The following is a 113,391-nucleotide window of genomic DNA, read 5'->3' on the forward strand; positions in this document are numbered from 1 at the left end:
CGGGCAGGGCCGCGCAGTTGAGCGCGACGAAGGGGGCGTCGCGGCGCGGCGAATCACGATGCAGCGCCCGCGCGAGCCATTCCTTGCCCGTGCCGGTGCGGCCGAGCACGAGCACGGGGATATCGCGGCCGCGCACGCGCGCTACGCGCTGCAGGACGGCGTGCATGCGCGCGTCGCCCGTGTCGAGGTCGGCGAGCGTGGGTTGCGGCGGTCCATTCGGCGCCGCTTTCGCCGCGGCTTTTTCCACGGTTTCGGGATGCTGCGGTGCGATCTCGGCGCGCGGCGCCCATGTTCCGAAGGCCGCGCCGGGCACGCCGCGCGCGAGTACGCGCACCCCGCCCGGCAGCGTGAGCGTGACGAGATCGCCATTGGCGCGCATCAACTGCTGCATGAAAGCCGGGAAGGCAATGCCGAACAGCGCCGCGAAGTCGCGCCGCTGCAGATCGGCAAGCGGTGCGCCGAACTGGAACAGTGCGCTGCGGTTCGCACAGAGGAGCGTCCCGGCGGGAGAGAAGGCCGCCAATCCTTCGTAGAGCGTACCAATGAACTCGGCCCGGGCGTGGAACTGCAGCTTCACGGCATCGGCGAAATCCGTGTTGAAAAGCTGGTTCTCGATCATCTGCGCCGACATGCGCACGAGCGCCAGCGTGTGCTTGTTGAAGCCGCGCGGATCGCCGCTCACGTCGAGGGCGCCGATCGTGCGTCCGTAGGGATCGGCGATGGGTGCGCAAGAGCAGGTGAGGATGTGGTTCGCGTGCAGGAAATGCTCGTCGGCGTGGATGGTGGTCGGCTGGCCGTCGACGAGCGCCGTGCCGATCGCGTTCGTGCCGCGATCCTGCTCCGACCACGATACGCCCGGCCGCAACGCCACGCGCCGCGCCTTCGCGACGAAGTCGATATCGCCGAGACTGTGCAGGATCACGCCGTTGCGGTTGGTCAGCAGCACCATGCTCTGCGTATCGACGATCTGCGCGTGCAGCGCATCCATGACGGGGCGCGCGTGATGATAGAGCGTGTGGTTGGCCTCGACGAGATCGCGCAGCGCCGCCGCGCGCAGCGGCTCGAAATCGGGCGCTTCGGCGGCGCGCAGCCCGAGGGCGCGCGAGCGCGCATGAGCTTGCGCGATGGCGTCCGTGCGGGCCGCATCGTGCGGCGTGACGGGGCGTCGGGTCACTCGTGTCTCCGGTTGTTCTGGGCGGTGCGCGAAGCGCGCCGCTGCGTTGCAGCACGGCGCGCTTCGCCAGACTCGCGTCGCTCCATGGTACAGGATTGTCGTGACGGTGTTGGCGCGCGCATTTTCGTCTTGCCTTTGCCGAAGCGGGTGCCAGGATGAAAGCGTGGGGGCAGTGCATCGGTTGGTTCTGCGCCTGCGGGCGGCGGCCGCCAGGCCGCCGCCGGCTCCGTCTTGCGGAGTGCATCATGGTGCAAAGCGAATTCAGGATCCTCGTGGCAACGCTCGCCACTTTCGTCTCGCTCTTCGGCGTGGCGCTCACGATTCACGGACTCTTTTTCGACCGGAACGACCTCGTGCTGTACGGCGCGGCGACGATTGGAGCCGGCGTCTTCGCGTTCGTGATGATGTTGACGCTGCATCCGAAGGATATCGAAGCAGGGCGGCACCGCGAAACGTGAGGGCGGCGCGCCAGGGCAGGAAGCCGCCGCACCGGCGGGCAGGCATTTGCGCGCTTGAAGCTGACCCGATGCTGACCCGAAGCCGACCTGAGGGCAGCCTGGCGCGTATTTTCCCCGATGCGACAACGCCGGCCTTGCGGCTTGCCGGAAGTCGTCTAAAGTGAATCCCATCAACCGTCGCAAACGAATCAGGCCGGGCAGTGCACGCGGCGGTTGACGCGTTGTTCCGCGCGCGCGCCAGGGAGGGGCACAGGCAGCGCGGCCCGTTCACCCTCAACCCCGAAGGCCAGACCATGCAGATCCTGTTTCCAGATGAAGTCCCCGAGTATTCGGGGCCCGAATTGACCCTGGCGTTTCCGGCGATGATCGATGGAGAGAGGGTGGAGTGCACCATCACGGCCGCGGCGCTGGAGGATCACTTTGGCGCGGCTTCGACGCGTGCCGAAGACATGCTCGACGCATTCGACCATCATCGCGACCGGATCGAAGCAGTCGCGCGCCGGCTGCTTTCCGAGACGCGGGCGCAATGCCTCGTGTTGCGCAGCGGTTATGTCCGCTTCGTGCAGGCGCACGCCGTGGTGTCCTGAGTCAGACCATACGCCGCAGCGTGTTGTCGCGCAGCACGACATGGTGGCCGATGGCCGCGAGCGCGTGCACGCCGATCACCCAATAGAACGCATTGCCGATCAATACGTGCGCGCCATGGATAAACTTGCGCGCGACCGGATCGGCGCCCACCAGCGTGATGTCCAGATCGAGGCCCGCGAGCGTGACCGGATGTCCGCCCGTGTTGATCATCAGGATGCCGAGCAGCGGCTGCACGAAGATGAACAGATAGAGTGCGAGGTGCACGAGCCGCGAGAGGAACGCGAGCAGGCGATTCGCGTCGATGTCGGCGGGGGCGCCGTGCCACAGGCGCCACAGCAGCCGCAGGATCGCGAGCGAAAGCACGAGCGTTCCGGCCCAGAAATGCACGTTGCTCCAGAACACGCGGCTGTCCGTCCCCTTGGGACCGCGCACTTCGATCGCGAGATAGGCGAGCGCGACGAGCAGGAAGATGGCCCAGTGGAAGAAGATGGCGGGCTTCGAGTAGCGGTCGGCGGCGGGGTAGGTGGCCAAAGGGGGCTCCAGTAAGCGGGGAACGTCGGATATGGCTGCCTATGATAAGGAGGTCGCGGCTGGCACGGCAGTTTGACGGCCGGACAGCTTGACGTGGCGCCGTATCTTCGGAGAAGCCCGCCCTTGGGCGCTTATTCGCTGCCGAGATAGAAGAAGCGGAACAGGAACACGGCCGCGATGATCCACACGATCGCCTTGACCTGGCGCGCGCGTCCCGTCAGCAGCTTCAGGCCCGCGTACGAGATGAAGCCGAACGCCACGCCGTTGGCGATCGAGTACGTGAACGGCATGGTCAGCGCGGTGAGCGCGGCCGGCACGGCTTCGGTGGCGTCGTCCCAGTCGAGCCCGGCGATCTCGCGCATCATCAGGCACGAGACGTAGAGCAGCGCGGGCGCGGTCGCGTAGCCGGGCACCACGCCCGCGAGCGGCGCGACGAACAGGCATGCGAGGAACAGAACGGCCACGGTCAGCGCGGTGAAGCCGGTGCGCCCGCCCGCCTGCACGCCCGAGGCGCTTTCGATGTAGGCCGTCGTCGACGAGGTGCCGAGGATCGAGCCCGCGAGAATCGCGGTGCTGTCCGCGAGCAGCGCGCGGTTCAGGCGGTGCATCTTGCCGTGCACGAGGAGGCCGGCGCGGTTGGCCACGCCCATCAGCGTGCCGGTGGCGTCGAACAGTTCGACGAGGAAGAACACGAGGACCACGTTCAGCACGCCGGTCGAGAGCGCGGCTTTGATGTCGAGGTGCGCGAAGGTCGGCGCGATCGACGGCGGCGCCGAGAAGATGCCGTGGAACTGGTTGCCGCCGAAGAAGAACGAGAGGACGGTGACGCCCACGATGCCGATCAGGATGGCGCCGCGCACCTTCAGCACGTCGAGCGTGACGATCGCGAAGAAGCCGATGATCGCGAGGATCGTGTGCGGGTCGCCCAGGTTGCCGAGCGTGACGAGCGTGGCCGGGTTGCCGACGATCACGCCTGCCGTCTTGAGCGAAATGATCGCGAGAAAGAGCCCGATGCCGGCCGTGATCGCCACGCGGATCGAATGCGGGATGCCGTTGATGATCGCCTCGCGCACGCGCAGCAGCGTGACGATGAAGAACAGGCACCCGGAGATGAACACGGCGCCCAGCGCCGCTTCCCACGTGAAGCCCATGCCCTTGACCACCGCGTAGGCGAAGTAGGCGTTCAGGCCCATGCCGGGCGCGAGCGCGATCGGGTAGTTCGCGTAGAGGCCCATGATGATCGAGGCGAGCGCCGAAACGAGGCAGGTCGCGACGAACACCGCATCCTTCGGCATGCCGGCGTCGCCGAGGATGGCCGGGTTCACGAAGATGATGTAGGCCATCGTGAGGAAGGTGGTGAAGCCGGCGAGCAGTTCGGTGCGCAGGTCGGTGCCTGCTTCTTCGAAACCGAAATAGCGTTTGATGGCGTCCATGAGGATCGGGCCTTTGAGTTGTCGAGCGGATTGCGTTGTTGTGGAGAGCGGCGCCGGCCGGGGTATCGCGACTGCCGGAAGCACGCGGCTACGGGCGGGATTGTAATCAAGCTTCCCGGCAAAGTGCCGAAATGCCGCAGCCGGCGTGGAGTGGGTGCAACAGGGGGGCGGTGGGATCGGGCGGCGGACCGCACCGTTTGTGCGGATGCACAAGAAGGGGACGCCGGCCCGGAAGGCAGACCGGTGCATCCGTAAGGATTCATGCTTTCGGGCGCGCCGGCGCGGGCCGCAGGCTCACGCCGGCGAGAAGGGGGCGGACCTGAGCGGCCCGCGCGTCATTTGGGTTGTCCCATGGCGCCCGCGCGCTCGGCGCGGCGCTCTGCCACGATGGCGCCCGCACGCTGGGCGTTCTCGGGGTAGTCGATCCAGTCGAGCGGATCGTAGCCCGCGGCGCGCCATTCGGCCAGGTCGGCGCGGACCTGGGCGCGGGTCATCGGAGCGGAGGGATTGTAGGGCTGGGCGAGGGCCGAGGCCGACGCCAGCGAACAGCCGGCCACGAGCAGGCCGAGCGTGATGCGCGGGAGGGAAATCATGGCGATGCCTTTCGTACCAGGAATTACCCTAATAAGTATAGGTCGTATCTCAATAAACGAAAGGTAAAGGGGCACGTGTTGGCGCGTGGCGCACTCAGTTGCGCTGGCCTGTTTCGCGCCGTCTTGCCAGCCGGTAATCGGCCGGCCGCATGCCGGTCCACTTGCGGAACGCGCGGTGGAAGGCGCTCGGCTCGGCGAATCCCACGGCCGCCGCGACGTCGGCCACCGACCGCGCCGGATCTTCGAGCGCTGCGATCGCCAGTTCGCAGCGCAAGGCGTCCTTGATCGACTGGCAACTGTGGCCCTCCTGCCTGAGGCGGCGCCGCAAGGTGGCCGGCGCCACGTTGAGCCGGTGTGCGATGACGTCGGCATCGGGCCAGGCGGTGGCGGGCAGCGCGCGCAGCGTCCGGCGCACGCGCGCCGCGAACGAGCCGGGATTGCGATACTTCACAACGAAGTTGCCGGGCGCATTGCGCAGGAAGGTGCGCACCGACGCGCTCGTCTGGATCACCGGCAACTCGAGGAAGCCCGGCGCGAGATCGACGTAGGACGCATCCTGACCGAAGGTCATGTCGTCGCAGAACATCAGGCGGTACTCGTCGACGGCGGCCGGCGCTGTACAGCGAAAGCGCGCCGCGAGAAGCGGGATGCGCTGCCCCACGAGCCAGCACACGAGCCCGTACACGAGGATGAACCAGGTTGCGTAGGCGAACAGCGTTGGCGTGGGTGTGCCTTCGCGGTGAGCGAAAACGATCCGCACGCGCGTGGCGTCGATCTCCAGGTGGCCGGCCAGGTCGTCGAGCACGAGCCGCATGAAGCCCGCCGCGCGCTGCAGCGCGTGCCGTCCCGTACGGGCGGTGAGCGCCGTGCGCGTCATGGCGGCGAAGCTGCCGCTCTTCATGGCGTGGGAGTCCTGGCCGAAGAATTCGTCGTCGAGCGCACGGGCGATGCCGGACCACAGCGCGCCGTACTGCGCCGCGCTCACGCGGGTGCGCGGCGACGTTAGCGCGGCTCGCGCGATGCCCGCGGCCTCGATTACCGGGCCGACATCGAGCCCGCGCGAACGCGCGAGCGCAAGCGTCTCGTTCACGAGGCTCATCGCGATGGTGCCTTTTTCGCTCAGGCGGGTCGATTTATCGTGCTGCAAAAAATGCGCTCCGGGAAGCGTTGCCGAGCCTGATATGGTAAATCCGATCAGTGAGTTTGAGCGCGGCGGACATGGAAGGCTGGGGCCGGGATGCCTACACTTTTCGCAAGTCTTGCGGCAAAGGCCGCAGGGCGCGACAGTGGATGACAGGACGTGCGGCGCGCAGCATGCGGCGTTGCAGCACGCCGGCCGCAGGGAAGAGACCGCAACGAGTTGCAGGGTCGACAGAAGGGGACACAGATGGACGATTTCTACACCGAGGATCAGCGCATGATCCGCGATGCCGCGCGCGACTTCGCGACCGAGCGCCTCGCGCCCAATGCGGCGCAATGGGACCGCGACGGCAAGCTGCCCGACGAGGTGGTGAAGCAGATGGGCGAGCTGGGCTTCCTCGGCATGATCGTGCCGCAGGAGCTGGGCGGCGCCTACACCGACTACGTGGCCTACGCGCTCGCGATGGAGGAGATCGCGGCGGGCTGCGCTTCGTGTGCGACGCTCGTGAGCGTGCACAACTCGGTGGGGTGCGGGCCGATCCTGCAGTACGGCAGCGACGCGCAGAAAGATCGCTATCTGCGCAAGCTGGCGGCCGGAGAACTGATCGGCGCGTTCTGCCTGACCGAGCCGCAGGCGGGCTCCGAGGCGAACAACCTGCGCACGCGCGCGGAACTGCGCGACGGCCAGTGGGTGCTCAACGGCAACAAGCAGTTCGTGACCAACGGCGCGCGCGCCGACGTGGCGATCGTGTTCGCCGTCACCGATCCGGACGCGGGCAAGCACGGCCTTTCCGCCTTTATCGTGCCGACCGATACGCCGGGCTTCAACGTCGGGCCGCCCGAGAAGAAGATGGGGATTCGCGCCTCGGACACCTGCCCGATCGCGCTCGTCGATTGCGCGATTCCGGAGGCGAACCTGCTGGGCCAGCGCGGCGAGGGACTGCGGATCGCGCTGTCGAATCTGGAGGGCGGGCGCATCGGCATTGCGGCGCAGGCGCTGGGCATCGCGCGCGCGGCCTTCGATGCGGCGCGCGCCTACGCGCACGAACGCGTACAGTTCGGCGAGCCGCTCATCCGGCACCAGAGCGTGGCGAACATGCTGGCGGACATGCATACGCGCATCAACGCCGCGCGCCATCTCGTACATCATGCGGCGCGGCTGCGTACGCTTGGCAAGCCGTGTCTTTCCGAGGCTTCGCAGGCGAAGCTCTATGCCTCCGAGATGGCCGAGGAAGTGTGCTCGCATGCCATCCAGATTCATGGCGGGTATGGCTTTCTCAACGATTACCCCGTGGAGCGCCACTACCGCGACGCACGCATTACGCAGATCTATGAAGGCACGAGCGAAGTGCAGCGCATGGTGATTGCGCGGCAGCTTTGAATGAAAAGGATAGCGAAGTAAAAGAAAGACGCAGACAGAGCGCGCACGAGCGCCGACCGCCATACAGGAGACGACGATGACCGGGTATTCCCCTTCCGCGCGGGCCTTCCTCGACGCCCGCGACCTGCTGTTGCGCCATCGCACCGACTACGCGCGAGCGTATGAGGCATTCGCGTGGCCGAAGCTCGACACCTTCAACTGGGCCCTCGACTACTTCGACGTGATGGCGCACGGCAACGACAACCCGGCGCTCTGGATCGTGGACGATCCGGCGGGCGGTGGCCTGCGCCTCTCGTTCGCCCAGATGTCCGGGCGTTCGTCGCGCATGGCGAACTTCCTGCGCGAGCAGGGCGTGAAGCGTGGCGACCGTCTGCTCCTGATGCTGCCCAATCGCGTCGAACTGTGGGACGTGATGCTGGCGGCGATGAAGCTGGGTGCCGTGGTGCTGCCCGCCACGACGCAGCTCTCGCCCGACGACGTGCGCGAGCGCGTGGAGACGGGCGGGGCGCGCTACGTCGTCGTCGACGCAGCCGAACTCGCCAAGTTCGATACCCTCGACGCCGGCGTGAAGCGCATCGCGGTAGGGGAAGCGCGCGAAGGCTGGATCGATCTCGCGCGCGCCTATGACGCGAGCGCCGACTTCGTGCCCGATGGGCCCACGCGCGCGAGCGATACGCTGCTGCTCTACTTCACTTCGGGCACGACCTCGAAGCCCAAGCTCGTCGAGCACACGCACGAGAGCTACCCGGTCGGCCATCTTTCGACGATGTACTGGATCGGCCTGATGCCCGGCGACGTGCACTGGAACATCAGCTCGCCGGGCTGGGCCAAGCACGCGTGGAGCTGCTTCTTCGCGCCGTGGAACGCGCAGGCCTGCGTGTTCGTCTACAACTACGCGCGCTTCGTGCCGAAGGACACGCTGAACGCTATCGTGCAGTTCGGCGTGACCACGCTGTGCGCGCCGCCCACGGTGTGGCGCATGCTCGTGCAGGAGCCGCTTGCCGCGTATCCGGTGAAGCTGCGCGAGATTGTCGGCGCGGGCGAACCGCTCAATCCGGAGGTCATCGAGCGCGTGCGCCATGCGTGGAATATCACGATCCGCGACGGCTACGGCCAGACCGAAACTACCTGCCAGATGGGCAATTCGCCGGGCCAGCCCGTGGTGCCGGGGTCGATGGGCCGACCGCTGCCGGGCTACCGCGTCGAACTCGTCGATACCGACGACCAGCCTGCGAGCGAAGGCGAAATCGCTTTGTCTCTGGCGCAGCGGCCGCTCGGCCTGATGAAAGGCTACGCGAACAATCCGAAAGCGACCGAGTATGCGATGCGCAACGGCTACTACCACACGTCCGACGTCGCGATGCTGCGCGACGACGGCTATTACGTCTACGTAGGTCGGGCGGACGACGTGTTCAAATCGTCCGATTATCGGCTGAGCCCCTTCGAGCTGGAGAGCGTGCTGATCGAGCACGAGGCGATTGCCGAGGCCGCCGTGGTGCCGAGCCCGGACGAGCTGCGGCTTTCGGTGCCGAAGGCCTATGTGATCGTGCGTCAGGGCTACGAGGCCGGTCCCGAATTGGCGCGCGAGGTGTTTCGCTACTCGCGCGAAACGCTCGCGCCGTACAAGCGCATTCGCCGTCTTCAGTTTAGCGAACTGCCGAAGACCATCTCCGGCAAGATTCGCCGCGTCGAACTGCGCCGGCGCGAGATGGAACGCCCGGCCGACATGGCGCGCTTGCCCGACGAATATTGGGAAGAGGATTTCCCCGAGCTGCGTTAATCCGCGCCCGTCAATTGAAATGGAGAACCAGGTAATGAATGCAACACCCGCTTCTGCACGGGCACCCCAGGCATCCGGGGAAGCCGGGACCGAAGTGCTGTTTCGCGTCGTCAACCGCGTCGCGATCGTCACGCTGAACCGTCCCGCCGCGCTCAATGCGCTCTCGCACGGCATGGTGCGCACCCTGGCCGCGCTGCTCGAACGCGTGCGTGCCGACGACGGCATCGTCGCCCTGGTGCTCAACGGGGCGGGGCCGAAAGGCTTCTGCGCAGGCGGCGACGTGCGCGCCATCTACCAGCAGGCCCGGCGCGAGGAGCGGCTTGGCGACGACGGCTGGCAGCAGTTCTTCATCGACGAATACCGGCTCGACCATGCGCTGCATACGTTCCCGAAGCCGGTCGTCGCGTTGCTCGACGGCGTGACGATGGGCGGCGGCATGGGTCTCGGCCAGGGGGCCGCGCTGCGGGTTGCGACCTCGCGCACGAAGATCGCGATGCCGGAGACGCGCATCGGCCTCTTGCCCGATGTGGGCGCGACGCATTTTCTTTCGGTAATGCCGGTGGAAACGGAGCTCTACGTAGGGCTGACCGGTATCGCGCTTTCCGGTGCGGATGCGGTCCATTGCGGACTCGCGGATATCTGCGTGCCCGGCGAATGGCTCGACGGCTTCGAAACGCGGCTCGCGCAGGCGCTGTTGGAAGGCGATGTGGAGGCCGCGCTGCGGCGCGTGTTCGACGCGCCCTGTCACGATGCGCAGGCGGGCGCGCTGGAGCCGAACGCGCCATGGATCGCGCAGTACTTCGAGCGGAGCAGGACGGCGGAGCAGATCGTAGAAGCCTTGCGAGCCGACCTCGCCAACGAGACCGGGGCGCCGGAGCCGCAACAGGCATGGCGCCGCGCAACGCTCGACGCGCTCACGCACTATTCGCCGACCATGCTCGAAGTGACGCGCGAGGCGTTGCTGCGCGGCCGGCAGATGACGCTGGCCGAAAGCTTCCGCATGGAGCTCGGCATCGTGGCGCGGGCAATCGAGGAGGGGGACTTCTGCGAGGGCGTGCGCGCGCATCTCGTCGACAAGGATCGCACGCCGCGCTGGGCGCCCGCCACGCTGGCCGAACTGCGGCCCGAACGCGTGCGGCACTTCCTCACGTCGCCGTGGCGCAGCGACGAGCATCCACTGGCGGGGCTCGGCGCCTGACCCGATGCTTCCCTGGCGGTGCGGTGTTCAGGGCTGCGACGTGCTGCTCTCGGTCACGGCCGAGGGCGTAGCATGCACCTCGAACGGCTCTCCCGTCGCGAAGAACGTGCCGCCCGCCACGTAATGGCAGGTGCGCAGGTCGGGCGCGGCGTCGAAGTGCCAGCGGTTGTTCGAGTACACCCGGCGGTCCGCATACGCGGCCACGACTTCGGCCAGGATGAGGTCGTGGCGCCGGCTCTCGTCGGGAATCACCTTGCACTCCATCCAGGCCGTGCACGCGGCCAGCATCGGCACGTCGATCTTCTGGCCGCGGAACGTTTCCAGCTTGAACGCCGCGAACTTGTCGAGCTCGACGCCGTTGCTCGTGCCCACCGCGAGCGTCTGCTGCGCGAATGCCACGCCAGGCAACTGCAGGCCGAACACCCCGCTTTCTTCGACCAGCTTGCGCGTGAGCGTGCGGCTGTCGATCACGACCACGACCTTCGGCGGATCGAAGTCGAGCGGCATGGCCCACGAGGCGGCCATCACGTTCGAGCGTCCGCCGTGCTGGCTCGTGATGATCGTGACGGGGCCGTGGTTGAGCAGGCGCGTGCAGCGGGCGAGATCGACGTTCTCGCGGAAAGAGTTGGTGGTCATGGAGCAGTCCTCGTGTTCGGTGGTTGCGCGCAGGGCGCGCGGCGTGCTGGCGTCATGATACGAGGCAGGGAGCGGCAGCGCCCGGGGCGGCCCGTAGTCGGGCCCTCGACCGGACCTCGGCGGTCCTCAATCCGACGCTTCACGCGCCTCCGGTTCCCCGGGCGCTTCGAGACGCCGTGCGCGTTGTGCCTCGCCCATTTGCTTCGCAGGCCTATGCGACGTTGCCATGAGCCGCAGCGTGGCCACCGACCCGGCGACGGCGAGCAGCATGGGAATGGCCAGGTCGTGGTTGACGTGCGTGAATTCGAGGATCAGCACGGTGGCCGTGACCGGCATCTGCATCGACGCCGCGAGAAAGGCCGCCGCGCCGACGATCGCGAACGCGCCCGCTGCGAGGCCGGGCCACACGTGATTCGTCAGGCCGGCGATCGCGATGGCGAGCAGCGCGCCGATCGCCAGTCCCGGCGTCAGCAGCCCGCCCTTCGCACCCGCGCGCAGGCTCGTGGTCGTGATAATCAGTTTCAGCGCGAGCAGTGTGGCGGCGAGGCCGATGCCGAGATCGTCGTTGAAGCTGAGGCCCGCCGGGCCCTTGCCGTTGCCGAGCAATTGCGGAAACCGGATCGCGAGCAGTCCGATCGCCACGAAGTTCGCGAGCGAGTAGAGCGGCAGGCGCCAGTCTTTCGGGGAAGCGTCGCGCGCGCGGCCCGTCATGCGCGTGAAGCCGTGAGCGGCCGCGCCGAAGAGCGGCCCGCACAGCGCGGAAAATACGAGGAGCTGCGCGTTGATCGTATAGAAGGGCACGTGATACTGCTGTGCGTCGCCCAGCCCGATCCAGGCGACGACGGCCGCGATGGCCGAGGTCGTGAGCGCCGGTATCGCCACCGACCAGCCGAAGGTGCCAAGCAGCACTTCGAGCACGAACATGGCCCCGCCTAACGGCACGTTATAGACCGCTGCGAGGCCCGCGCCCGCACCGCACGCGATCATCACACGGCGTTCGGCGCCGGTGAGCCCGGTGCGCTTCGAAAGCCAGGTCGCCCATGCCGCGCCGATCTCGCGCGGCGCCACCTCGCGCCCGAGCGGGGAACCGAGCGCGACGGTGACGATCTGCAACACCGCGTGCACGGTCGTGGCCGCGAGCGGCATGCGCGCGCCGCCTGGCTTGATGGCGGCGCTGATGCTCACGAGCGGCCGCCCGTAGCGATAGAGTGCCCACCAGCCGAAGCCGCCGATCAGCCCGCAGACCGTGAGCACCGCCACGCGCCGCGCGGGCGTGGTGCCGGTTACGCCCTGCAGGAAGCTCTCGCTGCTGATGACGTGCGCCTGGCTGTAGCCGTAGGCGACGTGCTGGATTGCGTGCAGCAGCATCGCGAGCAGCATGCCGCCGATGCCCGCGCCGATGCCGGTCAGCACGGTCACCACCGCGAGCGTGAGAAGCGGGCTGCGCGCGGGTGGACGGTCGGCTTCGGGGCGGGTCTTCGGCATGGCGGCGAATCCGGCGATGGAGAAGCCAGGGCGTGGCGTGTTACAGGTAGCTGCAAACGTAGTCGAGTGTCTCGATCACGTCGATGTCGAAGCGGCTTTTGCCTGGCACGGAGAACGACTCGCCCGCGCCGTAAGTCTGCCACTCGCTGCTGCCTTCGAGGCGGATGCGGCACTTGCCGGCCTGCACTTCCATCAGCTCGGGCGCGTCCGTGCCGAAGTTGAGCGGGCCGGGCAGGATCACGCCGAGCGTCTTGCGGCTGCCGTCGGCGAAGAGGACGGTGTGCGAGACGCACTTGCCGTCGAAGTAGACGTTGGCGCGTTTGATAACGGAAACCTGGTCGAATTGCGTTGCGGCCGTCATGGCGGTCTTCCTCTGGGTCGTCGTGAATGAAATCCTGGGCGCCGGGCCTCCCTCCGGGTGTTCGCGCGGCGCGAGCCCGACATCATACCGGCAGCGCGGCACGCCGGGAATGAACAAGGGGCGCCCGCGGCGCCCCTGGTCTCATGCATTCCCGACACGTCCGGCCGGAGGCTTATTCCGGCTTGACCGTCACCGAGGCTTCGGTGGTCAGCAGCATGAACGTGAAGCTTTCCTGCAGATAGAGCCGCACGCTCTTGTCGTCGTGGCTCAGATAGCCGATCGAAAGGTCCTGCCCCAGGTGGAGCGCGAAGTCGCCGCCGCGCGTGCTGAGAATGCTGCCGCCTTCGATCGCCGGCGCCCAGATGATCTCGCCGTTCACGAGCCGGCGGATGTGTTCCAGGATGGGGTAGCCCTGGTCGCTGGCCTCGCTCACGGCCGTGTAGGCGTCCGAGCCGAGCAGCACCGCGTACGGGCCGTCCACGCCCTGCAGGCGCAGTTCCGCGAGCGCCTTCGCGATCACGGCGGGGTAATCGGCGATGTCGGCAGGCAGCGTCAGCACGGGGTTCGACGAGCCCTCGCGGATGCCGGCGATCTGTGCGGCCGTGTAGCCGTCGAAAATCGCGCGGTCTTCCGCGAAGGCGAGGCGCGTGGCCGCATCCTTGGCCGGTTGCCAGTCGGAGTCTTCCGCGCCGCGCTCGACGTCGTCGATGGCGTCGCGCGAGAGTTCGAACGGCACGCGCAGTTCGACCAGCGCCTTCACTTCGCGCTGGCGGGCGCGTATGCCCTCCAGCGGCGCTTCAATGCCGTTCTGGTGGCCGGTGCCGACGCCTGCGAGATCGGCGCCGCCGGGGCCGTCCACGTCCACGACGCGGCGGCCCGCGAGCGAACGCTTGAAGGTGCGCGCGACTTCTTCTTCGATTTGCGACCAGGCCGCCGAGGAGATGGGCGCCAGATCGCGATGGAGATTATTCATGACGAGGGGTTCCTTTGAGGGATCCGATGGCGAGCGAACCGTCGCCGGACGGTGCTGCGGCGGCGGATTCGGGGTTGATTTCGTCAGGCGCATTTGGCGCGCCCGGTGTGACGCCCGGCGCGGCGCCGGGTTCGCGTTCGGCCAGCGCTTCCAGCAGCGGTTCGGACGGCACGAAGAAGAGCGAGCCCGTCACGGCGTGGCTGAAGTCCAGCAGGCGGTCGTAGTTGCCGGGCGGGTTGCCGACGAACATGTTCTCCAGCATCTGCTCGATGGGCTGCGGCGAGCGCGCGTAGCCGATGAAGAACGTGCCGAATTCGCCCTGGCCCGGCCGCCCGAACGGCATGTTGTCGCGCAGGATCTTGATTTCGTTGCCCTGCGCGTCTTCGAGCGTCGTGAGCGAGCTGTGCGACCAGCTCGGCTTCACGCCCGGTTCGAGCTCGATGTCCTGCAGCTTCGTGCGCCCGATGATGTGCTCCTGCGCCTCCACCGGCAGCGCGTTCCAGCCTTTCATGTCGTGCAGGTACTTTTGCACCAGCACGTAGCTGCCGCCCGCGAAGTCGGGGTCGGCCCCGCCGATCACCGTGAAGTGCGTGGCTTCGTCGCCCTCCGGGTTCTCGGTGCCGTCCACGAAGCCGATCATCGCGCGCATGTCGAAGTTGCGAAAGCCGTGCACTTCGTCCACCGTCGTCGCGGCGCCTTCGAGGCGGGTCATCAACTGCGTGGCCAGTTCGAAGCAGAGATCGGTCTGGTCGGCGCGGATATGGATCAGGATGTCGCCGGGCGTGGCTACCGCGAGGCGTTCGCCGCTGCCGAACTCGCGGAACGGATGCAGCTCGGCCGGGCGCGGCTCGCCGAAGAGCTTGTCCCAGGCGGCGGAGCCGAAACCCACCACGCAACTGAGATTACCCTTCGGCACGCGCTTGCCGACGGCGCGCGCGAGGTTTGCGACGTCGGCGCACCAGGCGCGCACCTGGGCGCGGCTCGCGGCGTCGTCGTTCACCGTCGCGACGATGAAGAACGCGCTCTTCGTGACGGAGGTGGAGACGGCCTGGGGATCGGGCGGGGCGGAAGACGGCGTCATGGTCTGAGGTATCGTCTGGCGGGGAGTGGTAAAAGGGTGAAACATGATGAGCGCATAGTTTAGCCAACTGGCGCAATCCGCGTTTGCAGGTCGAGCGGGGTGCGTGCGAGCATGACCGGGAGCTTCTTCGAGGAGACGCATGATGTGGGACCACACCGAGCATGAAGGCTTCGAGATCTGGGTGCTGCCGATTCCCGCGTTCGGGCCGCGCTCGCCGGAACCGCTGTTCCATTACAGCGGCTATATCTGCCGGCATGGTGCGGATGCGCATCTGGACGGGCAGAGCATCCGCTTTCACGACATGATGCGCAATTACACCGGCGCGGACGCGGCGCTCGACGCGGCCTACGCCGACGCCCGTCGGCGCATCGACCGCTTTCATGCCAAGGGGAACTGGGCGTAGGCCGCACGCCGGTTCGCGCGCGATGCTGCACTGCGGCAGGCGCGCCTGGCGGGTATGGCGCGGTCGCTAGCGGTTGCCGGACACGACCAGCATCACCGGCCGCCCCTCGCAACCCACTGCGCCCGGCACGTGCAGTACGCGCCATGGCGCGCTCTTGCCGGGCGTCGCGAGCGGGGGCGCGATGCTGCCCTCCCCGGGAGCGGCCGTGAGGATGTTGAACGGCCAGGAAGCGCGCCGCAGTTGCTCGTGGATCAGCGAGCCCGTCCAGATCGGCACCGTGCTGTCGCTGCTGTTGCCACTGCCTCCATTGCCTCCGCTCCCGGCTTTCAGCGCATAACCGGTCGGCCAGAAACGCAGCACGTCACGCCGCCCGTCCGCCTGCCCAGGACCGCCCGACACCGGTTCGCGCGCGAACACGAGCGGCGAAGGCACGCCGTTGTTCAGCCTCGGCAGCAGCGGCAGCGTCATCACGTCCACGTGCGGCGCCACGAGCGCGAGCACGTTGCGCATGGAGAACTGCGCGCCCTCGCTCCAGCCCGCGTCGCGCAGCGCGGCGCGCAGATCGTCCGCGCTCGCGGCCCACTGCAGCGTCGTGGGCTCGCGGCGCTCGCCTTTCATGTCGAAGCGGTAGCACGCGAAGTTTCGCCACAGCCTGTCGCTCCAGTCCATCTGCGAGATGACGATGGGCGGCGCGGTCCCGACGGGGGCGGCGCTGCGCGGCGGCTCGCCCTTTTGCAGCACGAACGCCGTGGCGAGCACGGCCAGCACGATCGGCGGCACGAAATTGCGCTGCGGCGGCCGCTCCGGATAGCGCCAGAGCGACATCAGCACGACGACCGCGACCCAGATCGAGGCGAGCGCGGCGCCGCCGATCGCGTCGGAGAACAGGAAGCGGTCGAAATAGAGCCCGGCGAAAGTCACGGCGACGATGATGCCGTTGCCGAGCGCCGCGACGAGCGCCGCTTCCGCCATGCTCGCGCGGCGCACGAGCAGGAACATGAGGAAGCCATAGACGATCACCATCGACGCCACGCGGTCGCTCGGGAACACATAGGTCTCGACGTTCCTGACGGCGAGCGGCGCGTGATGCACGCCAAGCCGGATGGCGAGGATCACCAGTTGCGAAAACGTCGCCGCGATCATCCAGTACGCGATGGTGCGCCAGCGCCGTTCGAGCGTCATCCAGATCGTCACGGTCACGACCAGCGCGGTGAGCGTCAGGCCGCTGCCGAGCGTTTCCACGCGCGCGAGCGCGGCGTCGGCCCAGATGGTGTGGATCGAACGCATGAAGAGGCGCACGGACTGATCCACCTGGACGAGCGGATCGCCGTGCAGCACGTTGTCGAGCACGTACGAGAAGACGGCCGCGCCGAGCGGCACGAGCCCCGTGACCACGACGAGGGCGCCTAGCGCCGGCTGCTCGGGGTCGAGCAGGCGCGCGAGCCGCCGCGCCGCCGCACCCTCGTGGCCCTGGGCCCAGTGCGCGACGCTGCGGCGCGAGGCGCTGGCCCACGCGTCGAAATGCAGCAGCAGAATCCGCACGAACCGCCAGATGAGCCAGAGCGCGCAAGCGAGGATCAGTGCGATCACAACGAGGCGGAACGACACGGCACCGGCGATCTGCAGCGACGCGCCGAACACCACGCCCGGCAGGATGTGCGCCGGGGCCCAGATGAGCGCCGAGACGATGTTCATCACGAGGAAGCGCATGGGCGCCATGCCCGCCATGCCGGCGACGATGGGCACGACGGCGCGCAGCGGCGCGATGAAGCGCGCGAGGATCACGCTGCGCGCGCCGTGCTGCGAGAAGTACGCCTTCGCCTTGGCGAAGATGGCCGGATAGTGCGAGAACGGCCACATCTGGGCGAGCGACTCGCGGTAGCGGTGGCCGATCCAGAAGCTCAGGGCGTCGCCGGCCACGGCGCCCGCAATGGCCGCGACGAAGAGCCAGCCGAGGTTCAGCGTGCCGGTGCCCGCGAACGCACCCGCAATGAACATGGCCGTGCTGCCCGGAATGAACGTGCCGATGAGCGCGAGCGATTCCAGGAAGGCGGCCACGAAGACGAACGCGAGCGTCCACCCCGCATGCGCGGCGAGGAGGTGCAGCAGGTGAGCGTAGGCGTGCTCCATCGACGGGGCGGACTGGGTGGCGGGGAGTGGCGCGAGCCGATTGTCGGCATCGCGCATCATGGGCAATATACCCGGCCGCCGCTCCGAGCGTGCGATTGGGTGACGGATCGCACGGTCCTGGCGGAGCGCTGTTATGGCAAGGAAACGCGGCGCATGCGGAGGACATGCGCCGCGGAGCGTTCAGGCGACGCCGAGGCGCCGCGAAATCAGATGACGCCTTTGTCTTTCAGGCCGGCAAGCGCTTCGCCGGAAAGCCCCAGGACCGACTGCAATACCTCGCGCGTGCCTTCGCCGAGCTGCGGCGGCGCGCGCCGCACGGGCATGCGCTCGCCGTCGAAGCGCCACGGCGGCGAGAGTACCGGCGTCGTGCCGCTGGCCGTATGCGGATGCGGCTGCTCGGTCACGAGGCCCGCGTCGGTCGCGCGTTTCGACAGCAGCGCCTCGCGCAGTCCGGCCACTTCGCCGCACGGAATGCCGGCGCGCGCGAGCCGTTCGAGCAGCAGCGCGCGCGGGCGACTGCGGAGTTCGCGCGTGAGCTCGGGCACCAGCACCTCGCGATGCTGGGCGCGCAGGAGGTTGGTCTTGAAACGTTCGTCGTCGGCCAGATCGAGGCGCTCGATGACTTCGCGGCAGAATCGCTCGAACTGCTTGTTGTTGCCCACCGTGATCACGATCGGGCCGTCCGCTGCATCGAAGACGCCATACGGCATGATCGACGGATGCGCGTTGCCGTAGCGCGGCGGGTCCTCGCCCATCACGAGCGCTTCGAGGCCGTAGTAGGCCGTGATCATGAGGCCGCAGTCGAACAGCGCCATCTCGATGTGGCGCCCGCGGCCGGTGCGTTCGCGCTCGAAGAGCGCCGCGAGCAGCGCCTGCGCCGAATACATGCCCGTGAACAGATCGACCACCGCGACGCCGAACTTCAGCGGCGGCTGGTCTGCCTCCCCGTTCAGCGCCATCAGGCCCGCTTCGCCCTGCACGACGAGGTCGTAGCCGGGCCGCGCGGCTTCGGGGCCGGTGCGGTCGTAGCCGGCGATCGAGCAATAGATGAGGCGCGGATTCTCCGCGCTCAACTGCTCGTAGCCGAGGTTGAGCTTTTCCGCGCCGCCGAACTTGAAGTTCTGGACCACGATGTCGCAGGTCTTCGCGAGGTCCTGCGCAATGCGCTGGCCTTCGGGCGTCTGCAGGTCGAGCGTGACCGAACGCTTGTTGCGGTTCACGCTGTTGAAGTACGCCGTCTCGGTCTTGCCGATGCGCAACCCCCAGTCGCGCGTGTCGTCGCCGCGGCCGGGGTGTTCGACCTTGATGACTTCGGCGCCGAGGTCGCCGAGCGTCATCGCGCACCATGGGCCCGCGAGGACACGCGAAAGATCGAGTACGCGCACGCCCGCGAGCGGCAAGGTCCTGTTTTCGGTCTGCATGGGCAAGTGTTCCTGGTTCGTTGGCGGGCGTGCGGTTTGCCGGATTTTGCGTCGGCGCGTCGCGTTACGTTTCGCTTGCGCCACCGTCCGATGCCAGCGCGATATAGCGTGCGAGGTGATGATCTTCGTCGCCCAGTTGATGATCGATCATCACGAGACGTTTCGCGTAGTGCGAAAGCGGCAGCTCCCACGTCATGCCGATACCGCCGTGTAGCTGGATCGATTCCTCGGCCACGCGCGCGCCCGTGCGTCCGATCGTGTACTTCGCGGCCGAGAGCGCGCGCTCGCGTTCGCTGCGCGGCGCATCGACGGCCGCCGCCGCATTGATGACCGCGGAGCGCGCCTGCTCGATTTCGAGCAGCACGTCGGCCATGCGATGCTGCAGCGCCTGGAAGCTGCCGATGGGCACGCCGAACTGCTTGCGCGTGCGCAGATATTCGAGCGTGTAGTCGCGCGCCACATCCATCGCGCCCAGGCTTTCCGCCGCGAGCGCGAGAAGGCCAAAACCTGTTGCATGCTCCAGCGTTGCGAAGCCGCTGCCCTCGGCGCCCACGATCGCTTCGGCATCCACCTGCACATCATTCAGCGAGACTTCGGCCGCGCGGCCGCCGTCGATCTTCCCGTAGCCGCGCACGCTTACGCCGGGCGCATTGCGCGGCACGAGGAAGAGCGAGATGCCCGCTTCGTCGAATCCACCACCGGGTTGACCCACTGCGGTGCGCGCGGAAACGAGCAGCAGATCGGCGTGTTCCGCATGCTGCACGACGCCCTTCGCGCCGTTCAGCACCCAGCCGCTGCCGCGCTTTTCGGCATGCGTGGTCACGCGCGCCGCTTCGTAATGCGAACCCGGTTCGTCGTGCGCGAAGGCGGCGAGCCGCGAGCCGTCGATGAACGCGGCGATGTGTGCCTGCTGCGCTTCGCTGCCCGCGTGCGCGAGCGCGCGGCCGACGATCAGCGTGTCGAGGAACGGTTCGACCACGAGCCCCCGGCCAAGCGATTCGAATACGACCGCGATGTCGAAGCCCGCGCCGCCGAAGCCGCCCTGCGCCTCGGGAAAGAGCGCGCCGATCACGCCGAGTTCGGCGAAGCGGCGCCACATGTCGATGCTGAAGCCCTCCGCGGAGCGCGCGATTTTATCGCGCGCGTCGAAACCGTACTGCTCGGCGATGAAACGGTTGAGCGTGTCCGTGAGCATCCGGCGGTCTTCGGTGTGCTGGAAGTTCATGGCCGGACCTCTTAAAGACCGAGAATCATCTTCGAGATGATGTTCTTCTGGATTTCGTTGGAGCCGCCGAAGATCGACAGCTTGCGGTTGTTGAAATACTGCGCCGCGGCGCTCGCAGCCTCGTCGGGACCGATGGCCTCGCCGTCGAAGCCTTCTTCCAGCGCTTCCTCGACGAACGGCGCCGCGTACGGCCCCATCGCGCGGCGCAGCAGCGACGAGATTTCCTGGCGGATCTCCGTGCCGCGAATCTTCAGCATCGAGCTTTCCGCGCCCGGCACGCCGCCGCCTGCCACGGCGGCGATCACGCGCAGGTTCGTCGTCTTCATGTTCTCCAGATCGATCTCGACTCTGGCCATGCGCGCCGCGAACTGCGGATCGTCGGCGAGCGGCTTGCCGTTGCGCGTGACCTTCCGTGCCGCGCGCTTCAGGCGCGCGAGCGCCGCCACCGAAAAGCCCACGCCCGCGATGTTCGTGCGCTCGTAGGTGAGCAGATACTTGGCATAGGTCCAGCCCTTGTTCTCCTCGCCCACCAGGTTCGCCGCCGGCACGCGCACGTCGGTGAAGAACACTTCGTTTACCTCATGTTCGCCGTCGAGCGTGACGATGGGGCGTACCTCGATGCCCGGCGTGTTCATGTCGATCAGCAGGAAGCTGATGCCTTCCTGCTTGCGCACGTCGGTGGCCGTGCGCACGAGGCAGAAGATCATGTTCGCGTAGTGGCCGAGCGTGGTCCACGTCTTCTGGCCGTTCACGATGTAGTGGTCGCCCTGGCGCTGGGCTGTGGTGCGCACCGAGGCCAGGTCGGAGCCCGCGCCCGGTTCCGAATAGCCCTGGCACCACCAGTCGGCGCCGTTCAGGATGCGCGGCAGCCAGTAGCGCTTCTGTTCCTCGCTGCCGTACTTGATGAGCACGGGCCCGAGCATGTTCACGCCGAACGGCACGATGCGCGGCGCGCCCGCAATCGCGCATTCGTTCTCGAAGATGAACTTCTGCACCGCGGTCCAGCCGGGGCCGCCATACTCCTTCGGCCAGTGGTTCGCGAGCCAGCCCTTTTCGTTGAGCGTTGCGTGCCAGGTGGCCATGTCGTCGCGCGTGAGGTGGCGGCCGTTGCGCACCTTGTCGGCAATGCGCTGCGGCAGGCGCTCGCGCAGGAAGTCCAGCACCTCGGTGCGGAAGGCTTCTTCTTCCGCCGTGAATTTCAGGTCCATGCTTGCTTCACTCCATCAAGAGCGCGTGTGAGTGTTGGCTCACGCCGACTCGTTCAGGCTCGCGAAATTCGCGCCGCGTTCCACCAGCTCGACGAGGAGCGGCGAGGGGCGCCAGAACAGCGGGTCTTCCTTCGCGAACTCGCGGATGTCGGCGAGCACGTTCGCGAGGCCCACCATGTCGGCGTACTTCATGGGGCCGCCGCGGTAGCGCGGGAAGCCATAGCCGTAGAGGAAGGTCACGTCCACGTCGAGCGGGCGCAGCGCGATCTTCTCGTGCACAACGTTCGCCCCTTCGTTGATCATCGCGGCCATGTAGCGGCGCATGATTTCCTCGTCGGTGAAGCTGCGCGGCTGGATGCCCGCGCGCTCGCGCTCGGCGGCGATGATCGCTTCGACTTCCGGGTCGGGTGTACCGGTGCGCGCACCGTCGGGGTAGAGATAGTAGCCGCGGCCCGTCTTCTGTCCGAACCAGCCGCGCTCGCAGATGCGGTCGGCGATCTGCACGTAGCGCGCCTTCGGATCGCGCGTGGCGGCGCGGCGCTTGCGCGTGGCCCAGCCGATGTCGCCGCCCGCGAGATCGCTGACCTGGTACGGGCCCATCGGATAGCCGAAATTGCGCACGGCCTTGTCGATCTGATACGGCGAGGCGCCATCCTCCATCATGTGGTCGGCGGCGGCGCGGTACACGGCGAGCACGCGGTTGCCGATGAAGCCGTCGCACACGCCCGCGCGCACGGGCACCTTGCGCAGCTTCTTCGCGAGCTCGAAGGCCGTGGCCACGACGTCCGCCGATACCTGCTTCGGCACCACCACTTCCAGCAGCTTCATGATGTTCGCGGGCGAGAAGAAGTGCAGGCCCACGACGTCCTGCGGACGCGAGATGCTGGCTGCGATGGCGTCGATGTCGAGATACGAGGTGTTCGTGGCGATCACGGCGCCCGGTTTGCAGACGCGGTCGAGTTCGGCAAACACGGCCTTCTTCACGTCCATGTCTTCGAACACGGCCTCGATCACGAGATCGGCCTTGGCGAGCGCATCGTAAGAGGTGCTGCCCGAGAAGCGCGCGAGAATCTGCGCCTTCGCTTCGGGCGTCATGCGGCCCTTGGCGATGAGACCGTCGTAGACCTTTTCGACGTGGGCGCGGCCGCGCGCGAGCGAGGCGTCGTCGCGCTCGATCATCGTCACGGGCAGACCCGCGTCGAGCACCGCCACCGCGATGCCGGCGCCCATCGTGCCGCCGCCCACCACGCCCACGCTATCGAGCGCGCGCGGCGTCGAAGTCTTCGTTTCCGGCGCCTTCTGCACTTCGCGTTCGGCAAAGAACGCGTGGACGAGGCCCGCGCGCTGCGGGCTCTCCAGGCATTCGAGGAACTGCTTGCGCTCGAAGCGCTGGCCTTCGTCGAACGATTCGTTCAGGGCGGCTTCCACGCACTCGACGATCTTCATCGGCGAGAACAGGCCGCGCGACTTCTTCGCGGTGTCGGCGCGCGCGGTGTCGATGGCGGCCTGGGCGGCTTCGCGGTTCGCGAGGCCCTGCGCGTCGCGTGTGCGGCGCACCGGCGCGTGCGCGGCGAGCAGCTCCTGGGCGTAGGCGAGGCCTTCGGCGAGCACGTCGTCGCTCGCGCCAAGACGATCCACGAGGTCCAGTTTGAGCGCTTCCTGTGCGCCGGCGTGGCGGCCGCTCAGCATCAGCGAGAGCGCGGCCTCCGCGCCGATCAGGCGCGGCGTGCGCTGCGTGCCGCCCGCACCGGGCAGGAGGCCGAGCTGCACTTCGGGCAGGCCCAGCTTTGCGCCCGCCACGGCGAGGCGGTAATGCGCGGCGAGCGCCACCTCCAGCCCGCCGCCGAGCGCCGCGCCGTGGATCGCGGCGATCACCGGCTTGCGGCAGGCCTCGATGCGGTTGCAGACGTCGGGCAGCGCGGGCGGTTGAGGCGGCTTGCCGAACTCGCGAATGTCCGCACCGGCGATGAAGTTGCGCCCCGCGCCGACGATCAGGATGGCCTGCACGGCGTCATTCGCCTCGGCGTGCTCGATGGCGGCGGCGAGGCCGCGGCGCACCTCGACGCCCAGGGCGTTGACGGGAGGATTGTCGACCGTGACCAGCAGAACTTTGCCGCGTAGTTCGTGAGTGACCGGGGAAGCAGCAGGGGAAGCCGGGGGGAAGGCGGTGTCGGATGCCATGGTCTTGTCTCCAGAAGTCGATCCGGGCGGCGCAAGGGGGCATGCCCGATTATCGGATGTGCGTTCGATTTTGGGCTCGCCAAGGTTCATTGACAATCACATTGTCTGTTGACAGACTGTCAAAATATCCTTGACAGTGAGCCGGCCGTGGACGTCAATGCGCTAACCCTGCTGGTGGAGATTCTCGACGCGGGGAATCTTAGCGAGGCTGCGCGGCGCCTGAAGATGAGCCGCGCGAACGTCAGCTACCACCTCAATCACCTCGAAAAGTCGATCGGGCTGCAACTCGTGAGGCGCACCACGCGCCGCGTGGAGGCTACCGAGATCGGGCTGAAGCTCTACGAGCATGGGCGCGCGATCCAGAACGCGCTGCTGGCCGCGCGCGAATCGGTCTCGACGCTCGGCCAGAGCCTGCAGGGGCGCGTGCGGCTATCGGTGCCGAGCGGCTATGGGCAGCTCGTGATGTCCGACTGGCTGATCGAGTTCAAGCGGCTCTATCCGGGCATCGTGCTCGACGTGATGTTCGAAAACCGTGTGGAAGACCTGTTGCGCGACGAAGTCGACATTGCCGTGCGCGTGATGTCGGAACCGCCGCAGAACCTCGTGGCGCGCGACATGGGGTCGGTGCGCTACGTGGCTTGCGCCTCGGCGCAATGGGCGCGCGAGAACGGCATGCCGCAGCGGCTGGAAGACCTGGGTACGGCACCGGTCATTACTGCCGCCGTGGTCGGTAAGCAACTGCGGCTGGCGGGGTATCTGGGCGAGGAACGTCATGAGGTCCTGCTCGAGCCGGCTATCATTTCGGAGAACTTTCTTTTTCTGCGCCAGTCGATTCTGGCGGGGCTTGGAGTGGGGATCGTGCCGGACTATGTGGTTCAGGACGATCTGCGTCGCGGGGAGGTTGTTACGTCGCTTGATGCGTGGCGGCTCAGCATTTTCGGCACGCACATGTATATGCTCTACATGCCGAATCGGCATCGTACGCGGGCAGCGTCCACTTTTATCGAGTTCGTGCTGGCCGAGGCGCACAAGGCGGGGAGAGGGGTGGCGGTGGCCTGATCAGGCATCCGGTGTGTCGTCGGCCGCCTCGCAAGCCCCCGTCACCGGCGGCCTTCCGCGCGTACCCGCCGTGAGCGCCACGCGCTGCTGAATCCCCGCCTTCGCAAGCATATGCGCGCTGATCGGCGCGGTAAGAAACAGAAAAGCCGGAATCAGCAGTTCATGCAGGCTCGCATAGTTATTGTGCGCGCTGAAGTAGACCACCGACGCGAGCACGACGCCCCCCACGCCGAGCGTCGTCGATTTGGTCGGGCCGTGCAGGCGCATGAAGAAGTCGGGCAGGCGCGCGAGCCCGATCGCACCGATCAGCATGAAGAGGCTACCCACGAGCAACAGCACGCTGACGATCGCTTCGACGACGGTTTGCATGGCGTGCCTCCCGTCAGTTCAGTTCGATGATGTCGCCGCGCTGCAGATACTTCGTCAGCGCGACGGTGCCGATGAAACCCATCACCGCGATCAGCAGCGCCGTCTCGAAGAATACGGTGGAGCGCAGGCTGATGCCGTAGACCACGATCAGTGCGATGGCGTTGATGTTGAGCGTGTCGAGCGCGACGATGCGGTCGGGCAGCGACGGCCCGCGCACGAGGCGCACGAGCGTGAGCAGGAACGCGAGGCCGAGTATCGCGAACGAGACCGGAATGGCGATGGCTAGCATGCGAAGATCTCCATCAGCGGGGCTTCATAACGGGTCTTGATCTGGGCGACGAGCGCGGCTTCGTCGTCGAGATCGAGGACGTGCACGATGAGGCGCGTGCGGTCGTCCGAGAGTTCGGCGCACAGCGTGCCGGGCGAAAGCGACACGATGCTGATGAGCGCCGTGAGCGCGATTTCGTGCGTGCTGTCGAGCGGCACTTCGATGAACGCGGGGCGCAGCTTCTGCGTGGGGCCGAGCACGAGCAGCGCCACCTCGACGTTCGCGACGACGATGTCGCAGAGCACGTGCAGCGCGAGCCGTGCGAGCAGCCACGGGTGGCCGAATCGCACGGGCCGCATCCAGAGCCCCGCGCCGACCGCGAACGAAATCGCACAGCCCAGCACTGCGCCGAGCAGGACGTTGCCGGGCGAGGCATCGTTCATCAGCAGCAGCCAGCAGACGAGCAGGACGATGCTGAGCCAGGGATGGGGAAAGAGCCGTTTCAGCATGGTCAGTTCCCGTTGCCTTGCGGAGCCACCGCCGCTGGTGTTACATCGGGAAGGACGGCATGCACGTACGCGGCGCGATCGAGCAACTGCGTGGCGGTGGCGTCCAGATAGCGCTTGAGCGGGCCCGCGCCGAGCGTGGCGGCCACGACGCAGGCGAGCAGCAGCGCGCACGCTCCAAGCTTGGCGCGCGTACCGCGCGGTGCTACTGGCGCCGCCGCCGCATACGCCCGCGAAGCGGGCGCGGCCCACAGCAGGCGCGTACCGGTGCGGCTCAGAGCGACGATCAGGAGCAGGCTCGAAAGCAGCACGGCGGGCCACAGCGTGGCGGCTTTGTCGATGGGCGTGGCGGCCAGCACCATCGCCTTGCCGAGGAAGCCCGAGAGCGGCGGCAGGCCCGCCGCGCCCACGGCGCCCACGAAATAGAGCAAGGTTGCCGTTTGCGTGGGCCAAGGCGATGTCGTGCTGCGCGCCGCCGTTTCTGCCGCCACTTCCGCCACGACGGCGGGTTCGGCCACGAGCACGTCGCCATCGGCCACGGGCGAGAGAGCGGGCGCCGTGGTGTCGTCTAGCGCGGCGTGCGAGCCGGGTTCGTCGGCGGCCGGCTCCGGCGCCTCCGGCTCCAGCGTGTCGGCCAGCAGAAACAGCGCCGCCGAGCAAAGCGTCGTGCTGATGAGGTAGTAGAGCAGTGCGCTCCATGCGGCCGCGGTTTGCAGCGTCGCCGCCGCAATCAGGAGACCTACCGAGACCAGCACGAGATACGCTGTCGTGGTCTTGAGGCTCGACACGGCGAGCGCGCCCAGCGCGCCGAATGCGATTGTCGCGATGGCGAGCCACCATGCCCAGTCGTGCATGAAATGATCGAGCAAGCCGCCGGCACCTGGAGTGCCACCCCCACCAAACACCAGCGCGTCACAGCGCAGCATGGCATACACACCCACCTTCGTCATGATCGCGAAGAGCGCGGCCACCGGGCCGATCGCGCTGCGATACGCCTGCGGCAGCCAGAACGAGAGCGGAAAGACGGCCGCTTTCAGACCGAACACGAGCATCAGCATCGCGCCCGCGAACTGGGCGAGCGGCAGCGAGGCGGCGTCGAGATGGGCGAGCCGTTCGCCCATGTCGGCCATGTTCAGCGTGCCGGTGAGGCCGTACAGCACGCCCAGCGCGATCAGGAAGAACGACGAGCCCACGAGGTTCAGCAGCAGGTAATGCAGGCCGTTGCGCACGCGGCGCCGGCCGCCGCCGTGCAGCAGCAGCGCGTAGGAGGCAATCAGCAGGAGTTCGAAGAATACGAACAGGTTGAAGACATCGCCCGCGAGGAACGCGCCGTTCAGACCCATCAGCTCGAACTGGCACAGCGCGCGGAAGTAGCGGCCGCGCCGGGCGTCGGCGCTCGAGGTGCCGAGCAGGCAGCAGCACGCCAGCACCGCGGTGAGCACGAGCATGAGCGCGCCGAGGCGATCGAGCTGCAGCACGATGCCGAACGGCGCGGGCCACGCGCCGAGCGAATAGGTCGCGATTTCTCCCGAAGCGGCGCGCGCGGCGAGCGCGATCGCGACAGGCAGGAGCGCGATCGTGGCGACGACGTTGAGCGCACGCTGCAGGCGTTTTGCGCGCACCGGCAGCGCGACGATGGCGCCCGCCGCGAAGAGCGGGATCAGGATGGGCAGGATGAGGGCATGGTTCATGCGCCGTCGATCTCCTTGCCGTCCACGTGATCGGAGCCGCTGAGCGCGAGCGAGCGCAGCGCCAGCACGACCGTGAAGGCGGTCATGGCGAAGCCGATCACGATGGCCGTGAGCACGAGCGCCTGCGGGACGGGATCGGCATACTGCGCGCCGGGAGCGATCACGGGCGGCTTGCCCAGGGAGAGCCGGCCCATGCCGAGCAGGAAGAGGTTGACGGCATACGAGAACAGCGTAATGCCGAGGATCACGGGCAGCACGCGCGCGCTCAGCAGCAGGTAGAGGCCGCAGGCGCAGAGCACGCCGATCGTCGCGGCAAAAGCGGCTTCCATCAGCTTTTCTCCACGGATTGCAGGTCTTTGTCGCGCGTGCCGAGGTGCGAGACGATCGTGAGCGTGGTGCCGACCACGGCGCAGAACACGCCGAGATCGAACAGCATGGCGGTGCTCAACTCGACTTCGCCGATGAGCGGCAGATGCAGATGCCCGAATGCGCTCGTGAGGAACGGCTGGCCGAACGCGAGACTGCCGGCGCCCGTGCACGCGGCCACGAGCAGGCCGAGGCCCGCGAGCGTGCGGTAGTTGATGCGGATGCGCGACTCGGCCCACAGCACGCCGCTCGCCACGTATTGCAGCAGGAGCGCGACCGAAACGATGAGCGACGCGATGAAGCCGCCGCCCGGCAGATTGTGGCCGCGCAGGAACACGAACACGGCGACGAGCGTGGTGAGCGGCAGCATGAGGCGCGCGAGCAGGGCGAGCAGCAGCGGATGCGACTGCGAAGACCACGGCAGGCCGCCCGGCCCCGCGGCGGGCGGGGGGAGCCGCAGGCCGCGCAGGAGCGCCTTGACGGCGAGACCCGCGACGACGAGCACGCTGACTTCCACCATCGTGTCGAAGCCGCGGAAGTCCACCAGGATCACGTTCACGACGTTGTGTCCGCCGCTGCCGGGCAGCGCATTCGCGAGGAAGAACGGGGCGATGCCGGTGCCGGCGGGGCGTGTCATCACGGCCCAGGCGACGCCGCCCAGCAGCGCGCCGCCCGCGAGCGCGAGTACGCCGTTGCGCACACGCGCCGGGACCGGCTCGATCACGCGCTGTTCGCCGGGCAGGAAGTAGATGGCGAGCACGAGCAGCAGGACGGTGACGACTTCCACGGAGATTTGCGTAAGTGCGAGGTCGGGCGCGGAGAAGCGCGCGAACGCGAGCGTCACGAAGAGGCCACAGGTGCTCAGCAGGATGAGTGCGTAGAGCGTATGGGTGCGAACGCGCACGACGGCGAGGGCGCAGAGTGCGGTCAGCACGAGGCCGATGAACGTGACCGGATCGACGCTCGTGAGGGCAAGCGTGCCGCCGAACCGGGGGAGGGCCAGCAGCGCGGCGCCTGGCACGACGATCATTGCGGCCACCATCCACGCGAGATAGGACGGCAGCGAGCCATTCTCGAATACGCGCACGACCACGGCAGCGGCTTCCTCCAGATGCTGCACGAAGCGGTCGAAGCCTTCGCTCGCATTCATTTCGGAGAGCCTGGAGCGATGATGGCGGAAAGCGTCACGGCGGAAGAAGAACAGCAGCGCGCCGGCAGCGAACGAGGCCACGCTCATCACGAGCGGCAGGTTGAACCCGTGCCAGATGCTCAGGCTGTAGACGGGCAGCGAGCCGCCCAGCGCGAACCACGCCGCCGATTCGAGCATCCGGCCGATAGTCTGCTGCGGAAAGAGGCCGACCAGCAGACACAGCACGACGAGAATTTCGACGGGCAGACGCATGAAGCGCGGCGGCTCGTGCGGCGGATACTGCGGCAGGTCGCGCGGTGTCGAGCCGTCCCAGAAGACGCCGTAGACGAAGCGCAGCGAGTACGCCACCGAGAGTCCGGCCGCCACCACGGCAAGCGCCGGAATGACCCAGTTGAACTCGCCGAAGAGGCCTTGCGCGAGCGTTTCGCCGAAGAACATTTCCTTCGAGAGAAAGCCGTTGAGGAGCGGCACGCCCGCCATGGCCAGCGAGGCAACGCCCGCGAGCGCCGCGGTCCATGGCAGATAGCGGTGCAGGCCGCGCAGCCGGCCGAGGTCGCGCGTACCGGTTTCGTGGTCGATGATGCCCGCGGCCATGAACAGCGATGCCTTGAACACCGCGTGGTTGAACGTGTGAAAGAGCGCGGCGACGGTGGAGAGTTCGGTGTCGAGGCCGAACAGCAGCATGATGAGGCCGAGATGGCTGATCGTCGAATACGCGAGCAGGCCTTTGAGATCGCGCTGCACGAGCGCCATGGCCGCGCCGCCCGTGAGCGTCACGAGACCGGCGAGGCTCACGGTATAAAACCACCAGTCCGTGCCTTCGAGCACGGGGTAGAAACGCGCGAGCAGGAACACGCCGGCCTTTACCATCGTGGCCGAGTGGAGGTAGGCGGAGACCGGCGTCGGCGCGGACATCGCATGCGGCAGCCAGAAGTGGAACGGGAACTGCGCCGACTTCGTGAACGCCGCGAACAGCAGGAGCAGCAGGATCGCCGGATAGAGCGGGCTCTTCTGCACGTTGCCGGCCTGCGCGAGCACGTCGGTGAGCTCGTAGCTGCCGCACACGTGCCCGAGCAGCAGCATCGCGCCCAGCAGCGCGAGGCCGCCCGCGCCCGTGATGGTGAGGGCCATGCGCGCGCCGCGCCGCGCATCGGGGCGGGATGGCCAGAAGCCGATCAACAGGAACGAAACGAGGCTCGTCAGTTCCCAGAAGATCACGAGCAGCAGCAGGTTGTTCGAGAGCACGAGGCCCAGCATCGCGCCCATGAAAAGCAGCAGGAGCAGGTAGAGACGCGGCAGCGATTCGCTACCCGCGAGGTAGTAGCGCGCGTAGACGAACACGAGCAGGCCGATGGCCAGCACCAGCAGCGCGAACATGAACGAGAGGCCGTCGAGTCGCAGGCTCAGCGCGAGGCCGAGCTCGGGCACCCAGTCGTGCCGCCATTGCAGGACGCCGTAAGTCGGCATGCCCACCCGCTTGCTCGCGAGCAACCCGAGACCGAGGAGCGCTGCGGCGAATGCGATCCACGTCGCGAGCGGCCGGGCGAACTGCATCGCCACCGCAACGAGCGCCGCCGCCGCGAACGGGAGAACGACGAGCCACCCCAATACCATGCGGTTATCTCCGGTTGATCGTGTGCGTGATGAATGGACGGGGGAACGTGGGACGCCGCGCGTGCCAGGGCGGCGTCGCTCACGATCATAGCCGCAAACGGGGCCTGAGTTCATTCAGGTGGCATGAGTTGCGCGGGTGAACGCCTGGCAGCTCGACAATCGAACACGCCGGGACACGCGGGCGCGTTAGACTACCGGTCGATAACTACGGAATACGGGCGGGGGTGCGGGCATGGGCGAGGGGGACTTTCAATCCTGGTCCGGACAAGGCGTATTCGGCGCGTTTCAGAAGAACCCAGAAAAGGAGCAGGCGCTACTGCGCATAACGCTTGGCACTGTGGTGCTGTTCGCGTACCTGGTCGCCGCGGAGGCCTCTCACTCGAAAGAGACATGGGCGACGTCGGGCGCCGTCGCGTTGTACGTGGTGTTCGGCGCGGCGACCTGGCTTGCCACGACACTCCGCCCGGCGCGCTCGGTGCTCAGGTTGACGCTTGCCACGTTTGCCGATCAGGTCGTGCTGATGACGGCGCTGGCCGTCGGCGGCGAGGCCGCGCTGCCGCTTCTATGGGTTGTTTTCTGGTTCCTCGTCGGCGCCGGATGCCGTTACGGCCGAAGCATGCTGGCCCTCTCGTGCGCAGTGGCGTTCTGCGGTTTCGCCGGACTGACGCACTGGCAACCGTGGTGGCGCGCGAACGTCGCGGCCGGCGCGGGCTTGATGCTCAGCGTGGCGGCGACATCGCTCTACCTCGCGGTGCTGGTGTACCGGCTGGAAAAGCAGGCGGCCACCGACCCGCTGACGGGTTTGAGCAACCGCGCCCGGCTCGAGCAGGCCATTGGCCGCACGCTCGCCGTTCGAGGCGCCGGTGCCGTTCATGCGGCGTTGCTGCTTATCGACCTCGATGGTTTCAAGGAAGTGAACGACGACTACGGGCATGCGGTGGGGGACGAACTGCTACGCAGTTTCGCCATCACGCTGACCCATCAGATGCGGCGCGGCGATACGCTGGCTCGCCTTGGCGGCGACGAATTCGTGGTGCTGGCGCACCGCATTCACGACCGGGCCGGCGCGCTGGCGCAAGCCGCGAAGATTCACGCGATCCTGAGCGACATACGAACCATTGGCGGCTATCCGGTTGCGATCTCCGGCAGCATCGGGGTGTGCATGCTGGCCGAGGGAACCGGAGACGTTCCGCGCGACGCCCGGACCGTGATGCGCGCCGCCGACGGCGCCATGTACCGCGCCAAATCGCGCGGAAACGGCCAGACGGCGTTCGCCGATGCGAACCTCTCGATGCCCGTGGCTTCCACGGTTCGATAGCGGGTGCGGGCGGCGCCTTCCTGCGTTGCTGCTTCGTTGTTTCTTTGTTGTTTCGCAGTGCTGGCGAGGCGCATTCCCTGTGCGCGAGATCAGCCGGCGGCGCTGCGCCAGTTGCCATGAAAGCCCGCCGGCACGCGGTGGGACAGATGCGCGAGGGCAACCGGGCCGGATGCAACGTCGGTGGCGTCGAACACCGCAAGGTCGCTGCGGTTTTCACCGCCGCGCCAGACGACGGCGAGCAGCCAGCCGTCGCCTTCAGCGGCATCCGCATGGCGCTCGATAAACACCGGTTCGCTGCAGTAGTCGCCGAGGTCGGGCAGCCATTCCGCGGTGTGGCCGGTCGTCACATCGATGTGGGCGAGGCCCACGCGCGAGCGCGTTCCCTTCGCGCCCTCCGTGGCCGGTGCGGAACTGAAGTAGCCGTGCCGGTAGCGCGACATCGCGAAACGCTCGTCGAAGCGCGGGAATTCGCCGGGGCGGTCGTCCAGTAACTGCTCTCCCACGCTGGCTGTCTTGTCCGGGCCGAGAGTCCAGCGCACGAGTCGCGCGCGGGGCGGCTCGTTTCCCACGGGCGTGCCGTCGAGACGTGGAAACAGCGGGGCGGTGTCGTATTTCATCACGTCGCAGACGATCTGCTTGCCGTTATCGAATGCGTTCATGACGTGGAAAACGAAGCACGGATCGGCGGGCAACCAGCGCACGTCGTCGGCGGTGCCGTTGCGCGGCAGAATGCCGATATGCGTGCCCTTGTCCGGTTCCCACGCATAGGGAGGCAGCCCGTCCGTCGCCCGGTCCATGGAACCCGTCAGCGGGAAGACCGGGAAGAGGATGTGCGTGCGCGTGACGGCGAAGTCGTGAACCATGCTCGGGAACGGCGCCGCGAAGTGCACGCTCCGCTGCAGCCGGCCCTCGCGATCGGCCACGTGAAGCACGAGGTCGCGGGTGAACGGGCCGGTCGCCGCATAAGCGAAGAAGACCAGCTCGCCGGTAACCGGATCGTATTTCGGATGCGCCGTCATCGCGCCCGGCAGCTTGTCGTCGTAGCGATAGTAGCCTCGCGGCGCAAGCGTGAACGGGTCCACTTCGAACGGCGCGTGCGCTTCTTCCAGCGCGAGCAGGCGGTGGCCGTGCCAGATCACATTGGTGTTGGCCACTGTGGAATTGAGTTCGCGCAGGGCCGGGTCGCTCAGGTGCCGGTGAGACAGCGAGCCCGAAAGGCCCTCTCCGCGGTCGTGCTCCATGACCCATTTGGGCGTGCGCACCCAGCGATTGCGGTAGGACACGCGCCCGTCTTCGATCTGGAACGCGTGCAGCATGCCGTCGCCCGAGAACCAGTGGTACGGCCCGCGCGGCGCGAATTGCGGATTCGGTCCGTTACGGTAGAGCGTGCCGCGCAGCGCCTTCGGCATGGTGCCGGTGATCGGCAGATTGGCCGCGTCGCATTCCATGTGCAGCGGCGCGTAGTAGCCGCTGAGAAAGGGCTCGTCGGCGGGAAAGGGCAATGACACGATGATCTCCGGGTTGTGCTCGGCCAGCCTGGCGGGTTCGGTCGTCGGGTGCGCTCAGGTAGTGATGGCTACCCAATGTTTCCAGTGGAAAGATTTTGACTTGGCCGCCGAACATGGTCAAGATATTTTTCCATTGGAGAAATCAATTGCGTAGTTGAAGTCCATCATGCAGAAGAAGATCCGGGCAGGGGGCACGGCGGCCACCCGAACGAGCAGCGCCGGGAACAAACCCGGGAGCGAACCGGCGCCGGCGCGGCGCTACCATCACGGTTCGCTGCCCGACGCGCTGTTGCGCGCAGCGGAAACCGTGCTCCGGCGCGATGGTCTGCGCGGTCTCACGCTGCGGGCGATCGCCCGCGAAGCGGGGGTGTCGCACACGGCCCCGCAGCACCATTTCGGCGATACGACGGGCGTGTTGAGCGAACTGGCCGCGACCGGGCACCGCCGCCTTGCCGCGTCCATGATCGAGCGCGCGCGGGGCGTGGAGGGGGACGAAGCGCGCAGCCGGGCGACCGCGCGGGGCTATATCGACTTTGCCGTGAACAACCCGGATCTGTTTCGCCTGATGGCGCGCAACGAACTGCTCGATGCCGGGCGGCCGTCGCTCGTGGAGGCCCGGCGCCTGTCCGCTCGCGAACTGGCCGGCGTGGCCGGTGCGGAGCCGCCGTCGTCGTCGCCTGCGTCCGACGCCTTTGCCGAGCTCAGCGGCTCGCAAGCGGTGGCGATGACCGCGCTATGGGCCTACGTTCATGGGCTCGCTTCGCTGCTCGTCGACCACCGTCTCACCCGGATTGCGGCCGCCACCGATACGTTTCGGGATCCGCAAGAACTCGTCGATGCCGCGATCGAGCAGATGGGGATCGTGCGGCGCAGCGTGGCGGCATCACCGCCGAAGGCCGATTCGACCGGCCGGCGGGCGACAGAGGAGCCGGCGGCATGGAAGAACGCGTAACGCAAATCGAATCGCTGAGCGCCGTGACGCTGACCGTCAGCGAAATCGGGCGGTCGGTGCGTTTTTACGAGTCGCTCGGCTTTCGGCAGCGTCCGGGTCATGCGGTGCCGGGATTCGCATCGTTCGTGCTGGGCGAGGGTGGGGGGCCGCCAGGCTATCTGAACCTGCTGGAAGGCCCGCATGGCGCCATTGCGGGCTGGGGGCGCGTGATTCTCTACGTCCGCGACGTGGACACGTTCTACCGCGAGGCGCTCGCGGCAGGCCACACACCCGAATTTGCGCCCCGGGACGCGCCGTGGGGCGAGCGTTATTTCCATCTGCTCGATCCCGACGGCCATGAGCTGAGCTTTGCGAAGCCGCTGGGATGAGGTTGGCGCATACGGGCGCGAAGGCGTCCACTTACGCCATATCGACGTGTTTGAAATACGAATGACACCCATAGCGCCGATAGTGCTGCGATACCGTCGCCGCGTGAGCGATGCGGATTGCCATTTGACCGACACAGGAGAGTCGCCATGAACGAAACCGACCGCGAACTGCAAGCCGAGCAGGATCGCCGCCGCCGGCTCGACGAGGAGCTGATCGATGCCTACGACGAAGAGCTCGAAATGGAGGTCGACGACCATCTCCACCACACGGGCCTGCATATCGGCGACGACGCGCGCGAGCTGCGCCGCGTCTATTTCCGCGAGCTGATCCGTCTGCAGGGCGAGCTCGTGAAGCTGCAGGACTGGATCGTGAACACGGGCCACCGCATGGTGGTGATCTTCGAAGGCCGCGACGCGGCGGGCAAGGGCGGCGTCATCAAACGCATCACGCAGCGCCTGAACCCGCGCATGTGCCGCGTAGCCGCGCTGCCCGCGCCGAGCAACCGCGAGCGCACGCAATGGTATTTCCAGCGCTACGTCCAGCATCTGCCGGCGGGCGGCGAGATGGTGCTGTTCGACCGTAGCTGGTACAACCGCGCGGGCGTGGAGCGCGTGATGAACTTCTGCTCCGACGACGAATACGAAGAGTTCTTCCGGTCGGTGCCCGAGTTCGAGAAGATGCTCGTGAGAAGCGGCATCCAGATCCTCAAATACTGGTTCTCCATCACGGACGACGAGCAGGAGATCCGCTTCCAGAGCCGCATCGACGATCCGCTCAAGCAGTGGAAGCTCTCCCCGATGGATCTCGAAAGCCGCCGCCGCTGGGAGATGTACACGCAGGCGAAGGAAGTGATGCTGCAGCGCTCGCATATTCCGGAGGCGCCGTGGTGGGTCGTGCAGGGCGTGGACAAGAAGCGCGCGCGCCTGAACTGCATCAGTCACCTGCTGAACCAGGTGCCTTATCACGAGATCGAGCACCCGCAGGTGACGCTGCCCGCGCGCGAGCATCATCCGGACTATATCCGCCAGCCGGTGCCCGACAACATGATCGTGCCGGACGTGTACTGACTTCCGGCGCGGCTACACGGCGCGATAAACGAAAACGGCGACGAAAACGGCGCGCGCTCCAGTCGGAGCGCGCGCCGTTTTTTCATGTGCAGCGCGACGTCTGCTCAGACGTGGCGGAACACCCAGTAAAGCCCGGCGGCGAGCGCGATCGAAGCGGGCAGCGTGAGCACCCATGCGAGGATGAGACTGCGCACCGTGCTCCATTGCAGACCCGAACCGTTCGCCGCCATCGTGCCGGCCACGCCCGAGGCCAGCACGTGCGTGGTGGAGACCGGCAGGCCGTACACGTCGGCCATGCCGATCGTCGCCATCGCGACCACTTCGGCCGAGGCGCCCTGGCCGTAGGTGAGGTGCTGCTTGCCGATGCGCTCGCCCACCGTCACGACGATGCGCTTCCAGCCCACCATGGTGCCGAGTCCCAGCGCGATCGCCACGGCCACCTTCACCCACGTCGGGATGAACTTGGTGGCGTGGTCGGTCGCGGTGCGGAAGTTGTCGATGGCCTTGGCGTCGACGGCGGAGAAGGCCGGCTGCTTGCTCTTCTCCATGAGGCGGATCGCTTCCGAGGCGAGGTACATGTTGTTGCGCACGTTATCGACGATCGACTGCGGCACGTTCGACATCGAGCCGTAGCCGCCCACTTGCTCGCCCACCTGCGTGGCGAGCGCCGCGAGCGCGGGGACCGTTTGCGGCGAGAGATGGCGCGAGCTGATGTAGCGTTCGACTTCGTCGCGCGGTTCGGTGGGAGCGGCCACGCCGTTCGAGTATTTGCCGAGCGTGGTCGAGGCCTGCTGCGCGACGGCGAGGAAGGTCTGCGTCTGTTCCGGCGTGACCGCCTTGTTGAGCGCATAGGCCGTGGGCACCGTGCCGATCAGGATCAGCATGATGAGGCCCATGCCCTTCTGGCCGTCGTTCGAGCCGTGCGCGAACGAAACGCCCGTGCAGGTGAGGATCAGCAGCGCGCGGATCCAGAACGGCGGCGGCTCGTTGCCCTTGGGCTCCGCATAGAGCTCGGGTACGCGCACCACGGCTTTCAGGATGAGGAGCAGCAGGGCGGAAAGCAGGAAGCCGACAAGCGGCGAAAACAGCAGGGCCTTGCCCACGCCGAGCGCCTGGCTCCAGTCCACGCCGCTCGTGCCGGACGTTCCGTGCATCAACTGGTTCATGAGGCCCACGCCGATGATCGAGCCCACGAGCGTATGCGAGCTGGACGAGGGCAGACCGAAGTACCAGGTGCCGAGGTTCCAGATGATGGCGGCGATGAGGAGCGCGAAGACCATGGCAAAGCCTGCGCTGCTGCCCACCTGGAGAATCAGTTCGACAGGGAGCAACTGCAGGATGCCGAACGCGACGGCGCCCGTGGAAGTCAGCACGCCCAGGAAGTTCCAGCAGCCCGACCAGATCACGGCGAGATGCGGCTCGAGCGAGTGCGTGTAAATGACGGTCGCCACCGCATTCGCGGTATCGTGGAAGCCGTTGACGAACTCGAAGCCGAGGGCGATCAGGAGCGCGAAGCCCAGCAGCACCCAGGGCAGCACGGAGCTCTGGTGGATGGGCGAGAGGTCGTCGGACAGGTGCACGCCGACATAGCCTATGCCGAGGGCAATGACGGCAAAGAAGGCGAGCATGCTCGCATTGCGGCCGCGCGACTGGGCTGCGCCCGGTTGCGGCGACAGGGAAATATCCGGCATGGCCTGCGGGCTCCTTGTGCGTAAAAAAATCGGCAAATGCTACGTACCGATCATCGCTTGCTGTCGTGTCGGGCTTATGACAGTTGCATGCAAGGTTCGTCGCCGGGTCGGGACCGGAAACATCAGACGTATACCTGTCTATACCTAGCTATACGCGCCGGCGCGCGTCGTGGCCCGATTCCGCCCGGCGCAGACCGGCATTGCATCATCACGGAGGATCGCGACAGTGCCAAAGCGGGTTCTCGCGCTACGTCATCGCGCGCGCCGGTGGTGGCTCGCGCGCGGCAGGCAGGCGATCTGGCTGATCGGTGGGCATCCGCTTTTCGGCGGCATGTCCGGTTCGCTCGTGGCGACGGTCATGGCAGGCGTGACCCTGGCGGCGATCTACAGCGGCCGCTCGGAGGAACTGAGCCACGCCGCGGAGAATTCGCGCAACATCGTGCGGATCGTGAGCAGCGATATTGCGCGCAATGTCGAAATCTACAATCTCGCGCTTCAGGCCGTGGTGACGGGTGCGCAGCAGCCCCAAACCTGGACTCTGCCCGAGGCGCTGCGCCAGCAGGTGCTGTTCAACCGGGCGACGGCGGCATCGTCGCTCGGCGGCGCCTACGTGGTCGGCGCCGACGGCTACGTGGCCGCTTCGCAGAGCGGCGGGGCGGCGACCGGCGTGCTGTTTGCCGACCGCGACTACTTTCTCGCCCAGGCGAGCCGCCCCGACACCGGCCTCTTCTTTTCGAAGCCTTATTTCTCGCGTTTGCGTGGCGGCGTGCCGACAATCGCCCTGTCACGGCGCATCAACGGGCGCGAGGGTGAGTTCGCCGGCGTGGCGCTGCTGGCCGTGCGGCTGGAATACTTCCAGCACCTGCTCGAGCGCATCGACGTGGGCCGCCACGGCCGCGTGTTCATCATGATGCAGGACGGCACGATGCTCGCCAGCAAGCCGCCGGCGCAGCGCGGCATGGGCACGAGCTATGCCGATTCGCCGAACTACGCGATCATTTCGCGGCGGCCGTCGGGCACCTACACCGGGCGCTCGCCGCTGGACGGCAGGATGCACATCTTCACGTGGGAGCACATCGACAACGCGCCGCTGATCGTCGGCATCGCGCCGGCCGTGGACGACGTGCTCCTGCCGTGGCGCAGGCGCGCCTGGTTCGCCATCGCCATGACGACGCTGTTCGGCGGCGCCTGGATAATCGTGTCGTGGGCGCTGGCCTTCGCGCTGCGCGACAAGGTGATCGCGGAAGGCGAGTTGATGCGGCTCGCCGTGACCGACCCGCTCACGGGCCTCGCGAATCGCCGCGCGCTGGACAGCCGCCTCGCCGCGGAATGGCAGCGCGCGGTGCGCGAGCACGAGCCGCTTTCGGTGCTGTTCTTCGACATCGACCACTTCAAGATTTTCAACGACACCTACGGCCATGCCGCCGGCGACGAAGTGCTGGCGCTCGTGGCCGGGCGTATTGCGGCGGGCGCGCGGCGCACGTCGGACATGGCGGCGCGTTATGGCGGCGAGGAGTTTGCCGTGGTGCTGCCCGGCACGGCGCTCGAGAGCGCCGTGAAGATCGCGGAAAAGATTCGCAGGCGCATCGAGTCGGCGAACCTCGCGCACAGCGGGTCGCACTACGGCCGCGTCACGGTGAGCGTGGGTTGCACGAGCTGCGATCCGCCGCAAGGGGGCAGCGCCGTGAAACTGCTGGCCGCCGCGGATCGCCTGCTCTACGAAGCCAAGGCGGGCGGCCGCAACCAGGTAAAGGCGCGGCCGTGGAGCGGGGAGGGTGTCGAGCCGGCCAATACGGGCCCGCAGGCCGCGGCCTGAACGGGCGCCGGGCGGTCAGCGGGCCGGCTGCGTGGCAACTCCAGACAACTGAAAGACAACTGCGGGTCAGCGTGCCGATTTCGACAGGCGATGGCCGAGACCGAGGTTCGACACGATCTGCCACGTGTAGACGCGCGAGTAATGCACGCCGAACTGGCGGCCGATCAGTTCGCGCACGCGGCTGTTGGTCCACGCGTCGCTTGCGAAGCCGTGGTCGCGCGCGGAGCCGTGCAGCGCGCTGGCGATCCAGCCTAGCGCGGCCTGGTCGAGCACGGAAGGGCGGCCGCCCACGCTCATCTGTTTGAGTGCGGCGAGCCCGCCATCCTCGACGATCGTTTTGTAACGGCGCACGGTTTGTGCGGAAAGGTGGAGGGAATCAGCGACAACATTCACGGTCGCGCCTTCGATAAGCATCTGGCCCGCGGCCATTCTTCTCGTGACGCTTGGCAAGTCCTCGGTTCGGGTAAGCATGTGATCACTCGTCGACGAAAGATTCCGGTCATGCGGCATTGCGGATACGCCGCTCCTGTCGACCCGGGTTGGCGCCTCAGCGCTGACTCGGGTCCCATGCAAAGCTGTTGACCCAGGTTGGCGCTCGGGCGCCGGGTTGGGTCCCATGCAAAGCTGTCAACCCCGGTTCCTGCATGTGGGTCTTGTCGCTTGCCACGGCCTTGCGTTGGCAACGGATCACGCCTGGCCTGTAGCGGACGGCGAAGTGTTGCGCCCCAGGTGGGGTGCGGGCGGTACGCGCTTGCGCCCCGCAGCGAATATTAATAAATGTTTTTGTTGGGAATGTGTATAGTCCCGCGAAAAATAGTCTGCTTGACTTGTGGATTATCGTGGACTATCGGCAAAATCAATCGGACCGGATTGCGGAACAATGCGCACGAGCGTTACGTATTCCGCTTTCGCGGTTCCGGCAGCGCATGCGCAATGCGTTGTTTCGGTTTTAGTCTGCGATTCAAGTCTGATCTAATGCCGTATCACGCCTTATCGCAGCGTATAGCGTCATTTCGTGCGGATGCAAACGGGCAGCGGCCTGGTCGACCTGCTAGTCGACCCGGTTGCGGTCGCGCACGAGGATCGACACGTACACCGCCGTCGAGATAACGATCACGGCCACTCCTGTGATGACTTCGCGATGGTTGAACTGGACGAGCCCGAATACGGCGATCGCTATGCCGGCGGCGGCGCCGAGCGTGCCCATGGCTGCCACGAAGATGCGTATCTTGCTCCACAGCCGATGACGCCGTTCGGCTCCCGCACCTTCCTTGAGGTGATCGAATCTCATGGGCAGCTCTTCTTGTCGCGGTGGACGGACATCCGACAGGTGTCGGGCGACCGGAATGGGCCCGAATGTCTGTGACAAATCGATTATAGCGAGCACGTTTTTGTGCGCCTTTGGGCTGTTCGCGCGTGTCGCCGAAAAGTTATTGGGTAGTTTGGGCGGCGTTTAAGTTTGTCTTAATTTTGGGTCGCCATGATGGAGTCGTCGGGTCGATTCGATAGTCGATTCGCGGTTGTTCTTCACGTCCCCTGTTGACCGCCGATTGCCTCGGCGGTCTTTTTTTTGCACGGCTTTTTGCACCGCTTTTCGCCACGTTACGCGCGCGGGGCCTCACCCGTGCGCGGGGAAGCCGGCGCGGCCCTGGGTGAGATCGCGCAGCGTCTCCCGCGCGGCCTCCACCTCGGTCGCGGGCAATTCGATCGTCAGGCGCACGGTCATCGTGTAGGCGCTCTCCACGAGGGAGGCTTTCGCCTGCTCGAGCCAGTGGCGCACGCGCGTTTCGTCGGGATAGCCGACCTCGACGATCAGGCGCGCCTGCGCAATGCGCTCGATGCGTGCGGCGCCTTGCAGCGCGGTCGCGATTGCGTCGGTGTAGGCGCGCACGAGGCCGCCCGCGCCCAGCTTCACGCCGCCGTAATAGCGAACGACGGCGGCCAGCACGCCGTCCAGGTCGTGATGGCGCAGCACTTCGAGGATCGGCCGGCCAGCGGTGCCGGAGGGCTCGCCGTCGTCGGACATGCCGGACTGGCCGCCCGCGAGCAGTGCCCAGCAGACGTGCGTGGCCGCAGGGTGCGCTTCGCGCAGCAGGCGCAACTCGACCATGGCAGCCTCGCGGCCGGCAACCGGAATGGCATGCGCGATGAAGCGGCTCTTGCGGATCTCGAGTTCTGCGCGGAGGGGGGCGGCTAGCGTGAAGGTGGGCAAGACAGAGGGCGCGGCAGGGGCGAAACCGCCATGTTAACCGATGTGAACGGCCGCTTCCGACGCGTCGGGCCCCGAATTTTGACGAAATCCGTAATGGATTCTTGCAGCCTGTGCTAATGACGCTTCGGCGGCCAGCCCCGATAATGGTCGTCGTGGCGGGTCTAGCTCTGGCTGGAGCGAAACCGAACTCCTCATTCGGTGATCCGTCATCTTTCTGCTTTCCGCTCGTTGCCGCCGGCTTGTGCGGTGCTGCAGCGAGGCCCTCCGGAATTTCCACCGCTCAACGCGAGAGCCCCAAAAAAAAGCCCGGTCAGGACGTTGTCCTGTGACCGGGGCTCATAAGGCTCGCCTGTTCTCAAGAGGCGATTCAACCTTACGCGCGCCAAAATCATTGCGCAACGCAAAAAAAATCTTGGGGTGTTCCAGAAAAATGCCCCGGGCGTTGCCGGCCGGGGCGAATGAGAATACACCGTGCGCTCCGGGGAACGAAACGCAGAGATAAGTTACCCGCCCGCTCGCCGCGAATCAATTCATACAAATTACCTTCAATTACTTGCAATTTTCTTTCCGTCAAATGCGCGAAGCCGGTTTTCCGCGAGGAAAACCGGCTTCGGTGCGGGGCGCCGCCCGACAACGGCAGCGCGGCGGCAACAGGTAGCCGACCCGATCAGTAGTGCTGCGGGGGCGGCGGACGATGGTCGTCTTCGTGGTAGTGCGGGGGACCCGGATCGTGCGGATGATGGTGCATCCACTCGTCGTGTTCCCAGTAGCGATGGCCGTCCCAGTAGCGGTCGCCATGCCAGCCGATCGAGACTTGCACGTCGACAGGCATCATGTGCGGCTCGCCATACTGCGGTTGCGAATCGGCGCGCAGCGCGAACGGCGCGGATTGCGCGAAGGCGCTCGTGGCGCCCATCAGCGCGCCGCCGGCGATCAGTGCCGCTGCGATGGCGCGAGCGGGGGTCTTCCAGCTCTTTGTGTTCATCAGGTTCCTCCTCTAGAGTCCGTCGTTACGGTATGGCGGCGGAGGCCGCCTTGCCGTCACTCACGAAACCGAGCTTATAGGCCAGGATGCGAACCATGCGTGACCACTTGTAAGTATAAATTTCAAAACGAAAGGCATGAAGAAAGGGCCAATCTGACATTTGGCCCTTGATGCGAAAACGATAACGCGCGGTAACTGACAGTCGACGTCCGATATCAATAGGGTCAGGTTGTCAACTCACGTTACATTCGGATCGGCGTCCAGCGCCCGCGGACCGCCGCCGCGGCGGCCCGTACCCGTTCAGGGTCCGGTTTTCTTTGCTGGGGCGCTGCTCAGGTCGATGGCGCTTTGCGACTTCATCTGCGCGCGCAACTCGTACTTCTGGATCTTGCCCGTGGCGGTGCGGGGCAGCTCGCCGAACCGCACTGCGCGCGGCACCTTGTAGTGCGCGAGGAAGAGACGGCAGTGGGCGATGATCTCTTCGACGGTCGCGCTCGCACCGGGGCGCAGTTCGACGAACGCGCACGGCACTTCGCCCCATTTCGCGTCGGGCATGGCCACCACGGCCGCGAGCGCGACGGCCGGATGCCGGTACAGGGTATCTTCCACCTCGATGCTGGAGATGTTTTCTCCACCCGAAATGATGACGTCCTTGCTGCGGTCGGTAATGCGCACGTAGCCGTCGGGCGTCATCACGCCCAGGTCGCCGGTATGGAACCAGCCGCCGCGGAAGGCGTCTTCGGTCGCGCGGTCGTTCTTGAGGTAGCCCTTCATGCAGATGTTGCCGCGGAACATGATTTCGCCGAGCGTTTCGCCGTCGGCCGGCACCGGCTCCAGGGTCGCGGGATCGAGCACGGTGAGACCGGCTTGCAGGTGATAGCGCACGCCCTGCCGCGCGGCGAGGCGCGCCTGTTCCTCGGCGGGGAGCGCTTGCCAGCTTTCCTGGATCGCGCAGACGGCGGCGGGCCCATACACCTCGGTCAGGCCATAAACGTGAGTGAGTTCGACGCCGATCGCTTTCATCTTCGCGATCACGGCGGGTGCGGGCGGCGCGCCCGCGACCATCGTATGGATCGTGTGCGCGATGCCCTCGCGGCATTCGGCGGGTGCGTCGGCGAGTGCGGACTGCACGATCGGCGCGCCGCAGTAGTGCGTGATGCGCTCGCGGCGGATCAGGTCGAACACGAGCTTCGCGTCGAACCGGCGCAGGCAGACGTTCACGCCCGCGCGCGCCGCGACGGTCCATGCGAAGCACCAGCCGTTGCAGTGAAAGAGCGGGAGCGTCCACAGGTAGACCGCATGCTTCGGCATGTCCCATTCGAGGATGTTGCTCACCGCGGCCAGCGCCGCGCCGCGATGGTGGTAGACCACGCCCTTCGGGTCGCCGGTCGTGCCGGACGTGTAATTGAGCGCGATGGCGTCCCACTCGCTGGACGGTGGCGTCCATTCGAACGCGGGGTCGCCCTGTTCGAGGAACGCTTCGTAGTCCGTGGCGCGCGGAAATTGTTCCGGGCTGGCGGGCGCGATGTCGGCGACGCTGATGATCGTCAGGTTCGGGAATTCCAGCGCCGCGCGTTGCGCGAGCGGCGCATATTCGGTGTCGACGATGAGTGCTTTCGCCTCGCCATGGCGCAGCATGAACAGCATGGTGGCCACGTCGAGCCGCGTATTCAGCGTGTTGAGCACGGCGCCGGCCATCGGCACGCCGAAGTGCGCCTCGACCATCGCGGGGATGTTGGGCAACAGCGCGGCCACCGTGTCGCCGCGGCCGATGCCGGCCTTCGCGAGCGCACTCGCGAGCCGGCGCGTACGTGCGTACATTTCGCGCCAGGTGCGGCGCACGTCGCCATGGACGATCGCGAGGCGCTCACCATAGACCTCGGCGGAACGCGCGATGAAGTCGAGCGGCGTGAGCGGCACAAAATTGGCCTCGCGTTGCGCGAGCCCTTCTTCGAAGAGGTGCACCATGGCGCTGTCTCCTGTCCTGGGCAAAGCCGTCGGGCGTGAAGCCCGGGCGGTTGTGGTTTATCGGTATGATCGCGCTATCCTGGCAGGGCTGCGCGCACGAGTCTGTCGCTGGCGCGACAGAGCCCCCCGGTTCCCTATTCCCCGATCCCACTCAGAGCTTGCGCGATGACGCAGTCCAGTATGCCCCCGGGCAGTAATCCGCCCGCCGAGCCGGCCGACGCCGGCGCCTGCACGCGGGGCGCCCAGCGCGTCGATGCTGCGGATCCGGTCCGGCTCGCCGCGCTGTTCGAACGCTGCACCTGGTTTCGTGCGCTGGCGCCCGAGCATCGCGCGTGGGTGCTGGCCGATTCGCATGCGCAGACTTACGCGCCCGGCGTGACCGTCGCTGCGCGCGAGGCGCCGTCCGCACACTGGCTCGGTGTCAGCGCCGGGCTCGTCAAGCTCGCGATCTTCAACGCCTCGGGGCGCGGCTGCACGTTTTCGGGCGTGCCGCATGGCGGCTGGTTCGGCGAGGGCAGCGTGATCAAGCGCGAGCCCCGCAAGTACGACGTGATCGCGCTGCAGCACTCGCTCGTGATGGCGGTGCCGGCCGATACGTTTCACCGGCTCATGGACTGTAGCTTGCCGTTCAACCGTTTCGTGATCCATCAACTGAACAACCGCATGGGCGAATTCATCGCGCTGATCCAGAACAGCCGCTTGCTCGACGTCGACGCGCGCGTTGCCCAGGCGCTCGCGCAGCTCTTCAATCCCGACCTTTACCCCGAGACCGGACTGGCGCTGGAAATATCGCAGGAGGAGATCGGCATGCTCGCGGGCGCATCGCGGCAGCGGGTCAATCAGGCGCTGCAAACGCTCGAAAAGGCGGGGCTCGTCACGCTCTCGTACAACCGCGTGGACGTTCTCGATCTCGACGGATTGAGGAGGTTCGGCCGCGATCAGCTTTGAAGGGGCAGAAGGCGCACGGCTCGCGGATCGTTGAGCAGGATGAAAGGGTCCCTCTCGCCGCGGGTGCTTTTTGCGGGGCGGCACGCTGCGTAGACTTTGCTCACCGACTCGCGCATGACTGGGTGGTGCACGAAGCCCGCGGCGCGAGTCTCTTTCATGCTTCAGGAGAGCAAAATGAAGACCGCAATGTTGCGTACCGCAGTGGTTTCGATGATGTTTGCCGTTCCCGCGATGTCGTTCGCGCAGTCCGCGAACAACGCGCCGGTCACGCGCGCAGAAGTGAAGCAGCAGATCGTCGATCTGGAATCGGTGGGATACAACCCGGCCCACCTCAACGACGCCACGTATCCCGAGGACGTGCAGGCAGCCATGCAGCGCCTTGGCGAGAAGCGCGCGAATGAGGCACGCCTCGCCCAGGAACGGCAGATTGCGCAGTCGAGCTATGGCAGCTCGCCCGCGCAAAGCAGCGAATCGGGCGCTCCGGCGTCGGCGCGCTAAAGGCGTGGCGATGCCTGCATATCGTGAGCATCGCGCGTTTCAGGCATCCGGCGGCACGCCGAGCAGTTGCAACGTGCCGGCGGTGACGCCCGAGAACACCGGTCCCGCCACCGTGCCACCGTAATAGGCACGGCTGGCGGGATCGTCGATCATCACGGCCACGATCACGCGCGGCGCGCTCATCGGCGCCATGCCGACGAACAGCGCGCGATAGCGGTTCTTCGCATAGCCCGCGCCGATCTGCTTGCGCGCGGTGCCGGTCTTGCCGCCGATACGATAGCCTTCCACCGTCGCCGCGCGGCCCGTTCCGCCTTCGTGCGTCGCCATCTCCAGCATGGTGCGCATGGCAGCGGCAGTGGCCGGCGTCGTGACTCTGCGCGCCATGGTTGCGGGCGCATCGATCGAGTTTTCTTCGGCGATGCCATCGGCCAGCGAATCTTCCGGTTTGACCAGAAGCCGCGCGGGATACATCGTGCCGTCGCCCGCATAAGCCGTGTAGAGCTGCGCGATCTGCAGCAGCGACGCCGAAAGGCCGTAGCCGTAGGCCATCGTGGCCTGCTCGATGGGACGCCAGCGCGCCCACGGCCGTACGCGGCCCGCCGCGGCGCCCGGGAATGTCACGGCGGGTTTCTGCCCGAGCCCATATTCCTGATACTTGTTCCAGATGGTCTGCGCCGGCAGGGTCAACGCGAGCTTCGCGAGGGCGATATTGCTCGACTTCTGGATGGCCTCCGCGACGGTCATGCGCCCGTGGTCCGAGGTGTCGTGGATCGTCGCGGTCCCGATGCGGTACGAGCCCGGCCCGGTGTCGATGATCGTGTCGGGCGTCGCCTTGTGCAGGTCCATGGCGAGCGCCGCCACGACCGGCTTGATCGTGGAGCCGGGCTCGAACGTATCCACCACGGCGCGGTTGCGCAGTTGGCGGCCCGTGAGCCGCGCGCGGTCGTTCGGATCGTACGACGGCCAGTTCGCGAGCGCGAGGATGTCGCCGTTGCGCGCGTCGAGCACCACCACGCTGCCGGCTTCGGCGTTGTGCTTCGCGACGGCGGCCTTCAATTGCGCATACGCGAGCTGCTGCACGCGGCGGTCGATCGTGAGCTGGACGGTCTCGCCGTTCTTCGGCAATACGCGCTCGCGCGTTTCGGATATGACGCGGCCCAGCCGGTCGCGGATCACTTCGCGCTGGCCCGGCGTGCCGTGCAACTGCGTGTCCGCCGCGAGCTCGACGCCTTCCTGCCCGATGTCTTCGATACCGGTGAAGCCCACCACGTGCGCCGCCGATTCGCCTTCGGGATAGAAGCGCTTCGAGTCCGCGATCAGCGTGATGCCGCTCGTGGCCATTGCGTCGATGTGCGCGGCGGTGTCCGGGTCCACCTGGCGCTTGAGCAGCACGAACGAGCGCTCGCCCGAAAGACGGCGGCGCAGCTCGGCGAGCGGCATGGCGAGCAGCTTCGCGAGCGGCTCGCAGGCCGCTTCGTCGACGCGCTTCGGATTGGCCCAGATCTCGAAGCTTTCCAGGCTCACGGCGAGAAGCGCGCCGTTGCGATCCACGATGCGCCCGCGCCGCGCGTCGAGTTCCAGCGTGCGCTGATAGCGCTTTTGCCCTTGCTGGACGTAGAAGTCGTGATTGACCACCTGGATCCACAGCGCCCGCCCCGCGAGCGCCGCGAACCCGGCGAACGCGATGAAGACCATCAGCTTCGAACGCCAGGCGGGCAGGCTCGGGGTGAGCATCGGGTGACGCGTGGCAAGGGCGTGCGGGTCGCGCGGCGGCTTGTTCCGGGAGGTCATCGGGTAGTGGGGCGTCGTGTCATGGCATGAATTGTAATTGCAATGTAATTTAAATGAAATGTTGCGGGCGGGGCTGGCGTCGGACCAGGCCGTACCCGTCGGTACGGCTGCAAACCGGATAGTAGAGCTGATTAATTATCGGGAATGCGATGTCTGCTGATGGCGTCGCGCGTGGGAAGGGGGGAATTGCGGGCCGGCCGAAGCGGCCGGCCGGGAGGCCGTCAGGCGAGCGCCGGCAGCCTGAAGCTAGAGATCGCTTCGCGCAGCATGGTCACCTGATCCTTGAGCGAGTGCGCTGCCGCGGCGGCTTCTTCGACGAGCGCGGCGTTCTGCTGCGTGACCTGGTCCATCTCGCCGACGGCGCGGTTGACCTGCTCGATGCCCGCGCTCTGCTCGCGCGAGGCGTGGCTGATTTCCTCGAGAATCTCGTGCACGCGCCGCACGGACTGCATGATCTCCGTCATCGTCGTGCCCGCGTCCGTGACGAGTTGCGCGCCTTCCGCCACCGTCCCGGTCGACTTTTCGATGAGCGACTTGATTTCCTTGGCCGCCGTGGCCGAACGCTGCGCGAGGCTGCGCACTTCGGCGGCGACCACGGCGAAGCCACGGCCCTGCTCGCCCGCGCGCGCGGCCTCCACGGCCGCATTGAGCGCAAGGATGTTGGTCTGGAAGGCAATGCCGTCGATCACGCCGATGATGTCGCCGATCTGGCGCGAGCTCGTGGTGATGTCGCCCATCGTGCGGACCACGTTTTCCACCACCTCGTTGCCGCGCGTCGCCACGTCGGCGGCCTGGCTCGCGAGCGTGGCCGCGTGCTGCGCGCTGTCCGCGTTCTGGCGCACGTTGGCGGTCATCTGGTCCATGCTCGACGCCGTTTCCACGAGCGCCGCGGCCTGTTGTTCGGTGCGTTGAGAAAGATCCGTGTTGCCCGCGGCGATCTCGTTCGCCCCCACGTTGATGTTCTCCGCGCCGCCCAGCACGCGCGACACGGTTTCGACGAGCGAACCCTGCATGGTCGAGAGCGCGCGCATCAGGCTGTTCTCGTTGCCGCCCTCTACCTGCACGCGCGTAGTGAGGTCGCCGTGGGCGATGCGGTTCGCCGTTTCGACGGCGACCTCCAGCTCGCCGCCGAGGCTCGAGCGCACGCTGCGCACGACGAAGATCATGACGATCGTCGCCACGGCGCCGAGCACGAGCGTCACCGCGAGCCAGATGCCGAGGCTTTCGAAGAAGGCCGCGCGGACGTCGTCCATGTACATGCCCGTGACGATGCACCAGTCCCACGGCGCGAAGCGCTTGCCGTAGCTCGTCTTGGGCACAGGCTGATCGTGGCCGGGCTTGGCCCAGAGGTAATCGACGAAGCCGCCTTCGGGCTGGTTGGCGGCGGCCGCGAGGTCGGTGAACAGATGGTGGCCGGCCGGGTCGGTGAAGCCGGCGAGCATCTTGCCGTCGAGCTCGGGCTTGATCGGATGCATGAGCATCACGGACTGCGAATTATTGACGCTCAGGTAGCCGTCGGTGCCGTAGCGGATCGAGCCGATGACGGCGAGCGCCTGCTTCTGCGCGTCGGCCTCCGAAAGTTTTCCTTGCTGGGAGAGCGTGTAGTAATAGTGGGTGATGCTCATCGCTTCTTCGACGAGCGTTTTCAATTGCGCCTCGCGCTCGCGGATCATCGAGGTGCGGCTTTGCCACGCGCCAAAGGCGACGATGAGCAGAAGGCCGATCCAGAGGATCGCGATCATCGAACGGAGTTTCTGATTCAGGGTCATGGTCGGTCGGGTCGTTCGTGGGGCGGCAGGGGGCTGAGGGGCGGGGTGCGTCCGACTGTGTTAACGGCGCGCGCGCACGACGGCGCGATCAGGGGGAACCCTGAATGCGCGGGCCTTTGCGGGGATATTCATCCGAAGAATGGCGCGGTTTGCGCGCTGAAACGGATGGGTAGCGGGTGGGGAGGGCGGACGGGTGGGAAAAACGTCAAAAGAGCCGTGACAAAACCACAAATTTCACTGCATCACCATGTTTTGCCACGATTAGAGGTGCGACAAGGCAATTGGGAATCATTTCCGTTATAGTCGCGAATTCGGCTCCCGAGCCGACGCGGCCTTGCCGCGCCGGCACCGAGGGCCGGCAAGAAGAGCGGGCGGCGGCGCCCGCCCCAATAACAAAACCCTTGGAAACCGAATGCGAGCGATCATTCTTGCCGCCGGCCTTGGCCTGCGGCTTCAGCAAGCCGAGGGCAAACAGTATCCGAAATGCCTGTTACGTTTTGATGGCGTCTCGCTGCTCGAGCGGCATTTGCGCCTGCTCGAAGCTCAGGGCGTGACAGACGTGGTCCTCGCGCTCGGCTTCCAGCCGCAAAGCGTCGAGGCGGAGCTGGCCCGCATCGGCTGGCCGCACAGGGTCGAGACCGTGCTCAATACCCGCTACGAGCTGGGCAGCGTGCTCACGGTGCACTGTGTGGCCGATGCGCTCACGCGCGGCGGTGACGTCCTGTTGATGGACGCCGATGTGCTCTACGACGAACGCGTGCTGGCGCCGCTCGTTGCCGGCACCGGCGGCACGAACCGCCTCCTGATCGACCGCGACTTCGAAACCGGCGACGAGCCCGTGAAGCTCTGCCTGCGCGAAGGCGTGCCCGTCGAATTGCGCAAGCAGCTCGCGGTAAGTCTGCAGTACGACACGATCGGCGAGTCGGTGGGCTTCTTTCGCCTCAACGAGGCCACGGCGCGGCGCTTCGCGCAGATCGTGGCCGGCTATGTCGAGAGCGGCCGCGCGAACCTGCCGCACGAAGAGGCGTTGCGCGACCTGCTGCTCGAACGCGGCCGCGAGTTCGAGACGGCCGACGTGACCGGCGCCCCCTGGATCGAAATCGATTTTCCCAATGATGTGACGCGCGCGGCGCAACAAGTGCTGCCGCAACTGCGCCGTCCGGCAGGAGTAACACGATGAACGCACGCGAACCCGCCGCGGTTCTCACCGCAGTTTCCACTTCCCGCAGCGCGCGGCTGCGCCAGATGCTCTTGAGTAACGAACTCGAATTCCTGATGGAAGCCCACAACGGTCTTTCCGCGCGCATTGCACGCGAGGCGGGCTTCAAGGCGATCTGGGGTTCGGGTCTTTCGATCTCCGCGCAGTTCGGCGTACGCGACAACAACGAGGCGAGCTGGACCCAGGTGGTCGACAACCTCGAGTTCATGGCCGACGCGAGCGATCTGCCCATCCTGCTCGACGGCGACACGGGCTACGGCAATTTCAACAACGTGCGCCGCCTCGTGCGCAAGCTCGAACAGCGCGGCATTGCGGGCGTGTGCATCGAAGACAAGCAGTTTCCGAAGACCAACAGCTTCATCAAGGGCGAGGCGCAGCCGCTCGCCGACATGGACGAGTTCTGCGGCAAGATCAAGGCCGGCAAGGACTCGCAGACCGACGAAAACTTCTCGATCGTCGCGCGCGTCGAGGCGCTGATCGCGGGCTGGGGCATGGACGAAGCGCTCAAGCGCGCCGAGGCCTATCGCCTCGCGGGCGCGGACGCGATCCTCATCCACAGCAAGCTCTCGAAACCCGACGAAATCCTCACGTTCGCGCGCGAGTGGGCCGGGCGCGGTCCGCTCGTGATCGTGCCGACCAAGTACTACAGCACGCCGACCGATGTGTTTCGCAAGGCCGGCATCAGCGTCGTGATCTGGGCGAACCATCTCGTGCGCGCGTCGGCTTCGGCCATGCAGGCCGTGGCGAAGACGATTCACGACACGGAAACGCTCGTCGACGTGGAAGACCGCATTGCATCGGTCAACGAAATTTTCCGCCTGCAGGACGCCGACGAATATTCCGAAGCGGAAAACCGCTACCTGTCCACGTCGCGCAACGCGGGTTCGGCCATCGTGCTGGCCGCGAGCCGCGGCTCGGGCCTCGACGCTTTTACCGAGGACAAGCCGAAGGTCATGCTGCCGGTGGCGGGCAAGCCGCTGCTGCGCTGGCTTGTCGATGCGTTCAAGAAGCAGTCGGTGAACGACATCACCGTGGTGGGCGGCTATTGCGCCGACGCGATCGACAGCGCCGGCATCAAGCTCGTGCGTAACGAGCGTTACGCGCAGACGAACGAGCTTGCGTCGCTCGCATGCGCGGTGGACGCGATGCAACACGACACCGTGATTTCCTACGGCGATCTGCTGTTCCGCAGCTACCTCCTGCGCGATCTGGTCGAAAGCGAGGCGGAGTTCCGCGTCGTGATCGATTCGTCGCCGGCTACGGAGAACCGCAGCGTGCGCGACTTCGCATGGTGCTCGGCAGCCGACGACCGGGGCCTGTTCGGCAACAAGGTGCTGCTCTCGCGCGTTTCCAGCGATCTGGGCGCAACGGACAACGCGGTTGAAGCGCCGCATGGCCGCTGGATCGGGCTCATGAGCGTGCGCGGCGCGGGCCGCGAGAAGCTCGCGAAGAAGCTCGCGCAACTGCAGACGCGCGCCGATTTCGACACGCTCGACATGCCGGTGCTCCTCAACGCGCTGATCGCGGACGGCGAAAAGATCGAGGTGCAATACGTGCATGGCCACTGGCGCGGCGTGAACGACCTTGAAGACTTCTGCCGCGCGGGCGACTTCGCCCATGAGCAAACGCCGCTGGGCGCGGGAGAGGCGAAACCGGAGGGCGGCGCATGATCGAGGCGGCACAATTTGTCGAAGCGGCGCGTGCGCGCGGTTTCGAATGGTATGCGGGCGTGCCCTGCTCGTATCTCACGCCGTTCATCAACTACGTGCTGCAGGACGAATCGCTGCACTACGTTTCGGCAGCCAACGAGGGCGATGCCGTTGCGTTGATCGCGGGCGTCGCGCTCGCGGGCAAGCGCGGTATCACGATGATGCAGAACTCGGGCCTCGGCAACGCCGTGAGTCCGCTCACGTCGCTCACGTGGACCTTCCGTCTGCCGCAACTGCTGATCGTGACGTGGCGCGGCCAGCCCGGCTTTTCCGACGAGCCGCAGCACGCGCTGATGGGCCCGGTCACGCCGCGGATGCTCGAAACGATGGAGATTCCCTGGGAGATCTTTCCGACCGAGGCCGACCAGATCGGGCCGGCGCTCGAGCGCGCCATCCGTCATATGGACGAAACGGGTCGTCCGTATGCTCTCGTGATGCAGAAGGGCAGCGTCGCGCCGGTCGAACTGAAGAACGGCGCCGCGCCGGAAAGGCATGCCCTGGCGGTTGCCCAATCGAAGTGGACCGATCGGGCTGCGAACGAATGGCCGTCGCGCCGCGATGCTCTCGAACGGGTGATCGCGGCCACGCCCGCGGAATCGACGGTCGTGATCGCCTCCACGGGCTTTTGCGGCCGCGAGCTCTACGCGCTCGACGACCGCGCGAATCAGCTCTACATGGTCGGCTCGATGGGCTGCGTCACGCCGTTCGCGCTGGGCCTCGCGCTGGCGCGCCCCGACCTGAACGTCGTCGCGCTCGATGGTGACGGCGCCGCGCTGATGCGCATGGGCGTCTTCGCGACGCTCGGCGCCTACGGGCCGTCGAACCTCACGCATGTGCTGCTCGACAACGGCGCGCACGATTCCACGGGCGGCCAGGCCACGGTTTCGCAGCAGGTGTCGTTCGCGGCTGTCGCCGCCGCATGCGGCTATGCCGACGCCGTGGAGAGCGACGACCTCGCCGCGCTCGACGGCGTGCTCGCCGCCGCGCGCGAGCGCCGCGCCGGCGCCGATGGCGTGAGCGGCACGCGCTTCGTACGCCTCACGATACGCCGCGGCACGCCCGACGGCCTGCCGCGTCCCACGATCACGCCGCCCGATGTGAAGACGCGCCTGATGCGCCACATCGGCGCGCTCGTTCAGTAAGAATATGTCGATGTTGCTGCTCAATCCCGGCCCGGTCACGCTCACGGAACGCGTGCGCCGCAGCCTGCTGCAGGAAGACCTGTGCCACCGCGAAAGCGAGTTTTTCGACGTGCAGGAAGAGGCGCGCACGCGCCTCGTGAATGTGTATGGCCTCGACGCCGCCCAGTGGCAGGCTGTGCTGTTGACCGGCTCCGGCACGGCTGCGGTCGAGAGCATGATCGCGTCGCTCGTGCCCGAAAGCGGCAAGCTGCTGATCGTCGAGAATGGCGTGTATGGCGAGCGCATCACGCAGATCGCGAAGCAGTATGGCATTGCCCATGAAGTGGTGAAGCACGACTGGATGCAGGCGTCCGATCTCGCCCGTATCGTCGGTCATCTCGACGCCGACCGCGCGATCACGCATGTCGCGATCATCCATCACGAAACCACCACGGGGCGGCTGAACGACCTGCGCGCGCTCGGCGAGGCCTGCCGCGCGCGCGGCGTGCAGATGCTGGTGGACGGCGTGAGCAGCTTCGGCGCCGAAGCGATCGACTTCAACGATACGAGCATCGCCGCCGTGGCCGCGACGGCGAACAAGTGCCTGCACGGCGTGCCGGGCGCGGCCTTCGTGATCGTGCGCCGCGCGGCGCTCGCCACGGCGGCGAGCCGTACCTATTACCTCGACCTCAGGCGCCTCGCCACGCTGCAGGACCAGCGCAACACGCCGTTCACGCCTTCGGTGCACGCATACTATGCGCTCGTCGAGGCGCTGCGCGAGCTGGCCGACGAGGGCGGCTGGCAGGCACGCCACGCGCGCTATGCGGCGCTTTCGGAGCAGGTGCGCGCGGGTCTCGAGGCCCGCGGCATCGCAAGCGTGCTGCCGAAGGACGAATCGTCGGTCGTGCTGCGTGCGTTCCGGCTCCCGCAGGGTGTCGATTATCCGAAGCTGCACGATGCGCTGAAGGCGCGCGGCTTCGTGATCTACGCGGGGCAGGGCGGTCTATCGGCGGAGCTGTTCCGTATCTCGACGATGGGCGATATCCACGCGCCGGATATCGAGCGTTTGCTGGCGGCGTTCGACGATATCGTGCGCTGAACTTACCGACGGTGGTGATCAGGGTTGCTGTGATCGGCTGGTTGGGGCATGGGATTCAGGCGCTGGCAGAGATCGAGGCTCGATCCACCTTCGTCGTCCGCCGCCGCGCGCGGGCCTTCTTCAGCCAGATCAGCAAGCCGGTCACGCTGAGCACCGCCACGCATACCCCCGTAAAGCTGATCGCGATGCGGCCCGCGAGTCCTGCGATGCGACCGGAGTGCAGCGGAAACTGCAGTTGCATGAAAAGATCGCCCATCGTGCCCCGGCCCGGGATCTGCGCGCTGATCAGCTTCCCCGAGCGTGCGTCCATCATCAGCCAGGGATTGCCAAGCCCCGCGTCGCCATGGCTGTTGCCGGCCGCGAAATACCCCACGCCATAGATGCCGAGCGCCGGCACGTAGAAGAGGCCGCCAGGCGGCGCGGCGAGTCGCTCGCGCCGGCCCGCCTCGGGCGCGGCGGCCACGATGCGCTCGCGCGCGGCCGCGGCTTCATCCTCGGTGAGGCGCGGGCCGGGCGCGACGCTGCGGAACGGATCGGGCGCGAGCGTCGAGAACAGCGACACCACGGGCCGCACGACCGGTCCGGCAAGATTCATCGAGACCGACGTGAGCGCGACGATCGTCAGGAGTCCCCATAGCCATACGCCGCCCGAACGATGCAGGTCGAACGTGAGCGCATAGCCGCCGCGCTTCATGCGGAAAGCGAACGACTTGCGCCAGCTTTTCAGGCTCGGAAACGCCAGCGCGAGCGCGATGAGGCCGTCGAAGAGCCAGACCATGCCGACGACCCCCATCGTCCAGATGCCGAGATCGACTCCCGCCCTGGTCGGCAGGAACAGCGTGTAGTGAAACTGGTAGAGACAGGGAATCAGGTTCAGGCGAGCGAGCGAGGGCTTGCCCCACATGCGGTGCCCCTGCACGACGCCGGTCGCGGGGTCGAGCGACACCTCGTTGAAGTCGAGCGCATAGGGCGCCCGGGTGGCCGGGTCGATGCGCGGCTGCACCCGCACGATCAGCGCGTCGCCGGGTTCGACCGAAAGCGGCAGATACGTGACCTGCACGCGCGGATCAGCGGCTTCGAGGCGCTCGGCCAGCTTTACGGCGGGCAGCGGCGCGCCGTCCGTCCGGGCGTGAAAGTACGACGGGTTGAGCCAGGCGTCCAGTTCGTGGTCCCACGCGATCACCGCGCCGGTGAGCCCGGCGAGGAACAGGAAGCCCGCCATGGTGAGGCCGAACCAGCGGTGCAGGCGGACCAGCAGGGGTCTCATGCGACAGTGCGGGCCGGCGCCGCGTCGAGTGGAATCACGTCGTATCAATAGTGCAAATGCGAATTGTTCGTATTCTATGTCGATAGCGTGACGGACGCAAGCCGGACGAAAGGCGTGGGCAGGCACAGGGCGCCACTCTGCCTGAGTGCGAAGATCGACTACGGATGTAAGTGGAGTTGCCAGGTCCCGGGCAGAGCGGCCTACACGGGGTCCTTGTTCGGCGGCCCTTCGGGGCGTTGAGGCTCTTCGTTGTGATGGCCCGGCGGCGGAGGCGTGAGCGGGTCGCGCTCGGGGTCGCGCGTCGGGTCGGCGAGCGGATCGGGCAGCGGATTCGTATGCGAGCAGATCATCTCGGGTACCTCGTGCGCGGGGTTTCCACCGTTGCGGCGGATCCGTTCTTCACTGTACTGCATGGCAACGGCGATGACCACGCGTTCTGCCGGGGCATCCATTGTTGTGAAGATCGCAATGCTGTTTATATGTCATCAGCATTTCACAATCGCGAGCCAGCCCTTAGACTCCTGCCTTTTTCGAAATTGGGTGCCGAAGCGGCGCCCGGTTTGTTTTCTCGGAGCGGGTCATGGGTGCGGCGGTGATTGGGGTGGTGTTTCTGGCGGGTTTGATCGGTGTGCCATCGCTGTTCGGCCACGGCAATTCTGGCGCTAACCGCGCCAGGCCGCAGGCAACGCAGCAGCAGGCCGCCGCGGCGCCCGCACCCGCATCCGCACCGGCCCAGATCGCCGAGGTGGGCGCCGACGCGTCGACTTTCGCCTACACCCGCGCAGGCGAGCGCCCCTGAGGCCGCAAGCTTTCGCGGTTTCCTAGAGGTCGCTCAGGTCGGCCGGCGTGTCGACGTCGCGCAGGATGCCGGGATCGTCCACGTCGATGCGCATGAGCGGATACGTGGCGAGCAGGGCACGCGCGCCGGCGTCGCCGTCCAGCGCGAGCAGCGCCTCGCGATGTTCGAGGCCGAAACCCACCGGGTGTCCGCGCTGTCCTTCGTAGAACGGCGCGGCAAGCGCGGCGCCTTCGTCGATCGCGCGCGCCACGGCCGCGATGGTCTCGACCGCGATGCGCGGCATGTCGGCGAGCGCAACGATCCAGCTTTCCGCGTCGCCGGCCGCGCCCACGCCCGCCGCGAGGCTCGCGCCCATGCCTCTTTGCGCATCGGCGGAATACACCACGTCGCAGCCGGCTTCGTTGAGCACGCAGGCCAGCGTCTCCGCGCCGGGACGCACCACGGCGATGACTTTGGGAACGACGAGCAGCAGGCGGTGCGCGGCTTCGCGCGCGACGCTGGTGCCCCCCGGCAGCGGAGCGAGGAGCTTGTTGCGCAGACCGTTGGGATCGAAGCGCGATCCGGTGCCGGCGGCAAGCAGTACGCCGGTGGCAAGCGATGCGTAGGCCATGGGGTGTCTGGCGCGCGAGAAGATCGAGCATCGATTGTGCGGCGCAAGCGCGTGTGAAGCAAGGCCTGCGAATCAAACCGCCTTGCCCGCACCATAGGCGTGCAGGCAAGGCCGCCAGGGGCATCTCGTCAACCGCAGAGACACGTCATACGGTTGCGCTCATCTTCGGCACGACCTTGTCGAGCGTGATCGGCAGATCGCGCACGCGCACGCCCGTAGCGTGATACACGGCATTCGCGATGGCCGCGGGCACGCCGGTAATGCCGATCTCGCCGATGCCGCGCACGCCGAGCGCATTGAAGCGCAGGTCGGGCGGCCCGGCGAACAGCACGTCCAGTTCGCCGATGTCGGCGTTCACGGGCACGTGATACTCGGCGAGGTTGGCGTTCACGATGCGCCCGAAGCGCGGATCGAGCAGCGCCTCTTCTTCGAGCGCCGTCGCCACGCCCCACACCATCCCGCCCATCAACTGGCTGCGCGCGGTCTTCTCGTTGAGGCGGTTTCCCACGTCGTAGACGCCCACGATGCGCGCCACGCGGATCGTGCCGAGATCGGCGTCCACATGGACTTCGGCGAAGACGGCGCCGAACGAGTGGAACGCGTACTGCTGGCGCTCGCTGCCGGGCTTCGTCGTTGCCACCGCTTCGATCGGCTTGCCGCCCGCGCGCGCGAGAATCGCGGCGGCGGGGTCGCGCCGCGACGTGTCGCTGCGGCTCACGACCCAGCCGTCTTCCACCGTGACATCGCCGGGCGCGGCGCCGTAGACCGGCGAGGCGCGATCCGCCACCGCGAGCGCAATCAGCTTGTCGCGCGCCTGCTGCCCGGCGGCCTGCACGGCGGGCGCGACGCTCGCCGCCGACTGCGAGCCGCCCGAGCCCGGTGCGCGCGGCAGCGTCGAGTCGCCGAGCGCGAAACGGATGCGCTCGGGCGGAAAGCCGAGCGCGTCGGCGGCCACCTGAGTCATCACCGTGTAGGTGCCTGTGCCGAGGTCCTGCGTGCCCGAAGCGACCATCGCGCTCCCGTCGGGCAGGATGCGCGCGAGCGCGGAGGCTTCGCTGCGGTTCGCGGGATAGGTCGCGCTCGCCATGCCGAGGCCGATCAGCGTATTGCCCTCGCGCATCGAGCGCGGCGTGGCCGTGCGGCGCGACCAGCCAAAGCGCTGCGCGCCCGTCTCGTAGCATTCGCGCAGCGCCTTCGACGACCACGGCTTGCCGTCCTGCGGCTCGGCTTCGGCGTAGTTCTTCAGGCGCAGCGCCACAGGATCCATCTTCAACTGCCACGCGAGTTCGTCCATGGCCGATTCGAGCGCGAACGAGCCCGTCGTCTCGCCAGGCGCACGCGTGAAGGTGGGGGTGCCCACGTTGAGTTGTACCAGGTGATGGCTCGTGCTCTGGTTCGGCACCGCGTACATCATGCGCGTGACGAGGCCCGACATCTCGGTCCAGTCCTCGAAGGTCGAGGTGTGCGAGTACGTGTCGTGGCGCATGCCGGTGAGCGTGCCGCCAGGGTGCGCCGCGATCCGGACGTGCTGCTCGGTGCGCGGCCTTCCGCCCACGGAGCCGAACATCTGCGGCCGCGCGAGGGCGAGACGCACGGGCCGCCCCGTCTGCTTCGCGGCCATCGCGCAAAGACTCACGTGCGACCACGACGAGCCCTTGCAGCCGAAGCCGCCGCCGATGAACGGCGAGATCACGCGCACGTTATCGGCAGGAATGCCAAACACTGCGGCCACCGCCGTGCTCGCGCCGGTTACGCCCTGGGTGGCGTCGTAGAGCGTGAGGTCGGGGCCGTCCCAGTGCGCCATCGTCGCATGCGGCTCCATGGGGTTGTGGAACTGCATCGGCGTCGTATAGACGGCATCGAGGCGCACCGCGCCTTCCTGCAGCCCCGCCTCCGGATTGCCGCGCTCCGAATCGGCCGGGCGGCTGGGCTGGCTCGGCGGCGTATGGGCCGTGGCTTTCGCGCTCGCGAAGTCGAGCGCCGCCGGCGCTGCCGCGTACGTGATGGTCACGTGGCGCGCGGCGTCGGCAGCATGTTCGAGCGTGTCGGCGACGACCACGGCGACCGGCTCGTTGCTGTAACGCACGACATTGTCCTGCAGCAGCGTGAGGTGCCGGCCCGCTGGCGGGCTCAGCGGCGGGTGCCCGTTGTTGGGCAGGCGCATCGCGTTCCGGTACGTCATCACGAGCAGCACGCCGGGCATCTGCTGCGCACGCTGCGTGTCGATAGCGCTGATCGTGCCGCTCGCCACCGTGCTCGTCACGAGAACGGCGTGCGCGAGCCGCGCCTCGGGAAAGTCGGCGGCGTAACTGGCGCTGCCGGTGACCTTCAGGATGCCGTCGATGCGGTCGAGCGGCTGGCCGGTGAGGTGGCTCATGCGAAATCTCCTGTCTGGCCGGCTGCGAGCAGCACCGAGCGGACGATCGCGCGCTGCGCAAGTCCGACCTTGAATGCATTGCCGTTGAGCGGCTGCGCGCTCGCGAGCTCGGCGCTTGCCGCTTCGCGCAGCATCGCGGCGCCGAGCGCGTGCCCCGTGATCCGTTGCTCGACGACGCTCGCCCGCCACGGACGGTGCGCGACGCCGCCCAGCGCGACCCGTGCCGCACGCACGGTCTTGCCGTCCATCTGCAAGGCGGCTGCCACCGAGACGAGCGCGAACGCATAGCTCGCGCGGTCGCGCACTTTGAGGTAATGCGTGTGATCGCTGAACGCAGGGGGCGGCAGATCGACGGAGGTGATCAGCTCGCCCGGCTGCAGTGTCGTGTCGAGATCGGGGCGGTCGCCGGGCAGGCGGTGAAACTGCGCGATGGGGATCGCGCGCGCGCCACGCGGGCCGCTTACCTGCACGGTCGCGTCGAGCGCGGCGAGCGCCACGTTCATATCGGAGGGATTGACGGCCACGCATTGCGGACTCGCGCCGAGTATCGCGTGCATGCGGTTGAAGCCGCCGATCGCCGCGCAGCCGCTGCCCGGCGCGCGCTTGTTGCACTGGGCGAACGCGGTGTCGTAGAAGTAGCCGCAGCGGGTGCGCTGCAAGAGGTTGCCGCCCATCGTCGCCATGTTGCGCAACTGCCCCGAGGCGCCCGAAAGCAGCGCCTCCGTGAGCAGCGGATAACGCGTGCGCACGAGCGCGTGATTGGCCGCGTCGCTGTTGCGCACCAGCGCGCCGATGCGAAGGCCGCCGTCCGGCAGCGTCTCGACGTTCTGCAGGGCATCGATGCGCGTGATGTCGATGAGCGTCACCGGATGCGTCACGCCGCCCTTCATGAGGTCGAGCAGGTTCGTGCCGCCGCCGATGAACACGGCGCCCGGTTGCTGCGCGGCCGCGATCGCGCCGTTGACGTCGGCGGCGCGCTGATAGGAAATGGCATCCATGAGAGGCGCCTCCTTCGTCACGCGCTGGCCGCATGCGCGTCGCGCACGGCGGCCACGATGTTGGCATAGGCGCCGCAGCGGCAGATATTGCCGCTCATGCGTTCGCGGATCTCGGCATCGGTGAGTTGCGGGGGACGTTCGCGCACATCGTGCGTGACGGCGCTTGCGGTGCCCGCGTTGAACTCGCTGATGCACGCGGTCGCCGAACACAACTGGCCTGGTGTGCAGTAGCCGCACTGGAACGCGTCGCGCTCAATGAAGGCGCGCTGCACCGGGCTCAGCGTGGTTGCGCTCGAAAGCCCTTCTACGGTCGTGATGCGTGCGTCTTCGTACATGACCGCGAGCGAGAGACACGAGTTGATGCGCCGGCCGTCCGCCAGCACGGTGCACGCGCCGCACTGGCCGCGGTCGCAGCCCTTCTTCGTGCCGGTGAGGCCCGCGTAGTCGCGTAGCGCGTCGAGCAGCGTGACGCGAGGTTCGATATGCAGTACGTACTCGCGGCCGTTGATGTTCAGGTGTACGGGCTGTGCAGGCGCGGGCATCGGCCGTGGCGCTGCGGTTTCGGCGGGGCTGGGCCCGGTCTGCGCTTGCAGATGCGGCGTGGCGCCCAGTGCGGCGGCAGCGGCCGCCGACTGCAGGAAGCGGCGGCGCGAGACGTCGGCGGGGGTGGCGGCGGGCGCGGGCTTGCCTGCGTCGTCGGGAAGATCGTGTGACATGGCGTTCGGCGGCTCCATCGAAGGACGGAAACACGCGCACGCGAGGTGGCATGAGCTTGGGCCCGCGTTGCGCGAATTCAGCGAAATTTCGTCAGACAGCAATTCCGATGCCGCGAGCCTGTGTGGTGCCTTCCTTGCTGGTCGCTTACCGGGAGAAGCGTTACGCGGCAGGTTCGCGCGACGCGGGGGCCGCACGAAGGCCTGGCACGCGCGTCAGACCAGCACGTTGCGCTTGCCGGAACCGAAAGTAAAGAGCGGGACCGCGAAACTTTCGTGACTCGTGCCAGTGTGGCGTCGGGCTGGCGCATGCGTGACCGGTGGCTGACGCGAGACTGGCGGGATGGACATAATCGCCGGATTGCATCTGCGGGTCAGGTGTTGGCCGCCAGCGGCGCTTGTGCTCGATGAATCCGGATTTGAACTCGCGGTGAGATCCCATCCGGCATAATTATGTAGTAATGCGAAGTATATGTAGCAGGACATTCCCGCCGGGCATGCCCGGCGGGATGTGAAGAGGAACCTCAGTCGATACCGTGGAACACGGCGTCGTCCGGGCCGAGGTAGGCAGGCGGGCGCCACGCGGCGTCGCGCATCGAGTGCTGCACGAGGTTCTCGACACCCAGCAGCGTCGCGAAGATCGCCATGCGTACCGGAATGCCGTTGTCGGTCTGGCGGAAGATGGCGAGGCGCGGATCGTGGTTCAGATCCGTCGAAAGATCGTTCGCGCCCGGGCGGCTGTCGCGCGGCAGAGGGTGCATGACCAGCGTCTCGGGGCTGCAGCATTCGTCCATCAGCGCCTGATTGATCTGGAAGTCGGGCGTATAGCCTTCGAACGACTCGTCGGTGAAGCGCTCCTTCTGGATGCGCGTAGCGTACACCACGTCCGCGCCGCGCAGACCGACCCTGAGGTCGTGCGTCTGCTCGACCACGTGGCCATTGGTCGAGATCTTGTCCACGATGTACGTGGGCATTTCGAGCATCGGCGGCGAGATCAGCGTGAACTTGATGCCGCGATAGAGCGCGAGCAGCTTCACGAGCGAGTGCACCGTGCGGCCGTACTTGAGGTCGCCCACGAGCGCGATATGTGCGCCGTCCACGATCTTGCCGAGGCGCGAAAACTCGCGCTGGATCGTGTAGAGATCGAGCAGCGCCTGGCTCGGGTGCTCGCCGGGGCCGTCGCCGCCATTGATGATGGGGATGTTCACGGCACGCGCGAATTCGGCCACCGAGCCTTGATCAGGATGCCGAATCACCATCGCATCGACGTAACCCGCCATCACGCGGCTCGTATCGTAGATCGACTCGCCCTTCGCCATCGACGAGAACGTGAAGCCGGTCGTATCGCATACCGAACCACCCAGCCGGCAGAACGCCGCGCCGAAGCTCACGCGCGTGCGCGTGCTGGCTTCGAAGAACAGGTTGCCGAGCACGGCGCCTTCGAGCACGCGCGAGATTTTGCGGCGGCGGGCAATGGGCTGCATGATGTCGGCCACGCGGAACAGGGCTTCGACGGCATCGCGCGAGAACTGGTCGACGGAGAGCAGTTGCGGCTTGCCTTCGAATTGCATCTGGCTCGCGAGCGAATGCGGGTCTACGCTTTGCGTATAGCCTTCGCGCGGCTCGCCATTGCCGACGATTTCCGAAACGAAGCGCTCGACGATCTCCGGCATGGCCCGCGATTCCTGCGATTCTTCGGGCAGGAGCCAGGTGTCGAGGGCCCGGCGCGACACGCCGATGCGGCTCGCGAACGCATCGCGGGTCATGTTCAGACGCCGCATGGCGTCGCGGAGGAAGGCTTGTTGCGGAACGCTCATGCAGGCACCTCTGAGTCGGGTTGATGTACGCGGTGCGTATATTAATTCGGCGCCGTCAGAAGTCAAGCGGTTTTCTCGGCGGTAGGGCGATCCGAGATTTGGGGAAGCCGGTTGCCGCGGCGCTCCTGATATTGAGATGCCGGATTTTGCGACGCCGTGATAATCGCGCCTTTGCGTTTGTCCTGGCGGGTCGCTACCCGTCATCGCCTTCTCGATGCCCGTTTTCCTTTCGCTTTCTTGCTTCCTCGATGCGGCCGCGCGTGCCGGGTCGCGCCGCCGGGGTTGCTCGTGAAGTCGCCGTGGTTTGCGCCCTGGTCGGACTCCGTCGACGATCTCGCGGGTCGCGATACGCGTTTCGTCACCCATCGCACTGCCCGACGCACCGCCATCGCCGCTGCGCTGGCCACGGCGACGCTTGCCCTCGCGGGCGGCGTCGCGATCGGCCGCTACCTGGCGCCGGCGCCGGTTGCGAATGCCGCGGCGGGAGCGGACGGGCCGGCCCAGCATCGCTATGTCGTGGACGAGTTGGGGCGGATGAATGCGTCGATCGAATTGCTCGATCCGCGCATCGAACGCCTTGCCAGCCAGCTGGCCGAACTGCATCAATTCGATCAGCGTCTGCGTGCGCAGCCGCCTCGCGGCGTCACCACGACGCCGGTCCCAGCAGGGTCGGGCGACAGCGACGAAGGCGGCGAGGGCGGCCCGTTGCTCGCGCCGCGTCACTGCGCCGGCGCGGCCTCGGCGCCGGCGGCTGCGCGCGCGAACGAGCAGGCGACGCGCGGCGAACTCGACTGCCTGTCCGCGACCGTTTCGGCGCTGGAGCACGCTGTCGCACTGCACGAGGCGGCCTTCAGCGCGTTCCCGGGGAGAAAGCCGCTCGTGGACGGCCGCTTCGGCTCGCCGTTCGGCAACCGCATCGACCCGTTCACCCATCGCCTGAGCTTTCATCCGGGCGTCGATCTCGTCGCGCCGACCGGCACGCCCATCCTTGCCGCCGCCGGTGGCCGCGTGATCTACGCGGGACCGAAGGCCGGCTATGGCAACGCCGTGGAGATCGATCACGGCAACGGCTTTCACACGCGCTATGGGCATGCGTCGAAGATCGACGTGCAGGTCGGCCAGATCGTGCTGCCGCTCGAACATATCGCCGACGTGGGCTCGACGGGCCGCTCGACGGGACCGCATCTGCATTTCGAGGTGCTCGTGGACGGCGCGCCCGTCAATCCCGCCGACTATCTCGCGCTATTCGGAGCCTACGCCAATGGTTGAGCGACGCCTCGCACGGACCCGTGCGGACGCGACTCGCGCTTACGAACTGCAGCCGGTTCGCTCGCGCGCCGCGCGCGTGACCATGGTGCTGGCATGGACGGTCGTAACGGCTGCGGCCAGTGCGGCCCTGATGGCGTGGTCGCTGGAGCCCGGCGCTCCGGCGCGCTGCCCGTCCAGCGCGCCGGACGGCCTGCACGAGGCGCTGGCGAACGCGCAATTCAGACTGGAGCAGGAGCGCGCCGCTCGCGCGGCGCTGCAGAAGTCGGCCGATGCCGCGCAGGCCGACGTCGCGAAGCTGCGGGAGGAACTCTTGTTCCTGCGCAGCCACGGCGGCCGCTGAAGGCGGCGGCGCGGCGCGCGTATCGACGCGTATCGACGCGTATCCGCGAGCATTGGCGCGGCAAGGCATATTCAACGGTGGTCATTCATGTTCGGCAAGAAAAAAGCACAGGCAGGCATTCAGCACACCAAACTGGCGACGTTGATCGCACAGGACGTCAGCATCGCGGGCGATATCGAATTCAGTGACGGGCTGCGGCTCGACGGCACGATTCGCGGCAACGTCAGGGCCAAGCCGGGCACGGAGTCGCTGCTCGTGCTGAGCGAGTGCTGCACGATAGAAGGCAACGTGCACGGCTACGACATCGTCGTGAACGGGCATATCGTCGGCGACGTGATCGCGGATCACTTCGTCGAACTCAAGGCGAACGCGCACGTGACCGGCAATATTCGCTACCTCCAGCTGCAGATGGAGTGCGGCGCGACCGTGGAGGGCAAGCTGACCAAACGCGACGCCGCCGCGCCGGATTTGCTGCTCAATGTACCCTTGCCTCATGAGCGCGACTCGCAGGTGTGGGACGAGACGCCCGCCTGAGGCGCTATGCCCGTGTCAGCGCGACCGTGCGTACGCGAGCAATCCCGGTTACACTGTCGCGCATGTCACGCACCGCATCCCGCCGCCTCCGTTCGTCCGCCGTCGCCGCTTCGCGCGCGACGCGTGCGTTCGTGCGCGCCTCGTCGGCCGGCGTGAACGCCAAAGCCAAAAAACAGCGGCTCATCTGACCGGAGCCTGCTGTTCCGTCGTCAGATGTGCGACGGAACAGCCCGCCCTGCCTACCGCGTTATCCCCGGCTCGCTTCCCTTCTGCACATTGCTCGACGGACCTTTCGATACGGTCGGGTTCAAGGGAAAGTCATGTCCATCTTTTCAGGTATCTGGATTCCGCTCATCACGCCGTTCAACGCAGGTGAGGTCGATCACACCGCGCTCGATACGCTCGTGCGCCATTACGCACGCGCCGGCGTGGCCGGCTTCGTCGCGCTGGGCACAACGGGCGAGCCCGCCGCGCTCGACGCGCGCGAGCAGGACGCCGTGCTCGCGACCGTACTGGCGGCGGCGGACGGCCTGCCGGTAGTCGCCGGCGTGAGCGGGAACCATACGGCTTCGGTGTGCGAGCGCGTTGCCGAGCTGAACGCCCTGCCTGTCGCGGGCGTGCTGGCGGCCGCGCCGTACTACATCCGGCCGTCGCAGGCCGGCGTGATTGGCCATTTCGCGGCCATCGCCGATGCGAGCCGCAAGCCTGTGATCCTCTACGACATTCCGGCGCGCACCGGGGTGCAGCTCGAATTGCCGACGCTGCTCGAACTTGCCGGCCACGAGCGCATCGTGGCGGTGAAGGATTGCGGCGGTTCGCTCGACAAGACGCTTTCGCTGATTCTGGATGGGCGTTTGCAGGTGCTCTGCGGCGAAGACATCGAGATGTTCGGTGTCCTGTGTGCTGGTGGTAGCGGAGCGATCGCGGCGTCGGCGCATCTGTGCACGGAGCGCTTCGTGGCGTTGGCGCGCAAGGTGAGCGAGGGACGGCTGGCCGAAGCGCGCTCGCTGTGGCATGCCCTCGTGCCGATCGTGCGCGCGGCGTTTGCGGAGCCGAATCCCGCGCCCGTGAAGGCGGCGCTCGCGCATTGCGGGCTGATCCGCAACGAGCTGCGCGCGCCCATGACGCGCGCGAGCGCAGCGCTCGAAGCCGAATTGGGGAAGCGGGTGGCGTAGGCCGGGCGCACCCGAACGGGCGCGAACCGGTAGCCGGAAAAAAGCGGAGGAGAGCCGCTGCCGCGCGGTCAGCGCGCCGCGCGCGTACCTGAGCGCGCGCGCCGGCGCGTGCGGCCGCGTTCGGGCTCGGCGGGCTCGCCGTTCAGCACGATGCGGCGGCCGGGCACGTGCGCGGCCACGAGACGGGCAATGTCGAGCGCCGAGCTTTCGGCGGGCACGACCTGGCGGCGCGCGCCGTCGTCGAGCAGCGTGGTCCATTCGACAAGCAGGCAAGGCCGGCCCCACGGCTGCGGGAGCGGACCCGAAACCCGGCAGCTCGCGACGTTCGCCCGCGCGCCGTCGTCCAGCAGCAGTTGCAGGTGCATCAGCACGTCGTCTTCAACCATGAACTGGCTCCTTCGTTCTACTTTGCTTGCCAGGTAGCGCCGTCGCGCGGCAAGCGGCGGCGCCTACAAAAAAACGCCGCCGATGCTCCGGCGGCTCAACAGGGGTGATCGTATGGTTACAGCGAAGAATTAAACGAGTCTTAAGAGCCTCCGCGACTGACGACGGACAAAAGGGCGCAAACAAGGGGGCAGACGCACGCAAGCGCGCAAACGACGGGCGCGCGAAATCCCGCGCTGGCCGGGCGCTCAGCGCGTGCAATCCAGATAGTGGGAATGAGAGGGGCGGCTTGGTGTTTTCTGGCGTTCAGTGGTGCTTAGTGCGGCTTACTTTTCTTTTCGCGCAGCGCCGCTCTCACCTTGCGCTCGGCGAACAGCGGCAGATAGTCCTGAATGCTGGCTTCGGCGCGGTAACTGTCGAGGGTGTCGGCATAGAGGCGCGCGACGGTTTCTTCCGGCGTATTGGTTTCCGCGGCGATAGTGTGGACGATTTGCGTGGCGTCGGCTTGAGGCATGGAGGATCTCCAGTCAGCGGGGCAAAGCGGAAGGCTTCCATTAGAGGACACGCTCGCGCCGGATGCCAATTGAAACGGCCTATGGAAAAAGCCCTGAGGAAATGGGTGGCCGCCTGCGGTGCAATGCTGCTCTGGCACGATTGACCGCGACGGCGCGCCTGGCGGCACGCGTGCCCCATGCAGCAAGGGGCGGCCGTGGTACGGCCGCCCCGTTGGGTCACGTCAGATCACGCCACGTTTTCCAGCGTGGGATAGTCGGTGTAACCCGTTTCGCCGCGTGCGTAGTAGGTGGACGGATTCGGTGTGTTGAGCGCCGCGTTCAGTTCGAAGCGGCGCGGCAGGTCCGGGTTCGCGATGAAGAGCTGGCCCCATGCCACGGCGTCGGCTTCGCCGGCGGAGAGTGCGGCCTGGGCCGATTCCAGCGTGAACTTTTCGTTGGCGATGAACGGGCCGCCGAATTCGGCCTTCAGTTGCGGGCCGAGGCGATTGTCGCCCAGCGACTCGCGCGCGCAGATGAACGCGATCTTGCGCTTGCCGAGTTCGCGTGCGACGTAGCCGAAGGTCGCGGCGGGATTCGAGTCGCCCATCGTGTGGGCATCGCCGCGCGGCGCGAGATGTACGGCTACGCGATTCGCGCCCCAGACGTCGATGCACGCGTCGGTGATTTCGAGCAGCAGACGCGCGCGGTTTTCGATCGAACCGCCATAGGCGTCCGTGCGATGGTTCGTGCTGTCCTGCAGGAACTGATCGATCAGGTAGCCGTTCGCGCCGTGCACTTCGACACCGTCGAAGCCGGCCGCCTTCGCGTTTTCGGCGCCGAGGCGGAACGCGGCAACGACGCCGGGGATTTCATCGGTTTCGAGTGCGCGCGGCGTCACGTAGGCGCGCTGCGGACGCACGAGACTCACGTTGCCCTGCGCCGCGATCGCGCTGGGCGCAACCGGCAGCTCGCCGTCGAGAAAGATGGGGTCCGACACGCGGCCCACATGCCAGAGCTGCAGGAAGATGCGGCCGCCGGCCGCGTGCACGGCGTCGGTCACGAGCTTCCAGCCCGCCACCTGTTCCTGCGACCAGATGCCCGGCGTTTCGGCATAGCCGACGCCCTGCGGCGTCACCGAAGTCGCCTCGCTGATGATGAGGCCGGCCGACGCGCGTTCGGCGTAGTACTTCGCCATGAGCGCGTTGGGCACACGGGCCTCGCCGGCGCGCTGGCGCGTGAGCGGCGCCATGACGATACGGTTGGGGAGCGTGAGCGCGCCGATCTGAATGGGGTCGAAAAGGGTTGCCATGTTTCACCTTGAGCGGGCATGGCCCGCGAACTGGATGGGCTGCGAATGAAAGGACGATGGCTCCGTCACAACTGAGCGTTCACGTGAGCGAGAAACGCTTCGATGACCGCTTCGTTGCGCTTGAAGAAAACCCACTGGCCGATCCGCTTCGACGACACGAGCCCCGCTTTCTGGAGCACCGCGAGGTGAGCGGAGACGGTGGATTGCGACAGCCCGCAGCGCGCGTCGATCTTGCCGGCGCAGACGCCCTGGTCGAGCGGCAGTTCCTGATCGGCGAAATACGCCTGCGGCTCGCGCAGCCACGCCAGGATCTCGCGCCGCACGGGGTTGGCGAGGGCCTTGTGGATGGCGTCGATGTCGAGCGCGACAGGAGCGGGGGTGGGTTTCTTCATCTGGGAAACATCGTAGCTGCACGAAGTATATATCGTGATTTTACGATATAGGCGATTGACCGGGTTTCAAGAGGGGGTTCTTGTGTCGGCGTGAAAAAAGGCGTGCACCTTTGCGAGAATTGAAAGGCTGAACTACCCGCCGCAGGCGCGGCTGTCAGCCGTGCTCAGCCGCCGCCACGCGGACTAAAGGTTCGCGGAAACACCGCAAGCGTGCTTCGGTCCACGAGGCGATAGCCTACGGCCGGCCGATTCGATTCCCCGGCGACATAACCCGCTTCGCTCAGGAAGCCTGCGGCGAGCATCCGCGTACGAAAGCCGCTTTTATCCACGGGCCGGCCGAGCACGATCTCGTACATACGCTGAAGCTGCGGCAGCGTGAACGGCTCAGGCAACAGGAACGCCGGCAGCGAAGTGTATTCGACCTTGCCGCGTAGCCGCTCGACCGCCGCTTGAACGATGGTGTCGTGATCAAATGCGAGTCCGCCTTTCCGGGCTACCGCGTCGACAGCGAACCACGCCACTTCGGCAGCGTTCGCGCCCTTCGCGAGCGTGACGTCCTGCGCCGCGATCAACGCAAACCAGACGTGAGTTGCCGACCAGCCGCGCGGATCGCGCGTCGCGCTCCCCCAACTGCCGAGCTGCTCCAGATATGGACTCCTCACGGCGGTCTTGTCGAGCAGCTTGCGGCGCGCGCAACCCTCGAGCGTTGTATCGACCGCTACGTCGACAAAGCCCCCCGGCAGCGCCCAGCGCCCCGGAAACGGTTCGCCGGCTTCGGCCGGACGCCGGACGAGCAGGACCTGCAGCGCGTTATCGAGCACCGAGAAGATCACGACATCGACAGTCGTATAGGGCTGGGGAAACTCATGCCCATGTCCTGCGCGTTGTCCGGAAGCGGGTTTCGGATGTGCCATGGCGAACCAGAAAAACTTGACGACCCTCATTCTAGGTTGTATTGTGCAACTTATGCAAGTTGTACAGTACAACTCAAACAAGGAGTACATCATGTTCGGTATCCGGTTCATCAAGTCACAGCCGACCGTTCACCTCATGCAGTTCCGCGCTGGCCAGATGGTGCGCGAAGGCGCGGGGCTTTCGTTTTTCTACTACGCGCCGGCGACGACGCTGGTTTCCGTGCCGGTTGCGAGCCAGGATCGTCCGTTCATCCTCGAACTGGTGACGGCGGACTTCCAGAGCGTCACCGTGCAGGGGCAGGTGACCTACCGCGTGCGCGATCCGCACCGCACGGCGGCGATGATGGACTTCTCGCTGGGCAAGGACGGCCGGACCTATGTGTCGGAGGATCCGAAGCGGCTCGGGGATCGCGTCGCGATGCAGGTCGAGGTGATCGTTCAGCAGACCGTGCAGGCGATGGATCTGAAGCAGGCGTTGCGCGCTTCTGCGGCAATCGCGCAGACCGTACAGAAGGGGCTCGCGGATCAGCCGGAGATCGAGGCGCTGGGTCTGGAGATTCTGGGCGTCTCGGTGATGGCCGTGAAGCCCACACCGGACATTGCGCGCGCCCTTGAAGCAGAGGCGCGAGAATCCAACCTCAAGGCGGCTGACGACGCCGTCTATCTGCGACGGATGTCGGCCGTGGAGAACGAGCGCGCGATTCGCCAAAACGAACTGGATACCGACATCGCGGTCGAGCAGAAGAAGCGGCAGATCCGCGAAACGCAGATGGAGGCGAAGGCCACGTTGATGCGCAAGGAAAACGGGCTGCGCAACGAACAGATGGCGTCGGACATCGAGCTCGAGGAAAAGCGCAAGGCATTCGTGGCCGGGCAGGCGCAGAACAGCCGGACCCTCGCGGAGGCCGAGGCGCATCGGGTCGCAGCCGTCATGCAGGCGCTGGAGAAGGCCGATCCGCGCATCGTCACCGCGCTCGCCGCTGCGGGCATGCAGCCGGGACAACTGATCGCCCAGGCGTTCGGCGGCATCGCCGAACGCGCGGAGCGCATCGGTCAGCTCAATGTCTCGCCCGACCTGCTCCAGGGTCTGATCGGCGGCGGAGAAAGGAAGGCAGCATGACTACCGAGTCGCGTAAAGTCGTGCTGGTGACACGCTGCACGCGCTATGAAGATCTGATTGCCCGGCACCACACGCTCGCGCAGGCGAAGTTCTACATCGAGCATCTCGGCGCGGACTTCTCCGACTACCTCGCCGAGCACGCCGCCTACGCGCGTGGCCTGGAGTTGACCGTTCGCGCGCTCGAAGGCTGGGGCCGTTACCAGATCGTTGACCGAGGCTACCTGCCCAATTTCATTTTCGCGCCCGACGATATAGTCGTGGCGCTCGGGCAGGACGGGCTGGTGGCGAACTCGATGAAATACCTGGGCGGGCAGCCGCTGATCGGCCTGAATCCGGAGCCCGGCAGGTGGGACGGCGTGTTGCTGCCGTTCGAACCGCCCGACCTTGGCGCGGTACTCGCGGATGTCGCCCGCGGCCGTCGTCCAACGAAGGCCGTGACCATGGCGGAGGCACGGCTTTCGGACGGGCAGGTGCTGCGCGCGGTCAATGACCTGTTTGTCGGGCCGCGTACGCATTCTTCCGCGCTCTATGAGATCGAGTTGGGTGAGCGACGCGAATCGCAGTCGTCGTCGGGCATTATCGTGTCCACGGGACTCGGCTCGACCGCATGGGTCAAAAGCGTGGTGACGGGGGCGATCGGCGTGACGCGGGCCACGCTGGGATCGGACCAGAGTTTCGAGTACCCGCCTCAGTCCTGGGACAGTCCGCAACTGACGTTCGCCGTGCGGGAGCCGTTTCCGAGCCGGGCGTCGAAGACCGAACTGGTTTTCGGCCATGTGAGTGCCGGGCAACCGCTGCGGCTGCGCTCGCGCATGCCGGAAAACGGCGTGATTTTTTCCGATGGAATGGAGGACGACTATCTGCGGTTTACGGCGGGCATGGAAGCGACGGTGACGGTTGCCAAGGCGCAGGGTTGTCTGGTCGTCTAGGGTCCGCGGGCGTCTGTCCTTTGCCAGGAAGGATGGCGTTGGTTTTATGTGAATCGGGCAGAACATCCAGGTCCAGGGGCGTGCCGCACGGCCGGGCGGCGCGTCACCCTCGACAGCTGCAGGGAGCCGCAGCGTAACGCTCTCACCACTTTCCGTCGTCGAGAAGCCGGTCGAAAAGCCGGTCGCGCAAGGCCTCGGGCATGCTGGAGAGGCCGAGCAGCGAGTTGAAGGCGATCCCGGCGGCTGCGAAGTAGCGCAGCAACGAGAGTTCGAGATCTTTCGCCTCGGCCTGTAACTGCTCCATCTTGGCGACATCCTGGGACTTGAGGTCGTCGAGCAGGGCAGGGCTTTCGATCAAGGCCGCGAGGACTGCGCGCGCGACTGAATTCGGCTGCTTGACGGACTCCCTGAAGATGGCGATCTGGGCGGAGAGAACGGGTTCGGGCCGCGTGGTTCCGCCTGTAGTCAGGTGTTCATGGGCAATCTGTTCGAACTGCTCGCGCTGGCGGTCGAGGAGCCCGCGCAATACGCCGTGCTTGTTGCGAAACTGGTGGAGCAGCCCGCCTTTGCTGATGCCGCTTTCGCGTGCGAGCGAATCGAACGTCAGTCCGCCAACACCATCGCGAGTCAAGATCGAGAGCGCCGCGTCAATCGCTTTTCTGCGCGAAATCTCCGAACGTGTCTGGTTATCCATTGTTAATGCGCAGAGCGAGCCGTTGTAATTGGCGAAGCTCCGTATTGTACGCGCGTCCGGGATGGATCGCTAAAAACAAACCGGGCAGACGGTTTACATTCTGAGATGACAATGCTACGCTTCGTCCTCGTTGCGGTCGCATACCGCCGCATCGCGCCCATCAATTTGGCCCCATTTTAAGAGGAAGCCCCCGTGTTCAAGATCCGTTCTTTCTCCAGGTCGGCATTTTACGTAGCACTACTGATGTTATCGGCCTGCGCGAGCATGAAGCCGGTTGCTTATACCGATCTCGCATCGGCGTCGCAGTTGAAGGAGAACCGGGGCGACGATGCCGCCAGGACACCGTTCCGCTACGTGGCGCCAGTGGTGTGGTCGCGCTACGCCGAGGTGATCGTTGATCCCGTGGTGGTGTATCGCGGGACCGACAACCAGTTCGGCGACCTGTCCGACGCAGACAAGTCCGAGCTTGCCGCATACATGAACAAGGCGTTTGCCAAGGCGCTCTCCGGGCGCTTCGACCTGACGGCCCAACCGTCGCCCGCGACGCTGCGCGTGAAGCTCACACTGACCGGCGCAGAGAAAACGACCGCCGTAATCGGCCAGGCCATGCACTTCGACATTGCGGGCAATCTCTACAACGGGGTTCAGGCGGTCCGCGGCGGGAAGGGCGCATTCAGCGGTTCGGTATCCTACGCGGTGGAGGTTTACGACAGCGCGACGGGACGACTCCTGCGCGCCTACGTGACGAAGCAATATCCGAACGCGATGAACCTGCCGGCGGCATTTGGCTCGCTGAGCGCGGCGAAGACGGGCATCGACAAAGGCGCCGACGCTCTCGTCGAGCAGTTGCGCTGACTGCCGGTCGGCATACGGGTGTCGTCGTGGGGAAGCGGTGAATGACGCGTCTTCGCCGACCGTTCTCAGGCTGGTTCCTCCTCGTCGCCGGAGGATTGATCGGGATCCTCACGTTTGCCTATGTGCTGACACCGTCCGGGCCGCGCGTGACCGTGAGCTTTTTGTCGGGAGCGGGCCTCGTGGCTGGGAAAACGAAAGTCCGCTATCGCAATGTGGAAGTGGGGCGGCTGGAGAGCTTGCGCTGGTCCGCCGACTCCCGGCACATCGATGCGGAACTGCAACTCGATGCCGCCGGACGAGCGATTGCGACATGCGGGGCGCGATTCTGGGTCGTACGCCCACGTCTCGGGCCAAGGAACGTTTCCGGATTGATGTCCGTTATCTCCGGCGCCTATATCGATGTCGACGTCGACCTGAAATCGCATCGGGCCTGTGGCGAATTCATCGGACTGGAGACGCCGCCGGTCGTGACCCGCGATCAGCGCGGTACGTGTTTCACGCTTCGTGCGGCATCGTTGGGCTCGTTGAGTCCGGGCTCGCCGGTTTATCTTCGCGGCGTGCAAGTGGGGCAGATACTGGGGTATTCGCTTGCGGCAGGTTCCCGCAACGTCCTCATCGACGCTTTCGTCAAGGCGCCGTTTGATCGCTTCGTCACGTTCGATACACGGTGGTGGCAGGCAAGCGGGATCGAGATGCGATTCGGGTCCGGCGGCGTGCGTATGCAGGCGGAGTCGATTATGGCGGTTGTCGCGGGTGGCGTGGCGTTCGAACCGCTCGGCGGCGTGTCTGCGGCATCCGCCGCGAGCGGGCAGACCTTTGCGCTCGCGGACAATCGCGAAGACGCGATGCGTAACGACGACGGGCTAGCCGCCGTGGTGCGAATGCGCTTCGCGCAGTCGGTTAGAGGATTGTCGGTCGGCGCACCGGTCGAATTCCGCGGCGTCGATTTGGGCACGGTAATCGCGGTCGATATCGACCTGAATCCGGAGCACGATCGCTTCGATATGCTGGTCACCCTGCAGTTGTATCCGTCGCGACTCGGACGAAACTATCGCGACGCGCTGGGAGACGGCACCGGGGCGCCCGCAAAAAACCTCCTGCAGCAGCTTGTCGCGCGGGGGCTTCGCGGGCAGTTGCGCATGGGAAGCCCGCTGACCGGACAGAAGTATGTGGCGCTCGATGTCTTTCCGCATGCCCCCGCGGCCCGAGTCGATATGAGCCATGCTCCCATCGAACTGCCGTCGGTGCCGAATACCCTCGAAGAACTTCAGGATCAGTTGGCGAATATCATTCGCAAACTCGACCGTATGCCGCTACAGGAGATCGGGAGCAATCTGAACGCATCGTTGGCGCATTCGAATGACTTGTTCGAACGTCTCGACGGGGAACTCGTACCGGCGGCGGAGGCCACGCTCGCGTCCGCCCGGGAAGCGTTTCGCTCTGCAAACGATACGCTCGACCAGCAGGCGCCGTTGCCGCGCGACGTCGACCAGGCGTTGATCGAACTCCGGCGCGCATCGGTGAGCGTGAATGCGCTTTCCGAATATCTCGAGCGGCATCCAGAATCGTTCGTTTGGGGGAAGGGCGCGGATCAATGAGGGGATCGAAAGCAGGGGCCGCCCCGTGCCGCATAGACCCTCTCGCACCGCTGCCGTGGACGCGGATTATGAGGGGACGACGCGACTATGCGCGGAGGACCCGGCCCGGTACGCCGTTCCCGTGTCTGTTTCGCAGGGCGTGTCGAACTCGTCTGCAGAACTAAAATCTGGAAATGCATCGTCAGAGCAAAAAATATAGCCGTCGCCGTAGCGCGTTTGAATATACTGGCGCCCGCTCGGCGAGGTGCCCAACAGTTTGCGTAGGCGGCAGACGATCACGTTGAGGCTGCGTTCGTTGAGCTTCGACCTCCTGTCGAGCTGGCTCAGAATGCAGGGACGCGACATCACGCGCATACGGTTGCTGGCCAGCACCGTCAGCACGGAAAACTCCAGCGGGGAAGCCGCAATCTCCTTGCCGTGTTTGAGCAGACGCGCACCCGCGGGGGCGAGTTCGAAGTTGTCGAAAACGATCGGCTTGTAATCGCGCGGGATCCTCGGCAAAGCCGGGCTGCAACGCAGCGCGTGACGCAGGCGTGCGAGCAGCTCGCGCGCATCGAAGGGATCGACGACATAATCGTTCGCACCGATCTCGAAGGCCAGCACTTTGTCGACTACGTCGTCGGACCGGCTGATGACGATGACCGGAAGCAGGCAGCCTGTTTCGCGCAGGCGCCGGAGTACCGAAAGTCCGTCGTTTGCCGGCAGGTCGTGGCGCAGGACGATGGCCGACGGGTACTCGAGCGCAAGGCGCCGCTCCAGCGCCTCGGCGCCGTACAGGACCGACATGTCGATCTGATTGCGCTGCAGATGCGCACGCAAGGTGTCCCGGCATGCCGGATCGGGCTCGACGACTAGCACCTGAATGTCCACGGGTTCTGTTCCTTTCGACGACTGACGCTGCGCGGCACCACGAAGGCGAGATGGCCGGCGCAGGCAAACCGATCATACGGAGCAACTGTGCAAGAAAGATGGGGAAATCTGGAGAAAATGTGGATTGAGGCGTACGCCGAAAGCTTTCGGCAGGCTTTGGGCGAAAATAGCGGCAGCCGGCTACCGGCACACTGCGGGCGCGGCGATCCGACCGTTTCACGCCCGAGTCCCTGGGACACGGCCAGCACTCCATGAAAATCACCACGACATCGAAACTCTTTTTCGCGATCCTCGGAGCCTGCGTGCTCGTGGCGGTTGCGTCAGGCATCGCGGTACGCCTGAGCTTCGACTATGCCTTTGTCGATTTTCTGCAGGAGCAAAGCGAGCCGGACATCCGGGCGATCGAGCAGGAGCTCGAAGCGTCTTACGCTCAGCACGGCAACTGGGATTTTCTGCGCCAGGAGGCGCAAGATCGCGGCCGTCCGCCGATGGCCATGGGCGCGCCGCCGGACCTGCCGTCCGAGGTAGCGGGCGGCCCGCGCGGGCCGGAAGGCTTACCCCCGCCAGGCAACGACGGCGGGCCGTCGCCTCGCGACTTTGCCGGGCGGGCGCAACCGCCCCGTCCGCCCTTTACGGTCTACGACACGCACAGGAAGCCCGTCACGAGCGAAGGTCCTCCCGCGCCGCCGGACTCCGCGCGCCGCGCGCTCGTGGTGGCCGGGCACACGGTGGGCTGGCTCGCGGTGGCGGGCCCGGCGGCGCTGGTCGACAGCGCGGGCCAGCGCTTCAAGCAGCGCGAGGCGCAGGCAACGTGGATCATCGTCGGCTTTACGATTCTGCTTTCCGCCGCGATCTCGATCCTGCTTGCGCGTATTCTGCTGGCGCCCGTGAAGCGCATCGTCGGCGCCACGCACCGGCTGGCAGGCGGCGATTACGCTACGCGCGTCAGCGAAACCGGCGGCGACGAATTGCAGACGCTCGCGAGCAATTTCAACCAGCTCGCGCAGTCGCTCGAAAAGAACGAGCGGATGCGGCGAGACTTCATTGCCGACATTTCGCACGAGTTGCGCACGCCGCTCTCGGTGTTGCGCGGCGAGCTCGAAGCCATCGAGGACGGCGTGCGCCGCCCGGATGCCGCGACCCTCGCCTCGCTGCAAGCCGAAGTGGGGATGCTCAACCAGTTGATCGACGACCTCTACGAACTCGCGCTGGCGGATATCGGCCAGCTCTCGTTCGAGATGGTTTCGCTCGATGTCGTGCCGGTCGTCGAAGCGGCCTGCGACGCCTTCCGCGAGCGCCTCGCGGCAAGAAGCATCGCGCTCGAATTCGAGGCCGAGGGCGGGAGCGGCGAGACCGCCATTTCCGGCGATCCTTACCGGCTCACCCAACTCTGCAAGAACCTGCTGGAAAACGCGCTGCGCTACACGAACGCGGGTGGTCTCGCGCGCGTGGCGATCAGGACTGCGGAGGATACGGTGATCGTCGACGTGCAAGACTCGTATCCGCCCGTTCCCGATCCGCTGTTGCCGCATCTGTTCGAACGCTTCTTCCGCGTCGATTCCTCGCGCAGCCGCCAGAGTGGCGGCGCGGGCCTTGGGCTTGCACTGTGCAAGCACATCGTTCAACGCCACAACGGCACCATCGAGGCCTCCCGCTCGCCGCTTGGCGGTCTGAGGATACTCGTTCGACTCCCACGTCTGAATTCCGCTCATGACTGACGCCGCCGCCCCCTCCACCGTCCTGATCGTCGAGGACGAGCCGAAGCTCTCGGCCCTGCTGGCCGACTATCTGGCCGCCGAGAACTTTACGCCGGCGATCCTCGAAGACGGCCGCGACGTCGTGCCTTACGTGCGCGAGCAGCAGCCCGCCATGGTGCTGCTCGACCTGATGCTTCCCGGGCGCACCGGACTCGACGTATGCCGTGAACTGCGGACGTTTTCGGAAATTCCCGTGATGATCATCACGGCGCGCGTGGACGAGATCGATCGCCTGCTCGGTCTCGAACTGGGCGCGGACGACTACGTGTGCAAGCCGTTCAGCCCGCGTGAAGTGGTTGCTCGCGTGAAGGCCATACTGCGCCGCGCCGAGGTTCGCTCGCGCGCCGGGCACGAGGGCGAAGACGCCGTGCCGTCGCCCTTCGTGATCGACAGGCAACACCATGTCGCGAAGCTCGATGGCAAGGAGCTCAACCTCACGCCGGTCGAATTCCGGCTCCTCGCGTTGCTGCATGCCGGCGCGGGGCGCATCTACGCGCGCGACTATTTGCTGCGGACGCTCTACGACGATCATCGCGTCGTGGCGGACCGTACCATCGACTCGCACGTGAAGAATCTGCGCAAGAAAATCGAGGCGATCCGTCCAGGTCAGGAATTGGTTCGGTCGATCTACGGTGTGGGGTATCGTCTGGAGAATGTTCCCGTAAGCGACTGAGCGGGGCGGGTTCATTGCGCGGTAGCGCTTTCCGCTGATCCACTAACAATCCGAAATTTTCCGGAAACCTGTTGCCCGGTTCGATGCGTTATGCTGATTTCCGCCGCACACGCCAGCTTTCTCCCCTAGCCTGGCTGCGCGGTGTATCAACCAGAGCCCTTTGTAACGCCCCCGGCCCCTCCGGGGGTTTTTTTCGTCAGCCGCGGCAGGCTACACATTGGCTTCGGTATAAGTGACGAACGGCAGGAGCGACTGGATCGACCGGTACATGCCGTTGTCGCGCGACGCCTCGATCATCGCGTTCACCAGCCGGCTCGCCATTCCGTCGAGGGGATGCGAGATCACCAGATCGACTTGCCCTTCGATCAGCGCCTGCCGGGTGATCTGGGTGAGATCCATGCATACCGTGACCAGTCTTCGCGGCACGTCATCGTCCTGCAACGCCTGAATCACGCCCTCGATGCCGCCGCCCGCCACGAAGATGCCCACCAGGTCCGGCTGGCGCCTGAGCAGGTCGAGCGTCGCCTCGTGAGCCAGATGAATGTCTTCCAGGCTGACCAGGGTTTCCATCACCTCGAAGTCCGGGGCGTACTCGCGCATATAGCCGCGGAAACTGATTTCCGCCTGCTCCTGGCACAGATAGCGGTGGCTGCCCAGCATGACGACTACCTTGCCCGGCGTTTTACTGAGCCGCGAGACGGCCCAGGCCGCGGTGCGCCCAACCTTGCGATGATCGATGCCGACGTGCCCGGCGCAGCCTTGCGCGCTCAGATCGGAAAGCAGGGCGAACACCGGCGTGCCCTCGTGGGCGAGCTGGTCGATGGCCTGGCTGATCTGCGGATGATCGGCCGCCACTATGGCAACGGCGTCCACTTTGCCGGACAGCGCCTGCAGCTTCGCCGCGACATGCCGTGGCGTCAGTTCGTCCAGATGCTCGATCACGGCTTTGACGGGAGCGGCGCTGTACGTGCCGGCGGCCGTATGCAGCGCATCGCCCAGGTCGCGATAGAACTGGACGCTGCGCTTTTGAAGGAGGAAGCCGAGCTTGTAGCCATCCGTACGCTCGTCGATGCGATGCCGGATCAGACCGGCCCGGCGAAAGCCGAGTCGTTCGGCCGCTTCGAGCACCTGTTGTGCGGTCTCGGGCCGGACCTTGGCGCGCTTGTTGATGACCCGGTCCACCGTGGCCACGCCTACGCCCGCTTCGCGGGCCACATCCATCATGGTCGGATACATGGCTACCTGCCTTCCTTCCTGATAAAAAACTATCAAATATGCCCGGCATGTGATGATGGATCGTGAGGCGAAATCCCTGAACCTCGTTGGCGAGGCGCAGTGCCTCACTATACTCGAAATCAGCGACAGGCCATCGCAATCAACAGGGTCTCGAAGATCGTTCGAGAGCGTTCGTGACGGGCATGGGATGATGCGAAATGATAGATTCCGCGAGGGTGCGAGATTACCGGCTGGATGGGCCGCGAGGCCGGGAGGCGGCGGCGAAGGGGCTGGTGTCGGCGCAATGGTTCGCCTGCACGGTGGACCGCAAGACGATGAAGGCACTGATGCGGCGCAGCGACTGGCAAGGCCTCCAGTATCTGGGGAGCTGGCTGCTTCTGCTGATGGGCAGCGGCGTGCTGGCCTGGCACTGCTGGGGGACGATCTGGGCCGTGCCGGCGTTCGCGCTATACGGTCTGTTCTACGCGGCCGGCGAGCATGGCGCGCATGAGCTTTCGCACGGCACACCGTTCAGGACTACCTGGCTTAACAAGGTCTTTTTTCAACTGACTTCGTTTCTCGCGCTGCACGAGACGGTCTACTGGCGCTGGAGCCACGTGCGCCATCACACCAACACGCTGATTGCCGGCAACGACCGTGAAATTGCCTTTCCGCGCCCGGTCAGTCTGCTCGGCCTGCTCGCCGACTTCTTTTTCCTGAAGTCCGGCACGATCGAGGTGCTGCGCACCATCCGTCATGCCTTCGGCAGCGTGAGCAACGCGACGCGAACATTCGTGCCAGCATCGGAAATCGGGCGGATGGTCTTCTCCAGCCGGATCTATACGGCGATCTTCGCCGCAACCGCGGCGTGGTGCGTCGCCATTCACAGCATCCTGCCAGCCCTGTTCATCGTTCTGCCGCGCTTTTACGGTTCGCCGCTCACGCAGGTCTTCAACATCACCCAGCATGCGGGCCTCGCCGAAGATGTGCTGGACCATCGTCTGAACACGCGCACCGTGCTGTTCAACCCGCTGTTCGGCTTCCTCTACATGAAGATGAACTATCACATCGAGCACCACATGTTTCCGATGGTGCCGTTCTACAACCTGCCGAAACTGCACGCGCTGATTCAGGCCCAATGTCCGCCGGCGCCGCGCGGATTATTCGCCGCCTACCGCGAAATCATCCCGGCCCTGTGGCGCCAGCGTAAAGATCCGGACTACTGCATCCGGCGCCCGTTGCCGCAACAGGCCGAAGTGCGTCTGACGCCGGGCGAGACAGCGCCGGTCAAGACCACCTACGCCTGATAGCGGTGAGGGGCGATGCCGACGACGCGCTTGAACATGTTGGAAAACGCCGTCGGGCTGCTGTAGCCGAGTTCGTAGGCTACGCGGGTGATCGACTCGCCCTGCGCAAACCGGGCAATGGCGGCGAGCAGACATGCCTGCTGCCGCCAGGCGACGAAGCTGATTCCCAACTCCTCGCGGAACAGCCGGGTAAAACTGCGGCGGCTGAGTCCTGTGCGGCGTGCCGCTTCGTCGAGACTGAGCGACACGGACGGCGCGGCCAGCAGGTCCCGGCAAAGCGCCGCCAGGCGCGGCTCGTCTGGCAAGGGGGCATTGAGCGGCAACGGCTGCATGGTGGCGATCTCATCGAGGAGCAACGCCATGATCCGTTCCGCGCGTGTCATCGGTTTGTATAGCGCGGGCTGATGCACGGCTTCCGAGATCAGATTCCTGAGCAAGGCGGACGTACCCAGGACACAGCATTGCCGGGGCAGCCGGCTGGCCTGTTTCGCACGTTCGTCGACAAAGGCGTTGAGCATGCGCACCTGGCCGCTCATTCGCATCTCGTGGGGAAACTCGGCGGGAAGCCACACGGCGCACCGGGGCGGAACCATCCAGTTTCCCGCACTCGTCAATACCGTCATCGCTCCTTCGGCCGCGTAGGCAAACTGACCGCGCGCATGCGTGTGGTCGGGATGGACGAAACCCGAAGGATAAAGACGCTCCGTGGCGATGACGTCCCGCGGGACTTCCACGTAGCTGACCGGAATGGCGGTTGGCATGGCCCGAACTATTGTCAGATTGACCTGATTATAAGAGCCCGATGAGGCACCGGCATTTACCATGCGGGCAACGGGTACGACCGGCTTTCCTGTTGTTCAATCATGGCGTGGAGAAACACCAATGGCACTGCGTAACGAACCCATGTTGGCCCGATATAGCCAATGGGCGAACGAGACGATTTACGACGTGGTGGCGGGGCTGCCCGAGGAGGCGGTCACGGCGCCCCTGGAGACGACCTTCGGCAGCGTGCTGCGCACGTTGGGGCATGGCTACGCCGTGGGTGCGATTTTCCAGGCTCATCTGGAACAGCGTTCCCATGGATTCACCGTGCGCAATGTTCCGGATTCGACGACGTTCGGCGCACTGCGCGCGATGCAACGGGACCTCGATACGCGGTTGGTGACGTGGATCGACACGGTGAACGCGCTCGAACTGGACGAGCCTGTCCGCTTTCGATTCCTTGATGGCGGCGAAGGCACGATGACGCGGCGCGAAATCCTCTTCCACGTCGTCAATCACTACACATTTCACCGCGGGTTCGTCGTGGATACGTTGCGCCGCATGTCGGCGGCGGTGCCGGCAACCGACCTGACCGTCTATCTGTGCGAGCGCGCTTGCCAGTCATGACGCGTCTACGTCGGCTTCCTGGCAGGGATGCCCCGAGCGAGGCGTCAGTGAATCGCGTCGAGCGACGGGGTTTCGGCTGGCCGTGCCGTTTCGTTGTTCCGGTACACGATCGGTGGCACACCGAACTGTTTGCGGAACTCGCGTCCCAGGTGAGAGGCGTCCGAAAACCCGCAGCTCGATGCGATGTCGGCGACGGTTCGATCCGAACTCGTGAGCAGCCACGCGGCCGTGCGCAGGCGGATCTGGTTGGCGAACGCGCGCGGGCTTTTCCCCGTCTCCGCCTTGAACAGACGCTCCAGTTGCCGCGGCGAAAGGTTCAGCTTGCAGGCCAGCTCCTCTAGCGGCACCGTCCGCCCGACCTGCTGCTCCATCAGGAGAATGGCGCGCTTCACCTTGGGGTGCGTGGCCGGCTCCAGCCCCGGCGGCTGAGGCTGGGGGGCGTTGCCTTGCTGCAGCTCGCCCACGAGCAGGATACGCAGCGCCTTTTGCACCGTGGCGTGGTCGAAGTGGCGCAGCAAAATGGCGGCGGCCACGTCGATGGCGGCGCGCCCGCCCGAGCAGGTGATGCGCCGCCGGTCGATCACGAACAGGCGGTCGGCCACGAGGGCGTCGGCATTGACGGCCGGAAAGCGCTCGACGAAATCCCAGTAGTGGAACCAGCTCACGCAGATGCGGTGCCCGTCCAGCACGCCCGCGCGCATGAGCGCGAACACGCCCGTGCAGATGCCGACGAGCGTGGTGCCCGCCTGCGCCGCGCGGCGCACGTACTTCAAGGTTTCCTCGCTGGCCTGCGGGCCCGAATGCAGCAGGCCGCCCACCACGACGAGATAGTCGACCGGCGGCGCGTCCTCGAACGTCTCCCATGGCGTGACCTGGATACCGCAACTCGCGCGCACGGGCGCGAGCGATTCGCCGATTACGCGCCACGAGCAGCGCACGGGCTTGCTGTAGTCGCCTTCGTCGGCGGAGAGCCGCAGCATGTCGACGAAGCCCGAGAAGGCCGTCAACGTGAAATTGGGCAGCAGCACGATGCCGAAGCGGATGTGCTCCTTGGGCAAGGCGTCGACGGACGTGACCGGCAGCGGATCGGGCATGGCGAAAAGCGAAGCGAAAAAGGCCCACGCGGGCCACGGCGTACGCCCCGCGGGCTGCGGGGCCGGTCACTCAAGCGTCGCTGATCGGCGCTCGCGACACTTGTGTTTTTGCGCCATCTATCTTCGCATAAACGAACAATCGGGGCTGCCGCGCCTGCGGTGGCGGCCTTGTCCCACGGCCATGCCGCTTTTGTTCTATCGGCGGAATTTTCGCTTTGGTGAAGTGACGTCATGCCGGATCGCCACGATCCGCCCACTTCCGGCGTCATTTTTCAGCAGGCATTTCATGAACGTCAGCGTCTTCGACCTGTTCAAGATCGGCATCGGTCCTTCCAGTTCCCATACGGTAGGCCCGATGATCGCCGCGTGCCGGTTCGCCTCTCACGTGGAGGATGCGAACCTGCTCGGCTTCGTGCGCCACCTGAAGATCGAGCTGTACGGCTCGCTCGGCGCGACCGGCAAGGGCCACGGTACCGACAAGGCCGTGCTGATGGGGCTGGAGGGCCATCTGCCCGACCTGATCGACCCCGACCTGGTCGAGCCGCGTCTCGAAGCCATCCGCAAGGACAAGCGCCTCGTGCTGCTCGGCAAGCATGCCGTGCCGTTCGACATGCGCGAGCATCTCGCGTTCTACCGCCGGCTCATGAGCGGCACGCATGGCGTTGCGCATCCGAACGGCATGCGCTTCCAGGCGTTCGACGAGAACGGTCAACTGCTCGTGGAGAAGGAGTATTACTCCGTCGGCGGTGGCTTCGTGGTCAATCGCGACGGCGACCGCATCAACGGGCTGCGTCCCGCCGGCGAGGTGCCTTACCCGTTTCGCACCGGCGACGACCTCATGCGCGTGTGCCGCGAGAGCGGGCTTTCGATCGCCGAAGTCGCGCTGCGCAACGAATGCGTCTCGCGCAGCGAGCAGGACGTGCGCGACGGCCTCCTCGCGATCTGGCGCACCATGGCCGCCTGCGTCGAGCGCGGCTGCCGCCTGCACGGCGAGCTGCCGGGCCCGATGCGCGTGAAGCGGCGCGCGGCCGACCTCGCGGTGCAATTGCGCGCGCGTTCCGAGGAGTCGCTGCGCGACCCGCTTTCGATGCTCGACTGGGTGAACCTCTACGCCATGGCCGTCAACGAGGAAAACGCCGCGGGCGGGCGCGTCGTCACCGCGCCGACCAATGGCGCGGCAGGCGTGATTCCGGCTGTTCTGCACTACTACGTGAAGTTCGTGCCGGGGTCGAACGAGGACGGCATCGTCGACTTTCTGCTGACGGCCGCCGCGATCGGGATCATCTACAAGGAAACGGCGTCGATCTCGGGCGCCGAGGTGGGCTGCCAGGGCGAGGTGGGCGTGGCGTGCTCGATGGCCGCCGCCGCGCTCGCGGCCGTGATGGGTGGTACGCCCACGCAGGTAGAGAACGCAGCCGAGATCGGCATGGAGCACAACCTCGGCATGACCTGCGATCCCGTAGGCGGCCTCGTGCAGATTCCCTGCATCGAGCGCAACGCCATGGGCGCGATCAAGGCGCTCAACGCTTCGCGCATGGCGCTCAAGGGCGACGGGAAGCACTACGTGTCGCTCGACAGCGTGATCAAGACCATGCGCGAAACCGGCGCCGACATGAAAACGAAATACAAAGAGACGTCGCGCGGCGGGCTTGCCGTGAACGTCATCGAATGCTAGGGCCTGAGAGGTCGCAGTGAGAGACCGCATTGAGAGAGCACACATGAGCAACGAACGAGGGAGCAGCCGATGAGCCGCTATTCGATTTTCAGTCTGTTTCGCAACGGATTGTCGTATCACGAGAACTGGGAGCGGCAGTGGCGCAGCCCGGAGCCGAAGAAGGAGTACGACGTGGTGATCGTCGGCGGCGGCGGGCATGGTCTCGCCACCGCGTACTACCTTGCGAAAGAGCATGGCGTGAAGAACATCGCGGTGCTGGAGAAGGGCTGGATAGGCGGCGGCAATACGGCGCGCAACACGACCATCGTGCGCTCGAACTACCTGTGGGACGAATCGGCTGCGCTCTACGAGAAGGCGATGAAGCTGTGGGAAGGGCTTGCCCAGGACCTCAACTACAACGTGATGTTCAGCCAGCGTGGCGTGATGAATCTTGCCCATACGCTGCAGGACGTGCGCGATACGCAGCGGCGTGTCAATGCGAACCGCCTGAACGGCGTGGACGCGGAGTTCCTCACGCCCGAGCAGATCCAGGCCATCGAGCCGACCATCAACCTGAACAGCCGCTACCCCGTACTCGGCGCCTCGATCCAGCGCCGCGGCGGCGTGGCCCGCCACGACGCGGTGGCGTGGGGCTTCGCGCGCGGCGCCGACCAGCGCGGCGTGGACATTATCCAGAACTGCCAGGTAACCGGCATCCGCCGCAACGGCGGCGCCGTGACGGGCGTCGATACCGTGAAGGGCTTCATCAAGGCGAAGAAGGTGGCCGTGGTCGCGGCCGGCAACACCACGACGCTCGCGGACATGGCCGGCGTGCGGTTGCCGCTCGAAAGCCACCCGTTGCAGGCGCTCGTTTCCGAGCCCATCAAGCCCGTCGTGAACACGGTGGTGATGTCGAACGCGGTGCACGCGTACATCAGCCAGTCCGACAAGGGCGACCTCGTGATCGGCGCGGGCATCGACCAGTACACGGGCTTCGGCCAGCGCGGCAGCTTCAACATCATCGAGGGCACCTTGCAGGCGATCGTCGAAATGTTCCCGGTGTTTTCGCGCGTGCGCATGAACCGGCAGTGGGGCGGCATCGTCGATGTCTCGCCCGACGCGTGCCCGATCATCAGCAAGACCGGCGTGAAGGGTTTGTACTTCAACTGCGGCTGGGGCACGGGCGGCTTCAAGGCGACGCCGGGCTCGGGCTGGGTCTTCGCGCACACCGTCGCGAAGGACGAGCCGCACCCGCTCAATGCGCCGTTCTCGCTGGACCGCTTCTACACGGGCCATCTGATCGACGAGCACGGCGCGGCTGCCGTGGCGCATTAAGTGTGCACCGAGCGTGCACCAGGCGCGCAATGAACGTGCAGTGAAGGGATAACGGAGAAAAACCATGTTGCTGATCGAATGTCCGTGGTGCGGACCGCGTGCCGAATCGGAATTCACCTGCGGCGGCGAGGCGGATATCGCGCGCCCGCTCGAAACCGACAAGCTCACCGACGAGGAGTGGGGCGATTACCTGTTCATGCGCCATAACCCGCGCGGCGAGCATCGCGAGCAATGGCTGCACGCGCAGGGCTGCCGACGCTGGTTCAAGGTCACGCGCGACACCGTGACCTACGCGATTCACGGATACGAAACGTTTGGCCCGGATACCACCGGTGCCTCCGCCGCCGGCGGGGCGCAGGAACACACGCAAGGGAGCAGGACGCGATGAGCCAGAAGAACCGACTCGGTGCGGGCGGACGCATCAACCGTGCGATTCCGCTGAGCTTCACGTTCAACGGCCGCACGTATCAGGGCTACCAGGGCGACACGCTCGCTTCGGCGCTGCTCGCCAACGACGTGCATTTCGTCGCGCGCAGCTTCAAGTATCACCGGCCGCGCGGCATCGTGACGGCGGACGTTGCCGAGCCGAATGCCGTCGTGCAGCTCGAACGCGGCGCGTATGCGGTGCCGAACGCTCGCGCGACGGAAGTGGAGCTGTATCAGGGCCTCGTGGCGACGAGCGTGAATGCCGAGCCGAGCCTCGAAAACGATCGCATGGCGGTCAACCAGAAGTTTTCGCGCTTCCTGCCTGCGGGCTTCTACTACAAGACCTTCATGTGGCCGCGCAAATGGTGGCCGAAGTACGAGGAAAAGATCCGCGACGCGGCGGGTCTTGGCAAGGCGCCCGAAGTGCGCGACGCCGACCGCTACGACAAGTGCTACGCGCATTGCGACGTGCTCGTGATCGGCGGCGGACCGACGGGGCTCGCCGCGGCGCACACCGCGGGCCTCGCCGGCGCACGCGTGATCCTCGTGGACGACCAGCGCGAGCCCGGCGGCAGCCTGCTTGGGTGCAAGGCCGAGATCGAAGGGCGTCCCGCGATCCATTGGGTCGAAAAGATCGAGGCGGAACTCGCGAAGATGCCGGACGTGAAGATCCTCACGCGCAGCACGGCGTTCGGTTACCAGGACCACAATCTCGTTACGGTCACGCAGCGGCTGACCGATCATCTGCCCGTCTCCACGCGCCAGGGCACGCGCGAGCTGCTCTGGAAAATCCGCGCGAAGCGCGTGATTCTCGCGACGGGCGCGCACGAGCGTCCCATCGTGTTCGGCAACAACGACCTGCCGGGCGTCATGATGGCCTCGGCGGTGTCGACCTATATCCATCGCTACGGCGTGATTCCGGGTCGCAATGCAGTGGTGTTCACGAACAACGATGCGGGCTATCGCTGCGCGCTGGACCTCAAGTCCTGCGGCGCGAACGTGACGGTCGTGGACGCGCGCCCGCAAGGCGAAGGCGCGTTGCAGTCCGCTGCGCGCCGCCAGGGTGTGAAGGTCATGTACAACGCGGCCATCATGGCCGCGCATGGCAAGCTGCGCGTCAGTTCGGTCGACGTGGTCGCCTGTACGAACGGGCAGACGGGCGCGAAGCTCGCCACGCTCGGCTGCGATCTCGTGGCGATGTCGGGCGGCTTCAGCCCTGTGCTGCATCTGTTCGCGCAGTCGGGCGGCAAGGCGCACTGGAACGACGAGAAAGCCTGCTTCATGCCGGGCAAGCGCGTGCAGCCCGAAGTGAGCGTGGGCGCGGCGGTGGGCGAGTTCGGCCTCGCGCGCGGGCTCAAGCTTGCGGTGGACGCGGGCCTCGACGCCGCGCAATCGCTCGGCTTCGCGCTGGCCCGCCCGACGGTGCCCAAGGTGGCGGAGCCGGACGAGACGCCTTTGCAGCCGCTGTGGCTCGTCGGCAGCCGCGAGGCTGCGCCGCGCGGCCCGAAGCAGTTCGTCGACTTCCAGAACGACGTGGCGGCGTCCGATATCCTGCTGGCGGCACGCGAAGGCTTCGAGTCCGTCGAGCACGTGAAGCGCTATACGGCCATGGGCTTCGGCACCGATCAGGGCAAGCTCGGCAATATCAACGGCATGGCCATTCTGGCTGCCGCGCTCGGCAAGACGATTCCCGAAACCGGCACGACCACGTTCCGCCCGAACTACACGCCCGTTTCGTTCGGTACGTTCGCGGGCCGCGAACTGGGCGATTTCCTCGACCCGATCCGCAAGACCTGCATTCACGAGTGGCACGAGGAGCAGGGCGCGGAGTTCGAAGACGTGGGCAACTGGAAGCGCCCCTGGTACTACCCGCGCGCGGGCGAGGACCTGCATGCGGCCGTCGCGCGCGAGTGCCTCGCAGTCCGTAACAGCGTTGGCATTCTCGATGCGTCCACGCTCGGCAAAATCGACATCCAGGGTCCCGATGCGGCGAAGCTGCTGAACTGGGTGTACACGAACCCCTGGAGCAAGCTCGAAGTGGGCAAGTGCCGTTATGGGCTCATGCTCGACGAGAACGGCATGGTGTTCGACGACGGCGTCACGGTGCGCCTGGCCGACCAGCACTATCTGATGACCACCACCACGGGCGGCGCCGCACGCGTGCTCACGTGGCTCGAACGCTGGCTGCAGACCGAGTGGCCGGACATGAAGGTGCGGCTTGCCTCCGTCACCGATCATTGGGCGACGTTCGCCGTGGTGGGGCCGAAGAGCCGCAAGGTCCTGCAGAAAGTGTGCAGCGACGTCGACTTCGCCAATGAGGCGTTTCCGTTCATGACCTACCGCACGGGCACGGTGGCGGGCGTGGCCGCGCGCGTGATGCGCATCAGCTTCTCGGGCGAACTCGCCTACGAAGTGAACGTGCCGGCCAACCTGGGCCGCGCGGTGTGGGAGGCGCTGATGGCGGCGGGCGACGAGTTCGGCATCACGCCGTACGGCACCGAAACCATGCACGTGCTGCGCGCGGAGAAGGGCTACATCATCGTTGGTCAGGATACCGATGGATCGATGACGCCGATCGACCTTGGCATGGACGGGCTGGTCGCGAAGTCGAAGGATTTCCTCGGCCGGCGCTCGCTGTTCCGCTCCGATACGGCGAAGCCGGGACGCAAGCAGCTCGTGGGCCTCCTGACCGAAGACGCGAAGCTCGTGCTGCCCGAAGGCAGCCAGATTACCGCGGGGCCCGTAACGGGCGACACGGCGCCGATGCTTGGGCACGTGACGTCGAGCTACTACAGCCCGATCCTGAAGCGCTCGATTGCGATGGCGGTGGTCAAGGGCGGTCTTGGCAAGATGGGCGAGCAGGTCACGATTCCGCTCGCGAACGGCAGGCAGGCCACCGCGAAGATCGCGAGCCCGGTCTTCTACGATACCGAAGGAGTGCGTCAACATGTGGAATGAAGCGAGAAGCAACGAGACGGCGGTGCTCGCGGACATCGTGCAGCGCTCGGCCGGAAAGGTGTGGCAGGAGTCGCCGCTCGTCGGCGTGGCCGATCTGCTCGAGGCTCATCAAGCCGGCAAATCGAGGGCGATTCGTCTGAGCGAGCGACCCTTTTGCGATCTGGTGAACCTGCGCGGCGACGCGGCCGATCGCGCGTTTGTCGAGGCTGTCGAGCGCGTGACCGGTTGCAGCTTGCCGGTGCGCCCCAATACGACCGCACGCGGCGAGGCTTGCGACCTGCTCTGGCTCGGTCCCGACGAGTGGCTCGTGCGCTCTCGCGAGCCGCAGCCGGCAAGGTTCGAAGCGGCGCTGGCCGCCGCGCTCGCTGGCCAGTTCGCCTCGGCTGTCGACGTGGGCAGCGGGTTTACCGTGCTCGAACTGAGCGGAACACAGGTGCGCGACGTGCTGGCGCGCGGGTGTCCGCTCGACCTCCATCCGAGCTTGCTCGCGCCCGGCCAGTGCGCACAGAGCCATTATTTCAAGGCCTCGATCGTTCTCGTGCCCATCAGCGGGGAGGCTTACGAGGTGATCGTGCGGCGCAGCTTCGCCGACTACTTCGTGCGGATCCTGCTGGACGCGGCCGCGCCGCTCGTCGCATGAAGCCCTTCGACGACCTGCGCGCCATCCTCGCTTCGCCCGGGACCAGCGGACCGGGGCGGGGCTGGCGCGTGTTTGTCGACGAACTCGCGATCGAGACGCGCGTGGGCATTCACGCGCACGAACACCTTGCGCCGCAGCCGCTCGTGATGGACGCGAGCCTCGTGTACCGGTGCGACCCTTCTGAAGCGAGCATCGATACGCTGATCGACTACGAGCAGTACTGCAATCGCATCTGTGCGTTTCTCACGACGAAACCTCATACGCGGCTGCTCGAAACGCTGGCCATGGAGATCGCGGAACTGTCGTTCTCCGGATGGCCGGCGCTCGATGCGCTCACGCTCACGCTATACAAGCCGAAGATACGCGAGGGCACGCGGCGTTTGGGAATCGAGCTCGACTGGACGCGCGCCGACTACGAGGCGCGCCGCGCGGGGCAAGCGGTACGCGACGCGTCGTGCGGCGAGGTTCGCGTTCATGGCTCGGGCATATACCGTTGAACTGACCGAGCGCGCTTACGCGGAGGGTGACGCGCAGGCCGCGCTTGCGCTACTCGAACAGAGCATGGCGCGCGGGCAGCGGCGCATTGCTTTGCTGCGCTATTTGCAGGCGCAGTATCTCGATGCGCCGCTCGATGGGCACCATCATGACTATGTGCGGCGCGTGGCTGCGGGGATGAGTGCGGGGGCGCTGGAGGCGCTGCTTGTGGAGGCGCGGAAGCGGGCGTGTCGCATAACACGCTCTTCGCCCCGCCCGCTAATCTGAAACGCAAGAGACACCGGGCCAGCTATGTACCTCCCGACTGCCGCTTTCGGGCATAGCGGGCGATGACGAACCATGCAACACCCAGTACGAGCGCAACCGTCATGCACGATGTGATAGTCAGGCAAAGAAGACAAAGCATTTCAATATCGTCTTCGTTATACAAAGCACTAATGCCACTTGCCCGAACTGCGGCACGCATCGAGCTCCAGAGCCAATCCGGCATCCATAGCGATGACCGGGAGATAAACGCCCCCAGGAACCAGCCGCCCAGGCATGACATCATGACAAATCCAAGGACGCGCGCGCCGCGCAGTATCATCGTTTTCATCGCACTTCAACCGTGCCGTAAGCGCGCAACGTGCTACCGGGAACCGGCAAGTCGGGCTTATGGGCGCGGATGTACCGCCGTAGTTGGTCAAAGGCAAATGGGTTGACAACGGTAATGCAACCTTCACTAAGGTGTGCCGGCCCTTCAGGATGGATACGAAAGTTCCCGCGCCTGATACCGTCAATCATGGTTGAGTCTCCCGTGACAGGGTTCCATAGTGCGAACCACTTCGTTCGATCCGTTGTTCCATAACCGTACTCCGACCAGAGGTCACGCGCCCAACCCAGTATTCCGCCCGACTGCCGATCAACGATGTAATAGGTTCCCGCTGGAAGCGGACCAAGGCCTTCAGTTGCAGTCGCTTGTGGATCGTCGCGTCCCCAACTCGTGCCGGAATAGGCTGAGACTGAACCAAAGCCAGAACAATACAACGAGGAGGTTACCCTGTCGTTTAGCGCGAATGTGCATCGTACAGGCATAGCGTCTCCTTAGATGTAGTTCCAAATGTCTTTGAAAATCATGTTGCCGTCCGAATATGCCCAGGTGATTTCTTCATAGCGGAATTCAACGATTTCAAAGTGATTCCTGTTCTGGTTAGAAAGCTCTTTGATATTCTGAACTCGCGGCGATATGCCAACCACTTTCACGTTCTTCATGAATATCGTGAAATAAGCCTCTTCCCGTCCCGCTTCAGTCGCTCGATAGAATCTGATTTCTCCAGACTGCAACGTCAGGCCACATGCGACGGCTTGATAGAGAAGCGTCGACGAACAATCAATTTCCTTTTCGATGGCCAGAGGGCGATGCGTTCGTGTTCCCACAAGTCGCCCCGTATTGCCGTCTGCAGGGGAATGCAGCCCGTGGCTCAAGCTAAGAACCTCAATGCTTCCTTCACGACCTAGAACGTCGCTCGAACCTTGAATATTTGCGCCACCTTCGTCTTTCAGCCACAGGTGCAGAGGAACTGCCATTGTGAAATCTCCAGGGAAAAGGAATGCGACAGGAACATCGGCATGTAATTAGCCGATGTTTTCCTTGATAAGCGATCGAAGCGAGAAGGCGATATCGGACTACTCCGAAATACATGCGCAGCTTCATTGTTGCCAGGCTGCCTTGATATCGGACAAGAATCACCTTGAGCTTCCCCTGAGGATTCGCCGGACAGAGGCAGTCAATACGCTAACGAATTCCCGCGCAAACTGGACTCGTACGGCATGCGATGCTCGATGAGCCAAAAGAGCAGTTGCCGGGATAGGTGCCGACGGAAGGCATCTTCAACAGTTTGCTAAAAGCGATGCCGCATGCCCACCACGCTGAGAAACTGCGACCGGCCCGTACCGTAAAACCCTTCGTCCCCCACCGAAGCCGTAGCGGGAACCAGAGCGTCGGCGTCGCTCAATGTGTCGCCGCTGGCATGTTGATAAACCGCCGAGACGTAAATGTCCGTTCGCTTCGAAAGGAAGTAATCGGACCCGAGCGAAACCTGGTTATAGTTCGCCCCCGCTCCGCTGCCGGTTGCCCGCGTGAAGCTATAGCCGGCGGCCAGCCCCAGTAGCGGGCCCGGCATGTAGTGCAGGAACGCCGATCCGCTATTGAAATTGAGCGTGGCGTTGGTGTCGAACTGATGGAAGCGGGAGTTGCTGTAAGCCGCGCCGACCGCCAATGGTCCGAAGGAATACTGACCACCCAGGCGGCCGATCTCGTTGGATCGGATATTGGCAAACTGAACGATCGGGTTGTCATAGTTGAGTCCGTCCGCACTGGTCGATGCCGTGACGGCCGGAATACCGCCGATGAGTGCCGTCTGGTTGTCGACGCGATTGACCATATAGCCGCCGGCAAGCGAGAGCGCACCGTTGGTATAGGAAACGGCGGCGGAATAAACGCTACCTGCCGAAGCGGATCCGGCGACGCCGTTCAACGAAGCCATGGCTTCCAGCGTGAAGCCTGCGAGGGTCGGGCTGACGTACTTGATCGAATCGTTGATATGGAGCAGCGCGTCGTAGTTATCGACATTGCCCACCGTGGCAAACAGCGCGCCGAAGTCGATATCCGCGGTCAAGGGTTCGACCAGGTCGGTGATGGGATCGTACTGCCGGCCGAACGTCAGCGTCCCGTATTTGTCGGATGCGAGACCGACCCACGATTGCAGGCTGAAAAGCGTGTTCTTTTCGGCAAGTGCGCCGGAGGTCGGGACAATGATACTTTGCAGGTCGAAGATTGCCGACAGTCCACCGCCCAGATCCTCCTTGCCTTTCACACCGAATCCGCTCGACTGGATATTGCTGTTGACGAAGCCGATCCGGTGAGCTGCGCTGGTTCCCCCCGCGTTCGTGACGTAGCCTATTGAGGTGTCAAGCACACCGTATAACGTGACGCTGCTCTGTGCATGACTCGTGGCCGGAATCCACGCGGACGCGCTGAATATCAGGGCTGGGATGGCGCGGTACCTACTGGGACGCGGCGGCCTGTGACGAAGTTCGATCATTTCTTCCTCTTGCGTTGACGGTTTTTTAATTCGGATAACTACATATAATGAATAGAATGAGCGGGGATATCCCCGCGCACCCGTTCAATGTGCGGCGCTAGTGCGCCCCGACTGCCGCATTCACGGCTTCCAGACCATTCGCGCCGCCCACGGTCGTCACGCCTTCGAGCCAGGTCTTGAGTAAATCCTCATGCGCTTTCAAGGCATTCCTGGCGGCCGTGTCCATATCGACCTTGTCTTGCAGGACGCTCGCGATGAGCTGATTCTCGAGGTCGACGTTGAAGGTAATCTGGCGGAATAGCCTGCCGAGATTGGCGCACTGGTCGGCAAAGCCCACGCGCGTCACGGTATTGACGGTGGCACCGCCGTAGTTGGGACCGAAATAGGTGTCCCCGCCCGAGAGATAGGTGAGGTGAAATTTCGTGTTCATGAGGTGAGGCTCCCACGCGAGAAACACGATCCATTTCTTCTGCTTCACTGCGCGGTCGACCTGCGTGAGCATGCCTGTCTCGCTCGATTCGACCAGGTGCCAGTCGCCGAGGCCAAACGCTTTGTCGCCTATCATCTTCGTGATGTTCTGGTTCGCGGGCGCACCGGGTTCGATGCCATAGATCTTTTCGTCGAACTTGTCTGCGTTTTTGGCCAGGTCGGCAAACGAATGCACACCGGCCGCGGCGACGTAGTCGGGTACGGCAAGCGTGAACTTCGCATTCGTCAGGTTGGCATGCAGCACGACGATCGAATGACTGTCCACGAATGGCTTGATGAGTGGCGCCTGCGCCGGCATCCAGTTCCCGAGGAACACATCCAGTTGGCCTTTCCTGAGTCCTTCATAGGTGATCGGCACGGACAGGTTCATGACGTTTTGCTGATAGCCGAGCGCCTTGAGTACGACGCCGGTAACCGCATTGGTTGCGTCGATGTCGGTCCAGCCGGGAGCCGCCATGCGGACCTGCCTGCACGCTTGCGGCTCTTGAGCTTGCGCGGCCAGCGTCGGGGCAAGCGTTGCCCCAAGCAGCGCCGTGAGTGCGATGTATCTGAGCCAGGTGGGCCCGATTGGCTTCATGCTTTCCTCCTTCTTTCGTTTGCCTGGTGGGTGGCGGTATCGGTATCGGATGGCGGATTTACTCGTGCGTCACGCGTGGAAAGCGCGCCATGGCTTCGAGCGTGTCGAGTTCGATGTGATTGCGCATATAGCGCTGGCTCGCGTCGGAGAACGGTTGCCAGTCCCACGACTGGATGCGCCCTTGCGTGGTCGCCGCATAGTGGAAGCGCCGGCGCCGCTGGCTCGCCAGCACTGCGGCATGCAGGCCGGCCAGGTCCCAGCGCACGCCAATCTCGTCGCGAAACGCGCGCACCGTTTGCGCGTGCGCCGGGTCCTCCGCCAGATTGCTGCGTTCCTGCGGGTCCGCAACGAGATCGAATAGCTGATCCGGATCGGCTGGCGTGTGGATGAACTTGAAGCGCCCGCGGCGGATCATCACGATCGGTGCAATCGCGCCTTCGGCGAGATATTCGCCGAACACCTCATCGTGGCCGCCGTTGTCGAGCAAGTGCGGCACGAGACTTCTGCCGTCCACCGGATCGGGCCACGCAGGTTCGCGCTCGCCGGTCGCCAGCTCGACGAGAGTCGGCAGCAGATCGATCGTCGAAACCGAGCCCGCTACGCGATGCGCGTCGAAGTGCTTCGGAGCGTGCACGATCAGCGGTACGCGGCTCGCGTTTTCGAAGAACGTCATCTTGTACCAGAGACCTCGTTCGCCGAGCATGTCGCCGTGATCGGAGGTGACGATCACGATCGTGTCGTTCGCGAGACCGCTTGCGTTCAGCGCGTCGAGAATCGCACCGAACTGGGTGTCGACATACGAGAGCGCGCCGTAGTAAGCGCGCCGGGCGTTCCGGACCTGCTGCGCCGTCGGCGGCGTGCGGTCGGTCTCGCAAACGTGGCGCAGGCGCTTCGAATGCGGATCGCTCTCGTCATGGCTCAGCGTGGTGCGCGGCAGGTCGATGTCCTCGTCGCGGTACAGATTCCAGTACTCCTCTGGAATAGCATACGGGTCGTGGGGATGCGTCAGCGAGGCGACCACGCAGAAAGGCCGGACATCGTTGCCCGCCTGACGTTCGCGCGCAATGTCGAACAGCTTCTGGCGGGTCGTGAACGTCACTTCGTCGTCGAAATCCAGTTGGTTGGTGCGCACGCACGTACCGGCTTCGAGCACCGAGCTCATGTTGTGATACCAGCTTGGCCGAACGTCGGGCCGATCCCAATCCGGCACCCAGCCGAAGTCCGCCGGATAGATGTCGGTCGTGAGGCGTTCTTCGAAGCCGTGCAGTTGGTCCGGCCCGCAGAAGTGCATCTTTCCGGAGAGGACGGTGCGATAGCCGGCGGCGCGCAGATAGTGGGCGAAGGTCAGCGTTTGTGCCGGAAATTCGGCGGCGTTATCGTAGGCGCCGATCTTCGACGGCAATTGACCCGCCATCAGCGAAAAGCGGGACGGCGCGCAAAGCGGGCTCGGGCAATAGGCGGAGTCGAAAACCACGCCTTCGCGGGCGAGCGCGTCGATGCGGGGCGTCCTCGAGACCGCGTTGCCGTAAGCGCGCAGCGACGACGGTGTCATCTGGTCCGCCATGAGGACGAGGAGATTAGGTTTGCTCGGATGATTCATGGATAGGGGCGGGATTCACGTTGACCGGCGGCTCGACAGGCGAGGCGTGTACGACGCCAATATGTCGGGTCATAATGCGCTCGTGAAGACCACGGCAGCTTATATCCGTATAAGGGAGCGTTATGTCCGGAGAGGAGCGTTTGCCTCCGATGCAGGCTTTGGCCGTGTTCGAGTCCGCGGCACGGCACGCAAGTTTTTCCGCCGCGGCCCGCGAGCTCGGGTCGACGCAACCCGCGGTCAGCCAGCGCATCGTGCAGTTGGAGGCTGACCTTGGGGTTCCGCTGTTTGAGCGCGGGCATCGCGGTGTCGTGCTGACGCCTCACGGGGAGCGGCTGTATGAGGCGGTGCGCGAGGGCCTTGCGACGATCCGCGAAGCCACTGTCGAAATCCGTGCGCGGCGGGCCGGCGGCGCACTGACGATTCTCACCGACGCGGGCTTCGCGACCTATTGGCTCATGCCGCGTCTTGCCGATCTGCGGCGCCTCATGCCCGATGTCGATGTCAGGATCGTCACGTCGCAACAGGGCTTCGACCCGCGTCGCGATCGTGCCGATGTCGCGATTGCGTTCGGCGATGGTGACTGGGCTCCCTGTACGTCTTCGCGTCTGTTCCAGGAGCAGGTGACGCCGGTGTGCTCACCGGGTTTTGCCGAGCGTCATTGGCCGGCGAGCGGGGCGGCCGGTCTGGTGACGTTGCCGCTGCTGCACGTGCAGCCCACCGAGCCGGCGCGCTGGATGTCATGGCGCGACTGGTTCGTCGCGCACGATCTGCCGGCGCCCGCCGATGGGCACGGGATCACGTTCAACAGCTATTCGCTGGTGATCGAGGCGGCAGTGATGGGCCAGGGCGTGGCGCTGGGCTGGACGCCGCTCGTGGACGGGCTGATCGCAACCGGCCAGTTGGTACAACTGATCGATACGCCTGTCAGGACGGCGCGCGGTTATTTCCTTGTGCGACCGCTGGCCCGGCCCGAGGCGCCCGCCGTGCCGCCGTTTCGCCGTTGGTTGTTCGATGCGTGCAATGCGGCCACGCGGGTCCACGGAGGCCTCTAGCGGGTTGGAACGGTTTCGGCGATCGCGCCTCGCCCGGCATCGGCGTTAGACATGTCTCGCGCCACGCCGCCGCGCGCCGGCGCGCCGTTCGCGACGTAATACGCGGCATGGGAGCGCGCGAGCGCCGGCCGGTTGCGAATGCGGTCGGCGATCTTCTCGGCGATCATGATGGTCGGTGCATTGAGATTGCCCGTCGTGATCTGCGGCATGATGGACGCGTCGACAATCCGCAGTCCCTCGACGCCATGCACGCGCCCTTCGGCGTCGACTACGGCCATGTCGTCGTATCCCATTGCGCAGGAGCATGAAGGATGGTAGGCCGTCTCGGCCCGGCCGCGCACGAATGCGTCGAGTTCGGCATCGGTCTTGTACTGCGCGCCGGGGTTCAGCTCTTCGCCGCGGAAGCGGTCCAGCGCGGGCTGGCGCATGATTTCGCGCGTGACGCGGATCGCGTCGCGGAACTCGCGCCAGTCGAGCGCTTCGGCCATATAGTTGAAGAGGATCGACGGATGCTGGCGCGGATCGCGCGAGCGCACCTTCACGCGGCCGCGGCTAGGCGAGCGCATGGACCCGACGTGCGCCTGGAAGCCGTGCATGCGGATCGCGTTGGTGCCGTTGTAGTTGATGGCGACCGGCAGGAAGTGGTACTGAATATTGGGCCACAGGTCGTCGTCGCGCGTGCGGATGAAGCCGCCGGCTTCGAAATGATTACTCGCACCGATGCCTGTGCCCCTGAGCAGCCATTCGAGGCCGATGGCCGGCTGGTTGTGCAGCAGCAGCGCGGGATACAGCGAGACGGGTTCCTTGCACGCGTACTGCATGTACATCTCCAGGTGATCCTGAAGATTTTGCCCGACACCGGGCAGATCGAGCACGACCGGGATGCCGAGTTCGCGCAGCCAGGCGCCGGGCCCGACGCCGGAGCGCTGGAGGATTTGCGGCGAGGCGATCGCGCCGCCGCACAGCAGCACTTCGCGGCGGGCGTGGGCCGTGACCGTGGTGTTCGAGTCGCCGTGCAGATACGCCACGCCGTTCGCGCGCTTGCCGCTAAAGAGGATGCGATCGGTCAGCGCGTGCGTGATGATGGTGAGGCCGGGGCGGCTGCGTGCCTGGTCGAGGTAGCCGCGCGCGGTGCTGGCGCGTCGTCCCTTTGCGGTGACGGTGCGGTCCATCGGGCCGAAGCCTTCCTGGCGATAGCCGTTCAGGTCGTCCGTGCGCGCGTAGCCCGCCTGCACGCCGGCCTCGACCATGGCCTCGAAAAGCGGATTGACACCGGGCTTGCTGGTGGTGACGTGCACGGGACCGTCGCCGCCGTGATAGTCGTTCGGCCCCACGTCGCGCGTTTCGGCCTTGCGGAAGTAGGGCAGGCAATCGCGATAGGCCCAGTTTTCGAGGCCGGAACGCCGCGCCCAGTGATCGTAATCGAGCGCATTGCCGCGGATATAGCACATGCCGTTGATGAGCGACGAGCCGCCCAGCCCCTTGCCGCGCCCGCATTCCATGCGGCGGTTGTTCATGTGCGGTTCGGGCTCGGTTTCATAGGCCCAGTTGTAGCGCCGGCCTTGCAGCGGGTACGCGAGCGCGGCGGGCATTTGCGTGCGAAAGTCGAAGCGATAGTCGGGACCGCCCGCTTCGAGCAGCAGCACCGAGACATCGGGGTCTTCGGTCAGCCGCGTCGCCAGCACGTTGCCGGCCGAACCCGCGCCGATGATGATGTAGTCGTACTCTTTGGCGACCATGCCGCGCTCCTTCAGGACATCGGCGGCGCCCGGGCCCGTGCGGCCCGCCGCGCCTATGATGATGGTGTTGTAGTCTTCCCTTGCCATGCCTTGCTCCTTCGCGGCGTCGGCATCGTCCGCACGTGGGCGCTCAGAACGCGGGCCGGTATGGCCCCAGCTCCACCTGAACCGACTTGAGCTGCGTGTAGTGCAGCAGCGTCGCAATGCCATTTTCGCGGCCGATGCCCGATTGCTTGTAGCCGCCCACCGGCATTTGCGCGGGCGACTCGCCCCACGTATTGATCCAGCAGATGCCCGCTTCGAGACGATGGATCACGCGATGCGCGCGGGCGAGCCGCTCCGTGACGACGCCCGCGGCGAGCCCGTAGTGCGTATCGTTCGCGCGCGCGACGACCTCGTCTTCGTCGTCGAACGTCAGGAGGCTCATGACCGGCCCGAAAATCTCGTCGCGCACGATCTTCATGTCGTCGCGACAGTCGGCGAACACGGTTGGCGGCACATAGAGGCCGCGCGCGAAATCGCCGCCGAGGCGCTCGCCGCCCGTCACGAGCCGCGCGCCTTCGCGCCGGCCGATTTCGATGTAGCCGAGCACCTTGTCGAGCTGCGCGGCGCTCGCCAGCGGGCCGAAGTTCGTGGCGGGATCGGTGGGCTGGCCCACGCGAATGCGTTGGACGCGTTCGATAACGCGCGCTTCGAACGCCGCTTGAATCGAGCGATGCACGAATACGCGCGTGCCGTTCGTGCAGACCTGGCCCGAGCTGAAGAAGTTTGCGGTCACGGCGATGTCGGCGGCGCGGTCGAGGTCGGCGTCGTCGAACACGATGAGGGGCGACTTGCCGCCCAGTTCCATCGTCACGTCCTTGAGCGAGGAGCCGCCCGCGAGCGCCATGACCTTGCGGCCCGTTTCGACGCTGCCCGTAAAGGAGATCTTCGCGATGTCCGGATGCACGCCGAGCATGGCGCCCACGCGCCCGTCGCCGTGCACGACGTTGAACACGCCGGGCGGCACGCCGGCTTCCCGATAGATCTCCGCGAGCTTCGTGGCGGTGAGCGGCGTGACCTCGCTCGGCTTGAAGACCATGGCGTTGCCCGCGGCGAGCGCGGGCGCGGACTTCCAGCAGGCGATCTGCAGCGGATAGTTCCAGGCGCCGATGCCTGCCGTCACGCCCAGCGGTTCGCGGCGCGTGTAGACGAACGAGTCGGCGCGCAGCGGGATCTGCTGGCCTTCGATGGCGGGGGCGAGGCCCGCGTAGTACTCGATCACGTCTGCGCCGGTGACGATATCCACCGTGCGCGTTTCGGCGAGCGGCTTGCCGGTGTCGAGGGTTTCGAGCCACGCGAGTTCGTTGTTGCGCGCGCGCAGCAGCTCGACGGCCCGGCGCAGGATGCGCGAACGCTCCATCGCGTCGAGCGCGGCCCAGACTCGCTGGCCTTCGCGGGCGGCGTGCACGGCGCGGTCGACGTCGGCTTCGCTCGCCTGCTGGCAGACCGCGAGCGTTTCGCCCGTGGCCGGATCGATCGTCTCGAAGGTCTCGCCGCTGGTGGCGTCGACATAGTCTCCGCCGATGTAGAGCCGTTGCAGGCCGTAGGGGGTCATCGTCAGGAATCCTTGTCTTGTGTCGCGTGAATCAGTCTCTGCCGCCTAGCAGCAGGTCGATGTACTCGTTGGCGAGGCGCAGGGCGGCTCGCGTGTCGAACACTCCTCCGGCGAGCGCGCCGCTCAGCCACAGGCCGTCGATCATCGCGGCGAGGCCGCTCGCGGCACGGCGGGCGCGGGCGCGTGGCAGCGCCCTGGTGAATTCCGCGCTGAGATTCGAGTAGAGCCGCCGGCGGTTGACGCGTTGCAGACGGCTTAGCGTGGGCTCGTGCATGCTCTGCGACCAGAACGCGAGCCATGTCTTCATGACGGGCCCGCTGACCTGCGAAACGTCGAAGTTCGCGGCGACGATCGCGCGCAGGCGCGCGCGCGGTTCGGCCTTCGCGGCCCGGCGCCGCCGCGTGGTGGCGGCCCACAGGTCGCGCAGGATGTGCCGCATCGTCGCTTCGAGCAGGCCGTCCTTGTCGCCGAAGTAGTGGCTCACGATGCCGGTCGAAATATTGGCGCGCTGCGCAACGAGAGCGAGCGTCGTGCCGGAAAGGCCCGCTTCGTCGATGGTCAGCAGCGTCGCGTCGATTAGCTGGGCGCGGCGCAGCTCGCGCATCCCGACTTTCGGCATGGTGTGTCCCCTGGGTGAGAGCGGCCAGATTAGCGGTTTTTTATTGAACGTTCAATCAACAAAAAATCGCTTTCGAAGCGTAGAACCCGGTCGTGTCGCATACGGGCAAACCGGCGTCGCGTTTTGCACATTCGGCTGGGCGGGCGGCGGGCTACCCTCGGCATGTCGGCCTGAATGCGTTTGCCGCAGGGCAGGTCGCGACGGGACGCAGGGTGGCAAGGCGCGTCGAATGCAACGTAGTTGACAACGTCAGTGGACATGGAGACGAAACGATGAGCAGCAATCGCGGTGTCGTATATGTAGGGCAGGGCAAGGTGGAGGTGCGGCCGATCGACTATCCGAAGATGGTCGATCCGCGCGGGCGCGCCATCGGCCACGGCGTGATCCTCAAGGTGGTGTCGACCAACATCTGCGGTTCGGACCAGCACATGGTGCGCGGGCGCACGACCGCCGAGGTCGGGCTCGTGCTTGGCCACGAGATCACGGGCGAGGTGATCGAAGTGGGGCGCGACGTGGAGACGCTGAGCGTCGGCGATCTGGTTTCGGTGCCGTTCAATGTCGCCTGCGGCCGCTGCCCGACCTGCAAGGAGCAGCATACGGGCGTGTGCCTGAACGTGAACCCCGCGCGAGCGGGCGGCGCTTACGGCTACGTCGACATGGGCGGCTGGATAGGCGGGCAGGCCGAGTACGTGCTGGTGCCGTACGCCGACTTCAATCTGCTGAAGTTTCCCGACCGTGATCGCGCGATGGAAAAGATCCGCGATCTCACGTGCCTTTCCGACATTCTGCCCACGGGCTATCACGGCGCCGTGATGGCGGGCGTGAAGCCCGGCGCGACGGTCTATATTGCGGGCGCCGGCCCGGTGGGCATGGCCGCCGCCGCTTCTGCCCGCCTGCTCGGCGCGGCCTGCACGATCGTCGGCGACATGAACGCCGAACGCCTGGCGCACGCGCGCGCCGTGGGCTTCGAGACCGTCGATCTTTCGCGCGATGCGACGCTCGGCGAGCAGATCGCCGCGATCCTCGGCAAGCCGGAGGTGGACTGCGCGGTGGACTGCGTGGGCTTCGAGGCGCATGGCCACGGTAGCCACGGCCAACATGAAGAGGCGCCGGCCACCGTGCTCAACTCGCTCATGGACATCACGCGCGTGGCCGGCGCGATCGGCATTCCGGGCCTGTACGTCACCGACGACCCCGGCTCGGCCGACGCGGCCGCGCGCAAGGGCAGCCTGAGCATCCGCTTCGGGCTGGGCTGGGCGAAGTCGCACTCGTTGCACACGGGCCAGACGCCGGTGATGAAGTACAACCGCAACCTCATGCAGGCGATTCTGTGGGACCGCTTGCCGATTGCCGACATCGTCAACGTGACCGTCGTGTCGCTGGACGAGGCGCCGGAAGGCTACCGGAAATTCGACGGCGGTGCACCGCGCAAATTCGTCATCGATCCGCACGGGCTGCTGAAAGCGGCATGAAGAGAGGGGCGCCATGCCCCTTGAACCTGCTGCTGTCCTGGGTTGTGCTGAGCCTGATACGACTCGATCAGGAGTGCAATGTAAGGCTATTGACAGTAGCGGGATTGACCGCATGCGCCATGGGCGCCACCTGCATGCGCCGCTCCTGCGTGGGAGCGGTGCCGAACGCGTCGCGATAGCTCTTGCTGAAATGGCAGGCCGATTGAAAGCCGCATGCCATCGTGATGTGCATGATCGACATGTCGGTCTGCAGCAGGAGTTCGCGCGCGCGGCGCAGGCGCAAGGTCAGATAGTAGTGCGTCGGGGTCATGCCGAGGTGTTCGCGAAAGAGCCGCTGCAACTGGCGCTGCGACATGTTCGCGAGCCGCGCGAGCTCTTCGCGCGAAAGCGGCTCTTCGATGTTGTTTTCCATCAGCGAGATCACCTCGAACAGCGATTTGTTCGCGGAGCCGAGGCGCGCGACGAGCGGCATGCGCTGCTGGGCGCTCGTGTCGCGCACGTGCTCGATGATGAACTGCTCGGCGATCTGCGTGACGCGCGCCGTCCCCACGCGCGGCACGATGAGATGCAGCATCATGTCGAGCGGCGCGACGCCGCCCGTGCAGGTGACGCGGTCGCGGTCGACGACGAAGAGTTCTTTCAGAAAGCGCGTATCGGGGAACTCCTCCTTCAGCGCCGACATGTTTTCCCAGTGGATCGCGCAGGCATAGCCGGCCAGCAGGCCGGCCTTCGCCAGCGCATAGGTGCCCGTGCAGAGGCTGCCGAGCGGCGTATCGGAGCGTGCGAACTGGCGCAATGCGGCCAGATGCGCCGGCTGCGTTTCGCGCTGCACGTTGATGCCGCCGCACACGAACACGATATCGGGCCGCCCCACGCATTCCACGGGGCCCGTATCCACCGAAAGCCCGTTGCTCGCGACGACGGGCCCGCCGGTCGGGCTGACGACCGACCAGCGGTAGAGCGTTTCGCCGCTCAGATAGTTGGCCATGCGCAGCACTTCGATGGCGTTCGTGAACGCGATCATCGTGAAGTTCGGCAACGGCATGAACGCAAAATGCGTCAACGAGGACGCGCGAGCCGGCGACATGATGCGGGAGGTCCTTCTGCTTTATGTGTGGGGACAGCGCGAACAGGTGCAGTGAGTGCGGTGCGCGGCTGTAGTCTCAAATTCTGCGCGTGGGTGCAACAAGCGTGCCATACGGCCAAACCCTGGCTAAACCCTGGTGCAAACCCAGGCGGGCTCGACGCGCCCGACCCTTTATGCGGAACCGGTACATCGATTGGTGCACTGCGGGTTGCACCGCGAGTGCACTGCGGCCGCGCACCCGCGCACGGTCGTGCGGCGGTTGCACGCAAACCGTGCCCGCCCGCCTTCACTTGTCGAAATTGGACGTGCATGGCGGAAATGGAAAAGAACGCGTCTGAATTCGTAAATTGACCGCTGCGGCGAAAGACAAGAATAGAGCCGTCGGTGAGGTGGTGAAACACGAGGCCAGTCGGGCGAAGCGCGCATCCGGCACAGCCACGGCGGCACTGCTTCCCATTACTAACGGACCCACGGACGCCAACGGAACCCCCCATGTCGAACGCCAACCCCTTCTTCGCGCAGTCCCTTGCAGAACGCGACGGCGCCGTGCGCCACTCCCTCCTCAAGGAACTGGAACGTCAGCAATCCCAGGTAGAGATGATCGCTTCGGAAAACATCGTCTCGCGAGCGGTGCTGGAAGCGCAGGGCAGCGTGCTGACGAACAAGTATGCGGAGGGCTATCCGGGCAAGCGCTACTACGGCGGCTGCGAATTCGCCGACGAGATCGAGGCGCTCGCGCTCTCGCGCATCAAGCAGTTGTTCGACGCGGGGTTCGCCAACGTGCAGCCGCATTCGGGCGCACAGGCCAATGGCGCCGTGATGCTGGCGCTCGCGAAGCCGGGCGATACCGTGCTCGGCATGTCGCTCGATGCGGGCGGCCACCTCACGCACGGTGCGAAGGCCGCACTCTCGGGCAAGTGGTTTAACGCCGTGCAGTACGGCGTGGACCGCGAGACGCAGCGCATCGACTACGAGCAGGTGGAGCGTCTCGCGCATGACCACAAGCCCGCGCTCATCATCGCCGGCTTCTCGGCCTATCCGCGCGAGCTGGATTTCGCACGCTTTCGCGCCATTGCAGACAGCGTGGGCGCGCGGCTCATGGTCGACATGGCGCATATTGCGGGTGTGATCGCGGCCGGCCGTCACGCGAATCCGGTTGAGCACGCGCACGTCGTCACCTCGACCACGCACAAGACGCTGCGCGGTCCGCGCGGCGGCTTCGTGCTGACCAACGACGAGGAGATCGCGAAGAAGATCAACTCGGCCGTGTTCCCCGGCCTGCAGGGCGGCCCGCTCATGCACGTGATCGCCGGCAAGGCGGTGGCGTTCGGCGAGGCGCTGCAGGACAGCTTCAAGATCTATATCGATGCCGTGCTCGCCAATGCGAAAGCGCTGGGCGAAGTGCTGACGGCGGGCGGCGTCGATCTCGTGACGGGCGGCACCGACAATCATCTGCTGCTCGTCGACCTGCGTCCGAAGGGGCTCAAGGGCAACCAGGTCGAGCAGGCGCTCGAACGCGCGGGCATCACCTGCAACAAGAACGGCATTCCGTTCGATCCCGAGAAGCCGACCGTGACTTCCGGCATACGCCTCGGCACGCCCGCGGGCACGACGCGCGGCTTCGGCGTGGCGGAGTTCCGCGAGATCGGCCGCCTGATTCTGGAGGTGTTCGACGCGTTGCGCGCGCAACCGGAAGGCGACGCGGCGACCGAACAGCGCGTGCGTCGCGAAATCTTCGCGCTCTGCGAGCGCTTCCCGATCTACTGATCGCGCGTCGAAACCGCGCGAACGACAACACGAACGAAGACGGAGTCAAGCATGAGCAACCTGCATGAGAACAGCATTGTCATCGACGGCCTGAACATCTCGAAGTTCGAGCGGCCGGTGTTCGAAGACATGAGAAAGGGCGGAGTGACCGCGGCGAACTGCACGGTCTCCGTATGGGAGAGCTTCGCGAAGACGGTGGACAACATCGCCACGATGAAGCAGATGATCCGCGATAACAGCGAGCTGCTGACACTCGTTCGGATTACCGACGATATTGCCAGGGCGAAGCGGGAAAACCGTACGGGCGTCATCCTCGGCTTCCAGAACGCGCATGCGTTCGAGGACAACCTGGGGTACATCGAAGCGTTCGCCGACATGGGCGTGCGCGTCGTGCAGCTCTGCTACAACACGCAGAACCTCGTCGGGACCGGCTGCTACGAGCGCGACGGCGGCCTTTCGGATTTCGGCCGCGAAGTGATCGCCGAAATGAACCGCGTGGGCATCATGGTCGATCTTTCGCATGTGGGCGGCAACACCTCGTCGGAGGCCATCGCATTCTCGAAGAAGCCGGTGTGCTACTCGCATTGCCTGCCCTCGGGACTCAAGGAGCACCCGCGCAACAAGTCCGACGCGCAGTTGAAGGAGATCGCCGACGCCGGCGGCTTCGTGGGCGTGACCATGTTCGCGCCGTTCCTCAAGCGCGGCATCGACGCGACCGTGGAGGACTATATCGAGGCCATCGGCTACGTGGTCAATCTGATCGGCGAAGACTCGGTGGGCATCGGCACGGACTTCACCCAGGGCTACAGCGTCGACTTCTTCGACTGGCTCACGCACGACAAGGGCCGCTATCGCCGCCTCACGAACTTCGGCAAGGTCGTGAACCCGGAAGGCATTCGCACCATCGGCGAGTTTCCGAATCTCACGCGCGCGATGGAGCGTGCCGGCTGGAGCGAGACGCGCATCCGCAAGATCATGGGCGAAAACTGGGTCCGCGTGTTCCGTGACGTGTGGGGCGCCTGAGCGCTCCCCTCTTTTTCACTCGACGGCCTGAAAACAAGGTGCCGCCGGCGTGCTCCGCCACGCCGGCGCAGGCATCGCTCACCCTACGGAGTCCCCGCATGCAACCGCAACTGCCCATCGACGTCGATGCCGAAACCGGTGTCTGGAAGACCGACGCCCTGCCGATGCTCTACGTGCCCCGGCATTTCTTCACGAACAACCACACGGCCGTGGAGGAAGCGCTCGGGCGCGAAGCCTACGCCGAAATTCTGTACCGGGCCGGCTACAAGTCCGCGTACCACTGGTGCGAGAAGGAAGCAAAGCAGCACGGCCTCACCGGCATGGCCGTGTTCGAGCATTACCTGAAGCGCCTCTCGCAGCGCGGCTGGGGCCTCTTCAGGATCGTCGAGGCCGACCCGGCCGCGTCCCGCGCCACGATCGAACTGCGGCACTCGTCGTTCGTGCTCGCACAGCCCGGCAAGGAAGGCAAGCTCTGCTACATGTTTTCCGGCTGGTTCGCGGGAGCGATGGACTGGGTGAACGATACGGCGGCCGGAAGCGCCGCCGCGGCGCCGCGCGCACAGTCGCGCGAAGTGCAGTGCGCGGCCGAGCACCACGCGTGCTGCCTGTTCGAAGTCTCGCCGATCGCGCACTGAGGCAGACGAGCCGTTTTTTCAACTGTATTTCGCGCAAGAGGCGCCCGCGATGCGTTATCCCAATCTGTTCAAGCCCATGACGCTGAATCAGCTAACCCTGCGTAACCGCATTGTCAGCACCGCGCATGCCGAGGTCTACGCCGAGCCGGGCGGGCTGCCCGGCGATCGCTATATCCGCTACTACGAGGAGAAGGCGAAGGGCGGCGTGGGCCTTGCCGTGTGCGGCGGCTCGAGCCCGGTGTCGATCGACAGCCCGCAAGGCTGGTGGAAGTCGGTCAACCTCGCGACGGACAAGGTGATCGATCCGCTCGCGCGCCTCGCCGAAGCCATGCATCGTCACGGCGCGAAGATCATGATCCAGGCAACGCACATGGGCCGCCGCACGGCCTTCCACGGCGAGCACTGGCCGCATCTGGTGTCGCCCTCGGGCGTGCGCGAGCCCGTACACCGCGGCAACGCCAAGATCATCGAGGTCGAGGAAATTCGCCGCATCATCGGCGACTTTGCGGCTGCGGCGAAGCGCGTGAAGGACGCGGGCATGGACGGCATCGAAATTTCGGCTGCGCACCAGCATCTGATCGACCAGTTCTGGAGCCCCCGCACGAATCATCGCACCGACGAATGGGGCGGCAGCCTGCAGAACCGGCTGCGCTTCGGCGTGGAGGTGCTCAACGCCGTGCGCGAAGCGGTGGGCCGCGACTTCTGTGTCGGCCTGCGCATGTGCGGCGACGAGTTTCACGAGGACGGGCTCGATCACGAGCAGTTGAAGGAGATCGCCCACGCGATGGCGGAGACGGGCCTGATCGATTACGTCGGCGTGATCGGATCGGGCGCGGATACGCACAACACGCTGGCGAACTGCATGCCGCCGATGGCGCTGCCGCCCGAGCCGTTCGTGCATCTCGCGGCCGGCATCAAGTCGGTGGTCAAGCTGCCGGTCATGCATGCGCAGAGCATTCGCGACGCGGGCCAGGCCGAGCGCCTGCTCGCGAGCGGCATGATCGACCTCGTGGGCATGACGCGCGCGCAGATCGCCGACCCGCATATGGTCATCAAGATCCGCGACGGCCGCGAGGACGAGATCAAGCAGTGCGTGGGCGCGAACTACTGCATCGACCGCCAGTACAACGGCCTCGACGTGCTGTGCGTGCAGAACGCGGCCACCTCGCGCGAAGCGACGATGCCGCACGTGATCGAGAAGTCGCGCGGTCCGCGCCGCAAGGTAGTCGTGGTGGGCGCGGGGCCGGCGGGGCTCGAAGCGGCGCGCGTGGCGCGCTCGCGCGGCCACGACGTCGTGCTGTTCGAGAAGTCGGACGCCGTGGGCGGCCAGATCCTGCTGGCGGCGAGGGCGCCGCAGCGCGAGCAGATGGCCGGCATCGTGCGCTGGTTCGACATGGAAACGAAGCGCCTTGGCGTGGACCGGCGCCTTGGCGTGGCAGCCGACGAGAAGACGATTCTCGCGGAAAAACCCGACATCGTCGTGCTCGCCACGGGCGGCAGCAGCTTTACGCAGCAGGTGCCGGACTGGGGCGTGGAAGCGGGGCTCGCGGTGAGCTCGTGGGACATTCTTTCGGGGCGTGTCGAGCCGGGGCAGAACGTGCTGGTCTACGACGGCGTGAGCACGCATGCGGGCGCCGGGGTGGCGGATTTCATTTCGAGCCGCGGCTCGAAAGTGGAGATCGTGACGCCGGACGTCAAGGTGGCCGACGACGTGGGCGGCACGACTTTCCCCATCTTCTATCGCCGGCTCTACGCGCAGGGCGTGATTCACACGCCGAACTACTGGCTCGACCGTGTTTATGAAGAAGGCGGCAAGAAGATCGCGGTGCTGCGCAACGAGTACACCGAGGAACAGGAAGAACGGGCCGTCGATCAGGTCGTGATCGAAAACGGCGTGACGCCGAACGACGCGCTGTACTGGTCGCTGAAGCCGGAGTCGGTGAACCGCGGGCAGGTGGACGTGCAGCGGCTTTTCGCGGCCGAGCCGCAGCCGTGGCTTGCCGAAACGCTCGGTAACGGACGATTCCTGCTGTTCCGCGTGGGCGACTGCATCTCCATGCACAACATTCACGGCGCCATTTACGATGCGCTGCGTCTTTGCAAGGACTTCTGACGATGAACCCGGCGCTCCTCATTACCGCATTGCTTTGGGCATCGGTGGCCGGTCTCGCCTTTGCGCTCGCGAAGCGCGCCGCCTACTGGCGGCTCGGCCGGGTGACTGCGGACAGCCGCTTCGGCTGGACGAATCTGTTCGCCATCCCGAAGCGGTATTTCGTGGACCTGCACCATGTGGTGGCCCGCGATCCGTACATTGCGAAGACGCACGTTGCCACGGCGGGCGGGGCGATTGCCGCGTTCGGCCTCGTGTTCGTCAACTACGGACTGGCGATCTATTCGCCGTGGCTCGAACGGCTGATCTTTCTCGCCGCGCTCGTGATGCTTGTGGGCACGGTGTTCGTCTGGCGGCGCCGTCACGGCACGCAGGCAGTGCCGGCGCGCCTCTCGCGCGGGCCGTGGGACACGCTGCCGTGGCTGCTGGGCTCGTTCGCGCTGGGGCTGCTGCTCTATGTCGCCGTGCCGGCCTCGGCCCTGTCCGGCGGCCTCGCGGTACTGTTCGCAGTGCTGATCGCGGCCGGCGCGCTTGCCATGACGCTCGGTGCGGCACGCGGCGGCCCGATGAAGCATGCGCTCGCCGGCTTGCTGCATCTGGCGTTTCACCCGCGCCAGGCCCGCTTTGCCGCTCATGCCGCTACCGGTGGCGGTGCGACTCAACGGCACGAAGCGGCGGTGCCGCCCACCGCGCTCAAGCCCGTCGATCTCGAGCAGAACGAATACGGCGTAGGCAAACCCGTCGAATTCCGCTGGAACCAGCTCCTGAGCTTCGACGCCTGCGTGCAGTGCGGCAAGTGCGAAGCCGCATGTCCGGCCTTCGCCGCCGGCCAGCCGCTGAACCCGAAGAAGCTGATTCAGGACCTCGTGACCGGCATGGTGGGCGGTACGGACAGCGCCTATAGCGGCAGCCCGACGCCGGGCATCGAGGTGGGCCGGCACGGCGGCAAGCCGCAACTGCCGATCGTCTCCAGCCTGATCGAGGCGCAGACGCTGTGGTCCTGCACGACCTGCCGCGCCTGCGTGCACGAATGCCCCATGCTGATCGAGCATGTCGATGCGATCGTCGACATGCGCCGCAACCAGACGCTCGTGCACGGCAGCGTGCCGGGCAAGGGGCCGGAGGTGCTCGCGAACCTGCGCGAGACGGGCACGGCGGGCGGCTACGACAAGGCCGCGCGCTACGACTGGGCGGTCGATCTCGACGCACCCGTCGCGCAGCCTGGCCAGGCCGTGGACGTCCTGCTCGTGGCCGGAGAGGGCGCATTCGACATGCGCTACCAGCGCACGCTGCGCGCGCTCGTGAAGGTGCTCAACAAGGCGGGCGTGAACTACGCGGTGCTCGGCGGCCAGGAAACCGATACGGGCGACGTGGCGCGCCGCCTCGGCGACGAAGCGACGTTCCAGCAGATGGCGAAGCAGCTCGTCGGCACGCTGTCGGGCTTGCGCTTCACGCGCATCGTCACGGCAGACCCGCATGTGATGCATAGCCTGCGCAACGAATACCGGGCGCTCGGCGCGCGCTTCGAGGTGCTGCACCACACCACGTTCCTCGCGGAGCTCGTCGCGAGCGGCAAGCTCGCGCCCGGCGTGCTCGACGCGTGGCGCGACCGCACGCTCACGTATCACGACCCGTGCTACCTCGGCCGCTACAACGGCGAAACGGAAGCGCCGCGCAAGCTGCTGCGGACCATCGGCATCAAGGTCGTCGAAATGGAGCGGCATGGGCAGCGGGGCCGCTGCTGCGGGGGCGGAGGCGGCGCGCCGCTGACCGACATTCCCGGCAAGCAGCGCATTCCCGACATCCGCATGGCCGACGCGCGCGCCGTCGGCGCGGACACGGTCGCGGTGGGTTGCCCCAACTGCACGGCCATGCTGGAAGGCGTGGTCGGGCCGCGTCCCGAAGTGCTCGACGTGGCCGAACTCGTTGCCGCGGCGCTGGAGTGAAACGATGACTACGACACTCAAACGTATCGATCCGCGCCGGCCCTTCACGATCACGGCGGCAGGGCTGCGCCGGATCACGCTTGGCGCGGCGGACGAGACGCACGCTTTGCACGATGAAGCCGCGCAGTTCGCTGCGGCCATGCCAACGGCGCATGGCGCAAGCACGAAGCCGCGCCGCACGATGCAGGCGGCGCAGCGCACGCTGCTCGTGGCCGCCCACAGCGACCGTGGGGCGCTCGACGAGCATGCCCGCCAGACCCTCGCGGCCGCCGCCCTGATCGCAGGCGCCGCCACGCAGGTCGTGCTCGTGGTGTTCGGCGCCTTTCACGACGACGGCGGCGCGCTGGGCGCGGACAAGATCATCGAGCTGGCCTCGTTCGGCAGCCGCGCGTTCGCACCCGAACGCGAGGTGCAGGCGCTGGCGGCCTGCGTAGCGCGTTTCGCGCCCGACCACGTGCTGCTTCCCGACAACGCCTACGGCGACGGCGACCTGGGCCGGCGCTATGCCGCGCTGGCCGGCGCGAGCGCCGCGACGAACGTGGTGCAGATCGACGCCGCGCAAGTGGGCGCCTATGTGCATGCCAGGCGGTCGCTGGCCATGCGTGCGCTGCCGGGAGTCGTGTTGCTCGCACCGGGCGCCGTGGACCCGCGCCTGCCGTTCGTCGGCGCGGGCGAGCGGATCGCGGCGGATATCGGCGAACCCCTCGACGCCGCCGATGCCGCCGATAGCCGCTACGCCGATCGGGGTATTGAGGCCGTCGACGCCGCGCGAGTCGCGCTGGAAGAAGCCGATTTCATCGTCTCGGCGGGCAACGGCGTGAGCGACGTGGCCGCGTTCGGCCAGTTGGCCGAGGCGTTCGGCGCGGCGGTGGGGGCGAGCCGCGTTGCCGTGGACAACGGTCTCTTCCGGCGAGACCAGCAGATAGGCGCGACGGGCAAGACCGTGGAGGCGAGCGTCTACGTGGCATTCGGGATTTCGGGGGCGGTCCAGCATCTGCAGGGCATCAAGGACTGCCGGCACGTGATCGCGGTGAACCTCGACGCGAGCGCGCCGATCGTCAAGCGCGCCAACCTGACCATCGTGGGCGATACGCAGTCGACCATCGCCTCGCTGATCGACGAGATCGGCCGCGCGCGCGAGGCGGCGTCGCATCCTCGGGATGCCGCAAGACTCAATCAGGAAACCGAAGGAGTGCCGGCATGAACGGAAAGCTGGAGAAGATCGCCGTGCTGGTCTCCGCGGGGCGGCACCCCGTGAGCGGCGTGGCGCGTTACAGCCGCAACGACGCAGCCGCGCTGGAGATCGGCCGCGCGCTCGCGGCGCGGCACGGCGCGCGCTGCGACGTGGTGCACGCCGGCGACGCCGCGAATCCGGCGCTCGCGGAATATCTGGCGCTGGGGGCCGCGCGCGTCGAAGTGCTCGCTTGCGAGGATACGGACGACATCGCCGCCGTGCTGGCATCGCGCGTTTCCGGCTACGACCTCGTGCTCACCGGCACGCGTGCGGAAGGCGCGTTCGACAGCGGCATGCTGCCTTATCGGCTGGCTCACCGGCTGGGTTATCCGCTCGTGAATGCGGCGGTTGAGGTCACCGCGGAGGCGGGGCGCGCAGCGGTGCGCCAATTCATGCCCAAGGGCGTGCGCCGCGCGGTGGACGTGGCGCTGCCCGCCGTCGTGGCGATTCATCCGCTTGCTGCCGCCACGGCGCGCTACGCCTACGCGCGCCTGCGCAGCGGCGCAATCGAGACCCG

The 113,391-nt window shown here is 66.1% G+C and carries 101 protein-coding genes and 2 pseudogenes (2 of these 103 cut by a window edge); 47 read left to right on the forward strand and 56 right to left on the reverse strand.

Annotated features, from left to right (window positions below; genetic code table 11):
• Positions 1–1,174, reverse strand: the 5' portion of a protein-coding gene (locus V8683_RS07590; protein ID WP_411192155.1) for a sigma-54-dependent Fis family transcriptional regulator. 761 nt of this gene lie to the left of the window's left edge; 1,174 of the gene's 1,935 nt are visible here — the first part of the coding sequence; the start codon lies at positions 1,172–1,174; its stop codon lies beyond the left edge, outside the window.
• A 245-nt stretch (positions 1,175–1,419) separates the two neighbouring features.
• On the opposite strand from V8683_RS07590, the gene V8683_RS07595 reads away from it, so the two are divergent.
• Positions 1,420–1,632: a DUF2964 family protein gene (locus tag V8683_RS07595; RefSeq protein ID WP_411192156.1), complete on the forward strand. Its 213-nt coding sequence runs from the start codon at positions 1,420–1,422 to the stop codon at positions 1,630–1,632.
• Between the two features lie 293 nt (positions 1,633–1,925).
• Complete coding sequence (locus tag V8683_RS07600; protein ID WP_027795095.1) at positions 1,926–2,219, forward strand: DUF1488 family protein; 294 nt, start codon at positions 1,926–1,928, stop codon at positions 2,217–2,219.
• Between the two features lies 1 nt (position 2,220).
• Here the strand turns inward: V8683_RS07600 and V8683_RS07605 are convergent, their stop codons facing one another.
• The 4 genes from V8683_RS07605 to V8683_RS07620 all read right to left on the reverse strand — a co-directional run bounded on the left by V8683_RS07605 (position 2,221) and on the right by V8683_RS07620 (position 5,876).
• Complete coding sequence (locus V8683_RS07605) at positions 2,221–2,751, reverse strand: cytochrome b (protein ID WP_411192157.1); 531 nt, start codon at positions 2,749–2,751, stop codon at positions 2,221–2,223.
• 131 nt (positions 2,752–2,882) lie between these two features.
• Complete coding sequence (locus V8683_RS07610; RefSeq protein WP_411192158.1) at positions 2,883–4,184, reverse strand: NCS2 family permease; 1,302 nt, start codon at positions 4,182–4,184, stop codon at positions 2,883–2,885.
• Between the two features lie 335 nt (positions 4,185–4,519).
• A complete protein-coding gene (locus V8683_RS07615; RefSeq protein ID WP_411192159.1) occupies positions 4,520–4,777 on the reverse strand; it encodes a DUF4148 domain-containing protein in 258 nt (85 codons plus the stop codon).
• 94 nt (positions 4,778–4,871) lie between these two features.
• Positions 4,872–5,876 carry an AraC family transcriptional regulator gene (locus V8683_RS07620; RefSeq protein WP_411192541.1) on the reverse strand — a complete coding sequence of 335 codons (1,005 nt, stop codon included), beginning with the start codon at positions 5,874–5,876 and terminating at the stop codon, positions 4,872–4,874.
• Between the two features lie 288 nt (positions 5,877–6,164).
• On the opposite strand from V8683_RS07620, the gene V8683_RS07625 reads away from it, so the two are divergent.
• From V8683_RS07625 to V8683_RS07635, 3 genes are all read left to right on the forward strand, one after another.
• A complete protein-coding gene (locus tag V8683_RS07625; protein WP_411192160.1) occupies positions 6,165–7,298 on the forward strand; it encodes an acyl-CoA dehydrogenase family protein in 1,134 nt (377 codons plus the stop codon).
• Between the two features lie 76 nt (positions 7,299–7,374).
• Positions 7,375–9,078, forward strand: a complete 1,704-nt coding sequence (locus V8683_RS07630; RefSeq protein WP_411192161.1) for an AMP-binding protein — start codon at positions 7,375–7,377, stop codon at positions 9,076–9,078.
• Between the two features lie 34 nt (positions 9,079–9,112).
• The gene (locus tag V8683_RS07635) at positions 9,113–10,276 is read left to right on the forward strand and encodes an enoyl-CoA hydratase/isomerase family protein (protein WP_411192162.1); all 1,164 of its coding nucleotides are present in this window, start codon (positions 9,113–9,115) and stop codon (positions 10,274–10,276) included.
• Positions 10,277–10,303: 27 nt separating this feature from the next.
• Here the strand turns inward: V8683_RS07635 and V8683_RS07640 are convergent, their stop codons facing one another.
• The 5 genes from V8683_RS07640 to V8683_RS07660 form a co-directional block, all read right to left on the reverse strand.
• Positions 10,304–10,912, reverse strand: coding sequence for a flavin reductase family protein (locus V8683_RS07640; RefSeq protein WP_411192163.1), 609 nt, complete (start codon positions 10,910–10,912; stop codon positions 10,304–10,306).
• Between the two features lie 126 nt (positions 10,913–11,038).
• Positions 11,039–12,397 (reverse strand): chloride channel protein, encoded by a 1,359-nt coding sequence (locus tag V8683_RS07645; RefSeq protein ID WP_411192164.1) that lies wholly within the window; start codon positions 12,395–12,397, stop codon positions 11,039–11,041.
• Positions 12,398–12,437: 40 nt separating this feature from the next.
• Positions 12,438–12,758: a pyrimidine/purine nucleoside phosphorylase gene (gene ppnP, locus V8683_RS07650; RefSeq protein ID WP_411192165.1), complete on the reverse strand. Its 321-nt coding sequence runs from the start codon at positions 12,756–12,758 to the stop codon at positions 12,438–12,440.
• A gap of 172 nt (positions 12,759–12,930) precedes the next feature.
• Entirely contained in the window at positions 12,931–13,731 is an 801-nt protein-coding gene (locus V8683_RS07655; protein ID WP_411192166.1) for a family 1 encapsulin nanocompartment shell protein, read from the reverse strand.
• Positions 13,724–14,812, reverse strand: a complete 1,089-nt coding sequence (locus tag V8683_RS07660) for a Dyp-type peroxidase (RefSeq protein WP_411192167.1) — start codon at positions 14,810–14,812, stop codon at positions 13,724–13,726. Before V8683_RS07660 ends, V8683_RS07655 begins: the two co-directional genes overlap by 8 nt.
• Positions 14,813–14,951: 139 nt before the next feature.
• On the opposite strand from V8683_RS07660, the gene V8683_RS07665 reads away from it, so the two are divergent.
• The gene (locus V8683_RS07665) at positions 14,952–15,215 is read left to right on the forward strand and encodes a hypothetical protein (protein WP_411192168.1); all 264 of its coding nucleotides are present in this window, start codon (positions 14,952–14,954) and stop codon (positions 15,213–15,215) included.
• 66 nt (positions 15,216–15,281) lie between these two features.
• On the opposite strand, the gene V8683_RS07670 is transcribed toward V8683_RS07665, so the two are convergent.
• The 5 genes from V8683_RS07670 to V8683_RS07690 all read right to left on the reverse strand — a co-directional run bounded on the left by V8683_RS07670 (position 15,282) and on the right by V8683_RS07690 (position 23,380).
• On the reverse strand, positions 15,282–17,405 hold the full coding sequence (locus V8683_RS07670) for a VTT domain-containing protein (RefSeq protein ID WP_411192169.1): 2,124 nt from the start codon (positions 17,403–17,405) through the stop codon (positions 15,282–15,284).
• Positions 17,406–17,551: 146 nt separating this feature from the next.
• Positions 17,552–18,766, reverse strand: a complete 1,215-nt coding sequence (locus V8683_RS07675) for a CaiB/BaiF CoA transferase family protein (protein ID WP_411192170.1) — start codon at positions 18,764–18,766, stop codon at positions 17,552–17,554.
• A gap of 64 nt (positions 18,767–18,830) precedes the next feature.
• Positions 18,831–19,991 carry an acyl-CoA dehydrogenase family protein gene (locus tag V8683_RS07680; protein ID WP_411192171.1) on the reverse strand — a complete coding sequence of 387 codons (1,161 nt, stop codon included), beginning with the start codon at positions 19,989–19,991 and terminating at the stop codon, positions 18,831–18,833.
• Positions 19,992–20,002: 11 nt separating this feature from the next.
• A complete protein-coding gene (locus tag V8683_RS07685; RefSeq protein WP_411192172.1) occupies positions 20,003–21,199 on the reverse strand; it encodes an acyl-CoA dehydrogenase family protein in 1,197 nt (398 codons plus the stop codon).
• A gap of 39 nt (positions 21,200–21,238) precedes the next feature.
• Positions 21,239–23,380, reverse strand: a complete 2,142-nt coding sequence (locus V8683_RS07690) for a 3-hydroxyacyl-CoA dehydrogenase NAD-binding domain-containing protein (protein ID WP_411192173.1) — start codon at positions 23,378–23,380, stop codon at positions 21,239–21,241.
• Positions 23,381–23,527: 147 nt separating this feature from the next.
• On the opposite strand from V8683_RS07690, the gene V8683_RS07695 reads away from it, so the two are divergent.
• Entirely contained in the window at positions 23,528–24,439 is a 912-nt protein-coding gene (locus V8683_RS07695) for a LysR family transcriptional regulator (RefSeq protein ID WP_411192174.1), read from the forward strand.
• On the opposite strand, the gene V8683_RS07700 is transcribed toward V8683_RS07695, so the two are convergent.
• From V8683_RS07700 to V8683_RS07725, 6 genes are read right to left on the reverse strand one after another with little or no spacing between them, the layout of a single operon-like run.
• The gene (locus tag V8683_RS07700) at positions 24,440–24,808 is read right to left on the reverse strand and encodes a Na+/H+ antiporter subunit G (RefSeq protein ID WP_411192175.1); all 369 of its coding nucleotides are present in this window, start codon (positions 24,806–24,808) and stop codon (positions 24,440–24,442) included. It abuts the gene before it with no gap.
• A 13-nt stretch (positions 24,809–24,821) separates the two neighbouring features.
• Positions 24,822–25,097 (reverse strand): K+/H+ antiporter subunit F, encoded by a 276-nt coding sequence (locus V8683_RS07705; RefSeq protein ID WP_411192176.1) that lies wholly within the window; start codon positions 25,095–25,097, stop codon positions 24,822–24,824.
• Entirely contained in the window at positions 25,091–25,585 is a 495-nt protein-coding gene (locus tag V8683_RS07710; RefSeq protein ID WP_411192177.1) for a Na+/H+ antiporter subunit E, read from the reverse strand. The genes V8683_RS07705 and V8683_RS07710 overlap by 7 nt, the downstream gene beginning before the upstream one ends.
• A 2-nt stretch (positions 25,586–25,587) precedes the next feature.
• Complete coding sequence (locus V8683_RS07715) at positions 25,588–27,273, reverse strand: monovalent cation/H+ antiporter subunit D (RefSeq protein WP_411192178.1); 1,686 nt, start codon at positions 27,271–27,273, stop codon at positions 25,588–25,590.
• Positions 27,270–27,602 carry a Na+/H+ antiporter subunit C gene (locus V8683_RS07720; RefSeq protein ID WP_411192179.1) on the reverse strand — a complete coding sequence of 111 codons (333 nt, stop codon included), beginning with the start codon at positions 27,600–27,602 and terminating at the stop codon, positions 27,270–27,272. Before V8683_RS07720 ends, V8683_RS07715 begins: the two co-directional genes overlap by 4 nt.
• On the reverse strand, positions 27,602–30,403 hold the full coding sequence (locus tag V8683_RS07725; protein WP_411192180.1) for a monovalent cation/H+ antiporter subunit A: 2,802 nt from the start codon (positions 30,401–30,403) through the stop codon (positions 27,602–27,604). Before V8683_RS07725 ends, V8683_RS07720 begins: the two co-directional genes overlap by 1 nt.
• Positions 30,404–30,635: 232 nt before the next feature.
• Here V8683_RS07725 and V8683_RS07730 point away from each other — a divergent pair, with 232 nt between their 5' ends.
• Positions 30,636–31,721, forward strand: coding sequence for a diguanylate cyclase domain-containing protein (locus V8683_RS07730; RefSeq protein ID WP_411192181.1), 1,086 nt, complete (start codon positions 30,636–30,638; stop codon positions 31,719–31,721).
• Positions 31,722–31,810: 89 nt separating this feature from the next.
• Here the strand turns inward: V8683_RS07730 and V8683_RS07735 are convergent, their stop codons facing one another.
• Positions 31,811–33,229 (reverse strand): carotenoid oxygenase family protein, encoded by a 1,419-nt coding sequence (locus V8683_RS07735; RefSeq protein WP_411192182.1) that lies wholly within the window; start codon positions 33,227–33,229, stop codon positions 31,811–31,813.
• A 166-nt stretch (positions 33,230–33,395) separates the two neighbouring features.
• Here V8683_RS07735 and V8683_RS07740 point away from each other — a divergent pair, with 166 nt between their 5' ends.
• From V8683_RS07740 to ppk2, 3 genes are all read left to right on the forward strand, one after another.
• The gene (locus V8683_RS07740; RefSeq protein WP_411192183.1) at positions 33,396–34,181 is read left to right on the forward strand and encodes a TetR/AcrR family transcriptional regulator; all 786 of its coding nucleotides are present in this window, start codon (positions 33,396–33,398) and stop codon (positions 34,179–34,181) included.
• Positions 34,166–34,549, forward strand: coding sequence for a VOC family protein (locus V8683_RS07745; protein ID WP_411192184.1), 384 nt, complete (start codon positions 34,166–34,168; stop codon positions 34,547–34,549). Before V8683_RS07740 ends, V8683_RS07745 begins: the two co-directional genes overlap by 16 nt.
• Before the next feature lie 147 nt (positions 34,550–34,696).
• Positions 34,697–35,617 (forward strand): polyphosphate kinase 2, encoded by a 921-nt coding sequence (gene ppk2, locus V8683_RS07750; protein ID WP_411192185.1) that lies wholly within the window; start codon positions 34,697–34,699, stop codon positions 35,615–35,617.
• Between the two features lie 104 nt (positions 35,618–35,721).
• Here the strand turns inward: ppk2 and V8683_RS07755 are convergent, their stop codons facing one another.
• Positions 35,722–37,308 (reverse strand): inorganic phosphate transporter, encoded by a 1,587-nt coding sequence (locus V8683_RS07755; protein WP_411192186.1) that lies wholly within the window; start codon positions 37,306–37,308, stop codon positions 35,722–35,724.
• Between the two features lie 226 nt (positions 37,309–37,534).
• Here V8683_RS07755 and V8683_RS07760 point away from each other — a divergent pair, with 226 nt between their 5' ends.
• On the forward strand, positions 37,535–39,124 hold the full coding sequence (locus V8683_RS07760; RefSeq protein ID WP_411192187.1) for a sensor domain-containing diguanylate cyclase: 1,590 nt from the start codon (positions 37,535–37,537) through the stop codon (positions 39,122–39,124).
• A 66-nt stretch (positions 39,125–39,190) separates the two neighbouring features.
• On the opposite strand, the gene V8683_RS07765 is transcribed toward V8683_RS07760, so the two are convergent.
• From V8683_RS07765 to V8683_RS07785, 5 genes are all read right to left on the reverse strand, one after another.
• Positions 39,191–39,595 carry a helix-turn-helix domain-containing protein gene (locus V8683_RS07765; RefSeq protein WP_411192188.1) on the reverse strand — a complete coding sequence of 135 codons (405 nt, stop codon included), beginning with the start codon at positions 39,593–39,595 and terminating at the stop codon, positions 39,191–39,193.
• A 580-nt stretch (positions 39,596–40,175) separates the two neighbouring features.
• A complete protein-coding gene (locus V8683_RS07770) occupies positions 40,176–40,415 on the reverse strand; it encodes a hypothetical protein (protein WP_411192189.1) in 240 nt (79 codons plus the stop codon).
• A gap of 327 nt (positions 40,416–40,742) precedes the next feature.
• Positions 40,743–41,336 carry an IMPACT family protein gene (locus V8683_RS07775; protein WP_411192190.1) on the reverse strand — a complete coding sequence of 198 codons (594 nt, stop codon included), beginning with the start codon at positions 41,334–41,336 and terminating at the stop codon, positions 40,743–40,745.
• 667 nt (positions 41,337–42,003) lie between these two features.
• Positions 42,004–42,321, reverse strand: a complete 318-nt coding sequence (locus tag V8683_RS07780; RefSeq protein ID WP_411192191.1) for a hypothetical protein — start codon at positions 42,319–42,321, stop codon at positions 42,004–42,006.
• A gap of 300 nt (positions 42,322–42,621) precedes the next feature.
• A complete protein-coding gene (locus tag V8683_RS07785; RefSeq protein ID WP_411192192.1) occupies positions 42,622–44,289 on the reverse strand; it encodes an acyl-CoA synthetase in 1,668 nt (555 codons plus the stop codon).
• Positions 44,290–44,454: 165 nt separating this feature from the next.
• On the opposite strand from V8683_RS07785, the gene V8683_RS07790 reads away from it, so the two are divergent.
• On the forward strand, positions 44,455–45,237 hold the full coding sequence (locus V8683_RS07790) for a Crp/Fnr family transcriptional regulator (RefSeq protein ID WP_411192193.1): 783 nt from the start codon (positions 44,455–44,457) through the stop codon (positions 45,235–45,237).
• 174 nt (positions 45,238–45,411) lie between these two features.
• On the forward strand, positions 45,412–45,735 hold the full coding sequence (locus V8683_RS07795) for a DUF4148 domain-containing protein (protein ID WP_411192194.1): 324 nt from the start codon (positions 45,412–45,414) through the stop codon (positions 45,733–45,735).
• A gap of 39 nt (positions 45,736–45,774) precedes the next feature.
• Here the strand turns inward: V8683_RS07795 and V8683_RS07800 are convergent, their stop codons facing one another.
• Both V8683_RS07800 and V8683_RS07805 read right to left on the reverse strand, forming a co-directional pair.
• A complete protein-coding gene (locus V8683_RS07800) occupies positions 45,775–47,526 on the reverse strand; it encodes a peptidoglycan D,D-transpeptidase FtsI family protein (protein ID WP_411192195.1) in 1,752 nt (583 codons plus the stop codon).
• A gap of 221 nt (positions 47,527–47,747) precedes the next feature.
• Positions 47,748–49,295, reverse strand: coding sequence for a methyl-accepting chemotaxis protein (locus V8683_RS07805; protein ID WP_411192196.1), 1,548 nt, complete (start codon positions 49,293–49,295; stop codon positions 47,748–47,750).
• A gap of 412 nt (positions 49,296–49,707) precedes the next feature.
• Here V8683_RS07805 and V8683_RS07810 point away from each other — a divergent pair, with 412 nt between their 5' ends.
• From V8683_RS07810 to V8683_RS07825, 4 genes are read left to right on the forward strand one after another with little or no spacing between them, the layout of a single operon-like run.
• Positions 49,708–50,475, forward strand: coding sequence for a phosphocholine cytidylyltransferase family protein (locus tag V8683_RS07810; protein ID WP_411192197.1), 768 nt, complete (start codon positions 49,708–49,710; stop codon positions 50,473–50,475).
• Entirely contained in the window at positions 50,472–52,184 is a 1,713-nt protein-coding gene (gene aepX, locus V8683_RS07815) for a phosphoenolpyruvate mutase (protein ID WP_411192198.1), read from the forward strand. The genes V8683_RS07810 and aepX overlap by 4 nt, the downstream gene beginning before the upstream one ends.
• The gene (gene aepY / locus V8683_RS07820; protein ID WP_411192199.1) at positions 52,181–53,365 is read left to right on the forward strand and encodes a phosphonopyruvate decarboxylase; all 1,185 of its coding nucleotides are present in this window, start codon (positions 52,181–52,183) and stop codon (positions 53,363–53,365) included. Before aepX ends, aepY begins: the two co-directional genes overlap by 4 nt.
• A 10-nt stretch (positions 53,366–53,375) precedes the next feature.
• Entirely contained in the window at positions 53,376–54,443 is a 1,068-nt protein-coding gene (locus V8683_RS07825; RefSeq protein WP_411192200.1) for a 2-aminoethylphosphonate aminotransferase, read from the forward strand.
• 55 nt (positions 54,444–54,498) lie between these two features.
• Here V8683_RS07825 and V8683_RS07830 read toward each other — a convergent pair whose 3' ends face one another.
• Entirely contained in the window at positions 54,499–55,710 is a 1,212-nt protein-coding gene (locus V8683_RS07830; protein ID WP_411192201.1) for a PepSY-associated TM helix domain-containing protein, read from the reverse strand.
• Positions 55,711–55,910: 200 nt separating this feature from the next.
• Positions 55,911–56,162, reverse strand: a complete 252-nt coding sequence (locus tag V8683_RS07835; RefSeq protein ID WP_411192561.1) for a hypothetical protein — start codon at positions 56,160–56,162, stop codon at positions 55,911–55,913.
• Between the two features lie 128 nt (positions 56,163–56,290).
• Here V8683_RS07835 and V8683_RS07840 point away from each other — a divergent pair, with 128 nt between their 5' ends.
• Positions 56,291–56,509, forward strand: coding sequence for a hypothetical protein (locus V8683_RS07840; protein WP_411192202.1), 219 nt, complete (start codon positions 56,291–56,293; stop codon positions 56,507–56,509).
• 22 nt (positions 56,510–56,531) lie between these two features.
• Here the strand turns inward: V8683_RS07840 and V8683_RS07845 are convergent, their stop codons facing one another.
• The 5 genes from V8683_RS07845 to V8683_RS07865 all read right to left on the reverse strand — a co-directional run bounded on the left by V8683_RS07845 (position 56,532) and on the right by V8683_RS07865 (position 63,024).
• Complete coding sequence (locus V8683_RS07845) at positions 56,532–57,119, reverse strand: nucleotidyltransferase family protein (protein ID WP_411192203.1); 588 nt, start codon at positions 57,117–57,119, stop codon at positions 56,532–56,534.
• A 145-nt stretch (positions 57,120–57,264) separates the two neighbouring features.
• Positions 57,265–59,496, reverse strand: coding sequence for a xanthine dehydrogenase family protein molybdopterin-binding subunit (locus tag V8683_RS07850; protein WP_411192204.1), 2,232 nt, complete (start codon positions 59,494–59,496; stop codon positions 57,265–57,267).
• The gene (locus V8683_RS07855; RefSeq protein ID WP_411192205.1) at positions 59,493–60,494 is read right to left on the reverse strand and encodes an FAD binding domain-containing protein; all 1,002 of its coding nucleotides are present in this window, start codon (positions 60,492–60,494) and stop codon (positions 59,493–59,495) included. Before V8683_RS07855 ends, V8683_RS07850 begins: the two co-directional genes overlap by 4 nt.
• A gap of 17 nt (positions 60,495–60,511) precedes the next feature.
• Complete coding sequence (locus V8683_RS07860) at positions 60,512–61,210, reverse strand: (2Fe-2S)-binding protein (RefSeq protein ID WP_411192206.1); 699 nt, start codon at positions 61,208–61,210, stop codon at positions 60,512–60,514.
• Between the two features lie 521 nt (positions 61,211–61,731).
• Positions 61,732–63,024, reverse strand: coding sequence for an aspartate carbamoyltransferase (locus V8683_RS07865; protein WP_411192207.1), 1,293 nt, complete (start codon positions 63,022–63,024; stop codon positions 61,732–61,734).
• Between the two features lie 288 nt (positions 63,025–63,312).
• Between V8683_RS07865 and V8683_RS07870 the strand changes: the two genes are divergently transcribed.
• From V8683_RS07870 to dapA, 4 genes are all read left to right on the forward strand, one after another.
• Positions 63,313–64,293: a M23 family metallopeptidase gene (locus tag V8683_RS07870; RefSeq protein ID WP_411192208.1), complete on the forward strand. Its 981-nt coding sequence runs from the start codon at positions 63,313–63,315 to the stop codon at positions 64,291–64,293.
• Positions 64,286–64,633, forward strand: a complete 348-nt coding sequence (locus V8683_RS07875; RefSeq protein WP_411192209.1) for a hypothetical protein — start codon at positions 64,286–64,288, stop codon at positions 64,631–64,633. The genes V8683_RS07870 and V8683_RS07875 overlap by 8 nt, the downstream gene beginning before the upstream one ends.
• 87 nt (positions 64,634–64,720) lie before the next feature.
• Complete coding sequence (locus V8683_RS07880; RefSeq protein WP_411192210.1) at positions 64,721–65,167, forward strand: bactofilin family protein; 447 nt, start codon at positions 64,721–64,723, stop codon at positions 65,165–65,167.
• A gap of 320 nt (positions 65,168–65,487) precedes the next feature.
• Positions 65,488–66,342, forward strand: coding sequence for a 4-hydroxy-tetrahydrodipicolinate synthase (gene dapA / locus V8683_RS07885; protein WP_411192211.1), 855 nt, complete (start codon positions 65,488–65,490; stop codon positions 66,340–66,342).
• A gap of 155 nt (positions 66,343–66,497) precedes the next feature.
• Here dapA and V8683_RS07890 read toward each other — a convergent pair.
• The 5 genes and pseudogenes from V8683_RS07890 to V8683_RS07910 form a co-directional block, all read right to left on the reverse strand.
• A pseudogene (locus V8683_RS07890) lies at positions 66,498–66,728 on the reverse strand (DUF2866 domain-containing protein); the annotation flags it as partial.
• Between the two features lie 314 nt (positions 66,729–67,042).
• Positions 67,043–67,240 (reverse strand): DUF3562 domain-containing protein, encoded by a 198-nt coding sequence (locus V8683_RS07895; protein ID WP_411192212.1) that lies wholly within the window; start codon positions 67,238–67,240, stop codon positions 67,043–67,045.
• 227 nt (positions 67,241–67,467) lie between these two features.
• Positions 67,468–68,529 (reverse strand): alkene reductase, encoded by a 1,062-nt coding sequence (locus tag V8683_RS07900; protein WP_411192213.1) that lies wholly within the window; start codon positions 68,527–68,529, stop codon positions 67,468–67,470.
• Between the two features lie 65 nt (positions 68,530–68,594).
• A complete protein-coding gene (locus V8683_RS07905) occupies positions 68,595–68,921 on the reverse strand; it encodes an ArsR/SmtB family transcription factor (protein WP_411192214.1) in 327 nt (108 codons plus the stop codon).
• Positions 68,922–69,085: 164 nt separating this feature from the next.
• Positions 69,086–69,835, reverse strand: coding sequence for an NUDIX hydrolase (locus tag V8683_RS07910; protein WP_411192215.1), 750 nt, complete (start codon positions 69,833–69,835; stop codon positions 69,086–69,088).
• 91 nt (positions 69,836–69,926) lie between these two features.
• On the opposite strand from V8683_RS07910, the gene V8683_RS07915 reads away from it, so the two are divergent.
• Both V8683_RS07915 and V8683_RS07920 read left to right on the forward strand, forming a co-directional pair.
• Positions 69,927–70,955: an SPFH domain-containing protein gene (locus tag V8683_RS07915; protein ID WP_411192216.1), complete on the forward strand. Its 1,029-nt coding sequence runs from the start codon at positions 69,927–69,929 to the stop codon at positions 70,953–70,955.
• Positions 70,952–71,884, forward strand: coding sequence for an NAD(+)/NADH kinase (locus V8683_RS07920; RefSeq protein ID WP_411192217.1), 933 nt, complete (start codon positions 70,952–70,954; stop codon positions 71,882–71,884). The genes V8683_RS07915 and V8683_RS07920 overlap by 4 nt, the downstream gene beginning before the upstream one ends.
• Before the next feature lie 142 nt (positions 71,885–72,026).
• Here V8683_RS07920 and V8683_RS07925 read toward each other — a convergent pair whose 3' ends face one another.
• Positions 72,027–72,578 carry a TetR/AcrR family transcriptional regulator gene (locus V8683_RS07925; protein WP_411192218.1) on the reverse strand — a complete coding sequence of 184 codons (552 nt, stop codon included), beginning with the start codon at positions 72,576–72,578 and terminating at the stop codon, positions 72,027–72,029.
• A gap of 243 nt (positions 72,579–72,821) precedes the next feature.
• Here V8683_RS07925 and V8683_RS07930 point away from each other — a divergent pair, with 243 nt between their 5' ends.
• Both V8683_RS07930 and V8683_RS07935 read left to right on the forward strand, forming a co-directional pair.
• Positions 72,822–73,433 (forward strand): DUF3313 domain-containing protein, encoded by a 612-nt coding sequence (locus V8683_RS07930; protein WP_411192219.1) that lies wholly within the window; start codon positions 72,822–72,824, stop codon positions 73,431–73,433.
• Positions 73,434–73,474: 41 nt separating this feature from the next.
• Entirely contained in the window at positions 73,475–75,031 is a 1,557-nt protein-coding gene (locus tag V8683_RS07935) for a PqiB family protein (protein ID WP_411192220.1), read from the forward strand.
• A gap of 66 nt (positions 75,032–75,097) precedes the next feature.
• Here V8683_RS07935 and V8683_RS07940 read toward each other — a convergent pair whose 3' ends face one another.
• On the reverse strand, positions 75,098–75,901 hold the full coding sequence (locus V8683_RS07940) for a response regulator transcription factor (protein WP_411192221.1): 804 nt from the start codon (positions 75,899–75,901) through the stop codon (positions 75,098–75,100).
• 251 nt (positions 75,902–76,152) lie between these two features.
• Here V8683_RS07940 and V8683_RS07945 point away from each other — a divergent pair, with 251 nt between their 5' ends.
• Entirely contained in the window at positions 76,153–77,619 is a 1,467-nt protein-coding gene (locus V8683_RS07945) for an ATP-binding protein (protein ID WP_411192222.1), read from the forward strand.
• Positions 77,612–78,331 (forward strand): response regulator, encoded by a 720-nt coding sequence (locus tag V8683_RS07950; RefSeq protein ID WP_411192223.1) that lies wholly within the window; start codon positions 77,612–77,614, stop codon positions 78,329–78,331. Before V8683_RS07945 ends, V8683_RS07950 begins: the two co-directional genes overlap by 8 nt.
• 210 nt (positions 78,332–78,541) lie before the next feature.
• Here the strand turns inward: V8683_RS07950 and V8683_RS07955 are convergent, their stop codons facing one another.
• Complete coding sequence (locus V8683_RS07955) at positions 78,542–79,567, reverse strand: LacI family DNA-binding transcriptional regulator (protein ID WP_411192224.1); 1,026 nt, start codon at positions 79,565–79,567, stop codon at positions 78,542–78,544.
• 197 nt (positions 79,568–79,764) lie between these two features.
• Between V8683_RS07955 and V8683_RS07960 the strand changes: the two genes are divergently transcribed.
• Positions 79,765–80,853, forward strand: coding sequence for a fatty acid desaturase (locus tag V8683_RS07960; RefSeq protein WP_411192225.1), 1,089 nt, complete (start codon positions 79,765–79,767; stop codon positions 80,851–80,853).
• On the opposite strand, the gene V8683_RS07965 is transcribed toward V8683_RS07960, so the two are convergent.
• Positions 80,844–81,614, reverse strand: coding sequence for an AraC family transcriptional regulator (locus V8683_RS07965; protein ID WP_411192226.1), 771 nt, complete (start codon positions 81,612–81,614; stop codon positions 80,844–80,846). The genes V8683_RS07960 and V8683_RS07965 overlap by 10 nt on opposite strands.
• 121 nt (positions 81,615–81,735) lie before the next feature.
• Here V8683_RS07965 and V8683_RS07970 point away from each other — a divergent pair, with 121 nt between their 5' ends.
• Positions 81,736–82,242 (forward strand): DinB family protein, encoded by a 507-nt coding sequence (locus V8683_RS07970; protein WP_411192227.1) that lies wholly within the window; start codon positions 81,736–81,738, stop codon positions 82,240–82,242.
• A gap of 44 nt (positions 82,243–82,286) precedes the next feature.
• Here the strand turns inward: V8683_RS07970 and V8683_RS07975 are convergent, their stop codons facing one another.
• Positions 82,287–83,336 carry a GlxA family transcriptional regulator gene (locus tag V8683_RS07975; protein ID WP_411192228.1) on the reverse strand — a complete coding sequence of 350 codons (1,050 nt, stop codon included), beginning with the start codon at positions 83,334–83,336 and terminating at the stop codon, positions 82,287–82,289.
• A gap of 286 nt (positions 83,337–83,622) precedes the next feature.
• On the opposite strand from V8683_RS07975, the gene V8683_RS07980 reads away from it, so the two are divergent.
• From V8683_RS07980 to V8683_RS08005, 6 genes are all read left to right on the forward strand, one after another.
• A complete protein-coding gene (locus tag V8683_RS07980) occupies positions 83,623–85,011 on the forward strand; it encodes an L-serine ammonia-lyase (RefSeq protein WP_411192229.1) in 1,389 nt (462 codons plus the stop codon).
• 69 nt (positions 85,012–85,080) lie between these two features.
• Positions 85,081–86,325: a sarcosine oxidase subunit beta family protein gene (locus V8683_RS07985; RefSeq protein ID WP_411192230.1), complete on the forward strand. Its 1,245-nt coding sequence runs from the start codon at positions 85,081–85,083 to the stop codon at positions 86,323–86,325.
• Between the two features lie 64 nt (positions 86,326–86,389).
• Positions 86,390–86,713, forward strand: coding sequence for a sarcosine oxidase subunit delta (locus V8683_RS07990; RefSeq protein WP_411192231.1), 324 nt, complete (start codon positions 86,390–86,392; stop codon positions 86,711–86,713).
• On the forward strand, positions 86,710–89,709 hold the full coding sequence (locus V8683_RS07995; protein WP_411192232.1) for a sarcosine oxidase subunit alpha family protein: 3,000 nt from the start codon (positions 86,710–86,712) through the stop codon (positions 89,707–89,709). The genes V8683_RS07990 and V8683_RS07995 overlap by 4 nt, the downstream gene beginning before the upstream one ends.
• The gene (locus V8683_RS08000; protein ID WP_411192233.1) at positions 89,699–90,349 is read left to right on the forward strand and encodes a sarcosine oxidase subunit gamma; all 651 of its coding nucleotides are present in this window, start codon (positions 89,699–89,701) and stop codon (positions 90,347–90,349) included. Before V8683_RS07995 ends, V8683_RS08000 begins: the two co-directional genes overlap by 11 nt.
• Positions 90,346–90,846: a dihydroneopterin aldolase gene (locus V8683_RS08005; protein WP_411192234.1), complete on the forward strand. Its 501-nt coding sequence runs from the start codon at positions 90,346–90,348 to the stop codon at positions 90,844–90,846. The genes V8683_RS08000 and V8683_RS08005 overlap by 4 nt, the downstream gene beginning before the upstream one ends.
• Positions 90,847–91,435: 589 nt before the next feature.
• On the opposite strand, the gene V8683_RS08010 is transcribed toward V8683_RS08005, so the two are convergent.
• On the reverse strand, positions 91,436–91,918 hold the full coding sequence (locus tag V8683_RS08010) for a DUF2778 domain-containing protein (protein ID WP_411192235.1): 483 nt from the start codon (positions 91,916–91,918) through the stop codon (positions 91,436–91,438).
• A 9-nt stretch (positions 91,919–91,927) separates the two neighbouring features.
• Positions 91,928–92,410 (reverse strand): Hcp family type VI secretion system effector, encoded by a 483-nt coding sequence (locus V8683_RS08015; protein WP_411192236.1) that lies wholly within the window; start codon positions 92,408–92,410, stop codon positions 91,928–91,930.
• A 189-nt stretch (positions 92,411–92,599) separates the two neighbouring features.
• On the opposite strand from V8683_RS08015, the pseudogene V8683_RS08020 reads away from it, so the two are divergent.
• A pseudogene (locus tag V8683_RS08020) lies at positions 92,600–92,745 on the forward strand (IS3 family transposase); the annotation flags it as partial.
• On the opposite strand, the gene V8683_RS08025 reads toward V8683_RS08020, so the two are convergent.
• The 3 genes from V8683_RS08025 to betC all read right to left on the reverse strand — a co-directional run bounded on the left by V8683_RS08025 (position 92,725) and on the right by betC (position 96,593).
• Entirely contained in the window at positions 92,725–93,927 is a 1,203-nt protein-coding gene (locus V8683_RS08025) for a porin (RefSeq protein ID WP_411192237.1), read from the reverse strand. The pseudogene V8683_RS08020 and the gene V8683_RS08025 overlap by 21 nt on opposite strands.
• A 97-nt stretch (positions 93,928–94,024) precedes the next feature.
• A complete protein-coding gene (locus V8683_RS08030) occupies positions 94,025–94,993 on the reverse strand; it encodes a choline ABC transporter substrate-binding protein (protein ID WP_411192238.1) in 969 nt (322 codons plus the stop codon).
• A 58-nt stretch (positions 94,994–95,051) separates the two neighbouring features.
• On the reverse strand, positions 95,052–96,593 hold the full coding sequence (gene betC, locus V8683_RS08035) for a choline-sulfatase (protein WP_411192239.1): 1,542 nt from the start codon (positions 96,591–96,593) through the stop codon (positions 95,052–95,054).
• Between the two features lie 149 nt (positions 96,594–96,742).
• On the opposite strand from betC, the gene V8683_RS08040 reads away from it, so the two are divergent.
• Positions 96,743–97,645, forward strand: coding sequence for a choline sulfate utilization transcriptional regulator (locus tag V8683_RS08040; RefSeq protein WP_411192240.1), 903 nt, complete (start codon positions 96,743–96,745; stop codon positions 97,643–97,645).
• Here the strand turns inward: V8683_RS08040 and betA are convergent.
• The 3 genes from betA to betI all read right to left on the reverse strand — a co-directional run bounded on the left by betA (position 97,642) and on the right by betI (position 101,600).
• On the reverse strand, positions 97,642–99,384 hold the full coding sequence (gene betA, locus V8683_RS08045) for a choline dehydrogenase (RefSeq protein ID WP_411192542.1): 1,743 nt from the start codon (positions 99,382–99,384) through the stop codon (positions 97,642–97,644). The two genes, V8683_RS08040 and betA, sit on opposite strands and share 4 nt — an antisense overlap.
• Before the next feature lie 130 nt (positions 99,385–99,514).
• The gene (gene betB / locus V8683_RS08050) at positions 99,515–100,981 is read right to left on the reverse strand and encodes a betaine-aldehyde dehydrogenase (protein WP_411192241.1); all 1,467 of its coding nucleotides are present in this window, start codon (positions 100,979–100,981) and stop codon (positions 99,515–99,517) included.
• A gap of 31 nt (positions 100,982–101,012) precedes the next feature.
• On the reverse strand, positions 101,013–101,600 hold the full coding sequence (betI, locus tag V8683_RS08055; RefSeq protein WP_411192242.1) for a transcriptional regulator BetI: 588 nt from the start codon (positions 101,598–101,600) through the stop codon (positions 101,013–101,015).
• A 272-nt stretch (positions 101,601–101,872) separates the two neighbouring features.
• On the opposite strand from betI, the gene fdhA reads away from it, so the two are divergent.
• On the forward strand, positions 101,873–103,072 hold the full coding sequence (gene fdhA / locus V8683_RS08060; protein ID WP_411192243.1) for a formaldehyde dehydrogenase, glutathione-independent: 1,200 nt from the start codon (positions 101,873–101,875) through the stop codon (positions 103,070–103,072).
• A gap of 67 nt (positions 103,073–103,139) precedes the next feature.
• Here the strand turns inward: fdhA and V8683_RS08065 are convergent, their stop codons facing one another.
• Positions 103,140–104,159 (reverse strand): GlxA family transcriptional regulator, encoded by a 1,020-nt coding sequence (locus tag V8683_RS08065; RefSeq protein ID WP_462880615.1) that lies wholly within the window; start codon positions 104,157–104,159, stop codon positions 103,140–103,142.
• Positions 104,160–104,651: 492 nt separating this feature from the next.
• Here V8683_RS08065 and V8683_RS08070 point away from each other — a divergent pair, with 492 nt between their 5' ends.
• The 7 genes from V8683_RS08070 to V8683_RS08100 form a co-directional block, all read left to right on the forward strand.
• Positions 104,652–105,926: a serine hydroxymethyltransferase gene (locus V8683_RS08070; RefSeq protein WP_411192245.1), complete on the forward strand. Its 1,275-nt coding sequence runs from the start codon at positions 104,652–104,654 to the stop codon at positions 105,924–105,926.
• A 51-nt stretch (positions 105,927–105,977) separates the two neighbouring features.
• On the forward strand, positions 105,978–106,949 hold the full coding sequence (locus V8683_RS08075) for a dipeptidase (protein ID WP_411192246.1): 972 nt from the start codon (positions 105,978–105,980) through the stop codon (positions 106,947–106,949).
• A gap of 98 nt (positions 106,950–107,047) precedes the next feature.
• On the forward strand, positions 107,048–107,584 hold the full coding sequence (locus tag V8683_RS08080; protein ID WP_411192247.1) for a DUF5943 domain-containing protein: 537 nt from the start codon (positions 107,048–107,050) through the stop codon (positions 107,582–107,584).
• 49 nt (positions 107,585–107,633) lie between these two features.
• On the forward strand, positions 107,634–109,697 hold the full coding sequence (locus V8683_RS08085) for an oxidoreductase (protein WP_411192248.1): 2,064 nt from the start codon (positions 107,634–107,636) through the stop codon (positions 109,695–109,697).
• Between the two features lie 2 nt (positions 109,698–109,699).
• A complete protein-coding gene (locus V8683_RS08090; RefSeq protein WP_411192249.1) occupies positions 109,700–111,640 on the forward strand; it encodes a (Fe-S)-binding protein in 1,941 nt (646 codons plus the stop codon).
• A gap of 4 nt (positions 111,641–111,644) precedes the next feature.
• The gene (locus V8683_RS08095; RefSeq protein WP_411192250.1) at positions 111,645–112,844 is read left to right on the forward strand and encodes an electron transfer flavoprotein subunit alpha/FixB family protein; all 1,200 of its coding nucleotides are present in this window, start codon (positions 111,645–111,647) and stop codon (positions 112,842–112,844) included.
• Positions 112,841–113,391, forward strand: partial view of an electron transfer flavoprotein subunit beta/FixA family protein gene (locus tag V8683_RS08100; RefSeq protein ID WP_411192251.1) — the 5' portion only. It continues 229 nt past the right edge of the window; 551 of the gene's 780 nt are visible here — the first part of the coding sequence; the start codon lies at positions 112,841–112,843; its stop codon lies off the right edge, out of view. Before V8683_RS08095 ends, V8683_RS08100 begins: the two co-directional genes overlap by 4 nt.

The organism is Paraburkholderia sp. AV2, from assembly GCF_054968425.1.

Bases quoted from the DNA above. Each gene is read 5' to 3' on its own strand.
- V8683_RS08040 (WP_411192240.1), top strand. From the start codon at position 96,743: ATGCAGGCTTTGGCCGTGTTCGAGTCCGCGGCACGGCACGCAAGTTTT.
- V8683_RS07670 (WP_411192169.1), bottom strand. From the start codon at position 17,405: ATGATGCGCGATGCCGACAATCGGCTCGCGCCACTCCCCGCCACCCAG.
- V8683_RS07715 (WP_411192178.1), bottom strand. From the start codon at position 27,273: ATGAACCATGCCCTCATCCTGCCCATCCTGATCCCGCTCTTCGCGGCG.
- V8683_RS07855 (WP_411192205.1), bottom strand. From the start codon at position 60,494: ATGGATGCCATTTCCTATCAGCGCGCCGCCGACGTCAACGGCGCGATC.
- aepY (WP_411192199.1), top strand. From the start codon at position 52,181: ATGATCGAGGCGGCACAATTTGTCGAAGCGGCGCGTGCGCGCGGTTTC.
- V8683_RS07875 (WP_411192209.1), top strand. From the start codon at position 64,286: ATGGTTGAGCGACGCCTCGCACGGACCCGTGCGGACGCGACTCGCGCT.
- V8683_RS07955 (WP_411192224.1), bottom strand. From the start codon at position 79,567: ATGTATCCGACCATGATGGATGTGGCCCGCGAAGCGGGCGTAGGCGTG.
- V8683_RS07700 (WP_411192175.1), bottom strand. From the start codon at position 24,808: ATGCAAACCGTCGTCGAAGCGATCGTCAGCGTGCTGTTGCTCGTGGGT.
- betB (WP_411192241.1), bottom strand. From the start codon at position 100,981: ATGACCCCCTACGGCCTGCAACGGCTCTACATCGGCGGAGACTATGTC.
- V8683_RS07640 (WP_411192163.1), bottom strand. From the start codon at position 10,912: ATGACCACCAACTCTTTCCGCGAGAACGTCGATCTCGCCCGCTGCACG.
- aepX (WP_411192198.1), top strand. From the start codon at position 50,472: ATGAACGCACGCGAACCCGCCGCGGTTCTCACCGCAGTTTCCACTTCC.
- V8683_RS07680 (WP_411192171.1), bottom strand. From the start codon at position 19,991: ATGAACTTCCAGCACACCGAAGACCGCCGGATGCTCACGGACACGCTC.
- V8683_RS07900 (WP_411192213.1), bottom strand. From the start codon at position 68,529: ATGGCAACCCTTTTCGACCCCATTCAGATCGGCGCGCTCACGCTCCCC.
- V8683_RS07600 (WP_027795095.1), top strand. From the start codon at position 1,926: ATGCAGATCCTGTTTCCAGATGAAGTCCCCGAGTATTCGGGGCCCGAA.
- V8683_RS07780 (WP_411192191.1), bottom strand. From the start codon at position 42,321: ATGAACACAAAGAGCTGGAAGACCCCCGCTCGCGCCATCGCAGCGGCA.
- V8683_RS07795 (WP_411192194.1), top strand. From the start codon at position 45,412: ATGAAGACCGCAATGTTGCGTACCGCAGTGGTTTCGATGATGTTTGCC.
- V8683_RS08065 (WP_462880615.1), bottom strand. From the start codon at position 104,159: ATGTCGCCGGCTCGCGCGTCCTCGTTGACGCATTTTGCGTTCATGCCG.
- V8683_RS07685 (WP_411192172.1), bottom strand. From the start codon at position 21,199: ATGGACCTGAAATTCACGGCGGAAGAAGAAGCCTTCCGCACCGAGGTG.
- V8683_RS07635 (WP_411192162.1), top strand. From the start codon at position 9,113: ATGAATGCAACACCCGCTTCTGCACGGGCACCCCAGGCATCCGGGGAA.
- V8683_RS07800 (WP_411192195.1), bottom strand. From the start codon at position 47,526: ATGACCTCCCGGAACAAGCCGCCGCGCGACCCGCACGCCCTTGCCACG.
- V8683_RS08095 (WP_411192250.1), top strand. From the start codon at position 111,645: ATGACTACGACACTCAAACGTATCGATCCGCGCCGGCCCTTCACGATC.
- V8683_RS08025 (WP_411192237.1), bottom strand. From the start codon at position 93,927: ATGATCGAACTTCGTCACAGGCCGCCGCGTCCCAGTAGGTACCGCGCC.
- V8683_RS07720 (WP_411192179.1), bottom strand. From the start codon at position 27,602: ATGGAAGCCGCTTTTGCCGCGACGATCGGCGTGCTCTGCGCCTGCGGC.
- V8683_RS07625 (WP_411192160.1), top strand. From the start codon at position 6,165: ATGGACGATTTCTACACCGAGGATCAGCGCATGATCCGCGATGCCGCG.
- V8683_RS08090 (WP_411192249.1), top strand. From the start codon at position 109,700: ATGAACCCGGCGCTCCTCATTACCGCATTGCTTTGGGCATCGGTGGCC.
- V8683_RS07835 (WP_411192561.1), bottom strand. From the start codon at position 56,162: ATGGATGCCCCGGCAGAACGCGTGGTCATCGCCGTTGCCATGCAGTAC.
- V8683_RS07990 (WP_411192231.1), top strand. From the start codon at position 86,390: ATGTTGCTGATCGAATGTCCGTGGTGCGGACCGCGTGCCGAATCGGAA.
- V8683_RS08000 (WP_411192233.1), top strand. From the start codon at position 89,699: ATGTGGAATGAAGCGAGAAGCAACGAGACGGCGGTGCTCGCGGACATC.
- V8683_RS07895 (WP_411192212.1), bottom strand. From the start codon at position 67,240: ATGCCTCAAGCCGACGCCACGCAAATCGTCCACACTATCGCCGCGGAA.
- V8683_RS08005 (WP_411192234.1), top strand. From the start codon at position 90,346: ATGAAGCCCTTCGACGACCTGCGCGCCATCCTCGCTTCGCCCGGGACC.
- V8683_RS07755 (WP_411192186.1), bottom strand. From the start codon at position 37,308: ATGCCGGATATTTCCCTGTCGCCGCAACCGGGCGCAGCCCAGTCGCGC.
- V8683_RS07840 (WP_411192202.1), top strand. From the start codon at position 56,291: ATGGGTGCGGCGGTGATTGGGGTGGTGTTTCTGGCGGGTTTGATCGGT.
- V8683_RS07935 (WP_411192220.1), top strand. From the start codon at position 73,475: ATGACGCGTCTTCGCCGACCGTTCTCAGGCTGGTTCCTCCTCGTCGCC.
- ppnP (WP_411192165.1), bottom strand. From the start codon at position 12,758: ATGACGGCCGCAACGCAATTCGACCAGGTTTCCGTTATCAAACGCGCC.
- ppk2 (WP_411192185.1), top strand. From the start codon at position 34,697: ATGAACGAAACCGACCGCGAACTGCAAGCCGAGCAGGATCGCCGCCGC.
- V8683_RS07995 (WP_411192232.1), top strand. From the start codon at position 86,710: ATGAGCCAGAAGAACCGACTCGGTGCGGGCGGACGCATCAACCGTGCG.
- V8683_RS07860 (WP_411192206.1), bottom strand. From the start codon at position 61,210: ATGTCACACGATCTTCCCGACGACGCAGGCAAGCCCGCGCCCGCCGCC.
- V8683_RS07675 (WP_411192170.1), bottom strand. From the start codon at position 18,766: ATGCAGACCGAAAACAGGACCTTGCCGCTCGCGGGCGTGCGCGTACTC.
- V8683_RS07705 (WP_411192176.1), bottom strand. From the start codon at position 25,097: ATGCTAGCCATCGCCATTCCGGTCTCGTTCGCGATACTCGGCCTCGCG.
- V8683_RS07615 (WP_411192159.1), bottom strand. From the start codon at position 4,777: ATGATTTCCCTCCCGCGCATCACGCTCGGCCTGCTCGTGGCCGGCTGT.
- V8683_RS07595 (WP_411192156.1), top strand. From the start codon at position 1,420: ATGGTGCAAAGCGAATTCAGGATCCTCGTGGCAACGCTCGCCACTTTC.
- V8683_RS07980 (WP_411192229.1), top strand. From the start codon at position 83,623: ATGAACGTCAGCGTCTTCGACCTGTTCAAGATCGGCATCGGTCCTTCC.
- V8683_RS07920 (WP_411192217.1), top strand. From the start codon at position 70,952: ATGACTACCGAGTCGCGTAAAGTCGTGCTGGTGACACGCTGCACGCGC.
- V8683_RS07770 (WP_411192189.1), bottom strand. From the start codon at position 40,415: ATGAGATTCGATCACCTCAAGGAAGGTGCGGGAGCCGAACGGCGTCAT.
- V8683_RS07925 (WP_411192218.1), bottom strand. From the start codon at position 72,578: ATGGATAACCAGACACGTTCGGAGATTTCGCGCAGAAAAGCGATTGAC.
- V8683_RS07945 (WP_411192222.1), top strand. From the start codon at position 76,153: ATGAAAATCACCACGACATCGAAACTCTTTTTCGCGATCCTCGGAGCC.
- V8683_RS07620 (WP_411192541.1), bottom strand. From the start codon at position 5,876: ATGAGCCTCGTGAACGAGACGCTTGCGCTCGCGCGTTCGCGCGGGCTC.
- V8683_RS07825 (WP_411192200.1), top strand. From the start codon at position 53,376: ATGTTGCTGCTCAATCCCGGCCCGGTCACGCTCACGGAACGCGTGCGC.
- V8683_RS07915 (WP_411192216.1), top strand. From the start codon at position 69,927: ATGTTCGGTATCCGGTTCATCAAGTCACAGCCGACCGTTCACCTCATG.
- V8683_RS07960 (WP_411192225.1), top strand. From the start codon at position 79,765: ATGATAGATTCCGCGAGGGTGCGAGATTACCGGCTGGATGGGCCGCGA.
- V8683_RS07975 (WP_411192228.1), bottom strand. From the start codon at position 83,336: ATGCCCGATCCGCTGCCGGTCACGTCCGTCGACGCCTTGCCCAAGGAG.
- V8683_RS08085 (WP_411192248.1), top strand. From the start codon at position 107,634: ATGCGTTATCCCAATCTGTTCAAGCCCATGACGCTGAATCAGCTAACC.
- V8683_RS07690 (WP_411192173.1), bottom strand. From the start codon at position 23,380: ATGGCATCCGACACCGCCTTCCCCCCGGCTTCCCCTGCTGCTTCCCCG.
- V8683_RS07655 (WP_411192166.1), bottom strand. From the start codon at position 13,731: ATGAATAATCTCCATCGCGATCTGGCGCCCATCTCCTCGGCGGCCTGG.
- V8683_RS07765 (WP_411192188.1), bottom strand. From the start codon at position 39,595: ATGCTTACCCGAACCGAGGACTTGCCAAGCGTCACGAGAAGAATGGCC.
- V8683_RS07730 (WP_411192181.1), top strand. From the start codon at position 30,636: ATGGGCGAGGGGGACTTTCAATCCTGGTCCGGACAAGGCGTATTCGGC.
- V8683_RS07610 (WP_411192158.1), bottom strand. From the start codon at position 4,184: ATGGACGCCATCAAACGCTATTTCGGTTTCGAAGAAGCAGGCACCGAC.
- V8683_RS07950 (WP_411192223.1), top strand. From the start codon at position 77,612: ATGACTGACGCCGCCGCCCCCTCCACCGTCCTGATCGTCGAGGACGAG.
- V8683_RS08075 (WP_411192246.1), top strand. From the start codon at position 105,978: ATGAGCAACCTGCATGAGAACAGCATTGTCATCGACGGCCTGAACATC.
- V8683_RS07725 (WP_411192180.1), bottom strand. From the start codon at position 30,403: ATGGTATTGGGGTGGCTCGTCGTTCTCCCGTTCGCGGCGGCGGCGCTC.
- V8683_RS08015 (WP_411192236.1), bottom strand. From the start codon at position 92,410: ATGGCAGTTCCTCTGCACCTGTGGCTGAAAGACGAAGGTGGCGCAAAT.
- V8683_RS07830 (WP_411192201.1), bottom strand. From the start codon at position 55,710: ATGAGACCCCTGCTGGTCCGCCTGCACCGCTGGTTCGGCCTCACCATG.
- betC (WP_411192239.1), bottom strand. From the start codon at position 96,593: ATGAATCATCCGAGCAAACCTAATCTCCTCGTCCTCATGGCGGACCAG.
- V8683_RS08030 (WP_411192238.1), bottom strand. From the start codon at position 94,993: ATGAAGCCAATCGGGCCCACCTGGCTCAGATACATCGCACTCACGGCG.
- V8683_RS07740 (WP_411192183.1), top strand. From the start codon at position 33,396: ATGCAGAAGAAGATCCGGGCAGGGGGCACGGCGGCCACCCGAACGAGC.
- V8683_RS07645 (WP_411192164.1), bottom strand. From the start codon at position 12,397: ATGCCGAAGACCCGCCCCGAAGCCGACCGTCCACCCGCGCGCAGCCCG.
- V8683_RS07790 (WP_411192193.1), top strand. From the start codon at position 44,455: ATGACGCAGTCCAGTATGCCCCCGGGCAGTAATCCGCCCGCCGAGCCG.
- V8683_RS07710 (WP_411192177.1), bottom strand. From the start codon at position 25,585: ATGCTGAAACGGCTCTTTCCCCATCCCTGGCTCAGCATCGTCCTGCTC.
- V8683_RS07665 (WP_411192168.1), top strand. From the start codon at position 14,952: ATGATGTGGGACCACACCGAGCATGAAGGCTTCGAGATCTGGGTGCTG.
- V8683_RS07850 (WP_411192204.1), bottom strand. From the start codon at position 59,496: ATGAGCCACCTCACCGGCCAGCCGCTCGACCGCATCGACGGCATCCTG.
- V8683_RS07805 (WP_411192196.1), bottom strand. From the start codon at position 49,295: ATGACCCTGAATCAGAAACTCCGTTCGATGATCGCGATCCTCTGGATC.
- dapA (WP_411192211.1), top strand. From the start codon at position 65,488: ATGTCCATCTTTTCAGGTATCTGGATTCCGCTCATCACGCCGTTCAAC.
- V8683_RS07930 (WP_411192219.1), top strand. From the start codon at position 72,822: ATGTTATCGGCCTGCGCGAGCATGAAGCCGGTTGCTTATACCGATCTC.
- V8683_RS07880 (WP_411192210.1), top strand. From the start codon at position 64,721: ATGTTCGGCAAGAAAAAAGCACAGGCAGGCATTCAGCACACCAAACTG.
- V8683_RS07660 (WP_411192167.1), bottom strand. From the start codon at position 14,812: ATGACGCCGTCTTCCGCCCCGCCCGATCCCCAGGCCGTCTCCACCTCC.
- betI (WP_411192242.1), bottom strand. From the start codon at position 101,600: ATGCCGAAAGTCGGGATGCGCGAGCTGCGCCGCGCCCAGCTAATCGAC.
- V8683_RS07985 (WP_411192230.1), top strand. From the start codon at position 85,081: ATGAGCCGCTATTCGATTTTCAGTCTGTTTCGCAACGGATTGTCGTAT.
- V8683_RS07745 (WP_411192184.1), top strand. From the start codon at position 34,166: ATGGAAGAACGCGTAACGCAAATCGAATCGCTGAGCGCCGTGACGCTG.
- V8683_RS07785 (WP_411192192.1), bottom strand. From the start codon at position 44,289: ATGGTGCACCTCTTCGAAGAAGGGCTCGCGCAACGCGAGGCCAATTTT.
- V8683_RS07810 (WP_411192197.1), top strand. From the start codon at position 49,708: ATGCGAGCGATCATTCTTGCCGCCGGCCTTGGCCTGCGGCTTCAGCAA.
- fdhA (WP_411192243.1), top strand. From the start codon at position 101,873: ATGAGCAGCAATCGCGGTGTCGTATATGTAGGGCAGGGCAAGGTGGAG.
- V8683_RS08070 (WP_411192245.1), top strand. From the start codon at position 104,652: ATGTCGAACGCCAACCCCTTCTTCGCGCAGTCCCTTGCAGAACGCGAC.
- V8683_RS07905 (WP_411192214.1), bottom strand. From the start codon at position 68,921: ATGAAGAAACCCACCCCCGCTCCTGTCGCGCTCGACATCGACGCCATC.
- V8683_RS07965 (WP_411192226.1), bottom strand. From the start codon at position 81,614: ATGCCAACCGCCATTCCGGTCAGCTACGTGGAAGTCCCGCGGGACGTC.
- V8683_RS08080 (WP_411192247.1), top strand. From the start codon at position 107,048: ATGCAACCGCAACTGCCCATCGACGTCGATGCCGAAACCGGTGTCTGG.
- V8683_RS07865 (WP_411192207.1), bottom strand. From the start codon at position 63,024: ATGAGCGTTCCGCAACAAGCCTTCCTCCGCGACGCCATGCGGCGTCTG.
- V8683_RS08010 (WP_411192235.1), bottom strand. From the start codon at position 91,918: ATGCCTGTACGATGCACATTCGCGCTAAACGACAGGGTAACCTCCTCG.
- V8683_RS07630 (WP_411192161.1), top strand. From the start codon at position 7,375: ATGACCGGGTATTCCCCTTCCGCGCGGGCCTTCCTCGACGCCCGCGAC.
- V8683_RS07910 (WP_411192215.1), bottom strand. From the start codon at position 69,835: ATGGCACATCCGAAACCCGCTTCCGGACAACGCGCAGGACATGGGCAT.
- V8683_RS07970 (WP_411192227.1), top strand. From the start codon at position 81,736: ATGGCACTGCGTAACGAACCCATGTTGGCCCGATATAGCCAATGGGCG.
- betA (WP_411192542.1), bottom strand. From the start codon at position 99,384: ATGGTCGCCAAAGAGTACGACTACATCATCATCGGCGCGGGTTCGGCC.
- V8683_RS07845 (WP_411192203.1), bottom strand. From the start codon at position 57,119: ATGGCCTACGCATCGCTTGCCACCGGCGTACTGCTTGCCGCCGGCACC.